At 63.4% G+C, this 110,157-nt stretch carries 115 protein-coding genes, 2 tRNA genes and 1 pseudogene (2 of these 118 only partly in view); 51 read left to right on the top strand and 67 right to left on the bottom strand.

Annotated elements, in window-relative coordinates:
- Positions 1–449: the 5' portion of a shikimate kinase gene (locus CK218_RS17990; RefSeq protein ID WP_095828424.1), read on the bottom strand. The gene continues 166 nt to the left of window position 1, outside the view; only the first 449 of its 615 coding nucleotides appear in the window; its start codon is at positions 447–449; the stop codon falls past the left edge of the window.
- A 206-nt stretch (positions 450–655) separates the two neighbouring features.
- On the opposite strand from CK218_RS17990, the gene CK218_RS17985 reads away from it, so the two are divergent.
- The 5 genes from CK218_RS17985 (at position 656) to CK218_RS17965 (ending at position 4,654) form a co-directional block, all read left to right on the top strand.
- Complete coding sequence (locus tag CK218_RS17985; protein WP_066990358.1) at positions 656–808, top strand: histidine kinase; 153 nt, start codon at positions 656–658, stop codon at positions 806–808.
- Between the two features lie 9 nt (positions 809–817).
- Positions 818–1,732 (top strand): site-specific tyrosine recombinase XerD, encoded by a 915-nt coding sequence (locus tag CK218_RS17980; protein WP_095828423.1) that lies wholly within the window; start codon positions 818–820, stop codon positions 1,730–1,732.
- A 99-nt stretch (positions 1,733–1,831) separates the two neighbouring features.
- Positions 1,832–2,782 (top strand): acetyl-CoA carboxylase carboxyltransferase subunit alpha, encoded by a 951-nt coding sequence (locus tag CK218_RS17975; RefSeq protein ID WP_066990365.1) that lies wholly within the window; start codon positions 1,832–1,834, stop codon positions 2,780–2,782.
- A gap of 300 nt (positions 2,783–3,082) precedes the next feature.
- Positions 3,083–4,402, top strand: a complete 1,320-nt coding sequence (locus CK218_RS17970) for a murein L,D-transpeptidase family protein (RefSeq protein WP_066990368.1) — start codon at positions 3,083–3,085, stop codon at positions 4,400–4,402.
- 12 nt (positions 4,403–4,414) lie between these two features.
- Positions 4,415–4,654 carry a sulfurtransferase TusA family protein gene (locus tag CK218_RS17965; RefSeq protein ID WP_066990371.1) on the top strand — a complete coding sequence of 80 codons (240 nt, stop codon included), beginning with the start codon at positions 4,415–4,417 and terminating at the stop codon, positions 4,652–4,654.
- 19 nt (positions 4,655–4,673) lie between these two features.
- Here the strand turns inward: CK218_RS17965 and CK218_RS17960 are convergent, their stop codons facing one another.
- Together CK218_RS17960 and CK218_RS17955 are read right to left on the bottom strand one after the other, a co-directional pair.
- Positions 4,674–5,786: a GTP-binding protein gene (locus CK218_RS17960; protein ID WP_095828422.1), complete on the bottom strand. Its 1,113-nt coding sequence runs from the start codon at positions 5,784–5,786 to the stop codon at positions 4,674–4,676.
- Complete coding sequence (locus tag CK218_RS17955) at positions 5,783–6,955, bottom strand: D-alanyl-D-alanine carboxypeptidase family protein (RefSeq protein WP_095779385.1); 1,173 nt, start codon at positions 6,953–6,955, stop codon at positions 5,783–5,785. Before CK218_RS17955 ends, CK218_RS17960 begins: the two co-directional genes overlap by 4 nt.
- A gap of 215 nt (positions 6,956–7,170) precedes the next feature.
- On the opposite strand from CK218_RS17955, the gene CK218_RS17950 reads away from it, so the two are divergent.
- Entirely contained in the window at positions 7,171–8,334 is a 1,164-nt protein-coding gene (locus CK218_RS17950) for a M20 aminoacylase family protein (protein WP_095779321.1), read from the top strand.
- Between the two features lie 119 nt (positions 8,335–8,453).
- Positions 8,454–8,530 (top strand) — tRNA-Arg (locus CK218_RS17945).
- 135 nt (positions 8,531–8,665) lie between these two features.
- On the opposite strand, the gene ugpC is transcribed toward CK218_RS17945, so the two are convergent.
- From ugpC to CK218_RS17900, 9 genes are all read right to left on the bottom strand, one after another.
- Positions 8,666–9,724 (bottom strand): sn-glycerol-3-phosphate ABC transporter ATP-binding protein UgpC, encoded by a 1,059-nt coding sequence (gene ugpC / locus CK218_RS17940; RefSeq protein ID WP_095828421.1) that lies wholly within the window; start codon positions 9,722–9,724, stop codon positions 8,666–8,668.
- A 36-nt stretch (positions 9,725–9,760) separates the two neighbouring features.
- The gene (locus tag CK218_RS17935) at positions 9,761–10,582 is read right to left on the bottom strand and encodes a carbohydrate ABC transporter permease (protein ID WP_082953638.1); all 822 of its coding nucleotides are present in this window, start codon (positions 10,580–10,582) and stop codon (positions 9,761–9,763) included.
- Entirely contained in the window at positions 10,583–11,521 is a 939-nt protein-coding gene (locus CK218_RS17930) for a sugar ABC transporter permease (protein ID WP_095799868.1), read from the bottom strand.
- Entirely contained in the window at positions 11,521–12,858 is a 1,338-nt protein-coding gene (locus tag CK218_RS17925) for a sugar ABC transporter substrate-binding protein (protein WP_095828420.1), read from the bottom strand. Before CK218_RS17925 ends, CK218_RS17930 begins: the two co-directional genes overlap by 1 nt.
- A gap of 62 nt (positions 12,859–12,920) precedes the next feature.
- Complete coding sequence (locus CK218_RS17920) at positions 12,921–13,580, bottom strand: GntR family transcriptional regulator (protein ID WP_095828419.1); 660 nt, start codon at positions 13,578–13,580, stop codon at positions 12,921–12,923.
- A 22-nt stretch (positions 13,581–13,602) separates the two neighbouring features.
- Entirely contained in the window at positions 13,603–14,487 is an 885-nt protein-coding gene (locus tag CK218_RS17915) for a dihydrodipicolinate synthase family protein (protein ID WP_095828493.1), read from the bottom strand.
- A gap of 100 nt (positions 14,488–14,587) precedes the next feature.
- Positions 14,588–15,976, bottom strand: a complete 1,389-nt coding sequence (gene chrA / locus CK218_RS17910) for a chromate efflux transporter (protein ID WP_095828418.1) — start codon at positions 15,974–15,976, stop codon at positions 14,588–14,590.
- Complete coding sequence (locus CK218_RS17905; RefSeq protein ID WP_095828417.1) at positions 15,973–16,791, bottom strand: sulfurtransferase/chromate resistance protein; 819 nt, start codon at positions 16,789–16,791, stop codon at positions 15,973–15,975. Before CK218_RS17905 ends, chrA begins: the two co-directional genes overlap by 4 nt.
- A gap of 166 nt (positions 16,792–16,957) precedes the next feature.
- Positions 16,958–17,746, bottom strand: a complete 789-nt coding sequence (locus CK218_RS17900; protein ID WP_095828416.1) for a 3-hydroxybutyrate dehydrogenase — start codon at positions 17,744–17,746, stop codon at positions 16,958–16,960.
- A gap of 218 nt (positions 17,747–17,964) precedes the next feature.
- Between CK218_RS17900 and CK218_RS17895 the strand changes: the two genes are divergently transcribed.
- A complete protein-coding gene (locus CK218_RS17895; protein WP_095828492.1) occupies positions 17,965–18,747 on the top strand; it encodes an acetoacetate decarboxylase in 783 nt (260 codons plus the stop codon).
- Positions 18,740–19,900, top strand: a complete 1,161-nt coding sequence (locus tag CK218_RS17890; protein WP_066990413.1) for a patatin-like phospholipase family protein — start codon at positions 18,740–18,742, stop codon at positions 19,898–19,900. The genes CK218_RS17895 and CK218_RS17890 overlap by 8 nt, the downstream gene beginning before the upstream one ends.
- A gap of 159 nt (positions 19,901–20,059) precedes the next feature.
- On the opposite strand, the gene CK218_RS17885 is transcribed toward CK218_RS17890, so the two are convergent.
- Positions 20,060–20,593: a TetR/AcrR family transcriptional regulator gene (locus tag CK218_RS17885; RefSeq protein WP_066990416.1), complete on the bottom strand. Its 534-nt coding sequence runs from the start codon at positions 20,591–20,593 to the stop codon at positions 20,060–20,062.
- A 147-nt stretch (positions 20,594–20,740) separates the two neighbouring features.
- On the opposite strand from CK218_RS17885, the gene CK218_RS17880 reads away from it, so the two are divergent.
- Both CK218_RS17880 and CK218_RS17875 read left to right on the top strand, forming a co-directional pair.
- Positions 20,741–22,042 (top strand): efflux RND transporter periplasmic adaptor subunit, encoded by a 1,302-nt coding sequence (locus CK218_RS17880; protein WP_095828415.1) that lies wholly within the window; start codon positions 20,741–20,743, stop codon positions 22,040–22,042.
- A complete protein-coding gene (locus CK218_RS17875) occupies positions 22,039–25,122 on the top strand; it encodes an efflux RND transporter permease subunit (RefSeq protein ID WP_066990424.1) in 3,084 nt (1,027 codons plus the stop codon). Before CK218_RS17880 ends, CK218_RS17875 begins: the two co-directional genes overlap by 4 nt.
- Before the next feature lie 201 nt (positions 25,123–25,323).
- Here CK218_RS17875 and CK218_RS17870 read toward each other — a convergent pair whose 3' ends face one another.
- Positions 25,324–25,776, bottom strand: a complete 453-nt coding sequence (locus CK218_RS17870; RefSeq protein WP_066990426.1) for a L,D-transpeptidase — start codon at positions 25,774–25,776, stop codon at positions 25,324–25,326.
- Between the two features lie 396 nt (positions 25,777–26,172).
- On the opposite strand from CK218_RS17870, the gene CK218_RS17865 reads away from it, so the two are divergent.
- Both CK218_RS17865 and CK218_RS17860 read left to right on the top strand, forming a co-directional pair.
- Positions 26,173–26,394, top strand: a complete 222-nt coding sequence (locus CK218_RS17865) for a hypothetical protein (RefSeq protein ID WP_066990429.1) — start codon at positions 26,173–26,175, stop codon at positions 26,392–26,394.
- 33 nt (positions 26,395–26,427) lie between these two features.
- Positions 26,428–26,592: a hypothetical protein gene (locus CK218_RS17860; RefSeq protein WP_082980317.1), complete on the top strand. Its 165-nt coding sequence runs from the start codon at positions 26,428–26,430 to the stop codon at positions 26,590–26,592.
- Positions 26,593–26,673: 81 nt separating this feature from the next.
- On the opposite strand, the gene CK218_RS17855 is transcribed toward CK218_RS17860, so the two are convergent.
- Positions 26,674–27,375, bottom strand: a complete 702-nt coding sequence (locus CK218_RS17855; RefSeq protein ID WP_066990432.1) for a response regulator transcription factor — start codon at positions 27,373–27,375, stop codon at positions 26,674–26,676.
- A 93-nt stretch (positions 27,376–27,468) separates the two neighbouring features.
- Between CK218_RS17855 and CK218_RS17850 the strand changes: the two genes are divergently transcribed.
- Entirely contained in the window at positions 27,469–28,197 is a 729-nt protein-coding gene (locus CK218_RS17850; RefSeq protein WP_067319230.1) for a response regulator transcription factor, read from the top strand.
- Positions 28,198–28,345: 148 nt separating this feature from the next.
- Positions 28,346–30,445: a sensor histidine kinase gene (locus CK218_RS17845; protein ID WP_179294531.1), complete on the top strand. Its 2,100-nt coding sequence runs from the start codon at positions 28,346–28,348 to the stop codon at positions 30,443–30,445.
- 112 nt (positions 30,446–30,557) lie between these two features.
- Here the strand turns inward: CK218_RS17845 and CK218_RS17840 are convergent, their stop codons facing one another.
- Positions 30,558–30,968 carry a hypothetical protein gene (locus tag CK218_RS17840; RefSeq protein ID WP_095779309.1) on the bottom strand — a complete coding sequence of 137 codons (411 nt, stop codon included), beginning with the start codon at positions 30,966–30,968 and terminating at the stop codon, positions 30,558–30,560.
- A gap of 420 nt (positions 30,969–31,388) precedes the next feature.
- Between CK218_RS17840 and CK218_RS17835 the strand changes: the two genes are divergently transcribed.
- A complete protein-coding gene (locus tag CK218_RS17835; RefSeq protein ID WP_095782476.1) occupies positions 31,389–32,591 on the top strand; it encodes an aromatic ring-hydroxylating dioxygenase subunit alpha in 1,203 nt (400 codons plus the stop codon).
- 228 nt (positions 32,592–32,819) lie between these two features.
- Here CK218_RS17835 and CK218_RS17830 read toward each other — a convergent pair whose 3' ends face one another.
- Positions 32,820–34,238 (bottom strand): aminotransferase, encoded by a 1,419-nt coding sequence (locus CK218_RS17830; RefSeq protein WP_095828414.1) that lies wholly within the window; start codon positions 34,236–34,238, stop codon positions 32,820–32,822.
- A 290-nt stretch (positions 34,239–34,528) separates the two neighbouring features.
- Here CK218_RS17830 and CK218_RS17825 point away from each other — a divergent pair, with 290 nt between their 5' ends.
- The 3 genes from CK218_RS17825 to CK218_RS17815 are packed head-to-tail and all read left to right on the top strand — an operon-like array spanning position 34,529 to position 37,375.
- Complete coding sequence (locus CK218_RS17825) at positions 34,529–35,446, top strand: ABC transporter permease (protein WP_095782478.1); 918 nt, start codon at positions 34,529–34,531, stop codon at positions 35,444–35,446.
- Positions 35,443–36,264 (top strand): ABC transporter permease, encoded by an 822-nt coding sequence (locus CK218_RS17820; RefSeq protein WP_095828413.1) that lies wholly within the window; start codon positions 35,443–35,445, stop codon positions 36,262–36,264. The genes CK218_RS17825 and CK218_RS17820 overlap by 4 nt, the downstream gene beginning before the upstream one ends.
- Positions 36,265–36,301: 37 nt before the next feature.
- The gene (locus CK218_RS17815) at positions 36,302–37,375 is read left to right on the top strand and encodes an ABC transporter ATP-binding protein (protein WP_095828412.1); all 1,074 of its coding nucleotides are present in this window, start codon (positions 36,302–36,304) and stop codon (positions 37,373–37,375) included.
- Here the strand turns inward: CK218_RS17815 and CK218_RS17810 are convergent.
- The 4 genes from CK218_RS17810 to CK218_RS17795 all read right to left on the bottom strand — a co-directional run bounded on the left by CK218_RS17810 (position 37,339) and on the right by CK218_RS17795 (position 41,280).
- Positions 37,339–38,649 (bottom strand): flavin monoamine oxidase family protein, encoded by a 1,311-nt coding sequence (locus CK218_RS17810; protein WP_095828411.1) that lies wholly within the window; start codon positions 38,647–38,649, stop codon positions 37,339–37,341. The genes CK218_RS17815 and CK218_RS17810 overlap by 37 nt on opposite strands.
- Entirely contained in the window at positions 38,646–39,728 is a 1,083-nt protein-coding gene (locus CK218_RS17805) for an ABC transporter substrate-binding protein (RefSeq protein WP_067001264.1), read from the bottom strand. The genes CK218_RS17810 and CK218_RS17805 overlap by 4 nt, the downstream gene beginning before the upstream one ends.
- Positions 39,729–39,792: 64 nt before the next feature.
- Entirely contained in the window at positions 39,793–40,479 is a 687-nt protein-coding gene (betI, locus tag CK218_RS17800; RefSeq protein ID WP_095828410.1) for a transcriptional regulator BetI, read from the bottom strand.
- A gap of 6 nt (positions 40,480–40,485) precedes the next feature.
- Complete coding sequence (locus CK218_RS17795) at positions 40,486–41,280, bottom strand: class I SAM-dependent methyltransferase (RefSeq protein ID WP_095828409.1); 795 nt, start codon at positions 41,278–41,280, stop codon at positions 40,486–40,488.
- A gap of 212 nt (positions 41,281–41,492) precedes the next feature.
- Between CK218_RS17795 and CK218_RS17790 the strand changes: the two genes are divergently transcribed.
- From CK218_RS17790 to CK218_RS17775, 4 genes are read left to right on the top strand one after another with little or no spacing between them, the layout of a single operon-like run.
- Entirely contained in the window at positions 41,493–43,112 is a 1,620-nt protein-coding gene (locus tag CK218_RS17790) for an NAD(P)/FAD-dependent oxidoreductase (protein WP_095828408.1), read from the top strand.
- On the top strand, positions 43,099–44,673 hold the full coding sequence (locus CK218_RS17785; RefSeq protein ID WP_095828407.1) for an NAD(P)/FAD-dependent oxidoreductase: 1,575 nt from the start codon (positions 43,099–43,101) through the stop codon (positions 44,671–44,673). Before CK218_RS17790 ends, CK218_RS17785 begins: the two co-directional genes overlap by 14 nt.
- A 43-nt stretch (positions 44,674–44,716) precedes the next feature.
- Positions 44,717–45,946, top strand: coding sequence for an aminomethyltransferase family protein (locus tag CK218_RS17780; RefSeq protein ID WP_095828490.1), 1,230 nt, complete (start codon positions 44,717–44,719; stop codon positions 45,944–45,946).
- A gap of 1 nt (position 45,947) precedes the next feature.
- Positions 45,948–46,205 (top strand): hypothetical protein, encoded by a 258-nt coding sequence (locus tag CK218_RS17775; protein WP_082980657.1) that lies wholly within the window; start codon positions 45,948–45,950, stop codon positions 46,203–46,205.
- 97 nt (positions 46,206–46,302) lie between these two features.
- Here the strand turns inward: CK218_RS17775 and CK218_RS17770 are convergent, their stop codons facing one another.
- From CK218_RS17770 to CK218_RS17755, 4 genes are all read right to left on the bottom strand, one after another.
- Positions 46,303–47,361: a dipeptidase gene (locus CK218_RS17770; protein WP_095782486.1), complete on the bottom strand. Its 1,059-nt coding sequence runs from the start codon at positions 47,359–47,361 to the stop codon at positions 46,303–46,305.
- Positions 47,362–47,637: 276 nt separating this feature from the next.
- Positions 47,638–47,934, bottom strand: coding sequence for a GNAT family N-acetyltransferase (locus tag CK218_RS17765; RefSeq protein ID WP_095782487.1), 297 nt, complete (start codon positions 47,932–47,934; stop codon positions 47,638–47,640).
- The gene (locus tag CK218_RS17760; RefSeq protein ID WP_095828406.1) at positions 47,927–48,565 is read right to left on the bottom strand and encodes an alpha/beta hydrolase; all 639 of its coding nucleotides are present in this window, start codon (positions 48,563–48,565) and stop codon (positions 47,927–47,929) included. The genes CK218_RS17765 and CK218_RS17760 overlap by 8 nt, the downstream gene beginning before the upstream one ends.
- A gap of 4 nt (positions 48,566–48,569) precedes the next feature.
- The gene (locus tag CK218_RS17755) at positions 48,570–49,502 is read right to left on the bottom strand and encodes a VOC family protein (protein ID WP_095828405.1); all 933 of its coding nucleotides are present in this window, start codon (positions 49,500–49,502) and stop codon (positions 48,570–48,572) included.
- A gap of 218 nt (positions 49,503–49,720) precedes the next feature.
- Between CK218_RS17755 and CK218_RS17750 the strand changes: the two are divergent.
- Positions 49,721–51,269, top strand: a pseudogene (locus CK218_RS17750) (alkaline phosphatase family protein).
- 58 nt (positions 51,270–51,327) lie between these two features.
- Here CK218_RS17750 and CK218_RS17745 read toward each other — a convergent pair.
- Entirely contained in the window at positions 51,328–52,716 is a 1,389-nt protein-coding gene (locus CK218_RS17745; RefSeq protein ID WP_095828404.1) for a PRC-barrel domain-containing protein, read from the bottom strand.
- Between the two features lie 239 nt (positions 52,717–52,955).
- Between CK218_RS17745 and CK218_RS17740 the strand changes: the two genes are divergently transcribed.
- Positions 52,956–53,876, top strand: a complete 921-nt coding sequence (locus CK218_RS17740) for a diacylglycerol kinase family protein (protein WP_067002137.1) — start codon at positions 52,956–52,958, stop codon at positions 53,874–53,876.
- Positions 53,877–53,896: 20 nt separating this feature from the next.
- Here CK218_RS17740 and CK218_RS17735 read toward each other — a convergent pair whose 3' ends face one another.
- The 4 genes from CK218_RS17735 to CK218_RS17720 form a co-directional block, all read right to left on the bottom strand.
- Positions 53,897–54,112: a hypothetical protein gene (locus CK218_RS17735; protein ID WP_067002134.1), complete on the bottom strand. Its 216-nt coding sequence runs from the start codon at positions 54,110–54,112 to the stop codon at positions 53,897–53,899.
- A 129-nt stretch (positions 54,113–54,241) separates the two neighbouring features.
- Positions 54,242–54,706 carry a phage holin family protein gene (locus CK218_RS17730; RefSeq protein ID WP_095782492.1) on the bottom strand — a complete coding sequence of 155 codons (465 nt, stop codon included), beginning with the start codon at positions 54,704–54,706 and terminating at the stop codon, positions 54,242–54,244.
- A gap of 10 nt (positions 54,707–54,716) precedes the next feature.
- Positions 54,717–55,043 (bottom strand): DUF883 family protein, encoded by a 327-nt coding sequence (locus CK218_RS17725; RefSeq protein ID WP_095778215.1) that lies wholly within the window; start codon positions 55,041–55,043, stop codon positions 54,717–54,719.
- 71 nt (positions 55,044–55,114) lie between these two features.
- On the bottom strand, positions 55,115–55,876 hold the full coding sequence (locus tag CK218_RS17720) for a Crp/Fnr family transcriptional regulator (protein WP_095828403.1): 762 nt from the start codon (positions 55,874–55,876) through the stop codon (positions 55,115–55,117).
- Positions 55,877–56,074: 198 nt separating this feature from the next.
- Between CK218_RS17720 and CK218_RS17715 the strand changes: the two genes are divergently transcribed.
- Complete coding sequence (locus CK218_RS17715; RefSeq protein ID WP_336618911.1) at positions 56,075–56,419, top strand: response regulator; 345 nt, start codon at positions 56,075–56,077, stop codon at positions 56,417–56,419.
- Positions 56,420–56,450: 31 nt separating this feature from the next.
- Here the strand turns inward: CK218_RS17715 and CK218_RS17710 are convergent, their stop codons facing one another.
- Together CK218_RS17710 and CK218_RS17705 are read right to left on the bottom strand one after the other, a co-directional pair.
- Positions 56,451–57,002, bottom strand: a complete 552-nt coding sequence (locus CK218_RS17710) for an RNA polymerase sigma factor (protein ID WP_040973662.1) — start codon at positions 57,000–57,002, stop codon at positions 56,451–56,453.
- Between the two features lie 3 nt (positions 57,003–57,005).
- Entirely contained in the window at positions 57,006–57,209 is a 204-nt protein-coding gene (locus tag CK218_RS17705; protein WP_095782787.1) for a NepR family anti-sigma factor, read from the bottom strand.
- Between the two features lie 222 nt (positions 57,210–57,431).
- On the opposite strand from CK218_RS17705, the gene CK218_RS17700 reads away from it, so the two are divergent.
- The 5 genes from CK218_RS17700 to CK218_RS17675 all read left to right on the top strand — a co-directional run bounded on the left by CK218_RS17700 (position 57,432) and on the right by CK218_RS17675 (position 60,931).
- The gene (locus tag CK218_RS17700; RefSeq protein WP_067002122.1) at positions 57,432–58,226 is read left to right on the top strand and encodes a response regulator; all 795 of its coding nucleotides are present in this window, start codon (positions 57,432–57,434) and stop codon (positions 58,224–58,226) included.
- Positions 58,227–58,391: 165 nt separating this feature from the next.
- Positions 58,392–58,556 carry a DUF1328 domain-containing protein gene (locus CK218_RS17695; protein ID WP_067002119.1) on the top strand — a complete coding sequence of 55 codons (165 nt, stop codon included), beginning with the start codon at positions 58,392–58,394 and terminating at the stop codon, positions 58,554–58,556.
- A gap of 180 nt (positions 58,557–58,736) precedes the next feature.
- The gene (locus CK218_RS17690; RefSeq protein WP_095828402.1) at positions 58,737–59,768 is read left to right on the top strand and encodes a PAS domain-containing sensor histidine kinase; all 1,032 of its coding nucleotides are present in this window, start codon (positions 58,737–58,739) and stop codon (positions 59,766–59,768) included.
- 509 nt (positions 59,769–60,277) lie between these two features.
- Positions 60,278–60,580 (top strand): hypothetical protein, encoded by a 303-nt coding sequence (locus CK218_RS17680; RefSeq protein WP_095778170.1) that lies wholly within the window; start codon positions 60,278–60,280, stop codon positions 60,578–60,580.
- A 105-nt stretch (positions 60,581–60,685) separates the two neighbouring features.
- A complete protein-coding gene (locus CK218_RS17675) occupies positions 60,686–60,931 on the top strand; it encodes a YMGG-like glycine zipper-containing protein (RefSeq protein ID WP_067319279.1) in 246 nt (81 codons plus the stop codon).
- A gap of 84 nt (positions 60,932–61,015) precedes the next feature.
- Here the strand turns inward: CK218_RS17675 and CK218_RS17670 are convergent, their stop codons facing one another.
- The 4 genes from CK218_RS17670 to xylF form a co-directional block, all read right to left on the bottom strand.
- A complete protein-coding gene (locus tag CK218_RS17670) occupies positions 61,016–62,641 on the bottom strand; it encodes a CHASE domain-containing protein (protein WP_095828400.1) in 1,626 nt (541 codons plus the stop codon).
- A 131-nt stretch (positions 62,642–62,772) separates the two neighbouring features.
- Positions 62,773–63,573: an ATP-binding cassette domain-containing protein gene (locus CK218_RS17665; RefSeq protein WP_095782497.1), complete on the bottom strand. Its 801-nt coding sequence runs from the start codon at positions 63,571–63,573 to the stop codon at positions 62,773–62,775.
- Positions 63,574–63,586: 13 nt separating this feature from the next.
- Positions 63,587–64,951 (bottom strand): sugar ABC transporter permease, encoded by a 1,365-nt coding sequence (locus CK218_RS17660; protein WP_095782498.1) that lies wholly within the window; start codon positions 64,949–64,951, stop codon positions 63,587–63,589.
- A gap of 237 nt (positions 64,952–65,188) precedes the next feature.
- Entirely contained in the window at positions 65,189–66,229 is a 1,041-nt protein-coding gene (gene xylF, locus CK218_RS17655; protein ID WP_095828399.1) for a D-xylose ABC transporter substrate-binding protein, read from the bottom strand.
- 351 nt (positions 66,230–66,580) lie between these two features.
- Between xylF and CK218_RS17650 the strand changes: the two genes are divergently transcribed.
- Positions 66,581–67,816 (top strand): ROK family transcriptional regulator, encoded by a 1,236-nt coding sequence (locus CK218_RS17650; RefSeq protein WP_095828398.1) that lies wholly within the window; start codon positions 66,581–66,583, stop codon positions 67,814–67,816.
- A 199-nt stretch (positions 67,817–68,015) separates the two neighbouring features.
- Here the strand turns inward: CK218_RS17650 and phoB are convergent, their stop codons facing one another.
- The 7 genes from phoB to CK218_RS17615 form a co-directional block, all read right to left on the bottom strand.
- Entirely contained in the window at positions 68,016–68,705 is a 690-nt protein-coding gene (gene phoB / locus CK218_RS17645; RefSeq protein WP_095828397.1) for a phosphate regulon transcriptional regulator PhoB, read from the bottom strand.
- A 19-nt stretch (positions 68,706–68,724) separates the two neighbouring features.
- Positions 68,725–69,429, bottom strand: a complete 705-nt coding sequence (phoU, locus tag CK218_RS17640) for a phosphate signaling complex protein PhoU (protein WP_095828396.1) — start codon at positions 69,427–69,429, stop codon at positions 68,725–68,727.
- Positions 69,430–69,449: 20 nt separating this feature from the next.
- The gene (gene pstB, locus CK218_RS17635) at positions 69,450–70,253 is read right to left on the bottom strand and encodes a phosphate ABC transporter ATP-binding protein PstB (RefSeq protein ID WP_095828395.1); all 804 of its coding nucleotides are present in this window, start codon (positions 70,251–70,253) and stop codon (positions 69,450–69,452) included.
- Positions 70,250–71,101: a phosphate ABC transporter permease PstA gene (gene pstA / locus CK218_RS17630; RefSeq protein WP_067002090.1), complete on the bottom strand. Its 852-nt coding sequence runs from the start codon at positions 71,099–71,101 to the stop codon at positions 70,250–70,252. Before pstA ends, pstB begins: the two co-directional genes overlap by 4 nt.
- A 3-nt stretch (positions 71,102–71,104) precedes the next feature.
- Positions 71,105–72,091: a phosphate ABC transporter permease subunit PstC gene (gene pstC, locus CK218_RS17625; protein WP_067002087.1), complete on the bottom strand. Its 987-nt coding sequence runs from the start codon at positions 72,089–72,091 to the stop codon at positions 71,105–71,107.
- Positions 72,092–72,155: 64 nt separating this feature from the next.
- The gene (gene pstS / locus CK218_RS17620; protein ID WP_067002085.1) at positions 72,156–73,214 is read right to left on the bottom strand and encodes a phosphate ABC transporter substrate-binding protein PstS; all 1,059 of its coding nucleotides are present in this window, start codon (positions 73,212–73,214) and stop codon (positions 72,156–72,158) included.
- 517 nt (positions 73,215–73,731) lie between these two features.
- Entirely contained in the window at positions 73,732–77,109 is a 3,378-nt protein-coding gene (locus CK218_RS17615; RefSeq protein WP_245435071.1) for a response regulator, read from the bottom strand.
- A gap of 640 nt (positions 77,110–77,749) precedes the next feature.
- Between CK218_RS17615 and CK218_RS17605 the strand changes: the two genes are divergently transcribed.
- Entirely contained in the window at positions 77,750–77,971 is a 222-nt protein-coding gene (locus tag CK218_RS17605; protein ID WP_067002082.1) for a hypothetical protein, read from the top strand.
- Positions 77,972–78,060: 89 nt separating this feature from the next.
- Here CK218_RS17605 and CK218_RS17600 read toward each other — a convergent pair whose 3' ends face one another.
- From CK218_RS17600 to CK218_RS17590, 3 genes are all read right to left on the bottom strand, one after another.
- Positions 78,061–78,402, bottom strand: a complete 342-nt coding sequence (locus tag CK218_RS17600) for a hypothetical protein (RefSeq protein ID WP_245435075.1) — start codon at positions 78,400–78,402, stop codon at positions 78,061–78,063.
- 304 nt (positions 78,403–78,706) lie between these two features.
- Positions 78,707–79,609 (bottom strand): glutathione S-transferase family protein, encoded by a 903-nt coding sequence (locus CK218_RS17595; protein WP_095828394.1) that lies wholly within the window; start codon positions 79,607–79,609, stop codon positions 78,707–78,709.
- A gap of 21 nt (positions 79,610–79,630) precedes the next feature.
- Positions 79,631–80,212 (bottom strand): VOC family protein, encoded by a 582-nt coding sequence (locus tag CK218_RS17590; protein WP_067319302.1) that lies wholly within the window; start codon positions 80,210–80,212, stop codon positions 79,631–79,633.
- Positions 80,213–80,531: 319 nt separating this feature from the next.
- Here CK218_RS17590 and CK218_RS17585 point away from each other — a divergent pair, with 319 nt between their 5' ends.
- Complete coding sequence (locus CK218_RS17585) at positions 80,532–80,753, top strand: hypothetical protein (protein ID WP_143749655.1); 222 nt, start codon at positions 80,532–80,534, stop codon at positions 80,751–80,753.
- A gap of 214 nt (positions 80,754–80,967) precedes the next feature.
- Here the strand turns inward: CK218_RS17585 and CK218_RS17580 are convergent, their stop codons facing one another.
- The 3 genes from CK218_RS17580 to CK218_RS17570 all read right to left on the bottom strand — a co-directional run bounded on the left by CK218_RS17580 (position 80,968) and on the right by CK218_RS17570 (position 82,744).
- Positions 80,968–81,150, bottom strand: a complete 183-nt coding sequence (locus CK218_RS17580) for a hypothetical protein (RefSeq protein WP_067002221.1) — start codon at positions 81,148–81,150, stop codon at positions 80,968–80,970.
- Between the two features lie 213 nt (positions 81,151–81,363).
- Positions 81,364–81,966, bottom strand: coding sequence for a hypothetical protein (locus CK218_RS17575; protein WP_095828392.1), 603 nt, complete (start codon positions 81,964–81,966; stop codon positions 81,364–81,366).
- A 19-nt stretch (positions 81,967–81,985) separates the two neighbouring features.
- The gene (locus tag CK218_RS17570) at positions 81,986–82,744 is read right to left on the bottom strand and encodes a DUF4142 domain-containing protein (RefSeq protein WP_095828391.1); all 759 of its coding nucleotides are present in this window, start codon (positions 82,742–82,744) and stop codon (positions 81,986–81,988) included.
- Positions 82,745–83,163: 419 nt separating this feature from the next.
- On the opposite strand from CK218_RS17570, the gene CK218_RS17565 reads away from it, so the two are divergent.
- Both CK218_RS17565 and CK218_RS17560 read left to right on the top strand, forming a co-directional pair.
- Positions 83,164–83,616, top strand: a complete 453-nt coding sequence (locus tag CK218_RS17565) for a YidB family protein (RefSeq protein ID WP_067002068.1) — start codon at positions 83,164–83,166, stop codon at positions 83,614–83,616.
- Positions 83,617–84,226: 610 nt separating this feature from the next.
- Positions 84,227–84,514, top strand: coding sequence for a hypothetical protein (locus CK218_RS17560; RefSeq protein ID WP_245307357.1), 288 nt, complete (start codon positions 84,227–84,229; stop codon positions 84,512–84,514).
- A 360-nt stretch (positions 84,515–84,874) separates the two neighbouring features.
- On the opposite strand, the gene CK218_RS17555 is transcribed toward CK218_RS17560, so the two are convergent.
- The 4 genes from CK218_RS17555 to CK218_RS17540 all read right to left on the bottom strand — a co-directional run bounded on the left by CK218_RS17555 (position 84,875) and on the right by CK218_RS17540 (position 86,443).
- Positions 84,875–85,357: a pyridoxamine 5'-phosphate oxidase family protein gene (locus CK218_RS17555; protein ID WP_067002065.1), complete on the bottom strand. Its 483-nt coding sequence runs from the start codon at positions 85,355–85,357 to the stop codon at positions 84,875–84,877.
- A gap of 132 nt (positions 85,358–85,489) precedes the next feature.
- Positions 85,490–85,564, bottom strand: a tRNA-Glu gene (locus CK218_RS17550).
- An 85-nt stretch (positions 85,565–85,649) separates the two neighbouring features.
- Positions 85,650–86,063 carry a VOC family protein gene (locus CK218_RS17545; RefSeq protein WP_095782507.1) on the bottom strand — a complete coding sequence of 138 codons (414 nt, stop codon included), beginning with the start codon at positions 86,061–86,063 and terminating at the stop codon, positions 85,650–85,652.
- Positions 86,060–86,443, bottom strand: coding sequence for a fimbrial protein (locus tag CK218_RS17540; protein WP_067002059.1), 384 nt, complete (start codon positions 86,441–86,443; stop codon positions 86,060–86,062). Before CK218_RS17540 ends, CK218_RS17545 begins: the two co-directional genes overlap by 4 nt.
- A gap of 115 nt (positions 86,444–86,558) precedes the next feature.
- Here CK218_RS17540 and CK218_RS17535 point away from each other — a divergent pair, with 115 nt between their 5' ends.
- The 3 genes from CK218_RS17535 to CK218_RS17525 all read left to right on the top strand — a co-directional run bounded on the left by CK218_RS17535 (position 86,559) and on the right by CK218_RS17525 (position 89,235).
- On the top strand, positions 86,559–87,551 hold the full coding sequence (locus CK218_RS17535) for an RluA family pseudouridine synthase (protein ID WP_245435070.1): 993 nt from the start codon (positions 86,559–86,561) through the stop codon (positions 87,549–87,551).
- Between the two features lie 210 nt (positions 87,552–87,761).
- Positions 87,762–88,673: an RNA polymerase sigma factor RpoH gene (gene rpoH / locus CK218_RS17530; protein WP_067002056.1), complete on the top strand. Its 912-nt coding sequence runs from the start codon at positions 87,762–87,764 to the stop codon at positions 88,671–88,673.
- A 109-nt stretch (positions 88,674–88,782) separates the two neighbouring features.
- On the top strand, positions 88,783–89,235 hold the full coding sequence (locus CK218_RS17525) for a hypothetical protein (protein ID WP_197507431.1): 453 nt from the start codon (positions 88,783–88,785) through the stop codon (positions 89,233–89,235).
- A 297-nt stretch (positions 89,236–89,532) separates the two neighbouring features.
- Here the strand turns inward: CK218_RS17525 and CK218_RS17520 are convergent, their stop codons facing one another.
- From CK218_RS17520 to CK218_RS17510, 3 genes are all read right to left on the bottom strand, one after another.
- Positions 89,533–90,192 (bottom strand): peroxiredoxin, encoded by a 660-nt coding sequence (locus CK218_RS17520; RefSeq protein ID WP_095828389.1) that lies wholly within the window; start codon positions 90,190–90,192, stop codon positions 89,533–89,535.
- 190 nt (positions 90,193–90,382) lie between these two features.
- The gene (locus tag CK218_RS17515) at positions 90,383–90,748 is read right to left on the bottom strand and encodes a cell division protein ZapA (RefSeq protein WP_067002048.1); all 366 of its coding nucleotides are present in this window, start codon (positions 90,746–90,748) and stop codon (positions 90,383–90,385) included.
- A gap of 4 nt (positions 90,749–90,752) precedes the next feature.
- Positions 90,753–91,025, bottom strand: coding sequence for a DUF4164 domain-containing protein (locus tag CK218_RS17510; protein WP_040973690.1), 273 nt, complete (start codon positions 91,023–91,025; stop codon positions 90,753–90,755).
- 260 nt (positions 91,026–91,285) lie between these two features.
- Between CK218_RS17510 and tkt the strand changes: the two genes are divergently transcribed.
- From tkt to CK218_RS17485, 5 genes are all read left to right on the top strand, one after another.
- Positions 91,286–93,277 (top strand): transketolase, encoded by a 1,992-nt coding sequence (gene tkt, locus CK218_RS17505; RefSeq protein ID WP_095828388.1) that lies wholly within the window; start codon positions 91,286–91,288, stop codon positions 93,275–93,277.
- Positions 93,278–93,484: 207 nt separating this feature from the next.
- Positions 93,485–94,495, top strand: a complete 1,011-nt coding sequence (gap, locus tag CK218_RS17500; RefSeq protein ID WP_067002042.1) for a type I glyceraldehyde-3-phosphate dehydrogenase — start codon at positions 93,485–93,487, stop codon at positions 94,493–94,495.
- Between the two features lie 168 nt (positions 94,496–94,663).
- The gene (locus CK218_RS17495; protein ID WP_095828387.1) at positions 94,664–96,553 is read left to right on the top strand and encodes a potassium/proton antiporter; all 1,890 of its coding nucleotides are present in this window, start codon (positions 94,664–94,666) and stop codon (positions 96,551–96,553) included.
- Positions 96,554–96,655: 102 nt separating this feature from the next.
- Positions 96,656–97,852 (top strand): phosphoglycerate kinase, encoded by a 1,197-nt coding sequence (locus CK218_RS17490; protein ID WP_095828386.1) that lies wholly within the window; start codon positions 96,656–96,658, stop codon positions 97,850–97,852.
- Between the two features lie 124 nt (positions 97,853–97,976).
- Positions 97,977–99,002, top strand: a complete 1,026-nt coding sequence (locus CK218_RS17485; protein ID WP_095782513.1) for a class I fructose-bisphosphate aldolase — start codon at positions 97,977–97,979, stop codon at positions 99,000–99,002.
- Positions 99,003–99,227: 225 nt separating this feature from the next.
- Here CK218_RS17485 and CK218_RS17480 read toward each other — a convergent pair whose 3' ends face one another.
- Positions 99,228–99,407: a hypothetical protein gene (locus CK218_RS17480; protein WP_067319322.1), complete on the bottom strand. Its 180-nt coding sequence runs from the start codon at positions 99,405–99,407 to the stop codon at positions 99,228–99,230.
- 184 nt (positions 99,408–99,591) lie between these two features.
- Here CK218_RS17480 and CK218_RS17475 point away from each other — a divergent pair, with 184 nt between their 5' ends.
- Positions 99,592–99,756, top strand: coding sequence for a hypothetical protein (locus CK218_RS17475; RefSeq protein WP_082953649.1), 165 nt, complete (start codon positions 99,592–99,594; stop codon positions 99,754–99,756).
- 222 nt (positions 99,757–99,978) lie between these two features.
- Positions 99,979–100,698 carry a YafY family protein gene (locus CK218_RS17470; protein ID WP_059189944.1) on the top strand — a complete coding sequence of 240 codons (720 nt, stop codon included), beginning with the start codon at positions 99,979–99,981 and terminating at the stop codon, positions 100,696–100,698.
- A 65-nt stretch (positions 100,699–100,763) separates the two neighbouring features.
- On the opposite strand, the gene CK218_RS17465 is transcribed toward CK218_RS17470, so the two are convergent.
- The 3 genes from CK218_RS17465 to CK218_RS17455 all read right to left on the bottom strand — a co-directional run bounded on the left by CK218_RS17465 (position 100,764) and on the right by CK218_RS17455 (position 103,166).
- Positions 100,764–101,465, bottom strand: a complete 702-nt coding sequence (locus tag CK218_RS17465; RefSeq protein WP_095799823.1) for a DUF1013 domain-containing protein — start codon at positions 101,463–101,465, stop codon at positions 100,764–100,766.
- Between the two features lie 254 nt (positions 101,466–101,719).
- On the bottom strand, positions 101,720–101,860 hold the full coding sequence (locus CK218_RS17460) for a DUF1127 domain-containing protein (protein WP_067002031.1): 141 nt from the start codon (positions 101,858–101,860) through the stop codon (positions 101,720–101,722).
- A gap of 295 nt (positions 101,861–102,155) precedes the next feature.
- Positions 102,156–103,166 carry an NAD(P)H-quinone oxidoreductase gene (locus tag CK218_RS17455; protein WP_095828487.1) on the bottom strand — a complete coding sequence of 337 codons (1,011 nt, stop codon included), beginning with the start codon at positions 103,164–103,166 and terminating at the stop codon, positions 102,156–102,158.
- Between the two features lie 109 nt (positions 103,167–103,275).
- Between CK218_RS17455 and CK218_RS17450 the strand changes: the two genes are divergently transcribed.
- The 3 genes from CK218_RS17450 (at position 103,276) to CK218_RS17440 (ending at position 105,127) form a co-directional block, all read left to right on the top strand.
- Complete coding sequence (locus CK218_RS17450) at positions 103,276–103,470, top strand: DUF1192 domain-containing protein (protein WP_067002029.1); 195 nt, start codon at positions 103,276–103,278, stop codon at positions 103,468–103,470.
- 102 nt (positions 103,471–103,572) lie between these two features.
- Complete coding sequence (locus CK218_RS17445; protein WP_067002026.1) at positions 103,573–104,820, top strand: MFS transporter; 1,248 nt, start codon at positions 103,573–103,575, stop codon at positions 104,818–104,820.
- A 31-nt stretch (positions 104,821–104,851) separates the two neighbouring features.
- Complete coding sequence (locus CK218_RS17440; protein ID WP_067002023.1) at positions 104,852–105,127, top strand: metalloregulator ArsR/SmtB family transcription factor; 276 nt, start codon at positions 104,852–104,854, stop codon at positions 105,125–105,127.
- 24 nt (positions 105,128–105,151) lie between these two features.
- Here CK218_RS17440 and CK218_RS17435 read toward each other — a convergent pair whose 3' ends face one another.
- The 4 genes from CK218_RS17435 to CK218_RS17420 form a co-directional block, all read right to left on the bottom strand.
- On the bottom strand, positions 105,152–105,616 hold the full coding sequence (locus CK218_RS17435; RefSeq protein ID WP_095828385.1) for an SRPBCC family protein: 465 nt from the start codon (positions 105,614–105,616) through the stop codon (positions 105,152–105,154).
- 11 nt (positions 105,617–105,627) lie between these two features.
- The gene (locus tag CK218_RS17430) at positions 105,628–105,963 is read right to left on the bottom strand and encodes a metalloregulator ArsR/SmtB family transcription factor (RefSeq protein WP_095799820.1); all 336 of its coding nucleotides are present in this window, start codon (positions 105,961–105,963) and stop codon (positions 105,628–105,630) included.
- 6 nt (positions 105,964–105,969) lie between these two features.
- The gene (locus CK218_RS17425; protein WP_095828384.1) at positions 105,970–106,626 is read right to left on the bottom strand and encodes a glutathione S-transferase family protein; all 657 of its coding nucleotides are present in this window, start codon (positions 106,624–106,626) and stop codon (positions 105,970–105,972) included.
- 91 nt (positions 106,627–106,717) lie between these two features.
- Entirely contained in the window at positions 106,718–107,542 is an 825-nt protein-coding gene (locus CK218_RS17420; protein ID WP_095828486.1) for an alpha/beta hydrolase, read from the bottom strand.
- A 97-nt stretch (positions 107,543–107,639) separates the two neighbouring features.
- Between CK218_RS17420 and CK218_RS17415 the strand changes: the two genes are divergently transcribed.
- Positions 107,640–108,158: a helix-turn-helix domain-containing protein gene (locus CK218_RS17415; protein WP_095828383.1), complete on the top strand. Its 519-nt coding sequence runs from the start codon at positions 107,640–107,642 to the stop codon at positions 108,156–108,158.
- A 34-nt stretch (positions 108,159–108,192) separates the two neighbouring features.
- On the opposite strand, the gene CK218_RS17410 is transcribed toward CK218_RS17415, so the two are convergent.
- From CK218_RS17410 to CK218_RS17400, 3 genes are all read right to left on the bottom strand, one after another.
- Positions 108,193–108,594, bottom strand: a complete 402-nt coding sequence (locus CK218_RS17410) for a hypothetical protein (protein WP_095782517.1) — start codon at positions 108,592–108,594, stop codon at positions 108,193–108,195.
- Positions 108,595–108,854: 260 nt separating this feature from the next.
- Positions 108,855–109,037: a 50S ribosomal protein L32 gene (rpmF, locus tag CK218_RS17405; protein WP_006203806.1), complete on the bottom strand. Its 183-nt coding sequence runs from the start codon at positions 109,035–109,037 to the stop codon at positions 108,855–108,857.
- 153 nt (positions 109,038–109,190) lie between these two features.
- Positions 109,191–109,898 (bottom strand): transglycosylase domain-containing protein, encoded by a 708-nt coding sequence (locus CK218_RS17400; RefSeq protein ID WP_067002212.1) that lies wholly within the window; start codon positions 109,896–109,898, stop codon positions 109,191–109,193.
- Between the two features lie 129 nt (positions 109,899–110,027).
- On the opposite strand from CK218_RS17400, the gene CK218_RS17395 reads away from it, so the two are divergent.
- Positions 110,028–110,157: the start of a polyprenyl synthetase family protein gene (locus tag CK218_RS17395; RefSeq protein ID WP_095828382.1), read on the top strand. The gene runs 788 nt beyond the window's last position; only the first 130 of its 918 coding nucleotides appear in the window; the start codon lies at positions 110,028–110,030; the stop codon falls past the right edge of the window.

Genomic DNA, 110,157 nt, shown 5'->3' with positions numbered 1-110,157 from the left:
AGAACGCCGCGCGGATCCGGATTCTTCAACAGCGGCCGGTTCTGCTTTTTCGAAACCCGCTCCATCAGCAGATCGAGATCGGCCTTCAGCCAGACCGAGACGCCATGCGCATCGATCGACTCGCGCGTCTGCGCGTTCATGAAGGCGCCGCCGCCGGTGGAAAGCACCTGCGGGCCGTTTTCGAGCAGACGCAAGATCACGCGCTGCTCCAGCGCCCGGAACTCAGGTTCGCCATAACGCTCGAACAGCTCCGGCACGGTCATGCGCGATACGCTCTCGATCTCCTGGTCGCTGTCGATGAAGGGCAGGGAAAGCATCGTCGCCACCTTGCGGCCGATTGCGGTCTTGCCGGCGCCCATCAGGCCGACGAAGACGATCGAGCGGCTGCCGAGCCGCTCGAGCAGCGCGACACGGCCTTCGTCCGGCGGATTTGCTGGCAGCGCGTTCATGCGGAACCCTCTTTGCGCCGTATCGACATCAAAAGCCCGTTTGCGTCAAGCAGGCCGCCGCAGGCGGGCCAGATCGCCCCTCTTCCGTCGAGAAGCTTCCTCGACAAATCCTCTGCCCCAGCCCTTCGTCCTTGAATTGGCCGGAATGGCGTCCCATAAGGGCACAGGGTTTGGAATCGCAGAACAAGAAGACGGGCGAAGACTGAATGCCGACATTGTTTCGCTTTGTCGTGACGCTGGCGGTTCTTGCAGGCGTCGCTTATGGCGCGATGTTCGCGCTGGCGATGTTCGTGGAGCCGAAAAAGGCCGAAATGAGCGTGCGCATTCCCGCGGAAAAGCTCAATCCGAAGAAGAACTGACCCGGCCAAATGAACAGCGCGGCCCGCATCGAAGCCTTTCTGGAGATGATGAGCGCCGAGCGGGGTGCGGCCGAGAACACGCTTTCCTCCTACCGCCGCGACCTCGAAGACGCCTCCGAAGCTATCGGTGGCGGGCTGGCCGGAGCGGCAGCTGCCGACATCCGCGCCTATCTCGACGACATCGCGGCGCGTGGCTTTGCGCCGACCTCGCAGGCGCGCAAATTGTCGGCGATCCGCCAATTCTTCAAATTCCTCTATGCCGAGGGCCTGCGCGGCGACGACCCGACCGGCACGCTGGACAGCCCGAAGAAGGGCCGGCCGCTGCCGAAGACCATGACCGAGGCTGAGACGGGCCGCCTGATCGACCGCGCGGCCGAGGAGGCGGGCGGGGCCGCGCCCGACGGCGACCGGTTGGCGGCGCTGCGCCTGCACGCGCTGGTCGAGGTGCTCTATGCCACGGGCCTGCGCGTTTCCGAGCTTGTCGGTCTGCCGGTGACGGTGGCGCTGCGCGACGACCGTTTCTTCATGGTGCGCGGCAAGGGCGACAAGGAGCGCATGGTGCCGCTGTCGGCCAAGGCGCGCGCCGCGATGCGGGCGTGGCTTGCCGCCAGGGCGGAGGTGCCGGCCTATGCCGACAGCCCGTTCCTGTTCCCAGCCTCTTCCGACAGCGGTCATCTCTCCCGGCAGGTTTTCGCACGCGATCTCAAAGGCTTGGCGGCGCGAGCCGGCATCGCCGCGACCAAGATCTCGCCGCATGTCCTGCGCCACGCCTTCGCGAGCCATCTCCTGCAGAACGGTGCGGATCTCAGGGCCGTGCAGCAACTGCTTGGCCACGCCGATATCTCCACCACGCAGATCTACACTCATGTGCTGGAGGAGCGGCTGGTGCGGCTGGTCAACGATCATCATCCGCTTGCCGACTAGGCTTCATATCGCTATGTGAGGGCGACGTTCCACCGCCCGGAGCCAGCATTTCCAGGGTTCCGCCAGCCATTGCCTTCCGACGGATCGGTCCGCCCCAGCATGTATAATTACCTCGATTTCGAAAAGCCGGTGCAGGATCTGGAGCTCAAGATCCTTGAGCTGAAGAAGCTCGCGGAGAACGGCGAGGCGGTCGATGTCGCCGACGAGATCGGCAGGCTGGAGAAGCGTTCGCGCGATGCGCTGCGCGATCTCTACAAGGCGCTCACCCCTTGGCAGAAGGTCCAGGTGGCCCGCCATCCGGACCGGCCGCACTGCCTCGACTACATCAAGGGCTTGTTCAGCGATTTCACGCCGTTGGCCGGTGACCGCAATTTCGGCGACGACCAGGCGATCGTCGGCGGTTTTGCCCGTTTCCGCGGCGAGCCGGTGGCGGTGATCGGCCAGGAGAAGGGCTCCGACACGGCAAGCCGCATCAAGCACAATTTCGGTTCGGTACGGCCCGAGGGATACCGCAAGGCGGTTCGGCTGATGGAGCTTGCCGACCGCTTCAACATTCCGCTTTTGACGCTGGTCGACACCGCCGGCGCCTATCCCGGCGTCGGCGCCGAGGAGCGCGGCCAGGCCGAGGCCATTGCGCGCTCGACCTCAGCCTGCCTGGCGCTTAAGGTGCCGTCGATCTCGGTGGTCATCGGTGAAGGCGGCTCCGGCGGCGCCATCGCGATCGCCACCGCCAACCGTGTCTACATGTTGGAGCACGCCATCTATTCGGTGATCTCGCCCGAGGGCGCGGCCTCTATTCTTTGGCGCGACACCACCCGTTCCAAGGACGCGGCGACCAACATGAAGATCACCGCCCAGGATCTTCTCGAAATGAAGATCATCGATGCCATCGTACCCGAGCCGATGGGCGGCGCCCAGCGTGCGCCGGAAACGGTGATTGCCGCCACCGGCGACCTGATCGCCAAGACGATGAAGGACTTTGCCGGCGCCAACACCGATTTCCGCGAGCAGCGCCGCGAGAAGTATCTGGCGATGGGCCGCAGCCTTTAATGCATGTCGCGCAAAACTGTGCAGTGGTTTTGCGAAAACGACATGCATGAAAACAAAGCACGTGAGTCTGCCCCAGCGCCACCCGTTTAATTCGGCCGTTCGCCGCAACTATGGCGGCGATTAACAATTTCGCCACAAAAATGCCGCCGCATTCGGCTCAATGAAAATATCCGCGAGGGGTTGGCTATTGCTTGCGGTAAGGAATTTTCAAGGTTAACGGGCTTACGGTCCATTGGTGTTGAGCCTGCGGGCCGGCCATGCTGAGGCCGTTGGCCTGAGAGAAAAGACAAAGCCGTATCGATGTTTGCCAAGCTTGCCCGCACCGGAGTCCTTGTCGCCGCGATAGGCATCGCCGGCTGCAATGATTCGTCGATGAAGGATTTTGCGCCGGAGGCCAACAAGCCCCTGCCGGATAAGATCCTCGCCGACATGAAGGCCAAGGGCATGGTGCGCACCTCCTCGGTGATGGCGCGCATCTTCAAGGAAGAAGGCAAGCTGGAGATCTGGAAAGCCAAGACCAACGGCCGCTACGATCTCGTCGCCAGCTACGACATCTGCAAATGGTCGGGCAAGCTCGGCCCCAAATACACCGAGGGCGACCGCCAGGCGCCGGAAGGCTTCTACACGGTGCGTCCGTCGCAGATGAATCCGCGCTCGAACTACCATCTGTCCTTCAACATCGGCTATCCCAACGCCTACGACAGGGCCAACGGCCGCACCGGCTCCAATTTGATGGTGCACGGCGCCTGCTCCTCGTCCGGCTGCTATTCGATGACCGATGCCCAGATCGAGCAGATCTATGCTTTCGGCCGCGATGCCTTCCAGGGCGGCCAGACCGAGTTCCAGATCCAGGCCTTCCCGTTCCGCATGACCGCCGCCAATATGGCGCGCTACCGCAACGACCCGAACTACGAGTTCTGGAAGATGCTGAAGGTCGGCTACGACAATTTCGAAATCACCAAGGTCCCGCCGAAAGTCGACGTCTGCGAGAAGCGCTACGTCTTCAATCAAGTAGCGCCAGAAGGCACCACCTTCGACCCGACAGGCGCCTGCCCGGCAATGACACAGCCTGATTCGTTGAAAACGGCCTATGCCGACTACGAAAAGCGCTACGACGCCGCCTTCAACTCCGCGGTCAAGGGAAGCATACTACCGCCTAAGCCGGCCATCGCCGGCATCAAGGAAGCCAGCATCGTTTCCGACTGGTCCAAGCGCCGCGCCCGCGGCGAGCGTGTGCCGATCGACCCGCCGTCGATGAATGCCGACGGCTCGGTAACCGAGACGACGCGGATGGGCCGCATCGATTCCCCGCTCGGCCGCAAGATGGCCGCGCTCGACGCGGAGAAGGAGGCCAAGCGCAAGGCCGAGGAGCAGCGGCTTGCGGCGATCGAGGCGGCCAAGGCCGCCAAGGCGCAAGCGCAGGCTGAAAAGGCAGCCGCCAAGGCGCAGGCCCTGGCCGAAAAGGAAGCCGCCAAGCAGGCGGCTCAGCAGCCGGTGGTCACCGCAGGCGTCGAGGCGGCTTCCGCGCAACCGGCGCTGGAAACGCAGCAGGCGGCAAGTGCCGACGAAGGCACGGTCTCGAAGCTGAAGAAGAAACTGCTCGGCATGTTCGGCGGCTGAGATTTCTCGATCTTGGCCGGGTCCGCCGCTACCTACGATCTAAAGGGGCTGAACTGCCCGCTGCCGGTGCTGAAGGCACGCAAGCGTCTGGCCGCGATGCGGCCCGGCAGCCGTCTGTGGCTGGAAACCACCGACCCGCTGGCCGTGATCGACATTCCGGCCTTCTGCGCCGATGCCGGCCATCAGCTGATCGAGACGGCGGCGGTCGACGGCGGCCATCGCTTCCTGGTGGAGCGCGGCGGCGCGGCATAGGCCAATCGGACCTCTGGAGCTACAGCCCGGCGATCGCCAGCGGATTGGCCTCGAGCGCCGCCCGGTCGGGCGTGTCGATCGACGGCTTGTTGGTGAAGGCGGAAAACAGCCGCTGGACATAATCTTCCGGCATGTCGAGCGTGATCAGCACCAGCCGCGTGCCGCGCCGTCCGTCTCGCCATGACGGCAGCCTGGCCGGCGGATGCAGGATCTTCTGCACGCCGTGGATCACCAGCGGCCGTGACGGATCCTCCTGAAGTTCGATGACGCCCTTCATGCGCAGCAGTTTTTCGCCATGCGTGGAGCGCAACAAATCGAGGAACATCTCGATCGCCGAGAACGGCACCGGCCCGTCATGGACGAGCGAGTGGGAGCGCACGCGGCCGTCGTGGCGGTGATCATGATGATGGGGGTTGTGTTCATGACCGTCATCATGGTGGTGATGATCATGCGCCGCCTCCTCTCCGAGCCAGCGCCGCACGTCGGCGCTCTTGGTTTCGGGATTGTAGAGGCCGCAATCGAACAGCGACGCTGCCCCGGTAGCGGGGTCATTGACGTCGAGCAGGACCGCGCTCGGATTTATCTGATGAAGTCGCGCCCGCAGGGCCCCGGCGTCGCTTGCCTCGGCGAGATCGGTCTTGGTCAGCACGATGCGGTCGGCGACGGCCGCCTGCTTCACCGCCTCGACATGGTTATCGAGCGTGGCCGCCCCGTTGACGCCGTCGACCAGCGTGATGACGCCGTCGAGCCGGAGAGCCTGCACCAGCGCCGGATGCGCCATGATCGACTGCAGCACCGGTGTAGGATCGGCAAGGCCGGTGGTTTCGACCACGACGCGCGCCAGCCTGGCGATGCGTCCGGTCTGCAGCCGGTCGACGAGGTCGGCCAGCGTATCGACGAGTTCGCCGCGCACCGTGCAGCAAAGGCAGCCGTCGGAAAGCTGGATGATGCCGTCTGAGGCTTGCTCGACGAGCAGATGGTCGATCGCCACCTCGCCGAACTCGTTGATGATGACGGCCGTGTCGGCAAGCGCCGGATCCTTGAGCAGCCGGTTGAGCAGCGTCGTCTTGCCGGCCCCGAGAAAGCCGGTGAGCACCGAGACGGGTATGGGAAAGCCGCTGCGCCCGGTCATGGCGAGTTTGCCGCCTTGGCCGGCTGATCCCCCTGCGCTGCAGCGGCAGCGGTCGCGGCGGGTGTGGCGCCGGCCGGCAGAGGCTTGTCGGGCCGCCAGCTGGGCAGCGGCACATCGGCATAGTTCTGATCGGTCTGGTCGACGAAAGCCTTGGGCGCCGGCCCGGTGGCCCCGCCAAGGCCGACCGCGATCAACGTCGGGTGATCGAGTTTCACCTGATAGGGCGATTTGGCCTTGTCCTTGGCGGCGACGGCAGGCGCCGCCTCCGACTGCTGTTCCTTCGGCTTCTTCTTGCAGATCTCGTCCTGCAGGTCGTTGGGCGACAGCGTGTCGCCATATGGCTTGAGCGCCGCGAGCGTCGTCGACCCGGCCGCCGGCGCGTCAAAACCCTGGTCGAGCAGCTTCGCCGCCGCTTCGGCGCGGCTGATGGCGGATTTTTCGCCGAGCACCACGGCAACCAGTGTGCGGCCATCGCGCGTCGCCGAGCCGATCATGTTGAAGCCCGAGGAGCAGACGAAGCCGGTTTTCATACCGTCGGCGCCGGGATAGCGCCCGATCAGCAGATTGTAGTTCGGGATCGCCTTCTTTCCGACGGCAAGACCCTCGATGGAGAACCACGGCGCATATTGCGGGAAGTCGTTGCGAAGCGCCGTCACCAGGACGGCGAGGTCGCGCGCGGTCGTGTACTGGTCGGGCGAGAACAGCCCATTCGGGTTGACGAAATGCGTTCCGACCATGCCGAGCCTGGCGGCCTCGGCATTCATGCGGTCGGCGAAGGCGGCCTGCGATCCGCCGATGTTCTCGCCGACGGCCATGGCGATGTCGTTGGCCGACTTGACCAGCATCATCTTCAGCGCATTGTCGAGCCGCATGACCGATCCGGGCTTGAAGCCCATCTTGCTCGGCGGCTCGCCGGCCGAATGTTTCGTCACCTTAATCGGCGAATCGAGCGCCACCTCGCCGGCGGCGATCGCCCGGAACGCCACATAGGCCGTCATCAGCTTGCTCAGCGAGGCCGGATACCAGCGCTTGAAGGCGTCCTGATGCTCCAGCACCTTGCCGCTATTCAGGTCGAACAGCACCACCGGATTGGCGCGCGCAGTGCCGGAAAGCATCGGCAGCGCCAGCGCCCCCGCAAGCAATAGGTTGAGGAAATGCCTTTGCCGCATGATCAATTCCGAAATCGCCTCTTGCCGTAGTTGCCGCTGGCTCCGTAAGATTTCGCTGCGCGATGGCCAGCATACTGCGGACCGACCCTCGACTCCGGGCCGCATTATGCGGTGCTATTTACCCTATGTGACGTCAAAATGGCAAAGCGCCAGACGATCACACTTGCCGGGCAGCGGCCCTGAACTGCCTGCCCCAACAAAGAAATGGAACGATTATGCCAATTCTCAACCGTGCCGCGGAAATGCAGGAAGAAGTCGCGGGCTGGCGGCGCCATCTGCACCAGACGCCGGAACTGAACTTCGACGTTTTCCAGACCGCCGCCTTCGTCACCGCCAAGCTGCAGGCTTTCGGTTGCGACGAGGTTGTGACCGGCCTCGGCAAAACCGGCGTCGTCGGCATTATCCGCGGCCGCAAGGGCGAGGGTCCGGCCATCGGCCTGCGCGCCGACATGGACGCTTTGCCGATCAACGAGATCACCGGCAAGCCCTACGCGTCGAGCGTTCCCGGCAAAATGCATGCCTGCGGCCATGACGGCCACACCGCCATGCTGCTCGGCGCAGCCAAATATCTCGCCGAAACGCGCAATTTCGCCGGCTCCGTGGCGGTGATCTTCCAGCCCGCCGAGGAAGGCGGCGGCGGCGGCAACGAAATGGTCAAGGACGGCATGATGGACCGCTTCGGCATCTCGAAGGTGTTCGGCATGCATAACATGCCCGGCCTTCCCGTCGGCGAGTTCGCCATCAAGCCCGGCCCGATCATGGCGGCGACCGCCGAATTCACCATCACCGTCAAGGGGCATGGCGGCCATGCGGCGATGCCGCACGCCACGATCGACCCGATCGTCATTACCAGCCAATTGGTGAGCGCTTTGCAAACCATTGCCTCACGCAGCACCGATCCGGTCGAGGCCGTCGTCGTGTCGGTGACCAAATTCCATGCCGGCGATGCCTACAACGTCATACCGGAAAAAGCCGAGATCGCCGGCACGGTGCGCACGCTGAAAAAGGAAGTGGCCAGGAAAGCGGAAGAGAAAATCCGCGCCATTTGCGCTGGCCTCGCATCAGCCTTCGGCGCGACGATCGAGGTCGACTACGACCCCAACTATCCCGTCACTTTCAACCATCCGGAAGAGACGGCCTTCGCCAGCGATATTGCCGCCGGCGTCGCCGGCGACGCGAATGTCCACCGCGCCATCCAGCCGGTGATGGGCGGTGAGGATTTTTCCTACATGCTGGAAGCGCGCCCCGGCGCCTTCATCTTCATCGGCAACGGCGACACCGCCGGCCTTCACCATCCGGCCTATGACTTCAACGACGAGGTCATCCCGCACGGCATGAGCTATTGGGTGAGGTTGGCGGAGACGGCGCTGGCCGCCTGACCGCTTTGCCCGGAGGCGACCTTCCCGGCCGATTGGCGCCATGGAGCAAGGCGCGGCGCCGATCTGTCGGTAACGCCTCTTGGCGAACCGGCCCGAAGCGTTTATGTGTCGGGCCGCGTGGTCCCGTAGCTCAGTAGGATAGAGCGGCAGATTCCTAATCTGTAGGTCACAGGTTCGATTCCTGTCGGGATCACCAGCTAAGTCAAAGGGTTGGCTGACTTTTGCAATGCTCCCATGTTGCATTTTCTTGCAACTGGCTCCCGTTGCTTTCCGTTCGCCTCGAATCTCAAGCACTCCCTGGCCGCCGCGGTGAGAGCGCGAACAGCGGCAATCAGATGCGCCGGCCCGTCTTGGCGTCGAACAGATGCGCCGAGGCGCGGTCGATCTCGATCCGCACGCTCTCGCCTTGCTTCAGCGCCAGCCGCTCGCGGAAAAGGCAGGAGATCACCTCTCCGCCGCAGTCGACCGTGGCGAAGATTTCCGAGCCGGTCGCCTCCATGAGCGTGACTGTGCCGGAGAGACCCTGGCCGGTCGCCCGGATATGCTCGGGACGAATGCCGTAAACCAGTTCCCTTCCCGCGGCCTCGCTCGGCCGGATGTCTTGCGGCAGCGGCAAAGTCAGCCCACCGGCGCTGCGGAAGATGCCCTCCTCGATGTGGCCGTGGATGAAGTTCATGGCCGGCGAGCCGATGAAGCCGGCAACGAACAGATTGGCCGGCCGGTCGTAGAGATCGAGCGGCGCGCCGATCTGCTCGACCAGACCGTCATGCAGCACGACGATCTTGTCGGCCATGGTCATCGCCTCGATCTGGTCGTGCGTGACATAGATGGTGGTGGTGCCGAGCCGCTGATGCAGCGCCTTGATCTCGCCACGCATCTGCACGCGCAATTTGGCGTCGAGATTGGAGAGCGGCTCGTCGAACAGAAACACCTGCGGGTCGCGCACGATGGCGCGGCCCATGGCGACGCGCTGGCGCTGGCCGCCGGAAAGCTGGCGCGGATAGCGGTCGAGCAGCTTCTCCAGGCCGAGAATGCCGGCTGCCCGCTTCACCCGGCTCGCGGTATCGGCCGGATCGGCTTTTTTGATCTTGAGCGCGAAGCCCATATTGTCGGCCACCGTCATGTGCGGGTAGAGCGCGTAGTTCTGGAACACCATCGCGATGTTGCGGTCCCGTGCCCTGAGGTTGTTCACGGTGCGCTCGCCGATTGCGATCTTTCCGGCCGAGATCGTTTCCAGCCCCGCGATCATGCGCAGCAGCGTCGACTTTCCGCAGCCCGACGGTCCGACCAGGATGACGAACTCGCCATCGGCGATATCGACGCTGACATCGTGGATGATCCGAGTGGCTCCGAAAGCCTTCTGCACGTTGTTGATGCTTACCGATGCCATTGCGTATCTCCGAAGGAATGAGGGCGGATCAGGCGCTCAGCCACCCTTGACCGCTCCGGCGGTCAGCCCGGCGACGATCTGCCGTTGCGCGAACATGGTCAGCACCAGCACCGGCAGCGTCACCACGAGCGCTGCGGCGGCGAGCGGCCCCCAGCTCACCTGCTCGTAGGACAGCATGTTGTAGACCGCGACCGGCAGTGTCCGCGTCTCGCGGCTGGCGAGCACGACGCCGAAGACGAAGTTGTTCCACGAGAAGATGATCGACAGGATGAAGGCGACGACGATGCCGGGCTTGGCGATCGGCAGCGCGACCAGGCGAAACACCTGCCACGAACTGGCGCCGTCGATGTTGGCGGCCTCCTCCAATTCCATCGGCGTCGTCTCGAAATAGCCGATCATCACCCAGACCACGATCGGCACCGTCACCACCAGATGGATGATGATCTGCGGCCAGAGCGTGCCGAGGATGCCCAGCCACTGAAACAGGAGGAACAGCGGGATGAGGTAGGAAAGCCCGGGCGTCATGCGGGCGATCATGATGACGATCGCCGAGCGTTCCGCCTTGAGCCTGGCGATGCCATAGCCGGCCGGCACTCCGATCAGCAGCGCCAGCAGCGTCGCCGTGCCGGTCACCAGCACCGAGTTCCACAGATAGAGCAGGAAATTGTTCTCCTCGAACACCTTTGCGTAGTTCGACCAGGCGAAGCGCTCCGGGATCAGGATCGGCGGATAGGCGCCGTTGTCGATCTCGAACTTCAGCGACAGCGAGATCATCCAGAGGAAGAACAGGATCGCCGGCGAGACCAGCACCAGCGCCGCGAAGAACAGGCCTATCTTGTTGAGCAGCCGCGAGCTCACCTATTTGCCCTCCGTGTCGACCCATTGCGAGCGCTGGCGCAACATCAGGAGGATGAAGGACAGGGCCACGATGACGATGAAGAACACCACCGCCATGGCCGAGCCGTAGCCCATGTCGTAATAGGAGAAGGCGGTGTTGTAGAGATAGATGTTGATTGTTTCCGATGCCGTGCCCGGCCCACCTTGGGTCATCGCGTAGATGATATCGAAGCTCTTGAGCGCATCGATCGTGCGGATGATGACCGCGATCATCAGAAACGGCGCGATCATCGGCAAGGTGAGGTAGCGGAACTGCTGCCAGGCATTGGCGCCGTCGATCTCGGCGCTTTCGAACGGCTCGCGCGGCACGGATGCCAGCCCACCCAGCACGATCAGCATCACCAGCGGCGTCCACTGCCAGGTCTCCACCGCGACCAGCGAAGGAATGACGGTGTTGGCGTTGAAGATCCACTCCTGCGCCGGAATGCCGACCAGCGACAGGAGATAGTTGAGCACGCCGAGCTGCGGATGGAACATCATGGTCCAGACCAATGCCACGGCGACGGGTGTGGCCATCATCGGCATCACGAAGACGCCGCGCAGCAGGCCGCGCAAGGCAAACCTGGCGTCGAAAATGAGCGCGGCGACGGTACCGAAAAACATCGGCGCGACCACCGACAGGAAAGTATAGATCAAGGTATGCCAGAGCGATTCCCAAAACCGCGGATCGCTCGCCAAGCGCAGATAATTTTCCATCCCGGCAAAGCTTCGCGACTGGCCGAGCGTCCAGCTGTTGACGCTCATCCACAACGTGAAGGCCCAGGGGAAGACGATCACGGCGCCGACGACGACGAGCGCAGGAATGACGAAAGGCCAGTAGTTTGGAGCCAGCCGGATCGGCTGGCTCTCTTCGACGGCTTGCGTCGTCACCCCTGCGCGTTCCGGGGCGATGGCGGACATCAACCTTGCTCGCTCCTGTCGAGAACCGGCTGGAACTGCTCGGTGGCCTTCTTCAGTTCGTCGGCGGGATCGGCGCCGGCAATCATGTTGGTCAGCGCCACGCCATAGATGTCGCGGAACTCGGTGACCGGGATGATGACCGGCAGCGCCAGCCGGCTGATATTGCCTGAGCCGACCACGGCATCCAGCCAGCTCGCCGGCATGGTGACGCCGTCGCGCACCTTCGGGTCTTCCAGCACCGACTTGCGGAACGGCACGCCGGCGCCGGCCTGCAGCAGGCGCGCGCCCATGGCGGGTGACACGGCCCACTGGCAGAACAGATAGGCCGCTTCCTTCTTCGCGCTGGCGGACGTGACACCGATGCCGTCGCCGAAAGTACCCGCGGCATGCGCCTTGGGACCCTTCGGCATGACGCCATAGCCGACCTTGCCGACGACGCGCGATTTTTCCGGATTTTCCATCGGCGGCGCGAAGCCCACGCCATCGAACCACATGCCGATCTTGCCCTGCAGGAAGGCGGATTGCGCCTCGGCCCAGTTGAAGCCGGTGACGCCGGGAGGCGCGGCCTTGGTCATCAGCCGCTGATAGAGGGCGGCAGCCTCGATCGCCTCCGGCGAGGTGGTGCGCAGCTTGCCGTCGCTGCCGAGCGGCGTCATGTCGTAGCCGAGCATCAGCGACGTCCATACCGGCGTGTTGGCGTTCTTGAGACCGCGTGCGACGAAACCGAAGGTGTTGCTTGAGGGATCCGTCAGCGCTTCGGCGGCAGCCACCAGCTGCTCGAAGCTCTCGGGATATTTTATACCCTTGGCGTCGAACAACTCCTTGTTCCAATAGAGGATCCAGTAGTCGACCGAGAATGGCAGCGAGCGCAGCACGCCCTGGCCGTCCTTGGCGAACTGGATGCCCGCCTCGGCGAAGTCGCTTTCGGTCAGGCCTGGATCGGTGAGGCCCGGATCGGCAAGGAAGCCGGAAATGTCGGCCAGCCAGCCGCCCTTCTCGAACTGGCGCTTCTGCACATGGTAGCTCAGATGCACGACGTCGAAGCTTGGCTTGCCGGAGCTGAGCTCGATCACCGTCTTCTGGCGCTGCTGCTGTTCGGGTGTCGCCTCGGCATTGACCTTGATGCCGGTCAGCTCCTCGAACTCCGCGAGATTCTTCAGGATGGTGTCGCTGCGCGGGCTCTTGACCAGGTTGACGTCGAGCGTCGTGCCGGCAAAGCGCTTCCAGTCGACGCCCGCGGCGAAGCTCGGACGAAGACCGACGAGGCCGGTGGCGGCGAGAGCCGCGGTTCCCTGGAGCAGCTGCCTTCTGGTTGGACTGAATGGATTGGACGACATTTCTTCCTCCCGGTTGTCGTTGTCGATTTACGCCACGACGATTGCGGCGCGGTTTTGCTTCCTCAAATCTGCAGCGCCAGCCGGCGGGCATTGTCGATGTGCTGGCTGATCGCCTCGACCGCCACCTGCGGATCGCGTTTCTCCAGGGCCTCGATCACCGCAAGATGCTCGCGCATGACCGGCACGACGCGACCGTCGATGCGGAACCGCTCCTGATGGATGAGCCGGATCTTCACCGAATTTACCAGATAGGCCTTGGCGATGATCTCGTTGCCCAGCGCGCTGATGAAGGTGTCATGCATAGCCCAGTCGATGTTCTGGGCCTTGGCTTCCATTTCGGGGGTCGGGGTCTGCGCCAGCGCTTGGGCGAGCATGTCCTCGTGCTCGCGCCTGAGACCCGCAATCTCGGCGTCGGACGAGTTGACGGCAAACAGCGCGACCGCCTCGCGCTCCATGAACAGGCGGAACTGGAAAGCCTCGCGGATCAGGCTGATGTCGATATGCGCGATCTGCATGCCGCGTTGCGGTATGGTGGTCAGCAGCCCCTCGGCCTCGAGCCGCGGCACGATCTCGCGGATGGCTCCGAGCGGCAGGCCAGTGAAGGCGACCAGCTCGCGCTGCGAAACGAACTGGCCGGGCCTGAGGTCGCGGGCCAGCAGATGCCGCGTGAAGCTGGCATAGGCCTTCTCCCTGAGGGTTGCCGGTTCGCTCGTGTCGTCCATGCCGATCAGCGCCCTCCCCGGTTCAGGCTGCCTGTGTCGCAAACAGCCTGTCGTAAGCGGCGCCAAGCTGCTGCCGTTCCTGCAAGGCTACCGGCTCAAGCGGCGGCCGGACCGTCAGCCAGCGTTCGTCGCCGGTCTGGCGCGCCACCATGGCCTTCACCGCCGGGATGACCGGATGCCGGAGCAGTTCGAGGACGAAGCTTTCCACGCGGGAGTCGTCGCGTCCGCTCTCGATCATGGCGCGCAGTTCGCCGGCGGCGAAATTGGCCATGCCGGAAATCGCGCCCTGGCCGCCGATCCGCATCGCCGGCGCCAGATGCCGTTCGTCGCCGATGAGGATGATCAGGTCGCCATGCGTCTTGAGCAGCGCTTCGCTGTAGCCCCAGTCTCCACCGGAATCCTTGACCCCGGCGACCACGCCCGGATACGCCTTACGAAGCCGGCCGATCAGGTCGAGCGACAGCTGCACCGTCGTGACCGAGGGGATGTTGTAGAGCAGCATGCCGCGGGCCAGCGGACCGAGCGCGGCGAACACGGCGCCGAACCAGCCGAACAACCCGTCGTCACCGACATTCTTGAAATAGCTCGGCGGCGCCAGAAGGATGTTGCGGGCGCCGCGCTGCAACGCCTGGCGGCATTGTTCAGCGGCGTCCTCCGCCGCATCGACCAGCACGCCTGCAACGAGTTGGTCCGCGGGTATTCCCGCCGCAAGGATGGCATCGATGACCGCCTGCCGCTCCGCCGTACCGACGGAAGCGCCTTCGCCGGTGGTGCCGAACAGCGTCACGCTGCTGCAGCCCGCATCGAGACAGGCCCTAGCATGCTCGGTAATCAGCGGAACGGCGATCCGCCCGGCTGCATCAAAGGGCGTTGTGAGCGCAACCGACAGACCAAAGCGCGAACCCACCTGCAATTCTCCATTCATCAATCTGGTAGCAGGCGTAGCACACTGACATGTTAGTTGTAAACATAGCTCTCGGTCACGCTTGGCTGCGGCTGGAAACAATTCACAATGCCTGTAGAGCCAGTCCCGCCAGCGCGGATGCCGCAAGCGTCGGCAGCATGCCGGCCTTCAGCCTGAGCATGGCGACCATCGCCGCCGCCGACAGCAGCGCCGCGCGCCAGTCGAGCGAGGAAACGACCGGAACCTCGACGCCCCAGCCGACGCTCTCGACTTTGCCGAAGACGACATGCAGCGCGAACCACAGCGCAAGGTTCATCACCACGCCGACGACCGCTGCCGTTATCGCACCGAGCGCCGCCGACAACGCCTTGTTCTGCCGCAGCTGCTCGATGTAGGGCGCGCCGAGGAATATCCAGAAGAAGCAGGGCGCAAAGGTAGCCCAGAGCGTCAGCGCCGCCCCAAGCGACCCTGCAAGCAGAGGGGTGAGCGTGCCCGCATGGCGATAGGCGGCGGCGAAGCCGACGAATTGCAGCACCAGGATCAGCGGTCCGGGCGTCGTCTCGGCAAGTCCGAGTCCGTCGACCATCTCTCCGGGCGAAAGCCAGCCGAACGAGGTCACCGCGGCTTGCGCGACATAGGCAAGAACCGCATAGGCGCCGCCGAAGGTGACGACCGCCATCAGGCTGAAGAAGCCGCCGATCTGCGCCCATACGCTCCCCGGCCCTGCCAGCACGGCGATCAGCGCCACCGGTCCGAGCCAGATCGGCAGCCAGATGGCGATGGTCCGGGCTGCGTGCCATTTGGTCGGCACGGTGTGGCCGAGCTCGCCGCGCTCGAACATCAGGTCGACCACGCCGCCTCTGTCGGCGGCGGCGTTGCCCTTCCCCTGCGCCGAACCCGAAAACAGCCTGGGTGCAAAGCGATTGCCGACCCAGCCAATGAGTCCCGCCGCAAGCACGATCAGTGGAAACGGCAGCTTGAGGACATAGATGGCGAGAAAGGCCGCCACCGCGATGGCCACCATGACCCGGTTCTTCAGCGCCCGCTTGCCGATGCGGATCACCGCTTCGACGACGACCGCCAGCACCGCCGCCTTGATGCCGAAGAACAGCGCCTCGATGACCGGCGCGTCGTTGTAGAGCATGTAGAAACTGCTCAGGACGAGCATGACCAGTGCGCCTGGGAGCACGAACAATGTCCCGGCGACGAGGCCGCCGGCCGTCCGGTGCAGCAGCCAGCCGATATAGACGGCAAGCTGCTGCGCCTCGGGACCCGGAAGAAGCATGCAGTAGTTCAGAGCATGCAGGAACCGCTCCTCGCCGATCCAGCGGCGCTCCTCGACCAGTTCCTTGTGCATAAGGGCGATCTGCCCGGCCGGCCCGCCGAAAGAGAGCAGGCCGATCTTGGCCCATAGCCGCGTCGCTTCACCGAAAGTCGGCACAGCCGGGACATCGGCCGGCTGCGCGGCGCTGTCCTTGGCAAGCACTGTCATTGTTGCTTACCCCCAGCCGGCCAGTTATGCGTCTCGTCCGTGGCGTCGCGGCACCAGCGGAAGAAAGCGTCATAGAGCAGCATGCCGGCTTCGAGCTGTTCCAGGTCGTCGCGGAACATGCGCGACAGGCCGAGCGACGCGGCGAGGAACCCGGCAGCCTGCGGCACCAGGTCGAGACGCGATGTATCCGCGCCGCGCACGATCAGCGCCAGACGATCGAGCGCCTCGGTGCGCAGGCCGAACTCCTCGATCATCGTGTCGAAGGTGCAATGATCGCCGCGATGGCTCCAGAACACGCCTTCGATGTCGAAGGGCACCGCGGCGAAGCGGTCCGCGACCAGGGGCACCTCGGCCGGGTCGACGAACAGGAACACGGCGCCAGGATCGACAAATCGCCGGATCAGCCAGGGGCAGGCGATGCGATCGACCTTCGGCCGGGAACGCGTGACCCATACGGTGCGACCCTTCCCGTCGCGGGGCGGAATCGCGGCGGCCGCGACCAACGGCGCCTTGGCGGCGGCCCAGGCCTCGAAACCGCCTTCCAACGATTCCGCCGGAATGCCCTCGTGGCGCAGCCACGCGGCAACGCCTTGCGAGAGCTTCTCTCCGCGCTGGCAGATGACCACGACCTTGGATCCGGAGAAGTCGGCCGCCCAGGTCGAGACGGTTCTGAAGTCGCGCCGGCAAGAAGCCGGCAGCAGCCGCGGATCGGCTTGAAAGTCGTCGTCGATGCGTACGTCGACGAGACGAGGTGCATCCGGCAGGCCGACGAGTCGGGCAAGCTGCGGCACTGTGATCTGAGTTGTTGACGGCATGGCGTCCACCTCCTGAACGAAGAGAGTTTGGACGCGATCGTTGGGCTGACGCCTCACGGGGTCGTCGCGGGGAACCCCTTAGCCAGGATGCTGGAACGCTCCCCTACGATTGTCAAGAATTCTTGTCGAGGAAGGCGCGGCCCCGCACCTTCTTTGGAAGCTGCACTTACTGCGCCGTCCAGCCGCCATCCATCGGCAGGGTCGTGCCGGTCATCTGCTTGGCCGCATCCGAGCACAGGAACAGCGCCAGTGCCGCCAGTTCCTCAACGGTGACGAACTCTTTGGTCGGCTGCGCGGCAAGCAGCACATCGTGCTTGACCTGTTCCTCGGTCATGCCGCGCGCCTTCATCGTGTCGGGGATCTGCTTCTCGACCAGCGGCGTCCAGACATAACCGGGCGCGATCGCATTGACGGTGATGCCATCCTGCGCGACTTCCAGCGCCACCGTCTTGGTCAGGCCGGCAATGCCGTGCTTGGCCGAGACATAGGCCGACTTGAACGGCGAGGCGACCAGCGCATGCGCCGAGGCCGTGTTGATGATGCGGCCCCATTTGCGGCTCTTCATGCCCGGCAGCACCGCCTTAATGGCATAGAAGGCGGCAAGCAGGTTGATGCGGATGATTGCTTCCCACTTGTCGTCGGGGAACTCGTCGATCGGCGCGACATGCTGGATGCCGGCATTGTTGACCAGGATGTCGAGGCTGCCGAACGCCTCCTCGGCCTCGCGGATCATGGCGGTGACCGCCCCGCCGTCCATCATGTTGGCGCCGGAATAGCGGCACTTGACGCCGAAATCCCTCTCGATGCCGGCGCGCTCCTTTTCGATCGCCGCGGCATCGCCCAGGCCGTTGATGGTTACGTTGGCGCCCTCGGCGGCAAAGGCGCGGGCGATTGCAAGGCCGATGCCGCTGGTCGAGCCAGTGACGAGCGCATTCTTGGAAGACAGCGAACCCATGGCAGATCTCGCACGTGGAGGGAGGGACTGTTGAAGCACATAGTTTGTGCGTCGCAACATAACAATGCCATGCCCCTATTTCGGTGCGATTACAATGTTGTGATGCAGTTCGAGTGACAGGAAGGTGGCGGTCCTAGGGCGTACATGGCACTGTCATGGTGCCGTGCAACATAATTCCCTGTGCGTGTCCCGTGTGTCATTCCTGAAGGGTGAACAGCTTGGAAATCGCCGAAGTCGTGAAGCGCGCCTATGCGATGCCGCTTACCAACCCTTCTTTTCCGCCAGGCCCCTACCGTTTCTTCGACCGCGAATACATCATCATCACCTACCGCACGACGCGCGAGGCGCTGGAAGCCGTCGTGCCGAAGCCACTCGAGATCGATGTGCCGCTGGTCAAGTATGAGTTCATCCGCATGCCGGATTCGACCGGCTTCGGCGACTATACCGAGACCGGTCAGGTGATCCCCGTGCGCTTCGGCGGACAACATGGCGGCTATGTCCATTCCATGTATCTCAACGACGACGCGCCGATCGCCGGCGGCCGCGAGCTCTGGGGATTCCCGAAGAAGCTGGCCAGCCCCAAGATCGTGCATGAGGGCGAGGTCGTGGTCGGCACCCTCCACTATGGCAGCGTGCTCTGCGCCACCGGCACCATGGGCTACAAGCACCGCGAGGCCGACCACGACCAGGTGCTCGCCTCGCTCGCCGCGCCAAACTTTCTGGTCAAGATCATCCCGCATGTCGACGGCAGCCCGCGCATCTGCGAGCTGGTCCGTTACTACCTCACCGACGTGACGCTGAAGGAAGCCTGGATGGCGCCGGCCGCGCTCGACCTTCGGCCGCACGTCATGGCCGACGTCGCCAAGCTGCCGGTACTGGAGGTGGTCTCGGCCGTCCACTTCATCGCCGATCTGACGCTCGGACTGGGCGAGGTCGTTCATGACTATCTCGCCGGCCGGTCCGCGACCAGCGCAATCCAGCCGGAGAAGGCTCGTGCTTGAACGCACCCCAAAAACGGCGGCAGCCGCCACCATCGAGGAAATAACGGCGCAATACGACCGCATCGCCCTGGTGTTCCAGGGGGGCGGCGCGCTGGGCGCTTATCAGGCCGGTGTCTATCAGGCGCTGTCCGACGCCGGCTGCGAGCCGACCTGGCTGTCCGGCGTCTCGATCGGCGCGATCAACGCATCGATCATCGCCGGCAACGAGCCGAGCCGGCGCCTGCAGCGGCTGGAGCAGTTCTGGCAGACGGTCTCGGGCCGCAAGATCTGGGCCTATACGCCCGAAGGCGACATCTATCGCGACATCCGCAACCGCACTTCTTCGTGGATGACGATGACTATGGGCCAGCCCGGCTTCTTCAAGCCACGCAATCCCAATCCCTGGTTCCAGCTGCCGGGGGCGGAAGGCGCTACCAGCTTCTACGACACCGCCGAGCTGAAGGACACGCTGGAAAGCCTGATCGACTTCGACATTCTGAACGACGGTAAAAAGCGGCTGAGTGTCGGCGCCGTCAATGTCAGGACCGGCAACTTCGTCTATTTCGACACCGACAAGGTGCGCATCGGACCGGAGCACATCATGGCGAGCGGCGCGCTGCCGCCGGCCTTCCCCTCGATCCGCATCGAGGGCGAGTACTACTGGGACGGCGGCATCGTCTCCAACACGCCGCTGCAATATCTGCTCGACCAAGAGGAGGACCGCACCTCGCTGGTCTTCCAGGTCGATCTGTTCAGCGCTCGCGGCGTGCTGCCGCGCGGCATGGCCGACGTGCTGTCGCGTCACAAGGACATCATGTATTCCAGCCGCACGCGCCAGAACACCGACAATTTCCAGCGCATCCATGCGCTGAAGATGAAGCTGCTCGATGCACTGAAGCGCGTTCCGCCGGAATTTCTGATAGAGGGCGAGAAGGAATTGATTGCCGACTATTCCGACGCCGGCGTGGTCAACATCGTCCACCTGATCTACCAGCACAAAGGCTACGAAGGCCACGCCAAGGACTATGAGTTCTCGGGGACCTCGATGCGCGAGCACTGGGAGATGGGCCTCGAGGACACCGAACGGACGCTGCGCCACAAGGAGTGGCTGATGCTGCCGACCAATGTCGAAGGCGTCGCCATCCACGACCTGCATCGCGAAGACCCGACCTGATACCTTTCGGCAACTATGACCCGCCGTCGGAAAACTCCGGCAGGTCCTTTGCCGGCCAGTGAGCGCTCGCTCGACGCACTGGATACAAATGAAGAGAGCGCCGCGAAAGGCGCCGTCTTTGTCTCAGCGTCTTTGCCGCCGCTGATGTGAGCCTGCGACCTATCCGGCTATCTTGAGAAGCGAGGAAACCAGGAGCTTGTGCTCCTGCTGCGACAGCACGTCTGAATCGAAAAGATTCATGCTGCGCAGCCCCTCGATGGCGAGGAAACAAACCAGCAGCGAGCCGAGGTCGTCCGTTTCCCCCTTCAGCCGTTCGAACAGCTGCCGCTTGAAGGCTTTGATCGGCGTCAGGAATTCCGGATCCTCGGCGATCGCGGAGAACATCCAGGAGGCCGAAGGTTTCGGCTTCTCGCAATCATCGGCCGAGAGCCGTATGTAGGCCGCGAGCGCGCTTTCATCGCTTGCCTCGGCCGTGCGTTCTTCGAGCGCTTGCTCGAAAGCATTGAGGTAATTCTCGACCAGCCCCTGCATCAGCTTGGCCTTGGTCGGGAAATTGTAGAGCAGACCGCCCTTCGACACGCCGGCCCGATTGGCGATGGCGTCGAGCGACAGGCTTCCCGGGCCCGCCTCGCGCGCCACGTCGGCTGCCGCTGCAAGTATCCTGTCGCGCGAGTTTGCCCTGCGAGCTTTCATCACGCCTTCCCTTACATTAGGCCTTGTGGAATTGACAAGACCGTCCAGACGGTACAGTAAGGCGCCCGCAATTTGAAATCGGGATTTATCGTCGATATGTGTCCCGGCAATTGACGTTGCCGGTTGCCGGCTCGAGGGGAACTATCCGTGAAGCGCTTCTTCATCATCACCGGAATTCTGCTGCTGCTCGCCGTGGTGTGCGCCGGCATCGTCGGCTTCAACCTGTTTCGCGACAATGCGATCAAGCAGTTTTTCGCCACCATGAAACCGCCGGCGGCGACAGTGTCGACCATCGTGGCGAAGCCTTCGAACTGGACGCCCGGCGTCGAGGCGATCGGCACCGTCAACGCCGTGCGCGGCGTCGACCTGACCGTCGAGACCGCCGGCATCGTCAAGGACATCCTCTTCCACGCCAACCAGAAGGTTGCGGCCGACGCTGTGCTTCTGCAGCTCGACGATGCCGTCGAGAAGGCCGATCTGGTGGCACAGAAGGCTCAGGCAGCATCCGACCAGGCGGCGCTGACCCGCGCGCTGGAATTGCAGCGGCGTGGCGTCGGCACCGACGCTACGCTTGATGCCGCGCGCGCGGCGGCGACCGCATCGGCCGCGCAAGTGAACAAGCTGCAAGCCGTGCTCGACCAAAAGCAACTCGCAGCTCCCTTCACCGGGACGGTCGGCATTCCGAAGATCGACATTGGCCAATATCTGGCGCCCGGCAACTCAGTCGTCACGATCCAGGATCTGGACACGATGCGGGTCGACTTCACCGTGCCCGAACAGCAGCTGCCGCTGCTGAAGATCGGCCAGACGGTGCGGATCGGCAGCAACGCTGCCGACATGTCCTTTGCCGGCTCCATCCGCGGCATCGATCCCAAGATCGACCCGGCAAGCCGGCTGGTGTCGATCCGCGGCGAGGTCGCCAACCCGGAGGGCAAGCTAACCCCGGGCCAGTTCGTGCAAATCCGCGTTGAGTTGCCGGAGGAAAGCAACGTCATCTCGGTGCCGCAGACGGCGGTGACCTCAAGCCTGTACGGCGACTATGTCTTCGTGGTGGTGCCGCCCAAGCCCGCTGAGGCCGGCGCTGCGGCGCCAGCAAAACCGGAAGATCAGAAGTCCGGCGCGGAGAAGCCTGCCGGCGATGCAGCCAAGCCGCAAGCCGATGCCTCGAAGCCGACCTCCGATACGGCAAACGCCGCCGACAGCGCTGCGAAGCCGGCTGAGAACGCTCAAAAGCCGGCCGAAACCGGGCAACAGCCGGCACTCGTTCTGTCGCAGGTCTTCGTCAAGCTCGGCCGCCGCAACAACGGCATGGTCGAGATCGTCGAAGGCCTGAAGGCCGGTGACCAGGTCGTGACCGCCGGTCAGAACCGGCTCTTCAACGGCATGTCGGTTGCGGTCGACAACACCGTTGATCCCAGCAAATCGGCAAACAAGCAGGTTCAGCAATGAGCTTTTCCGATATCTTCATTCGCCGCCCCGTCCTCTCGACGGTGCTGGCCTGCATGATCCTGCTCCTGGGTTTCCAGGCCATCTTCAACCTGTCGATCCGCCAGTATCCGAAGGTTGACGAGACGGCGATCACCATCACCACGGCCTATCCCGGCGCCAGCGCCGACCTGATTCAGGGCTTCATCTCCGCGCCGATCGCGCGCGCCGTCGCCTCGACGGAAAACATCGACTACGTCACCTCGTCGAGCCGCCCGTCTTCGAGCACGGTGACCGTGCAGATGAAGCTCGGCTCCAACCCCGATGTTGCGTTGACCGAGGTGCTGTCCAAGGTTCAAGGCGTGCGCGGCACCTTGCCGGATGCCGCCAAGGACCCGGTGATCGTCAAGGGCACCGGCCAGCAGTTCGCGATGATGTATATTTCGATGCAGAATCCGAACATGACGAAGGAGCAGTTGACCGAGTACATCGAGCGCGTCGTGCGGCCGCGCATCTCGACGGTGGAAGGCGTCGCCGATGTCCAGATCTTCGGCGCCGAGGAATATTCGATGCGGGTCTGGATCGACCCGGTCAGGCTCGCCGCCCGCGGCGCCACGGCCGCCGACGTGCTGACTGCGATCAACAATTCCAATTTCCTGTCCGCGCCCGGCAACACACAGAACGAGTATGTGGTCTCCTCGATCGCGGTTCACTCGACCCTGCAGACGCCGGAAGCCTTCGCGCAGCTCCCCATCCGCTCGACCGACGGCCAGGTGGTGCGGCTGCGCGATGTGGCTCGGGTCGAGCTTGGCGCCGCCAGCACCGACACGAGGGTGAGCTTCAACGGCAAGCCGGGCACCTTCCTGGCCATCTTCCCGACGCCTGCCGCCAATCCGCTGACGACTGCCGAGGCGATCCACAAGATCGTGCCGGTGATCCAGGATACGTTGCCGAAGGGCATGACGATCGAGATCGTCTACGATTCCACCGAGCAGATCAGCGCCTCGATCGAGGAGGTGTTCAAGACCATCGGTGAGGCTGTCGCCATCGTCATTCTCGTCATCCTGCTCTTCCTCGGATCCTTCCGCTCGGTGATGATGCCGATCGTGACGATCCCGCTGTCGCTGATCGGCGTCTGTTTCATTCTGTTTGCGGTAGGCTATTCGATCAACCTTCTGTCGCTGCTTGCCATGGTGCTGGCGATCGGCCTTGTCGTCGACGACGCCATTGTCGTGGTGGAGAACATCCACCGCCATATGGAGGAAGACGGCATGTCGCCGATGCAGGCGGCCTTCAACGGCATGCGCGAGATCTTCTCGGCAATCGTCGCCATGACCATTACGCTGGCTGCCGTGTTTGCGCCGCTTGCCTTCACCGGCGGCCTGACCGGCGCGCTGTTCCGCGAGTTCGCGGTCACGTTGGCCGGCTCCGTGGTGCTGTCCGGCCTGATTGCGGTGACCATCACGCCGATGATGTCGGCTCGCCTCTTGAAGGCCGGCGCGCACGGCCGCTTCCAGCGCATCGTCGACGGCACCTTCAGTCGTGTCGAGCGCGTCTACGAGCGGGCGGTGACCGCTTCGCTCAGAAACAGGCCGGTTACCTTTATTATCGTCGTCGCGCTGGTCGCGCTCACCGGCTTCATGTTCACCAAGACCTCGACCGAACTGGCGCCGGAGGAAGACCAGGGCTTCCTGCTTTCCATCGTAACCGCCCCGCGCTACGCGACCTCGGACTACACCGAGACCTACGTCAACCAGATCCTCGGTCTTGTTAAGGACATTCCGGAAACGCGGGCGCAGTTCTCGGCGGTCGCCTTCGGCGGCGCCACCAACGGCGCCTTTGTCGGCTTTGCCTTCAAGGACTGGGCCGAACGGCAGCGCAGCTCGAAGGAGATCCAGGCCGACATCACCGGTCGCTTGGCCAAGGTCGCCGGCGTCGAGGCTTTCGTCTTCGCGCCGCCGACGCTGCCCGGCTCGGGCGGCGGCCTGCCGATCTCGATGGTGGTTCGCTCGACCGGCGATCCCTCGGAAGTCTTCGACCAGGCCGAGAAGATCAAGAACAAGGCGCAGGCTTCCGGCCGCTTCATCGTCGTGCAGAACTCGATGTCCTATGACGCCCCGCAGGTGACCGTCACCATCGACCGCGAGCGCGCGGCGGCGCTGAACCTGCCCATCGCCGATATCGGCAACACGCTGACGCTGCTGGTCGGCGGCGCCGAAGTGGCGCAGTTCGATCGCGACTCCAACAGCTATGACATCATCCCGCAGGTGCCGCAGGAGTTCCGCGACAATCCGGCGAAGCTCGGCGAGTATTTCGTGCGCAGCGTCGACGGCAAGATGGTGCCGCTGTCGGCGGTCGTGCATATCTCCACCAACGCCTCGCCGGCAGCGATCGAGCAGTTCAACCAGCTGAACTCGGCCACCATCTCCGCCCTGCCCTTGCCTGGCGTGACCACCGGCGACGGATTGAAAGTGCTGGAGGATCTGGCCAGGGAAACGCTGCCCGACACCTTCTTCATCGACTATTCCGGCCAATCGCGGCAGGAAAAGGAGCAGGGCAACACCATCCTGATCGCCTTCGCGGCCGCCGTGATCGTGATCTACTTGGTTCTGGCCGCTCAGTTCGAGAGCTTCCGCGATCCGCTGATCATCATGATGGCGGTGCCGCTTTCGATCTTCGGTGCCATCGTGCCGCTCAATATCGGCCTCGGAACGCTCAACATCTACACGCAGGTCGGACTGATCACCCTGATCGGCCTCATCACCAAGCACGGCATCCTTTTGGTGGAATTCGCCAACCAGCAGCGCGAAATCCATGGCATGCGGCGCCGCGATGCCATCATCGCCTCGGCCAAGGTGCGCCTGCGGCCGATCCTGATGACGACGGCCGCGATGGCGCTCGGCGTCGTGCCGCTGATCATCTCCAGCGGCGCCGGCGCCGCGGCGCGCTACTCGATGGGCCTCGTCATCTTCACCGGCATCTTGGTCGGCACGATGTTCACGCTGTTCGTCGTGCCGATGTTCTACACCTTCATCGCCAGCAAGGACCTGCCGCATCTCGCCGAGAAGCCCGATCCGAAGCTGATGCCGGCGCTGCCCACCTGAAGCAATCCAGGACTGCTCCAAAGACAAAAAAGAGGCCGGAAAATCCCGGCCTCTTTTTTTAGGCGGTCGCCCCACGGCTTCGGCGCCAGAGCAATTCCAGGAAAAGTGTGGAACGGTTGCTCGGCGACTTCGCCGTGGCCTTCCGTCCGGAATTGCGTCGAACCTGGCTTGAAGGCGGCAATCCGCCCGCTACTTGACCCGTTACTTTACGATGAGGATGCTGGTGTTGCCCGGGCCGAAGGCCTCGACGAGCTGATAGAAGTCGGCCGCGGCATCGGGATGCAGGCGCACGCAGCCATGCGAGGCTGGCCGGCCAAGATGCTTGATGGCATAGGTCGCATGCACCGCATAGCCGCCGCTGAAGAAGACCGAATGCGGCATCGGCGCATTGTCGTATTTCTTCGAATACCACATCTCATGCATGCGGGTCGGCTTGAATGACCCTGTCGGCGTGATGTGCCCCCTGTCGCCCGTCGACACTTTCCAGGTGAACGTCGGCCGGCCGTCGACCGTGACTTCCATGATCTGCTGCGACAGCGAAACCCGGGCGACGAGCTGGTTGGCATGAGCGGCGTTGCTGCCGAAGAGCAAAGCCGCGCCGGTGAGCGCGGCGGCGGTGACGTGGATGAGCTTGGCTGAAATGGCGGTATGCATGACGATCCCTCTCTCTTATGCCGGTCGGGCCGGCTGCAATTTCGATGGATCGTCTTATCGGGATCACCTGTTTCAGGCCTATTTCGCTTAATATGCGTTAATGTTTCGAATTCGTTTCTCTAAGTTAACGGCCTAATTCCAGAGAACACGCTCCCTTAGACTGGCTGCCGGCAATACCAAGCAGGCCGAAATCGGCGGACAAAGCGTATATGGCCTTGATATGAATGCCTTTCTCCTAATCTCGAAACCGAATTGCAACAAAGCGCGACTTGCGCGGCATGATGCGGATACAGGCCCGCAGCAATGTCGACGTCACGGGAACAGACATCAGCAAGCGAAAATGGGCAGGAAATCGAAAGTTCGCACCTGGTTTCTCAGGATCGGCGTCTAGGCGCCATGAATTCCGGCGAGGTTTCGACACTGCACACTGCACTGTTCATCGCCACGGTCTGGATCATCTCCAGCCTGCGCGTCAACCGGCTGAGGGCCCTCTGGCGGGTCGGTCTTCGGCTGATAGGGATGCGCGGCCCCTCCGGCTACTTGCTGCCGAGAGGACCGAAGGCCCGCGCCGCAGCGGGGGGCTCCGTAAGCGGCGCGGGCGCTTCGGGAGTTTCCTGAAGCATCGACGACTATCGAATTGGGGATTGAGTTATGAAGACGAAATTTGCCGCTTCGGTGCTGTCCGCACTGCTTTATGCCCAGGGGCTGCTTGGCTTTGCCGCGCTTGCAACGGTGCTGCTCAAGGAGCGCGCCCACGCCGAGATCGCCGCCAGCGCCGAAATGCTGTCCGGCCCCTCGGTCCTCGTGGTGCGCTAGGCGCCGGCGTCGGATCCAAAAGTGCGAAGCGGTTTTGGAAATCCGATGCAAGATCGAGGAAAAGACCTGGTGGCCCTCGCCTCAGTCGGTGCGCGGCGTCGGCGGATCGAACCGGTAACCGGCACCCCTGATCGTGGTGATGGTCTCCGTATCGAGCTTACGGCGCAGCCTCACGATGCGCGAATCGATCGAGCGGTCGAAAGCGTCGGCATTCTCGGCGGGCGCGGCGGCAATGATGTCGTCGCGCGTCAGCACCTTTCGCGGGCTCGCCAGAAACAATCTCAACAGCGCCACCTGCCCCGGCGACAGCTGATCCTCGGCGCCGGAACGATGCATGACCATGGCCGACCTCAAGTCGACGGTCGCATTCTCCAGCACGATCAGTTCCTGGGGGTTGCGGCCGCGCCGCGTCAGCAGGCGGCCGATGCGCGCCGCCAGCTCGCGCACATTGAGCGGGCTTTCGATCACGTCGGCAGCGCCGAGTTCCAGCGCCAGCACCTTGTCGACGAGATCGGCGGGCCGGCAGATCAGGATGAAGTCGCAGCCACCCTCGCCGCCCCCGCCTTGGCTACTATAGCGCTTGAGCAGTTCGCGCCCCTCCGCCTGGGTCACGTCGTCACCGACGACCACGACGTCGATGCCGCCTGCCGAAAGCAGCGACTCCGCCTCCCAGGGCTGGCGCGCCTGACGCACATCGTGCCCGCGCCGCTCGAGATGGTCGGCCAGGTCGCCGGCCACCACTTCGGCAACCGACACAAGCGCGACGACGGATCGTGCTGCCATTTTCTCCACTCCGCCACGGACAACTCGAGATGAGCGCTGGACATCATGTTTATACCCAATCTACTTTCCGCTGAAAGCGGGAGCGAGACCATTGTGAAGGCGCGTATTATTGTCGTCGAGGACGAGCCGGATCTGAGGGAAGCGGTTGCCGAGTATCTCGGCGCCAGCGGCTATGACGTTGCCACGGCCGAGAATGCCGCGGCGGCGCGTAGCCTGCTCGAAGCGCAACCCTTCCACCTCGCCATCCTCGACATCGCCATGCCCGGCGAGGACGGCCTGTCGCTCGGCCGCTGGCTGCGCTCCAAGACGCAGATCGGCATCATCTATGCCACCGCCGCCGGCACAGCGCTCGACCGCATCGTCGGCCTGGAGCTCGGCGCCGACGACTACATCGTGAAGCCCTATGAGTTGCGCGAAGTGCTGGCGAGGGTCCGCAGTGTGCTGCGCCGCGTGCCGCAGCCGGTTGCCCCGCAGGCCGCGAAGACCGAGGCCGGCACGCGCCGCTTCATGAATTTCGGCAGCTTCCAGGCCGATTTCGACGGCAGGCTGGTGACCGGCGCCAACGGCGCGGTCATCGAGATGGCCAAGAGCGAGTTCGACGTGCTGGAAGTTTTCCTCACCCGCGCCAACCGGCTTCTGACGCGGGCGGCGATCTCGGAGGCGATCGGCTTCGTGGAAGACCCGGAATCGTCGCGCGCTGTCGACATCCGCATCATGCGTCTGAGAAAGAAGATCGAGGCGGACCCCGCCAATCCGAAATTCCTGCGCACGGTTCGCGGCGAAGGCTATATCTTCTCGCTGCCGGCTGGCGACGGCAACTGACTCCGGCGCCGCGCACCTTCCGGATACGCAATCGACGCTGTAGCATTCCGGTCCGGCGGCATGCCCCCAGAAAACCGTTGTCGATTTTCGGGCTTGTGTGCTGGATTTCATGGTTTACCGATATGGCCCCGGAGATTGACGTTCGACGATGACAGCTGAGGCCGCACGGACAGAGATGCACGGCTCCCGCCAGGGCGCCGCGATGGCGGCCGTCCATGTCGTTCGCCGCTTGCGCGAGGCGGGCGACTGGCAGCGCGAGATGGACAGCATACTGGAGGCACTGTGCCGTTCGTTGGACTGTCAGCGCGGCATTCTCTTCCGTTTGCGCGAGTTGCCGGGCGAGGGCTTTGCCCAGTCCGTGGCCTCCTATTGGATCGACCCTGCTTTTGGCGGCGAGCTCGCATCGCCTACCGTGATCATGCAGTCGATCATCAACTCCGATCCGCTGCTGGAGCAGTTGCAGGAGGATGAGCGCCAGGGCAAGGTCTTCGCCGGCCACACGCGCGACCTCGATGGTTTCCTGCGGGCCGATTTCGAGAAGCAGAACATAAAATCCTTCATTTCGGTGTCGGTCTTCGCCCACGGCCATCTCTGGGGCACTCTGGCGGTCAATGATTGCGCGGCCGAACGCGAATGGACGGATGAAGAAGAGGCGACGCTTCACATCATCGCGCTCGCCATCGGCGACGCCATCGAGCGCTCGCCCTCAGAGGCGCATGCCAGCGAGGTTATCCGCCGCACCATGCTGCAGGCTTCGCTCGACGCCATCATCGTCATCGACGAGGCCGGCTCCATCATCGAATTCAATCCGGCCGCCGAGAAGATGTTCGGCTTCAAGCGCAGCGACATCCTCGGCAAGGATCTGATCGACACGATCGTGCCGCACTATTACCGCAAGGGTTATTCGTCGGGCGCCGAGTACATGGCCGGACGGGGCGCGCCGATGGTAGGCCAGCGGCTGGAGACAGTGACCCAGAACGCGGCCGGCGAGATCTTTCCGATCGAGCTGACCGCGACGGAGATGCGGGTTGCCGACCGCCGGCTCATCTTCGGCTCGATCCGCGACCTGCGCGAGAAGCTGCACGCCGAAGAAGAGATCAACCGCCAGCGCGAGAAGCTGCACCAGAATGAGAAGATGGCGGCAATGGGCTCGCTGCTCGCCGGCGTCTCGCACGAGCTCAACAACCCGCTGGCGGTTGTGGTCGCGCAATCGACGCTGCTGCATGAATTCGCGGCCGACCCGCAGACCAAGGTGCGCGCCGAAAAGGTGCGCGCGGCCGCCGAACGCTGCGGGCGCATCGTCAAGAGCTTCCTGTCGATGGTCCGCCTGCATCCGACCGAGCAGGCCGAAACCGACCTTAACCAGGTGATGCGCTCGGCGCTCGAAGTGACCGCCTATGGTGCGCGCTCCAGCGGCATCATCATCGACACCGACTTCGCCAACGGCCCGCTGCTCGCCATGGCCGACGCCGACCATGTCACGCAGGTCGCGGCCAACTTCCTCATCAACAGCCAACATGCGCTGGCCGGCATCACCGGCGAGCGGCGCATCAAGGTGCGGACCTTTCGCAGCGAGCGCGGCAATCCCGGCTTCTCGGTCGAGGACAACGGACCCGGCATTCCCGATGCGATCCGCTCACGCATCTTCGAATCCTACTTCACCACCAAGCCGGTCGGCGTCGGTACCGGCATCGGCCTGTCGATCTCGAAATCGATCGTCGAGCGTCACAACGGCAACATCTGGTTCGAAGAGGTGCAGCCGCACGGCGCACGCTTCGTCGTCCAGTTGCCGGCGATTGTCGGCAATGCGGCAAAGGCCGGCGAGGGTCCGGCGCGGTCGAGCGGGCTGCGCCATGCGCTGATCATCGACGACGAGCCCGACGTCGCCGGTTCGCTGTCCGACATATTGGAGCTCATGGGGCTCAAGTCGCGTCTCGTGCCAAGCTGGACGTCCGCCGGCGAGGTGCTGAGCGGGCACATGCCGCCGGACATCGTGTTTTCCGACCTGCGCATGCCGGGCACCAGCGGCATATCGATCTACCGTGAATTGCTGGCCGAACGGCCGGGGCTGGCGCAGCGTTTCGTGCTGGTCACCGGCGACCTCATCGGCGCCAAGGCCGAGATTGAGGCACTGCCGCCGCAGCAGCGGCCGCAGATCCTGGAGAAGCCCTTCTCGACGCTCGACGTCCGCGGCATCCTTGCGACCGTTGCCGATGTCGCGGCGGCCGACAACGGCGCCGACATCTGAAATTGCTCCCTCTGCGGCTTCACCTGGATATCGTCGGATTCGAAAAAAGAGGCTCCCGACCGACTTTGCGGCGGGAGCCTGACTGGAGCGCGGAGGGTGCGCTCAGGGGAGCCTAAAACACGTTCGGGGTGTCGGTCAGCGGCGCGGCATTGGCGATCATACGCACAGCTCGGGCCCGTTGCTGACCGGACTGCTCGGCAATGGCACGCAGGCATTCGGCGTTCTCGGCGCCCCAGCTCTGCCCTTTGCAGGCGAATTCGACTTGCGACTGCGGCAGGCGCGCGGTTTTGAGCGTCGTCGGCGCGCCCTCCACGACATTGGCCGGAGGATTGATCGAGGCGAAAGCGGGACCCGCGGCTGGCGCAAGCACCATGCTGGCGAAGGCGGCAACGCCCAGCAGCATGAACATCGCCATCGGATGGTCGCTGGCGCGCTGGCGCAACGCCAGCTTCGGACGGCGATCATTGCGCTCGGGACCGTAAGAGCGGCGGCTGGCATCGGCGATCCGGACTTTAGCAAACATCGGCTGTTCCCTTCGTTATCTTTCTTTTTTCCTTGAAACGAACTTAACCGCACCACGTAACAGCCGAATGATAGGGCGCGATGGCCCATGTAACAGGACTGAAACGGGGATCGTTCTGTTCCTTTTGCTCCTGTCGGATGCGGCGGACTGTAAGCGACCTCACACAGGCGCAGAATTGGCATGGCTGTCGCGATCGTCCGATGCGCGAAGCGCGTCGAAACGGTGCCCTCACAAACTGCGGATCCGAAGCTGGAACCGCCGTTTTGCACTCCTGGTTAAGGCTCGGATTTTCCGGGATTTTCTCGGCTCGGATGACTGCAAGCCGGTCGGCATGAAATTTCCATATTTTCACAAGCCATTGCATTTTAACGGAAAATGTGTTTTTATTGAACGAGCATTCAACAAAACGAGAGCATTTTCATGAACCCGCACCTGCGTGACGTGGCGATCCCCAACGATTGGGACCGGCGGGGTTTGCCGGGGTGGAGTTACCACTCCAACGCCCTTCTCGAGCTTGAGAAGGAATACGTCTTCCGCAATCACTGGCAGATCGCCGGCCATGTCTCCGACGTGCCAAATCCGGGCGACTATCTGACGATGGACGTCATCGGCGAGCGGGCGCTGATCGTGCGCGGCAAGGACGGCGTCGTGCGTGCCTTCAACAACATGTGCCGTCATCGCGGCAGCCGCGTCGTCGCCGACAGTCAGGGCACCTGCAAGAACGCGCTGATCTGCCCGTTCCACGGCTGGGTCTACAATCTCGACGGCACGCTGCGGGGGGCTGCCCGTCCGCGCTCCTTCCCGGAACTCGACAAGACCGAGTTCGGGCTGATGCCGCTCGATCTCGAAGTCTGGATGGGCTTCATCTTCATCCGCTTCCGCAACGGTGGCCCGCAGCCTTCCGTGGCTGAACTCTTGAAGCCGATCGAGGCGGAGATCGCCCATTACAATGTTGCCGACATGGTGCCGTGCTTGGGCATCTGGACCCAGAAATCACCGGTCAACTGGAAATCGGTGCGCGACGTCGACAATGAGGGCTATCACGTTGCCATGGCGCATCCGGCGCTGCAGGACCTCTACGGCGCGACCTATTTCGACGAACCCTTCGTCAACGGCGTTTCACGGTCCTTCGCCACCTACAACCCGCATGCCGGGCGGCGCTGGAGCGTCAACCAGTACATCAAAATAGCGCCCGAGCCGACGCACCTGCCGGAGCATCTGCGCAAAGCCTGGATCTATTACGGCATCTTCCCCAACAACGCGCTGTCGATCATGCCGGAATCGGTGCAGTTCTATCAGGAGTTCCCGCTGTCCACCGGCGAGACGCTGCTGCGCGGCGCGATCTATCGCTACAAGGACGAGACGCGGGAGCAGGCGGCGGCGCGCTACCTTGCATACCGCATCGACCGCGACACCATGAACGAGGATGTCCAGCTCTCCGTCTGGTCGAACGAATCCATGCTCTCCGAGGCGTTCGGGGGCTTCTACCTCTCCGACCTCGAATATGGCGTGCGCACCCACCACGACCATCTGCGCAGGCAGGTGCCGGTCCTGAACTTGGAGACCGCACCGGAGGAAAAGGACATGTGGGGATTGAACGACGCGCTGCGGTCGAGGGGGTGAGAGCGTTCTCTCCCCGTTCCACGGGGAGAGAACTGTTACCTATGTATCCGGTTCAAAGTGTTATCCATCTATCGGCTGGACAGCAGGCAGGTTGAGGGGCAGCGCCGGCCTGCGGGGTTATACCTCCAACAGATGAAGCGCTGCAGGTCCGGCTGATTGTCGACCTCGGCGCCCCTCATCCGCCCTTCGGCACCTTCTCCCTGCGGAACGAGGAGAAGGGAAAGGCTCTCACCCCCGCCAAACGCCTTCCTTCCTCAGATCATCCATCGTGCGCGAGATGCCTTCGCGCAGGATCGCGACCATGTCGTCGATCTGCTCGCGGCTGATGATGAGAGGCGGCGACATCACGCACATGTTGATCAGCGGCCGCACCAAGAGACCGAGCTCATGGCAATGCGCGTCGATACGTTTTCCCACATCCTTGTCGAGCTGCAGCGGATCCTTGCTCTCGCGGTCGGCGACGCATTCGACGCAAGCCATCAGGCCGGCGCCGCGTACCTCGCCGACCAGCGGCAGTTCCTCGAGTGTCTTCAGTCGCGCCTGGAAATAGGGCGCGATCTCGCGCGCATGCTGAAGCACGCCCTCTTCCAAAAGATCGAGGTTCTTCAGCGCGACGGCGCAGCCGATCGGATGGCTGGTGTAGGTGAGGCCATGGCCAAACAGGGCATCGGGATGGTTGGAGCGGCGCAGTTCCTCCAGCAGCCGCTCGGAGATGATCACGCCGCCAAGCGGGAAATAGCCCGAGGTCACCCCCTTGGCGAAGGTGATCATGTCCGGATCGAGGCCGAACACGTCGCCCGAGGCAAAAAGATGGCCGAGCCGTCCGAAGCCGGTCACCACCTCGTCCGAGACATAGAGTATCTCGTTCTCGCGGCAGATCTCACGGATGCGCTTCAGGTATCCGTCCGGCGGCACGACGACGCCGCCCGAAGCTTGCACCGGCTCGCCGACAAAGGCGCCGATGCGACCGGCGCCGACGCGCGCGACCGTGTCGCGGAACTGGTCGACGAGGAAATCGGTGAAGGCGTCGATGCTCATCTCCTTCGGCCGTCGGAACGGATCGGGCGAGGAGAGCTTGATTACCAGCTCGTCGGCACCATCCATCCAGTGCCGGTCGCGCGGGCGGCCGTTGAGCGAGGCCGACAGGTAGGTCGAGCCGTGATAGGCGCCGCCGCGGCTGATGATCAGCTTCTTCTCCGGCCTGCCGCGCACATTGTTGTAGAACTGCATGAAGCGCAGCGCCGTCTCCACCGCCGACGAGCCGCCGGTGGTGAAGAAGGTGTGACTGAGATCGCCGGGAGCGGCATCGGCGATGCGTCTCGCAAGCTCGGCTGAGGGCGCATTCATCGTATACCAAGGCGTGTTGTAGGACAGCGCCATCGCCTGGTCGTACATCACCCTTGCCAGTTCCTCCCGGCGATGCCCGACATTGATGCACCACATGCCGGCCGGACCGTCGATCAGCCGCTTGCCGGATGCGTCGGTGATGTAGATGCCCTCGCCCTCGCCGATCAGCGCCCGTGCCTCGGCGCCGACCGAACCGGCATAGGGCCAGGGCTGGACAAGATGACGCTTGGCCAGCTCGACCGCATCGTCGTCCCCGGGCTCGACAACTCCCCTCGCCTTGATCTCTCGTACAGCTGCCATCTTAGCCTCGCATGGTCCGTTGCGGTGTTTTCCAGAGACATGAAACGCAGCGGAAAGCCCTGGAAATGCGGCTTTCCGTCACTTCATTTTGAATGTCCATTCAATCAATATTGCAGAAATAGCGCTTGATTTCAATCGGCGGATGCGCTCATGATGAAAGAAAGCCGGCAAGTCTGAAGTGATCGCTCCAGGCACATAAAATGGGAACAGGCAGTCGGCGCCGATCAATGGGAAGGCCGTATGGCGGGACAGTCCGAGCCGGCAACTGCAATCACGCCCGGAGCGCTGCAATGACGGCCGCCGCGGAAGGGTCGCCCCCGCTGCGCATGGCGAGAGCCAGACGAAGTCCCCTTCTGCAGTCGGAAGCCGTCCAGGGCATTGCGCTGATCAGCCCGACTTTCCTTTACGCGCTCATCCTTCTCGTCCTGCCGATCCTGGTTGTTATAGCCCATTCCTTCTGGACGCAGGACTACCTGACCATCGACCACACATTCACGCTGGAGAATTATCGGATCGCGCTGACCGAGCCGATCTACCGCGACCTGCTCTGGCGCTCGCTCTACATCTCGCTGACGGTCAGCCTGCTCACCGTGCTGCTCGCCTATCCGATCGCCTATTTCATTTCCTTCCATGGCGGCCGCCAGAAGAGCCTCTGGCTGTTCCTCATCACCATCCCGTTCTGGACCAGCTACCTGCTGCGCGTGATGTCGTGGAAGGTGATCCTCGGCTACAACGGCGTGCTCAATTCCGGCCTGATGGGCCTCGGCATCATCGACGAGCCGTCGACTGCGCTGCTCTACAATTCCAGCGCGGTCATCATCACGCTGACTCACGCCTGGGCGACCTTCGCCATCCTGCCGATCTTCGTTTCGCTGGAGAAGGTCGACCGCACCCTGGTCGAAGCGGCGACCGATCTCGGCGACGGGCCGCTGCGCTCCTTTCTGCGCGTGACCTTGCCGCTGTCGGCGCCAGGCGTCATCTCGGCGGCGCTGATCGTCATGATCCCGACCGTCGGCGACTACGTCACGCCGAAGCTGGTCGGCGGCAAAGACGGCGTGATGATTGCCAACGCCATCCAGGCGCAATTCGGCAAGGCGTCGAACTGGCCGCTCGGCGCAGCACTCTCCGTCACCACCATGGTCATCGTCTCGCTGATGGCAGGCGCCGCGGTGCTGGTCATCCGCGCGCTGCAGAGGCTGGCGCGATGACGGCGATCAGACGTTACCTGCCAAGCTGGCTGTCGAGCTACGCCGCGCTCTACATTCTCTTCCTCTATCTGCCGGTGATCTTCCTGCCGATCTTCTCGATCAACACCGCGGCGACGCCGAAATTCCCGCTCTCAGGCGTCACGCTGCATTGGTACCAGGACCTGCCGCGCACGCCGGCATTGATCGACGCCACCTGGAACAGCTTGGTTGTCGGCGTCTCGGCCGCTATCCTGTCGACCGTGTTCGGCATTCTCGCCGCCCGTTCGATCACCCGCTACCGCTATCCCGGCCGCCGCACCGTCAACGGGCTGATCATGGCCCCGCTGGTGCTGCCCGAGGTCATCGTTGCCATCTCGATGCTCCTGGTGATGCTGCAACTGGGCTTGAGCTTGTCGCTGTTCACGGTCGTGCTTGGGCATGTGCTGGTCTGCATTCCCTATTCGATGACGGTGCTGACATCCGGCTTCGAAGGCTTCGACCGCAGCCTCGAGGAAGCCTCCGCCGATCTCGGCGAAAGCGCCTTCGGCACCTTCCGGCGTGTGACGCTGCCGATGGTGGCGCCAGCGATCGTCTCCAGCCTGCTGGTCTGCTTCACCATCTCGCTCGACGAGTTCATCATCGCCTTCTTCCTCACCGGCACCGAGGCGACGCTGCCGATCTACATCTGGGGACAGCTGCGCTTCGCGGCCAAGCTCCCCGGCGTGCTGGCGCTCGGCACCTTGCTGTTGGCGGCGTCCTTCGTGCTGATGACCGTTGCCGAGATCCTGCGCCGCCGCGCGGCGAGACGTACCCAGAACGAGGGAGGCCTCTATGCTTGAGCGGGTCCAGTCCGAGCGAACGATTTCCGATCGCACCATGATCGAGATCCGCGACGTCACGCGCAGCTACGGCGCGTTCAAGGCGTTGGACAATGCATCGCTCGCGATCAGGGAGGGCGAGTTCTTCTCGCTGCTCGGGCCGTCCGGCTGCGGCAAGACCACGCTTTTGCGCATGATCGCCGGCTTCGATACGCCGACCAGCGGCTCGATCGCCGTCGACGGCCAGCCGATGGACGGCATTCCCGCCAACCGGCGTCCGACCAACATGGTCTTCCAGAGCTACGCGATCTTTCCGCATCTCAATGTTGAGCAGAACGTCGCCTACGGGCTGAAGCGGCTGAAACTGCAGGGCGGCGAAGAAAAGCGCCGCGTCGAGGAGGCGCTTGCGCAGGTGTCGCTGACCGGCCTTGGCAAGCGCCGCGCCACCGAACTCTCCGGCGGCCAGCGTCAGCGTGTGGCGCTGGCCCGCGCGCTGGTCATGCGTCCCAAGGTGCTGCTGCTCGACGAGCCGCTATCGGCTCTCGACAAGAAGCTGCGCGAGCAGATGCAGGTCGAGTTGCGCCGGCTGCAGCAGGCGGTCGGCATCACCTTCGTGCTGGTCACGCACGACCAGTATGAGGCTTTGGCCATGTCGGATCGCATCGCCGTCATGTTCGGCGGCCGTATCGCGCAGGTCGCCTCGCCCAAGGAAATCTACCAGCGCCCGGTCAACCGCCAGGTCGCCGACTTCCTCGGCGGCATGAATTTCGTCAAGGCCGAGATCGTCGAGGAGAACGGCGCGTCCTTGGTTGTCGACACGCTTGGCTTCGGGCGTGTGAGGACCGACAAGCCGAAGGCCTTCGTCCGCAACGGCGGCGCGGCGACGCTCGGCATCCGGCCGGAGCGGCTGCGCGTGCTCTGGGACAATGCGGCGGCGAAGTTCGAGGTCGCCGGCAAGGTGGTCGAGCGCCACTATTTCGGCGAGATCACCCATCTGATCGTCGAGATCCCGGGGCTGGAAAAGCCGCTCTCGGTGACCGAGACCAATGATTTCGGCGCCGACGACATTCCGGTCGGCGCGCCGATCCGTCTCGCCTACGACCCAGAGGCCCTGGTGGCGATGGCGGACTGAAGCCGCGCCAAAATCTTCCCGGCGGCGATGCGTCCGGCCACGATCGCGCCCTCGACATAGGCGGGGAAGGACGGCGACACTTCCGACGACGCAAAATGGATCGGCGGCGCGCCGGCAAGGATCGTGCGCTCGGCATCCGTTGCCGTCACGTCGACGATGAGATCGCTATAGGCGCCGCCGCTCCAGCAGTCATCCGTCCAGTCGCGCTGGCTGAAATCGAGAATATCGGCCGCGTCCGGACCGAGCGCATCCGCGAGCTTCGCAACGACCTCGGCGCGCAACGCCGCAGCACCCAGCTTGCGGCAGCGCAGCGCCAGCGGCCCGCCGATGAAGACGACGAGCGCTGCATGCTCGGCGTCCCTGCTGGCATCGCAGGCAAACAGGCCCGGCATGTCGCGCCACATCACCATGCCGCTCAGATCGCGCTCGCGCCAGAACGGCCTGGCATAACGGACGAGGATCTTGACCACCGCGCCGCTTTCCCAGACGCCAAGCGCCTTCTTCAAGGCCGTCGATAAGGCAGGCCGAAAGTCGAGCCTGTTGGCCGTCGCTGGCGGCAGGGCGAGCAGGACCTCGTGCGCCTCGACGGCGCCGCCGCCGGCGACGACACGAACGCCTGACGGCCCACGCTCGATGCGAATGGCCGGCTCGTTCAGCCGCAGCCGGTCACCGAGATCGCCCGCCAGGTCCTCGGCCAGCGACTGCATGGTCTCGCGCAGAGAATATTGCAGTTCCGGCACTTCGTTGGTGATGCGGCGATCATTGTCGATCAGGTACCAGAGCGGCACCTTTTCCAGCGCCAGGCACCACAGTCCCTCGATCATCGAGCGGAAGGCGGCTTTGGCATCTACCGGATCCGTCTGGCGTTCGAGCCAGGAGGCGACTGTCAGCCCGGCGATCGCGGGATCGTCAGGCTCGATCCAGTTCATGCGGTCGCGGATCGCCATCGCGGTCACATAGGTCTGTCCGGCCTGGTCGACCGACATCGGTGGATGGGTGATGAAATCGCCATCGACAAAGGTTTTGACGAAGGTCTTGCCGCGCGCCCTGGCCAGCGCCATCAGCTCCGGCATGTCCTCGCACAGGAACTGGCCGCCGCTGTCGATCAGCTCGCCGAGCCCGTTTCGCATACCTTCCACACGACCGCCGACGCGGTCGCGTGCTTCCAGGACAAGGAAATCGACGCCGGCACGCTTCAATTCGAGCGCGGCCGACAGGCCGGTGAAGCCGGCGCCGACGATTGCAACGTCGGTTCTTTCGATCTTGCTGCTCAATAGCCGGCCTTGATCTTCTCGAACTCGGCGATCATCTTCAGCTTGAGCTCGGAAGGCAGCGGCTGCTGGAACAGCGTCTTGTCGACCCATTTTTCCACGTTGTCGTAGCCCTTTTCCTTGAGCACCGCCTGGTCGACACCGGCCATGCCCTTGGCGTTGGCTTGGCCGTAGCCCCAGTCCTTGACCAGCACCTTGGCGACTTCCGGATCGTTGACGGCATTGAGATAGTCATAGGCCTTGTCAATGTTGCCGGGCGCGTCCTTGAACAGCACATAGCCGCACACCCAGGTCGAGATGCCCTCGTCGGTATCCTTCTTGGACTTGATCGGCACGCCGGCGGCCTGTGATTGCACCGCCGCGTCGTTCCAGGCCCAGGCGAGATCGACCTCGCCGCCTGAGAGCAACTGCACGATGTCGGTGGTGTCGGTCCAGTAGGAGCGCACGTTCTTGTGCACCTGGCGCAGGAAATCGGACGCCTGCTTGAACTGCTCGTCCGTCATCTTTGTCCAGTCCTTCAGCCCGATGGCGAGGCTGGCCAGCGCATAGGCGTCGTCGACATTGTCGCCGATCGAGACGCGTCCCTTATACTTGGGATCGGCGAAGGCCTTCAGCGACTGCACGTCCTTCTCGGCGATCTTGTCGGAGTTGAAGGTGAGCTGCGTGTCACCCCAGTCCCAAGGCATGAACCAGGCTTTGCCGTCGGGGGTGGTGGCAAGGTCCTTCATCGCCATGATGCCGGGGTTGAGATCCTTCCAGCCGGCGATCTTGGAGGTGTCGAGCGGCTGCAACAGCCCCGCCTCGCGCCACTTCACCACGCTTTGCGAACACGGATGGCCGAGGTCGGCCTTGAAGCCGGAGCGGATCTTCTCGAATGCCTCGTCCTCATCGCCGAAGAAGGCGAAGGTCGGCGAGTCGCCGTCCTTCTCGACATATTTGCCGTGGAAGCTGGGGTCCTCATAGCCGGACCAGTCGAACACGATGAGGTCCTTGTCGGCGGCAACGGCGAACGCTGCCGCCGAAGACGCCAGCGCGCCGGCGAGCGCCAAAGTAAGTGTCAGGCGTCGGCTGAGTTTCTTCATGCTGTTCCATCCTCTTTGGTCTTGCCGGTCTTGCTGGCCGGCTGTTGCTAACCCCGGGCTGACGTTAATCGTAGTGTTTCGGAAAGGCGGCGGCCAGGAACGCGTTGGCCGCCTGCAGCGCGGTCTCGCGGGTGGTGTCTTCTGTGCCCATCATCAACCGCAGCCACAGGCCCTCGAGCATGGCCGATAGCGCCAGCGCCATGACCTGCGGCTCATAGGCATAGCCGCCGCTTTGCTTGAGCGTCGCGCAGAGGTCGATGAACACCTGTTGGTAGTAGGCGTCGCGCGAGCTGCTCAGCGCCTGGTAGGTCGGCCGCGATTTGGCCTCGCCCCAGAAGGCGCACCAGGCGGCGAGCTTGCGCTTGTTGCAGATCGAGCGATCGAAGTCGGCCCACACCAGCGCCTGCAGCTGCCGCGCCGGATCGTCGCCTGCCTTCTGCAAGGCGGCGCGCCAATGCGCCGAATACTCGTCATACATATATTGCAGCGTGGCTACGAGCAGCTTCTCCTTGCTTTCGAAATGGAAGTTGACGATGCCGCGGGACAGGCCCGCGCCGTCGGCCACATCGGCCATCGTCGTTTCCGCATAGCCGCGCTTGGCCAGTGAATCGATCGTCGCCTCGATCAACTGGAGCTGCCTGACTTCTTTCGAAGCCTTGCGGCCGCGCTTCTCGGCCTCTCCTTTTCGTGCCGGTTCGGGCAAGGCATCCCTGGCCTCTGCATTCTTCATGAGCGTGACGGTCTCCAGCATTGCCGGCTATCCGACCGGCTTCCAACCGCGCAGATGAGTGGGGCGGTGCTCACCACTGTCAAGCACCTTCTGCATCGCCTCCCAGGTCCGGATGTTCTTGTCGACATAGCCCCCGCCGACCGCGGCGGCGAGCGCTTGATAGAGTGGCCCCTTCAGGCGCGCCAGTTCCTCCCGCGCCACCTCGCGGTACCATGCGTTGCGGCCGCGGACGCTGATGTCGCGGAAGCCAGCACGACGCATCGCCTCGGCGTAGCGCGCCGGCGAAGCCATGGCAAAGGACAAGCCTTCCGCCGCGAGATAGGCCTTCATGTCCGCAGACGGCTCGCCGTCGTGCGAGATCATCCAGTTCGACGCGGCGAAGACGCCGCCGGGCTTCAGCACGCGGAAGATCTCGGCGAACAGGGCATCCTTGTCCCGGACATGCAACAGTGCGTCCTTCGAGAAGACGACGTCGAAGGAAGCATCGGTGAAAGGCAGCAGTCCCGGCGGCGCCTGGACGAAGCTGACGCGGTGCTGGAGACCCTGCGCAGCCGCCTTTCGCTTTGCCGTCTCGATCACCGGCCTCTCGACATCGAAACCGGTCGCATGCGCCGCACCATGGCGCGCGACCAGATCCAGCGTGATGCCGCCGGCGCCGCAGCCGAGATCGAGGATCGTCTTGCCCTCGAGCGAGAGGCCTTCGACCACGCGGTCCACTTCGTCCGGGCCGCCCGGGGAGAGGTAGCCATCGCCCCAGAGCGCCTCGAGGAAGCGAATGGCCGCGTCGTCATATTCCGGCTCGGCGTTAGCCGTTTCGATCATCGGACTGAGCCTCAAATGCCGAAGTCACCTTCGCGCTAGCGGAACACCAGAAATGCGGGGCAAAGCCTAGCGCATCAACGCAGAAACGCAACGCCATTTGTTGAACATTCATTCAAAATGGCTGGACAAAAAACCGTGACCCGTGCCAAATTCGGCTGATCGGGGAACAAATCGCACCCAAAAACGGGCGGCCGGAGGGAGGTTGAGCGCACATGAAGGCATGGGACGCGATCGTCATCGGCGGCGGCCACAACGGGCTGGTCAACGCCGGCTATCTGCAGCGCGCCGGGCTCGACGTGCTGGTGGTCGAGAAGAACGACTGGGTCGGCGGTGCGGCCACCAGCCGCGAGCTGACGCCGGGCTTTCTCTACTCCAACTGCTCCTATGTCTGCTCGCTGTTCCGGCCCGAGATCATGCGCGATCTGGAGCTGCCGCGCTTCGGCCTGCAGGTGATCTCCTATGAAGGCGGCGCGGTGTTCACGCGCGACGGCGACTATCTCGCCAACTACCGCGACCACGACGCGCATCGCCGCGAATTCGCCCGCTTCTCCAAGCGCGACGCCGAGGCCTACGACCGCTATTCGCGGGACGTCACAAGGCAGTGCCGCTTCATCCAGCCGCTGTTGATGCGCACCGCGCCCGATCCCACCAGCTTCAAGCCGCGCGATCTTGGCGAGTTGCTTTATCTCGGCAAGAGATTCGCCGGTCTCACTGCTGAGGAAATGGCGCTGACCTTGCGCTTCTGGACGATGTCGATCTCCGACTTCCTCGACGAGTATTTCGAGACCGACGTCATCAAGGCGAACTTTGCGCTCGCCGGCATCATCGGCACGGCGCTTGGGCCCATGTCGCCCGGCACGGCCTATGTCCTGCTCCACCATTATATGGGCGAGGTCGATGGCTCCGTGGGCGCATGGGGCTATGCGCGTGGCGGTATGGGTGCCGTGACCAAGGCGCTCGCCGCCTCATTCAAGGCCTCCGGCGGCACGATCCGCACCGGGGCCGAGGTCGAGCGCGTGCTGATCAGGAACGGCAGGGCCAAGGGCGTCGTGCTGGCAGGCGGCGAAGAGGTCCACGGCAAGCTCGTCGTCTCAAACGCCGACGTGAAGCGCACCTTCCTGAAACTGGTCGAGGAGAAGGAGCTGCCCGACATTTTCCTTCGTCGCGTCAGGAACTTCAAGATCCGCGGCTCGTCCGGCAAGGTCAACATCGCGCTCGATTCGCTTCCCCAATTCCCGGCTCTGCCGAAGGATTCGCCGGTCTACCGCGCCGACATGCACTTCACCGATTCCATCGAGCGCATGGAGCGCGCCTATGACGACTGGAAGGCCGGGCGCTGGTCGGCCGATCCCTTCCTCGACATGGTGATCCCGACCACGCTCGACCCGACCATGGCGCCGCCGGGAAAACATTTCATGAGCTGCTTCGTGCAATATGCGCCGCCCAAAATTGGCGGCCGAGACTGGACGGACGCCGACCGCGACGGCTTCGCCGAGAGCGTGGTTGCGCAGATCGCCGAATATTCGCCCGGCTTCCGCGACCGCATCGTCCATATGGAGGTGCGCACGCCGCGCGAGATCGAGGCCGAGGTTGGCCTCACCGAAGGCAACATCTTCCAAGGCGAACTGACCTTCGACCAGCTGCTGTTCAACCGCCCGGTGCCGGGCTACGCGCAATACCGCTCGCCGGTCGGCGGGCTCTATATGTGCGGCTCCTCCACGCATCCGGGCGGCGGCGTCATGGGCGCGCCCGGACGCAACGCCGCCGCCGAGATCCTGCGCGATCTCGCCAAGCCAACCCTGCATATGAGTCCGGCCCATGACGTCATCTGAAACGAATTGGGACGCGATCGTCATCGGCGGCGGCCACAATGGCCTGGTTGCCGCCGCCACGCTGGCGAAATCGGGACGCAAGGTGCTGCTGCTCGAAGCTGGCAAGGAGGTCGGCGGCGCGGCGCGCACCGAGGAATTCGCTCCGGGGTTTCGCGTCTCCTCGGTCGCTCATCTGCTCAATCGCCTGCATCCCGATGTGGTGAAGACGCTGGAGCTCGAGCGCCGCGGCCTGAAGATCGAGCGCGGCGATTTCGTGCCCTCGGTCGCATTGTCGAAAGACGGCCCGCTGGTGCTGCACGGCGCTTATGGCGAGGCGCTTACGGGCGCCAGCCCGTCGGAGCAGTCGGCTTGGCGCGACCTGCGCGCGCAGCTGTTGCGCTACGCCGGCGTTTTGAAACCGTTTCTGTCGCGCCGCCCGCCGGACCTTGCCGGCATGTCGCTCGCCGAAATGACCGGGCTCGGCCAGACGGCGCTGGCGCTGAAAAAGCTCGGCAAGGAGGATATGCGCGACTTCCTGCGCGTGCTCTTGATGAACGTCTACGACTTGCTCGACGAGCAGCTTTCCGACGACAGGCTGAAAGGCCTGCTCGCTTTCGACGCGACACTGGGCTGCCATCTCGGTCCGCGCTCGCCGACATCGCTGCTCGGCCTCTACTATCGGCTCGCTGGCGAGATCGGCGGGTTCGCCGGCGCGCAGATACAGCCCAAGGGTGGCATGGGCGCGGTCGTTGCCGCCATCCGCTCGGCGGCCGAGCAAGCGGGTGTTTCGATCCGTCTGGCTTCGCCGGTCGCCAAGGTCGTCGTCGAGAAGGGCCGCGCCCTCGGTGTCGTCACGCAGGGCGGCGAAGCGCTGCGCGCAAAAGCCGTCGTCTCGGCCATCAATCCCGCAACCACGATCCTCGATCTGGCCGGGCCGCGCGAGGTCGACACCGGTTTCGTGCGCAAGGTGAAGAACATCCGCATGAAGGGCGATGCGGCGAAGCTCCATCTCGCGCTCGACCGGCCGCCGCAATTTGCCGGCGTCGACGCCGCTGGCCACAAGGGCCGCCTCGTCATCGCGCCTTCGCCGGACCATGTCGAGGGCGCCTTCAACCCGTCGAAATATGGCGAGTTCTCGCCCGAGCCGGTGATGGAGATCACGCTGCCCAGCCTGGTCGATCCTTCGCTGGCACCCTCCGGCGCCTGCGTGCTGTCCGCGGTGGTGCAGTACGCGCCCTATGCGCTGAAACAGGGCTGGACCGCCGGCAAGCCGCAATTCCTCAAGGCGATCATGGCGCAGCTCGAAGCCTATGCGCCTGGCATCGGCGCCACGGTGCGTCATGCCGAGTTGCTGACTCCGGCCGACATCGAGGGACGCTACCGCATGCCCGGCGGTCACTGGCACCACGGCGAGTTGCAGGCCGACCAGATGCTGATGTCGCGGCCGGTCTCCGGCTGGTCGGGCTACGACACGCCGCTCAAAGGGCTGTTCCTTGCCGGCGCCGGTTCGCATCCCGGCGGCGGCATCTCCGGCGCCCCCGGCCTCAACGCCGCACGCCGCATCATCGCGATGAGGGCATGAGATGATTTCGCCATTCACAAACGCAGCGCTCTACGACGCCAACATGAGTCGTCATGTGAAAATCAATTCCGCCCGCACCCTTGCGCAATCCCACTTCCGCACGCTTCGGCTCGACACACCTTTCCAGCCGCGCATTGACGCGATCGCGCTGACAAACGACTGGTACAATTGGGCCGGCTACCGCGCGCCGCATTCGCTCTGGGACGAGGAGCTGGAATATTTTGCCATTCGCAGCCAGGCGGCACTCTTCGACATCTCGCCGATGACGAAATACCGGATCGAGGGTCCGGACGCCGAAGCCTATCTCGACCGTGTCACGCTGCGCGACGTGACCAGGCTGAAGCCGGGCCGCGTCCACTACACCGCCTGGTGCGACGACGAGGGTTTCGTCCTCGATGACGGCACGCTGTTCCGGCTGTCGCCGACGCGCTTTCGGCTGTGCTCGCAGGAGCGGCATCTGCCCTGGCTGCTTGACAGCGCCATCGGCTATGAGGTCAGCGTCGAGGAAGAAACCGAAGCGATCGCCGGGCTCGCGCTGCAAGGCCCAACCTCCTTCGCCATCCTGCGCGACGCCGGCTTTGCCGGCATCGAGCGGCTGAGGGTTTTCGACCTCGCCGACTTCGCGCATGACGGCGCTGCCGTCACCATCTCGCGCACCGGCTTCACCGGCGATCTCGGCTACGAGCTGTTCGTGCCGGCGGACAAGGCGTTGAGCCTGTGGGACCGGCTGATGGCGGCGGGCGGGCTGCGCGGCATCCGCGCCATCGGCTACACGGCGCTCAATCGCGCCCGGCTAGAAGCCGGGCTGATCGTCGCCAATGCCGACTTCACCACTGCCGGGCATGCCATCCGTGCCGACCGCCTGCGCATGCCGGACGAGATCGGCGTCGGCTTCATGGTCGATCCGAACAAAGGCCACTTCAACGGCCGCCGCCCCATCTTCGAAGCGCGGGCGAAGAAGCAGCTGCGCCATGTGCTGGTCGGGCTGGAGATCGAAGGCAACATCCCGGCCGAGCACGCCATCGTCTACTGCAAGAAGAGCCGGGAGGTCGGGCTTGTCAGCGCAGCGATGTGGTCGCCCATGGCCAAGCGCAACATCGCCATCGCCTCCTTGCAACGGCCTTACGGCGATAGAGTCGTCGACGACCTCTGGGTCGAGATCTACGCCTTGCGCGAGCTGCGATACCAGAAGCTGATGAAGCGGGCGAAAGTGGTGCCGCGGCCGTTCATCAAGCTCGATCGCCGCACCGCCAACCCGCCGGCGGACTTTTGACGTGGAAGGGGATGCGGACAGGCTGGACGCGGAGGCGGAAGCGGCCGAGCAGTGGCAGCTGGTCAACACGCCGCTCGGCGAGATGTGGTCCGGCCGCACCCGCTATGCGGCGGCGATGTTCTTCTTCAAGCGCGGCGAGATGGATGCCGAGACGCTGGAGGTCTACCGCATCTGCGCCCGGCTCGACCATGAAGACCCCTTGCCGATCATCCGCGACCGCGGTGTCGGCAAGGAATGGCTGAAGCGCTTGGGTGCGTAAGCCCGCAGCGCGACGGAGCTGAGCTCCTGCTTCGTCCTAGGATGACGACGTCTGGGGGAGCGTTCTGGCCCAATCCAGAACGTCCAAGATTGTCACTTTATCCGATCGTCCTTTCAAGGACACGCAGCCAATTCCGATAAGCGATCTTCTCGATCAGCGCGCGCCCGAAGCCGCGAGCGGCGAGCGCGTCGAGGAGCTTCGGCAGGCCTGCCACGTCGCCGATCACCGCCGGGATCATGGCACCGTCGAAATCGGATCCGAGGCCGACACCGTCCTCGCCCAGCGCCTGCAACAGCGACTCGATGTGGCGCAGCATGATGTCGAGGCTGGTGTCGGCATTCATGCGGCCGTCCTCGCGCAGGAAGCCGGTGGCGAAGTTCAGGCCCACCATGCCGCCCGTTTCGCGGATCGCGCCGAGCTGCCAGTCGGTGAGGTTGCGCGAATGGCCGCAGATCGCATGCACGTTGGAGTGGGTCGCGACCAGCGGCGCATCGCTGAGCGCGGCGACATCGCGAAAACCCTTCTCGTTGAGATGCGAGAGGTCGATCATGATCCTGAGCTGGTTGCATGCCTTGACCAGCGCCTTGCCGGCGTCGGTCAGGCCCGGCCCGGTATCGGGCGACGAGGGAAAGCGGAACGGGACGCCGTTGCCGAAGGCGTTCGGCCGGCTCCAGACGATCCCCAGCGAGCGGAGCCCGGCGGCATGGAGCACGTCGAGCATGGCAAGCTCGGGATCGATCGCCTCGACGCCTTCGATATGGAACACCGCGGCGATCGAGCCATTCGCCATCGCCTCGCGCACATCGCCGGCGCTGCGGCAGACGGTGAGCGCGCCGGCGCGCTCGAGCCTGAACAGGATCGAGGCCATGCCGATGGTCGAAGTGACCGCCTCGGCGCGCGGCAGTTCCGGCGGCAGTGGTTCGTTGTCGCTCGGCGCCGGCGGCACGGCGCTGCGCTTGGTCTTTTCGATCGGCGGCGGAAAGATCGCGAACATGCCGCCGGCAAAACCGCCCTTGTTGGCGCGCGGCATGTCGATGTGACCGCCCGGCGTGCCCTCGATGAACAGCTTTTCGACATCCGCTTCGTTCGACTGGTAGAGCCTCAGCAGCGTGTCGTTGTGGCCGTCGAAAACGGGAATGAGGTCGGATTCGGTCATCAGGCCATTCGCTTTTTGAGGTGGCGGATCGGGGCGGGAGAATCCCAGGTGATCTGTCTAATTAGGCAAGATGGCCGAACTGCGCAAATGCCAGACGCGTGTTCGCATTTATGGCTGGGCCGCGTCGCTCGCCCCCGGGCGGTGGATCGGCACGCAGCGCCGAGACGGTTGAGGGCGCTGCAGCGGAGTAAGACAGTCGGTTTTTCCCTGGAACTCCCCCACCCGGCCGCTTCGCGGCCACCTTCTCCCTCGGGGAGAAGTGGAAGACGGGTGCTACTACTTCAGCACGTCGGCCCATTCCGGATGGCGGCGGAACTGGGCGTTGGCGAAGGGGCAGAGCGGGATTATCTTCTTGCCCGCCGCGCGCGCGTCCTCGACGGCGCGGGTTACCAGGCGAAGCCCGGCGCCCTGGCCGCGAAAGACATCCGGCACCTCGGTGTGATCGATGATGAGCTGGTGCTCGCCGACCTTGGTGAAGGTCATTTCGGCCTCGGCGCCGCCCGGTCCGCGCAGCAGGTAGCGACCCTTGGAGCCGCGATCTTCCAGTTCGATCTCGGGCAGCTGGTCAGCCATTTTTCTTGCCTCCTGCGCCGACGAGCGAGAGGGCAAAGAGCCGCCGCGCCGCTTCGATTTCATTCGGCCGCACCTCGTGCCCGCCGTCGTGCCATTCCACTGTGACATCGGCCCCGTCGGCGCGCAAATAGGCCTCCAGCCGCGTTGTCAGGTTCGGCGGGCAGATCGGGTCGCGCCTGCCGGCCGTGATCAGGATGCGGCGCCCGGCAAGGCTGCCCTGCACCTGCGGCTCGAACGGGATCAGCGGATGCATCAGCGCCGCGGCATCGAACAGTCCTGGCTCGGCGAACACCACCGAGGCCAGGATGTTGGCACCGTTGGAATAGCCGAGGCCGAACGCCGCCGAGGGCTTTGCCGCTTCGACATGCGCCTTGACGAAGCCGGCCATCTTGGCCGTCGCCCGCGCGAGGTCGTCCATGTCGTAGACGCCTTCGCCGGTGCGGCGGAAGAAACGGGCGGCACCTTGCTCCGACACATCGCCGCGCGGCGAGACTAACGTCGCCGAAGGCGCGAGCTGGCGACCGAAGGACAGAAGCTGGTTCTCGTCGGCTCCGGTGCCGTGGAAGACGAACAGCAGCGGGCCGCCCGGCGAACCGGGCAGCACTTTGTAGATGTAGGCGTCCTTGCTCATGGCGTCAGTCTTCCAGCTTCTGCAGATGCTGTTCGAGATAGGGTCTCAGATGCTGATGCTGCGTCGGCAGCTTCAACGCCTCGCCGAGATGCGCGGTGTCCTCGTCGCGGTTGAAGCCCGGCTCGTTGGTCGACACCTCGAACAGCACGCCGCCCGGCGTGCGGAAATAGATCGCCCAGAAATAGTCGCGATCGATGACCGGCGTCACGCCGTAACCCGTGTCGACAAGCGCCTTGCGCACTTCGAGCTGCCTAGCGCGATCCTCGACCGCGAAGGCGACATGGTGCACAGAGCCGGCGCCGAGATTGGCAAAGCCTGCGCCCGGCAGCGATTCGATGTCGACGACGTCGGCGCCGTTGCCGTTCTTGATCGCCATCCGGCGGATGTTGCCGGACTTGTCGACCTCTTCATAGCCCATGAACTTCAGCAGCTCCTCGGTGGCGCCGCCGTCCTTCAGTCTCAGCGCGACCGAGTGGAAGCCGCGGATCGCCTCATCGGCGGGGACGCCGCCCTTCACCCAGGGCGCTCTGCCGTCGGCCTTGTCTTCGACCAGCGCAAAACTGTCGCCGTCGGGGCCGGTGAAGGCAAGCCGCTTCTCGCCAAAGCTTTCGCTGCGGCCAACACCGCTGACGCCCTCGTCGGCGAAGCGCTTTTCCCAATAGCCGATCGTGCCTTCCGGCACTGAGAAGACGGTGGTGCCGACTTCACCCACCCCATGCCGGCCCTTGCCGATGTCGGGGAACGGGAAATAGGTCATCACCGAGCCCGGCGTGCCGAACTCGTCGGCATAGTAGAGGTGATAGACGTCCGGTGCGTCGAAATTGACGGTCTTCTTCACCCGACGCAGGCCGAGCTTCTTGGTAAAGAATTCATTGTTGCGGCGCGCATCGCTTGCCATCGAGGTAACGTGATGCAGGCCCTTGATCTGATTGAGCATGGTCTTGCTCCTTCCCTATCCTTGCTGCGGCCCTTGCCGCTGTCCACCGCAATATGAGGATAGCGCCGGGCCCGGCAAAGCGACCAAACTCAGAATGGACTGTATCACAAAAGTGAACGGCCATAAGACCGATGTTCACCAATTGATGAAACTGCCTCCTTGCGCCGATCGGGAAATTTCGGCTCCATGAGCGGGCGCACCATGTTGAGGAGAAGAGTTTGGAGAACCGAGTGAGCCGCCCGAATGTTCTTCTCATCACCTGCGACCAGTGGCGCGGCGATTGTCTGTCGGCGGCGGGACATCCGGTGGTGAAAACGCCGATTGCGGATGCGCTCGCGGCCGAGGGCGTGCTGTTCCGGCGCCACTACGGTGGAGCGGCGCCCTGCTCGCCGGCGCGCGCCTGCCTCTACACCGGCCTCTATCAGATGAACAACCGGGTCTGCCGCAACGGCTCGCCGCTCGACGCCCGCCACGGTAACATCGCGCTTTCCGCTCGCGCGGTGGGTTATGACCCCACGTTGTTCGGTTATACCGATATGGCGCCGGACCCGCGCCGGCTTGCGGCCGGCGATCCGCGGCTGAGGAGTTATGAAGGCGTGCTGCCCGGCTTCAGCGTCCGGCAGTTGCTGCCCGAACATCAGAAGCAGTGGCTGTCCTGGCTGCGGACGCAAGGCATCGACACGAGTGCCGGGGCACCGGGCATCCATCGTCCGGCTGGCAAGCAGGGCAAGGTCGGCGATGATGTAAGCAACGCGCCGCCGGTCTATTCGAAGGACCAGACGCCGGCGGCCTTCCTGGCCGGCGAATTCATCCGCTGGCTTGGCGAACAGGAGCAGTCGGCGCCGTGGTTCGCGCACATCTCCTTCATCAGCCCGCACCCGCCTTTCATCGTGCCGCAGCCCTACAACACCATGTACGACCCGGCCGACGGCCCCGCTTTCCGGCGCGCGGCGAACTGGCAAGCCGAGGCGCAAAGCCACCCCTACCTCGCATACGATCTTGGCCTGCAGAAGCGGACGAAGTTCGTTCCCGGCGTCGAGGGCAAGGTGCGGGATTGGAGCGAGGAGAATTTCCGCCGGATCCGTGCGCTTTACTACGGCATGATCTCCGAGCTCGACGCGCAGCTCGGCCGCATCTGGGAAGCGCTGAAGGCGGCCGGCAGTTGGGATGACACTGTGGTTGTGCTCACCTCCGACCATGCCGAGATGATGGGCGACCACTTCATGCTCGGCAAAGGCGGCTTCTTTGACGCCAGCTACCACATTCCGTTGATCGTGCGCGATCCGCGCCGGACAAAAGCGGCCGGCGCATCCATCGATCGCTTCACCGAGGCGGTGGACGTCTTCCCGACCTTGCTCGACCTGATCGACGCAGCACCTGGCGTCCTGGCTCGACGGCGAGGAGCCGGCCGACTGGCGCGACGCGGCGCAGTGGGAATTCGATTTCCGCTCGGCCGCCGACGGCGAAGCCGAGCGGCATTTCGGCATCGGCTCACGCGACTGCAACCTTGCCGTCCTTCGCACCGAGGCTTTCAAATATGTCCATTTCGGCGGCGGCCTGCCGCCGCTTCTCTTCGACCTGGCTAGCGATCCGGACGAGTTGAGCAACGTCGCGCACGACCCCGCCTATCTGCCGGTGCGCCTGGAACTCGCCGAGAAGATGCTCACCTGGCGCGCCAACCATCTCGACCAATCACTCGCGCTGGCGGAGCTGACAAAGGACGGAGTGGTCGGCCATGTGAGCAAGACAGCAGGCAGCAGGGAATAGCGAAACTCGTATTCCCTGCTGCCCGCTGCCCGCTGCCCGCTGCCCGCTGCCTGGTCCCTTACTGCAGGACCATCCTCTGCTTGTCGCGGTTTGCGGCATAGGAGCTCTTGTCGTAGGCTGCCTGCGCCTCCAACTGCTCCTTGGTGAAGTTGGTGTAGAGATACTTATTGCCGTCCTTGTCGGTCATGAACTTCAGCTTATCCATGCCGAGGGCGACTTCCTTCTCGCCGATGCCGAGGAAACCGCCGACATCGATAACGACCGCATCCGGCTTGTTGTCGGGCGTCAGCACGACGTCGCCAATCTCGCCGATCTCGACATCGTTGGCGCCGTATACCGTGGTGCCCTTCAGGTCGTCGACTCTGATGTTGCCCATCGGCATTTCGTTCAACGTCGATTTGTCGATCGAGGCTGTCTTGGTCGTGTCGGTGGCGGCTGTGCCGGCATCGGCCGGCTTGTTCTCAGCCGTCGTATTCGCAGCCGGCGCCGCGGGCTTGGTCTCAGCCGTCGTCTGGGCCGGCTGAGCCGGTTTGGCCTCCTTGTCGGCCGTGGTGTCGGACGAGGTCACGGCAGGGGTGGTCGTTGCCGGAGCAGTGTTCGAAGCCGTGGTGGCTGCGGCCGGCGCCGGATCATAGGCCTTGCGGTTGAAGTCCGGCTGAGCCTCCAGCTCTTCCTTCGTCGTCTCGGCGATCAACCAGCGATCGCCATTCTTCTCTGCCCATTTGGCCTTGGCGAAGTCGAAGGTAACGTTCTTCTCGCCAATGCCCAGGAAGCCGCCGACGCCGATCACGAGGGATTCGGCCTTGCCGTCCTTGGCAAGAACGATGTCGTTGACGTCACCGATCTTTTGGGCGTCGTCGGCGGTGCCGTTATAGACCGACTCGCCCATGATGTTGGTGGCGAGATTGCCTTCAGCCTTCTCTACCGGCTGGGCCGGCTGCGCGGGCGCTTGCGCCGTTCCGGTGTCGGTGGTCGCAGGCTGCGTGGCATCGGTCGTTTGCGCCGGGGCCGGATCATAGGCCTTGCGATCGAAGGCCGCCTGTGCGTTCAGCTCGTCTTTGGTCGTCTTCGCTACGAGCCAGCGGTCGCCGTTCTTCTCGGCCCATTCCAGCTTGTTGTAATCGAAGGCGACATCCTTGGTGCCGACGCCAAGAAAGCCGCCGACGCCGATGATGACGGATTTTACGTTGCCGCTTGCATCGAAAACGACGTCGTCGACCTTGCCGATGTCTTCGGCATCGTCGCCGGTCCCATTATAGACGGACTCACCGATGATGTTGGTCATCAGCGCCCCGTCTGCACGTACTACTGGAGCTTGGGTCTCGGCGGCGGGCGCGGGGGTTTCGGTGGCGGGCGCCTGCGCCGGTGCAGGCGTTGTGTTCTGCGCAATGGCCCCGGTTGCTAGGAGGGTTGCAAGCGCGGTCGTTGCAAAAAGAGTGCGGATCATGATCGTCTCTCCTCGTGCCTGATTTCCTACGCGCCGCATTCGCGGCCTCGCACAAGGCAAGGGCGAGCGCGGCAATATTCCACGATTTCACAACGTCGTGAGGGGAGCCTTGTTCCAAACGGCGCCCGTCCACGGCGCTTGACTTGCTCGCTGACGCGGAACCTTCGGCGGCCCCTTTCCGTTTCAGCCTCCGGCTGAGAGCTCGTTTTTGGCCTAACAATAGCAGGACGGAGAGGGGCATGCGGTTTGCTGCGGTGCTGAACAAGGACGGGGGCACCCTGCGCACGACCGATGTTGCAGCCTTTGCCGACCGGGTCCGCGAGCTTCTGGAAGCGGCCGGCCATTCGGTTCAGATCGACATCGTTGCGGGCGGCGAAATCGCCACGGCTTTGGAAAAGGCCATAGCCAGGCGCACCGTCGATGTCGTGCTGGCCGGAGGCGGCGACGGAACGGTGTCCACCGCCGCCTCGCTTCTGATGAACAAGAAGAAGGCCTTGGCCATATTGCCGGCCGGTACGATGAACCTTTTCGCGCGCAGCCTTGGCATCCCCCAAACACTGGAGGCCGCCTTGAAGGCCTTTACCGACGGCGAGGTCAAGGCTGTCGATATGGCGACCGCGAATGGCCGTCCCTTCGTGCATCAATTTTCAATCGGCATGCATGCCAGAATGGTCCAGCTCCGCGAGAAGATGGATTTTGGCTCGCGGCTGGGAAAGATGCGGGCGTCGGTTCGCGCCGCATGGGCAACGATCAAGAACCCGCGCACCCTCAAGGTGACCTTGACCATCGGCAAGACCGACATCATCACCCGCGCGACCGGAATTGGCATCAGCAACAATCTGTTCGGCGAGGGCCATCTGCCTTATGCGGACAATCCGGCCGGCGGCGTGCTTGGCATCTATGTCAGCGTTGCGCGCCGGCGCCGTGACTTGGTGAAATTGCTGCTTGCCATGCTGCGCGGCCGGTGGCGCCAAAGCGAACATGTCGAGATCCACCAGGCTGACAAAGCCGTGCTGAAAATTCATTCCTCGCCGACAAAGTTCAAGGCGGTGATGGACGGAGAGTTGGTCAAGCTGGAACGCGAAACCACGGTCGAGATCCATCCAGCGACCCTTAACGTGCTGGTCCCTAGAAGCAGCGCGCAGGCAAAGGCAGCCTGAATGAAGCCAAGACCTCAAAACTACTGTGTTTGACCGCTGGGAGCAGGCGCCTGCTCGGTCCCTGGAGGTTGTGGGACGTGCTGCTGCTCGGTGCTCGGCTCTTTGATCAGCACGCCATAAATCTCGGCTACGCCCCAGGCGATGAATACCAGCAGCAGCCCGGCGACGAGAATCCTGAGCGCATGCCAGCCCCAATGCCCCTGGCGGGCTTCGTTTTCAGGAACGGTCTTGGGCATGGTCGGTCTCCAGGTGTGGGGGCGGGCACGCCGAGCACGGCATGGTCGGGTAACGGACCCTTTCCGCGAAAGTTCCCAATCCGACAGCTATATCCGGCACGGTCGGCCGCCCCGACCGGCTTGCCGCGCCTATGGCGTTTCGCTGCGATCCTTTTCTCGAGGCCCAGCCTTCACGTTCTCGCGGTAGATGGCGTAGGCGGCGAGCGCGATCGCGGGCGCGAGAAGCGTGCCCAGGCCGCCCTTGCTTTTCGCGAGCGCCGGGAGCAGAGCGAGCGCCGCGGTAACGCCAACCGCCGTCATGTCGGCCTTTCGCCTTCGCGCGCGCCGCCGCGCCCGCATGCTGGTTGTGAGCTTGTGGATCACGACAATCAGCCCGGCGATCACCAGGAAGCCGATGCCGAAGCCGAGGCTGGTCGCTAGCGGCCCGTAGCGCGCCGCCAGCCAGATATAGGCCGCGCCGATGAGGAAACCGACGCCGCACAGGGCAAAAACACCGGCAAGTCCGTAGAGGATTGCGGTCAGCCGCGCTCTTTGCAAGGCCGCCACCGCCTCGCCGGAAGCAAGGCCGGAAATAAGCGAAACCAGCGTCCCCATATGAGGGCTGCTAGCGGCGCGACAGCAGCGCGAACAGGAAGCCTACTCCCGCCGCAATCGCCAGCGACGTCACCGGCTTTTCGCGAACGCTGGCTATCAACTGCGCTTCCAAATCCTGAGCGCTTCCGCGCATGCTTTCGAACGCTGCCTCGCCGTGCGCGCGCAGCTGCTCGACGCCTTCGGCGGCCGCGCGGCGCGCTGCCCCGTAACTGTCGTCCCGGGTCTTGGCCAATTGCCTGGTGAGCTCTTCGATATCGGCCTTCAACTGCCGGATGTCGGCTTCGAGGTCGGCGCTGGGGGGAGTATCTGTTGCGGATCTGCCTGCGGCGGTCGCCATTGCGTAACTCCTTAAGTTTGCTTCCATTTCAACGCTTGGCCGAGACCGGAGTTCCGTTCTGCCGGTCGTCGTCAGATGAGCCGTCTGCGCTCCTCACCCAAACCTTGCCAGCCGGCCAACTCCGTCAGCCCCTCATGGCTGATAACCTCGCAACCACCGTCACGCCAAATGATCAGCTTACGGTCCATCAGCTTGCGGATCGTCTTGTTGGTATGCACTAGCGACAGGCCGAGCGTATCGGCGATATGCTGCTGCGTGATCGGGATCTGCACCGGCCGCTTGCCGTTAAGGCCTGCGCCCCGGGCACGGCTGGAGATGAAGGCGACAAGATAGGCGGTGCGCTCCAGCGCGGAACGGCGACCGATGCTCAGCAGGTTTTCATCGAGCATGCGCTCCTCGCGCGACGCCATCCAGGTGATGTCATAGGCCAGGCCCGGGTAGTTACGGTAAAGCTCGTGCAATTGGTCGCGCTCGAAGACGCACAGCAGCATCGGCGACAAGGCCTCGACGGAATGCTGCATCTCGCCCATTAGGCTGCCTTGCAGGCCGATGAGATCGCCGGGCATGGAATAGTTGAGGATTTGCCGCCGCCCGTCGCGCAACAGCTTGTAGCGGAATGCCCAGCCTGAAAGTATGGTGTAGAGATGCGCGCTGTGGCTGCCTTCGACCAGCACGGTCGCCCCCTTGTCGACCGCAAGCTCTCCTTTCTTGAACCCGCTGACGAACAACAGCTCCTGACTCTCGAATTGGCGAAAGACTGGCAGCGGCCGCAGCGGGCACTTGCCGCAAGGATATTGGCGGGTGGCAAGGGAATATGCGCTCTGGCCGGACATTTCGACCCCTCTTCGAAACCCCTGCCCCGATCGGGCGAATACAAACGCTTCACCCGGACCGAGGTTCCGCCGCTCACGCAATGCATCGCCGGTCATGTCTTTTTTAAATGACAGAGCGCCGAATACCGCGCATGACTGAAGCCTTATAGGAGTCGCCGCCACGTGCCCCCATTGCTAGACGGATTGCGCATCCTGGTCTTGGAAGACGAATTCTTGATAGCGATGGATGTCGAGCAACTATGCCGCGACCAAGGGGCAGCCGAGGTCACGATTGTTGGGGACCTGGCTGAAATCGACCTGCGGGATGGGTTTTCGTGGTTCGACGCCGCTATCGTCGACCTGATGCTCGGCGGCACCTCGACACTCGACTTCGCCGAGCGGCTGCGCAGCGCGGGCATTCCATTCGTCTTCGCGTCCGGCTACTCCGACGCCGAGGATCTCGAAGGCTCTTTTCCCGAGATTAAGCTGGTCACCAAGCCCTACTCGGGAGACGATCTGATCCAGGCCCTGGCGCTCGCCTGCAGGCGCGCGAAAGCGGCGTGACGACGTAGCGTCGAAGAGCCGGAGGTCGGTGTCAGGCGGCGTTTGATCCTGTCACCTGCGCCGAGATCGCGTCGGGGCCGTATTCGTCCTCGCCAGAAATCTTCAGGATGTCCTGCAGCCGGGCGCGCGCGCGGCTGACCCGGCTCTTGATCGTGCCCACCGCGCAGCCGCAGATCTCCGCCGCCTCTTCGTAGGAAAAGCCGGACGCGCCGATCAGGATAATGGCTTCGCGCTGATCCTCCGGCAGCTGCTCCAGCGCGCCGCGGAAATCCTTGAGGTCGAGCTGGCCATGCTGGGCCGGGTGGACGGCGAGCCTGGCGGTCATGATGCCGTCGCTGTCCTGCACCTCGCGGCCGCGCTTGCGCATCTGCGAATAGAATTCGTTGCGCAGGATCGTGAACAGCCAGGCCTTGAGGTTGGTGCCCGGCTGGAAACTCTCATGTTTGTCCCACGCCTTGACCAGGGTTTCCTGGACGAGGTCGTCCGCCTTGTCGGCATTCTGCGTCAGCGACACCGCAAAGGCGCGCAGGCTTGGGATCGCGCCGAGCAGCTCGGTCTTGAAGCTCTGGGAGACCGCCGCCATGTCTCAGTCCTTTTTCTCGGCGGGTTCGGCCTTTTCCAGCTGGCTGAGCAACTGAGCGAATCGATCCGGCACCTGATCGGAGACCAGCTCGTCGTAATATTGCTTGAGTTTGCGGGCGATTTCGGAGTTCGGTCCGAGCGGACTGCTACCCCCGTTCCGGTGCCTGCTCGGGGCGCCAGTTATTGCATTCTTTGACATTTCTTTCATGTTTGCCCTAAGTCCCAGCACCTGAAACCGCTTTAAAACCATAGATCACGACGCAAGCGGCACCCTTGTCTGGTTGCCCATCCCAAAGCCGGAAACGCCCGCTTCCTAATTTAGTTCCCTGCCCGGCGGAACTTTTTCAGAAAGCCGACGTTGGTTTTGCCGGGACTTCCAGTGAGTCTAGCCTTTGCAATGCAACAACGTCATCTGAGGGAGACGTCAAATATGAGCCTGTCCGCAACCATCGCTCCTCACCTGCCTTTCCTCCGCCGTTTCTCGCGCGCCGTGTCGGGATCGCAGGAAAGCGGTGACGCCCTGGTTGCTGCGATGCTGGAGGCCATCATCGCCGACACCGAAGTTTTCCCCAAGGCATCGAGCGATCGCATTGCGCTGTACAAGGTCTTTGCCAGGCTTTTCACTTCGATTGCGATCCGCGTGCCGCAAGAGCATGCGCAGACAGCTTGGGAGCAGCGGGCGGCCGCCAATCTCAACGCAATCGCGCCGCGGCCGAGGCAAGCTTTCCTGCTGGTCGCCGTAGAGGGTTTCAGCGAGGATGAAGCCGCGGAAATCCTCGATGCCGACGAACAGGAGTTCTCCGAATTGCTTGCCCAGGCAAGCAGCGAGATTTCCCGCCAGGTCGCGACCGACGTGCTGATCATCGAGGACGAGCCGCTGATCGCCATGGACATCGAGGAAATGGTCGAAAGCCTCGGCCATCGCGTTGTCGGCACCGCCCGCACGCACGCCGAGGCGGTCGCCGTTTTCGGCAAGACGCGTCCGAAAATGGTGCTGGCCGACATCCAGCTCGCCGATGGCAGCTCGGGCATAGAGGCCGTTAATGAGATCTTGTCCTCGACGCCGGTGCCGGTGATCTTCATCACCGCTTTCCCTGAGCGCCTGTTGACCGGCGAGCGTCCCGAACCGGCGTTTCTGGTGACCAAGCCCTTCAATCCAGACATGGTGAAGGCCCTGATCAGTCAGGCGCTGTTCTTCGACCGGCAGGCGAAAGCCGCGGCCTGACCGCATGTCCGATCATTGAGCTCTCATGCGAGGCGCCCGCGCCTCGCAAGATGCGGCGCGGAGTCCCATCCGTGAAGCGTTTTCAGGGGATCGTCTTTTTCCGCAAATGGTGGAACAAACGCCATCCAGCAACGTTTTTTCCAGGACGTTAGAAGGAGAGATATCATGCTGTACTGGGCGCTCGTTTTTCTTGTGGTCGCGATCATCGCCGGCGCGCTTGGGTTCGGCGGCATCGCCGGCACGTCGGCTGGCATCGCGCAGATATTGTTCTTCGTCTTCCTTGCTTTCCTGGTGATCTCACTCATCGCCGGCCTCGTCAGGAGAACCTGACCAGGGGCAGTGCCGAACACTGGAAGCCGCACCCCTCAAACGGTTTCCAGCCACCGCCGGGCGATGTCCCCAAAAGGATGTCGTCCGGCGGACCGCTTTTGGGCAGCGTAAGTGTCAGTAGGTCAAGACCGGGGCAGCAATCCTCGTAAGCCGTTCGCGCCTGGATGCGGGAAGTATCGAATGCGTTCCAAGGCCTCAGAGAAGGACTATACGCAAGAGCGCAGCGACGAAGTAATCGCGATGCATCCGGCGGAAAGCGGGATGCAGGTGGGGCGCGCGCTGCTCCACGCGCTCCACAATGCTGGAATTTCGGTCCTCTACCAGGATCGTGAAATGAAGACCGTCTGGGCGCGCAACATGCGCGCCCCGTGGGCGTGCGAGACGGCCGAGGGCAAGGATGTGCTTTCCCCCGCGCAGTCCGAGCGCATAGGCGCAGCCAAGCGCAAGGTGATTGAAACCGGCAACCCGGATCGCCTCGAGCTCGGCATTTCCGACAGTGACGGCGTGCGCTGGTTCCATGTCTGGATCGATGCCGATCGCAGCGACTCCGGCGAGGTTCAGGGCGTCGTCACCACCATGGTCGAGACGACGGAGCAGAAGCGCCGCGAGCAGACGCTGAAGACGCTGCTGCGAGAGGTCAGCCATCGCTCGAAGAATCTTCTGGCCATCATCCAGAGCATAGCCACCCAGACCGGACGCTACTCGGAGACGCTCGGCGATTTCCTGACGCACTTTCGCGGCCGCATCCAGTCGCTCGCCTCGTCTCAGGATCTGGTGACATCCTCCAACTGGCGGGGAGCGGCGCTTCGTGAGCTCGTGTCCGGCCAGGTCGGCCGCTATAGCGCCGATCCAAGTCGCAGCCTGCGTTTCGATGGGGAGAACCCTTACCTCAATCCGAACGCTGCCCTTCATATCGGACTGGCCATGCACGAGCTGGCCGTGAATTCGGTAAGCTACGGCGCCCTGTCGCAGCCTGACGGACGGATCAGGGTAAGCGCCAGGATCGCGGCCGGCAGCGAGACTTCGCCTGGCCTTTTGCTGATTTGGACAGAAAGGATCGGCGCCGGTCGGCGCACCGAAAATCGTTTTGGCAGCGTCGCCCTCGAACGCGTCGTGCCGACGTCGCTGAACGGCTCCGCCAGTCTCGATATCGACGACGATCGTCTCGAATATCGCCTGACCATCCCGCGCGGCAATTTCGAGATAGAATGACAACCACGTCCCGGGGCAACGGTCAGCCGCCGGAGAGGCGTTTAACCTGCTGTTCACCATAAAATCCGATTGTGTTCCCCGGCAGAAGCAACTCCAGGATAGCGCGCAATGCCCTTCCGAGTTGCGTAAACCTTGGAGTGGATCGGCGATCCCGTGAGGAGCTGAACCGCTCGCGACGCATCAAACCCAGCCGCGCAATCACACCGCGATTTGGGAGGAACCGAAGATGATTGCCGATATGAACAGGCTGGAGCGGGCCGCCCGCGTCTCGATGGGCGGCTTCCAGGACGCCGAAGCACCGCCTCGCCCCGTTCCTCCCATCCATCGCTTCGCCTCGGCGCCGTCGCCCTTGTTGCTGCTCTCGTGCTGGCGGTGGACTGGCAACTGGCCTGATCTTTCCAATCGAGCAGCCGGCCGGCGCCAAGGGCACGCGCCATTGCGCGCCGACTCCGCCGAGCAGGAACTTTTGAGCGGCAACAATCGTTCTTTGCGGCGGGAGGATTCGACCCGTGGAACACATCGCCGCCTTGCTCCTCGTCATTGGCTGCTCGGACACCATGACCGATTGCCGCGAACTGTCGGTGCCGGTCAGCGTCTTCGAGACTTTCGAGGCTTGCATCGCCGAACGGCCGTTTGCGCTGGGCGACCTGCAGGGGCGCACGCCGCGTGTCAAGGGCGAGTGCCTTGCCGTCGATCCGGCACTTGAAGACGACTACGATCAACTGCTGTGGACCGTGCGTCCCGACGGCAGGCTCGTCGCGTCGCTGGAAACTTCCGGCGCGCTTGTCGCGTCAAACGGCGCACGCCCGTAAGACACTCTCTTCAGCAATAACAAGATCGGGCAGGCAAAGCCCGTTTTTTCGTGCTAAACGGCGGTTGGCACTGCCAAAAGTGAGGACAAAAGCGAGGAGCTATTTATGCGGAAAATGATCATTGCCATGGTTGCCGTGGTCGCCGTTAGCGGCTGCACCACGACTGAGCAGGATGTCGTCGGGGGCGGCTTGATCGGCGCCGGCGTCGGCGGCCTGGTCGGCGGCGGCAGGGGCGCGCTGATCGGCGCGGCTGTGGGCGCCGGGTCCGGCCTGTTGGTTCGCAACCTGCGCAATGGCTATTGCGTGTATCGCCGCTCTGACGGCACGAGATACAAGGCCCGCTGCAACTGATTTTCCGCGAGACACAGTCATCTACCCGGGGGGCCGACCAGCGGTCCCCGGGTAGATCCTCGTTGGACCCTGACTGACGGGCGCTCAGCCTGGCAGGGGTATTCGGATTTCCACCTTAAGCCCGTCGGCCCGGTAGTCGCGCTTGATCGTACCGCGCAATTCGCGCGTGACATTGAGATCGATCAGCTTGGTGCCGAAACCGGTCTTTGCCGGCGGCTCCAGTTTCTTCTGCCCGGCCTCGCGCCAATTGAGCACCAGCGTCCGCTCCCGGCCACGTCCTTCGACCCGCCACTCGACCTTCAGGGCGCCCACCGAGTTGCCGGCCTCGCCATATTTCAGCGCGTTGGTGGCAAGCTCGTGAAAGGTCAGGCCGAGCGCTTGCGTCGTCGTCTCGTCAAGCAGCACTTCCGGCCCCGACAATATGCCTTCGGAAAGCTCTTTGCCGAACACCTGCCCGAGCTCGGTGCGCAGCAGGTCGCCGAGGTCCGCTTTCTGCCAGCGCGAGCGTGTCAGCATGTCCTGCGACGCGGCCATCGCCTGCAACCGCGCCGAGAATGATGCCGAGAACTCCTTCACGTCCGTGGCCTGCGAAGCAGTCTGCCGCGCGATCGCCAGCACCCTGGTGATCGAGTTCTTGATGCGGTGCTTCATCTCCTGCAGGATCAGCTCCTTTTCCAGCAGGCTCTTCTCCGTCGCCTCATGCAGCAGCGACTTCGCCTCGTAGGCGCGCTCCTGATAGCGGGCCACCAAGGCAATCGCCCCGGCGAGCAGCAGACCGAACAGCCCGAGCATCACGGGAATAGCGCGCGAGGAAGGCAGCGCGAAAGCGCTCGTCGGCCGAAACAGGACAGTCCAGGGTCGGCCGGCCACGACGATATCCCGGCGCGCCAGCAGCTTTCCGCCGAGCGATTCGGCCGGCGGCGCCTCCGACCGGAACAGGAGATTGTCGGCTCCCGGCTGGCCGTCGAAGATTTCGACGTTGACCGGCAGCAGCGGAGCCTTGCTGAGCGCCACCTGGAACAGATCGCGTGCGCGGAAGGAGGCGTAGAGGAAGCCGGCGGTCGAGGAGCGGCTGGCATTGATGACGTCCGGGGCCGTTTCCACGTTCAGCCGCACGAAGACCAGAAATCCGGGGAATGTCTGCTCCAGCCCTTGTCCCTGGCCAAGTTGAACGAGCCCACTGGCGTGCTGCCGGTCGTCGGCCATGGCCTTCTCGATTGCCGCCCGCCGTGCCGGGTCGCTGAACATGTCGAAGCCGATGATCGACTGGTTGGAGGTATCGAGCGGCTCGAAAAGCACGATGGGCGTGCGCCATTGCTGCTGCGTGATTGCCGGATAGACCGGGTGGGCCGAACCGCGAGCGCGCAGGATGTCGCGCTCGAGCGTGGCCTCGTCGCCGGTCTTGGCCAGCCTCAGGAAGCCGATGCCGCGCAGTCCGGCGAAATTGTCGTCGATGTCGAGCGCGGTGAGGAAGGCCTTGAACTCGCCGCGCGTGATATCGCCGTTACGAGCATCGAACAGCGCCTGGGTCGAGCGCAGCAGCGACAGATGCAGGTCGATGCGGCTCTCGATGCGGTTGAGCGCATCGTCGGCGGTTCCCTCGAACTTGATGCGTGCCGCCTCCTGGGTCGCGAAATAGGCGAACCCCGCCATCGTCAGGCTGATCAGCGCGACGGCGATGAAGGCGACGATCGGGAAAAGCTTTTTCAATGCAGGGTGCGGCCCATGGATGGTTGGCTACCTTTATGGGCAAGTCTCCGCGCCAATACAATGGCAAGGCCAACCCAACGCCGCGATTGGCTCATCAAACAAGTCGCAAATTAGCCAACCAATTTATGGTCTTAGGCCGCGATTTTCAGCGCTCCCGGGCCTGGCATGGCGCCCGGCGGGCACTTGCCCAGAATGATCATGCCGAGCACCTCGTCTTGGGTCACGTCGCTGGTGCGCGCCGTACCGACGACCTGGCCGTTCTTCATGACGCAGACCCTGTCCGCCAGCTCGAACACGTCATGGATGTCGTGGCTGATCAGGAAAATGCCGATGCCGTCGGCCTTGAGCTGCCGCACCAGTTCGCCGACCTGGGCCGTCTCCTGAGGGCCGAGCGCTGCCGTCGGCTCGTCCATGATCAGGATTCGCGCGTTGAACAGGATCGCGCGCGCGATCGCCACCGACTGCCTCTGTCCGCCGGACAGCTTGATCACCGGCTCCTTGAAGCGCTGGAAGCGCGGATTGAGCCGGCCCATCACCTTGCGCGCTTCGGCCTCCATGGCGACGTCGTCGAGCGTGCCCCAGGCTGTCATCAGCTCGCGGCCAAGGAAAAGGTTGGCGGCGGCGTCGACATTGTCGGCAAGCGCCAGCGTCTGATAGATCGTCTCGATGCCGTATTTCTTGGCGTCGCGCGGGTTGGAGATTGCTGCCTCCTCGCCATTGACGAAGATCTGACCGGCATCGCGCTTGTAGGCGCCGGACAGTATCTTGATCAGCGTCGACTTGCCGGCCCCGTTATGGCCGAGCAGCGCCACCACTTCGCCGGGGAAGAGATCGATGGAGGCGTCGTCGACGGCGCGAATGCCGCCGAAGGCGATCGAGATGTTGCGCATGTCGACCAGCGCGGCGTCGGCGGGAGCGTTCTCGTCTGCCATGATGCTGCCTCCTTCACACCCGCTTGCGGTAGATGGTGTCGAGCCAGACCGCGATGACCAGCACGGCGCCGACGACGATGCTTTGCAGCGGCGAATCGACGCCGAGAAGCACCATGCCGGACTGCAGCGACTGCATCAGCAGCGCCCCGAGCATAGCGCCGAGCACGGTTCCCGAGCCGCCGGCGAGCGAGGTGCCGCCGATGACCGCCGCGGCGATGACCAGGAGCTCGTCCAGCGTGCCGAGCGCATTGGTCGACGAATTCTGCCGCGCCGACGAGATCGCCGCGGCGATCGTCGCCAGCACACCCATGATCATGAACACCTTCATGGTGATCCAGCGCGTGTTGATGCCGGCAAGGTTGGCCGCTTCCGGATTGCCGCCGATGGCAAAGACATAGCGGCCGAAGCGAGTGCGCTTGGTGATGAAGGTCATGACGAGGCCGACGGCGATCGCCATCAGCACCGGAATGGCGATGCCGTGGGCGATGAACAGGCCGCCTTCGGGGACGGTGAGGTTTTTGGCGGCGGCATAGCGGTTCACGATGCCGACCGGCCACGGATAGGAATTGGCCAGCCACACCGCGCCCATGATGACCGCGCAGGTGACCGCGCCGAGCAGCGTCTCGGCCCAGATCGGACGCAGCGGGAAACGGAAGCGCTTGCGCTGCACCCTGCCGTTGAACAGCGCAAACACCACGGCAACGCAGGCGACGATCCCGACGATCCAGCTCCATTTGGCGCCGATCGAGCCGGCCGGTCCGCCGCCCATCAGCTGGAAGGTGGCGTCGAGCGGCGCCACCGTCTGGCCGCTGGTGACCCACCAGGCAGCACCGCGCCAGACCAGCAGCCCGCCAAGCGTCACGATGAAGGCCGGCACTTCGAGATAGGCGATGACGAAGCCCTGGAAGGCGCCGATCAGCAGGCCGAGCGCCAGGCCGATCAACAGTGCCAGCACCCAGATCCAGGGATTGCCAAGCTCGAGCCCAACCATTCGCACCAGGAAATGCACTTGGGCAAAGCCCATCACCATGCCGATCAAACCCTCGGCGGATCCGACGGAGAGGTCGATGTTGCGCATGACGATGACCAGCACCATGCCGGAAGCCATGATGGCCACGGCCGAGGTCTGCACCGACAGGTTCCACAGGTTGCGCGGCGTCAGGAACGTTCGGCTGTCGAAATCGAGCGGATTGACGCCGAGCCGCAGGCTCGAGATGACATGCAGGCCGATCCAGATGATCAGCAGCGCGCCGACCATGCCGAGCATGCGTGTGTCGAGCTCGGTCGCCTTGAGGAAGCGCCCGACGGTGCTCAGTTCGGAAGCCCGCGCGCGATCCGCCGCCGGGTTGGCCGGCGTATCAGAGGTCGTATCGGTCATGATCTCCTCCCGCCGGCTTGCCGTCTGGCGCGGATGCCGGACCACGATGTTAGAGCAATTCCAGGAAAAAGTGCGTAGCCGCCTGGAATTGCGCGGAAACAAACGGCTGGAGCAGTTCGGCGATCCTGCCGGACAGTGAACTGCCCCAATGGTCTCCGGCTTCAGTACGCCCGAAAGCCTTTCGAGAAACGCCGCGGCCGTTGGGCCGCGGCGCTGCGTTTGAACCTGACGGCCAGCTTAGTTGCAGACCGCGACGCTGCCGGCGGCAACGCCCGCGCAGACTTCATCCTTCTTGATCCAACCCGCGTCGATGACGACGTTGAGATTATCCTTGGTGATTGCGACCGGGGTCAGGAACAGCGACTTGACGGTGTTGCCGCCAGGCGTCGTGAAGTCCTTGGCGCCCGCGATGTCGGTCATCTTCTTGCCGTCGGCGAGCTGCGAGGCGATCTCGGCGGCGTGCTTGCCGAGCTCGCGCGCGTCCTTCCACACCGACACCGTCTGGGTGCCGAGCGCGATGCGGTTGAGCGCGGCATGGTCGCCGTCCTGGCCCGAGACCGGAACGGTGCCGGCCAGCCCTTGCGCCGTCAGAGCCGCGACGACGCCGCCGGCGGTGCCGTCATTGGCCGCCACCACCGCGTCGACCTTGTTGTCGTTGGCGGTCAGGAACTGCTCCATGTTCTTCTGCGCATTGGCGGGAAGCCAGCCATCGGTATAGGCCTCGCCGACATTCTTGATCTTGCCGCTGTCGATGGCTTCCTTCAGCACTTCCATCGAGCCGGAGAACAGGAAATCGGCGTTCGGGTCGGCGCCCGAGCCCTTGATGAAGACGTAATTGCCCTCGGGCTTGGCCTTGAACACCTCGCGGGCCTGCATGCGGCCGACTTCCTTGTTGTCGAAGGTCAGATAAAACACGTCCTTGTTCTCGATCAGGCGGTCGTAGCCGACGACCGGAATGCCTTCGTCGAGTGCCTTCTGCACCGCCGGTCCGATCGCCGAGGCGTCCTGCGCCAGGATTATCAACGCATTCGCGCCCTGCGAGATCAGGCTTTCGACGTCGGTCAGCTGCTTGCCTGGATTGGACTGTGCGTCGGCGGATATGTACTTGTCGCCGGCGGCCTCGATCGCCTTCTTCATCGCCGCTTCGTCGGTCTTCCAGCGCTCTTCCTGGAAATTGGACCACGAAACGCCGATCACCTTGTCCTTCGCCTCGGCGACCGACGCCAACGTCAACGACATGGCGACGCCCGCCAGAATGGCGGCTGCGAATCTCTTCATGATATCCTCCCTGCGCCCCTCGCGGCGCGACCCAGACTGGCCCGAAGGCCATGTAGAGGCTTTTTTTCGAGCCTCGAAAAAATACTGATCGAACGCTAAAGCGCTGTCAACTGCAATTCTGACGGTTTTTGAGGTGTCGCGTACTTTTTTTCGAGACCCGCAATAAATAATGACAGTGCCGACCGCTTCTGCCACTATCGCGGAACAGTTCGGAGGAAGCGCAGACCGCGTCCACCGAATATTTTAAAAAACCAGGACGGTTCGGGTGCCGGCGTCCGGGACTGAACCAATCTGGTGCGTCGCCGAGTCCTGTGCATGATCGAGAGGCCGCGCTGACTGGGAGGAGACAAAATGTCGGTCGGAATCCGCCACGACGACCTGCGCCGGCGCAACCGCGCCATGGTGCTCTCGGCCGTGCGCCGGGCCGGCCAGCCGTCGCGCACGGAAATCGCCGCGACCACCGGGCTCAGCCATTCGACCATTTCGGCGATCTCTTCCGACCTGATCCAGGAAGGCATCCTGGCCGAGAGCAAGCCGAGCGAGACCGCGTCTCTGAAGCGCGGCCGGCCACAGGTGGGCCTCGCGCTCAAGCCGGAGGCGGCGGCGGTGGTGACAGTGGTGCTGTCGCTCAATTTCCTCTCGGTCGCCGTTATCGATTATGCGGGCCAGGTCATCGCCGAGGAGCAGCGCCGCCTCGATACGCTCACCATGCCGCGCGACGAGCTGATCGGCGAATGCTTGGCGATCGTGCGGCGCCGGCTGGACGATCCGGACCTCGACGTCGGCAGCGTCGCCCGCATCGCCATGGGCATCCAGGGCATCACCGATTCCCATGCCCGCGCCATGCTGTGGTCGCCGATCACGCCGCTGACCGACATTCCCTTCGCCGACATCCTGGAAAAGGAATTCGGCATTCCGGCCACCATGGAAAACGACTGCAACATGATGGCTGTGGCGCTGCAGTGGCGCGATCCCCACCGCTATCGCGACAATTTCATCGCCATTCTGCTCTCGCACGGCATCGGCATGGGCCTGGTGCTGAAGGGCGAGCTGTTCACCGGCACACATTCGTCCGGCGGCGAGTTCGGCCACATGATCCATCGTCCGAGCGGCGCGCTCTGCCGTTGCGGACGCCGCGGCTGCGTCGAGGCCTATGCCGGCAACTACGCCATCTGGCGCAGCGCCATGAAGATGAGCGAGGACGCCGAGCCGATCGATGTCGGCGACGCCGACATGCGGGCGCTCGCCGCCAAGGCGCGCGAGACAGATGGCCCGGAGCGCGAGGCCTATCGCCGGGCCGGGGAGGCGCTGGGCTTCGGCCTTGGCAGCCTGTTCGCGCTGATCGACCCGGCGCCGGTCGCCATGGTCGGCGTCAGCGCCGCCGCCTTCGACCTGATCGAGCCGGCGCTGCGCGAGGCGATCGCCCAGACCGCCGGCGGCCAGCATTCAAATTCGATCTCCTTCGATACCGAGCCGAACGAATTGCCGCTGATCCGCGAAGGCTGCGCCGTGCGCGCGCTGACCTTCGTCGACCAGGAGATTTTCGCCTCGGGCGTGCAGGCAAGAGCGGGCAAGAACGTAGCCTGAGCAGCTTCGAGAGCGATCGTTAGCTTCCGAGCATCCTGCAGACGCCGGAGATTAGTGAAGCCCCCCGCAGCTTCGTCATTCCAGGGCGGAGCAGGAGCGGAGCTCCCTCCGCCCGTGGATGACGAAGCACAGGCGTCTCGGCTACCCACCAACGCAGATCCCGGAATTGCCGAACCCGTCAGAACATCGAGCCGAGGATCTAGTCTTCCTTGATCGCATAGCCCGCCCCGCGAATGGTGCGGATCACATCGGGCATCCGGCCGTTGTTGACCGCCTTGCGCAGGCGTCCGACATGCACGTCCACGGTGCGCTCGTCGATATAGATCGTCTCGCCCCAGACATTGTCGAGCAGCTGGCTGCGCGAGAACACCCGGCCGGGATGCCGCATCATGAATTCCAGCAGCCGGAACTCGGTCGGACCGAGCCTGATCTCGCTCTTCTTGCGGTAGACGCGGTGCGATTCGCGGTCGAGGACGATGTCACCGACCTTGAGCACGCTGGACAGCACCTCCGGCTTGGCGCGGCGCAGCAGCGCCTTGACCCTGGCCATGAACTCCGGTGTCGAGAACGGCTTGACCAGATAGTCGTCGGCGCCCGTCGAGAGGCCGCGCACCCTGTCGCTTTCCTCGCCGCGCGCCGTCAGCATGATGATCGGCAGGCGTTCGGTCTCGGGCCGCATCCTGAGGCGCCGGCAAAGCTCGATGCCGGACACCGCCGGCACCATCCAGTCGAGCACCAGCAGGTCGGGCACATTCTCCTGCAGGCGGATCTCGGCCTCGTCGCCGCGCGTCACCACCTCGACCTGATAGCCCTCGGATTCGAGGTTGTAGCGGAGCAGCACCCCCAGCGGCTCCTCGTCCTCCACCACCATGATGCGTGGCGCGATCATTTAGCAGGCACCTTCGCTGTCAGGCCGCCGGCGCCGACATCGCCGTCTCGTCCTGCTTAGGACGATTCGCGGGCAATTGCGTGCCGGTCAGCACATAGTAGGCGTTCTCGGCGATGTTGGTGACGTGATCGCCGATGCGCTCCAGATTCTTGGCGCAGAACAACAGATGCGTGCAAGCCGTGATGTTGCGCGGATCCTCCATCATGTAGGTCAGGAGCTCGCGGAAGACGGAGGTGTATTTGACGTCGATGCGCTCGTCGTCGTTGCGGAGCTTGGCGAGCGCCGTGGCGTCGCCGGTCGCGTATTCCTCGATCACGCCCTGGACCTGGATCAGCACCAGCTGCGCCATCGAGTCGATGGAGTGCGAAAGGTCGCGCGGCGCGGCGCTGATGCCGACCGAGCCGACGCGCTTGGCGATGTTCTTGGCAAGGTCGCCGATGCGCTCGAGATCGCCGGCCATGCGGATGGCGCCAACGACGCTGCGCAGGTCGTCGGCCATCGGCTGGCGTTTGGCAATCAGCGTGATGGCGCGATCGTCGAGCTCGCGCTGGCGCGCGTCCATGATGGCATCGTCGGAGACCACGCGCTGCGCCAGCGCGTTGTCGGAATTCAGCAGAGCCTTGGTCGACGCGCCGACCATCGAGCCGGCAAGATCGCCCATGTCGCGGATGAGCTGGCTGATCTGCCTCAGATCCTCGTCGAAGGAAGCGACCGTATGGGCCATGGTTATGTCCTCGTATGAACTCAGCCGAAGCGGCCGGTGATGTAGTCCTGCGTGCGCTTCTCGCGGGGCGAGGTGAAGATCTTCTCGGTCCGGTCGAATTCGATCAGCTCGCCGAGATACATGAACGCCGTCTGCCGCGACACGCGCGCCGCCTGCTGCATGTTGTGGGTGACGATCACGATCGTGTAGTCGGCCTGCAGCTCGTCGATCAGCTCCTCGATCTTGGCGGTCGAGAGCGGATCGAGCGCCGATGCCGGCTCGTCGAGCAGGATGACCTCCGGCTTCACCGCCACGGTGCGGGCGATGCAGAGCCGCTGCTGCTGGCCGCCCGAAAGGCTCTGGCCACTGGCGTTGAGCTTGTCCTTGACCTCGTTCCACAGCGCGGCGCGCTTCAGCGCCTGTTCGACGCGATTGTCCATCTCGGCCTTGCTGATCTTCTCATACAGCCTGACGCCGAAGGCGATGTTCTCGTAGATCGACATCGGGAACGGCGTCGGCTTCTGGAACACCATGCCGATCTTGGTCCTGAGCAGGTTGAGGTCCTGCGAGGGGTCGAGGATGTTCTTGCCGTCGAGCAGCACCTGGCCTTCGGCGCTCTGCTTCGGGTAGAGCTCGTAGATGCGGTTGAGCACGCGCAGCAGCGTCGACTTTCCGCAGCCCGAAGGTCCGATGAAGGCGGTGACGCTGCGCTCGGGCAGCGACAGGTTGATGTCCTTCAGCGCCTTCGACTGGCCATAGTAGAAGTTGAGGTTCTTGACTTCGATCTTGGCCTTCTCGGCGGTCGTCTCGGCTACGTTCAGGTCGGTGGACAACATCGGTTTCATCTGTCCTCTCTGCGTCCGGTAAGGCTGCGGGCGAAGATGCTCAGCCCGAGAACCGTCAGGGTGATTATCAGTGCGCCCGTCCAGGCCAGTTGCTGCCATTCCTCATAAGGGCTCAGCGCAAACTGGAAGATGGTCACCGGCAGGCTGGCCATCGGCGCGTTGAGATTGCTCGACCAGAACTGGTTGTTGAGCGCTGTGAAGAGCAGCGGCGCCGTCTCGCCCGAAATGCGGGCGATTGCCAGCAATATGCCCGTGACGATGCCGGACAGTGCGGCGCGATAGGCGACCGAGCGGATCACCACCCAGCGCGGCGCGCCGATGGCGGTGCCAGCCTCGCGCAGCGCGTTGGGCACAAGGTTCAGCATGTCCTCGGTGGTGCGCACGACAACGGGGATCACCAGGATCGACAGCGCCACCGCGCCGGCGATCGCCGAGAAATGACCCATCGGCCGCACCATCAGCTCGTAGACGAACAGGCCGACGATGATCGACGGCGCCGACAACAGGATGTCGTTGATGAAGCGCACCACTGTCGTGAGGCGCGAGAAGCGCCCGTACTCGGCCATATAGGTTCCGGCGAGCACGCCGATCGGCGTGCCGACGACGATGCCGATGACGGTCATCACGATGCTGCCGTAGATGGCGTTGAGCAGGCCGCCGGCGTCGCCGGGCGGCGGTGTCATTTGCGTGAACACCGAAAGCGAGAGCCCCGAGAGTCCCTTATAGAGAAGGGCGCCGAGGATCAGCGCCAGCCAGACGAGGCCGATGCCCGCCGCTATGGTGCACAGCGCCATCATCACGGCGTTCTTGCGCTTGCGGCTTCGGTGGAGCGATGCGGCTGTCGACATCGGTCAGGCTCCCGTGCGGCTATCGATGCGCAACAGCATGTAGCGTGCGAGCGCGAGGATGATGAAGGTGATGATGAACAGGATCAGTCCGAGTGCCACCAGTGAGGACGTGTAAAGCTCGCCGTCGGCTTCGGTGAATTCGTTGGCGATGGTCGCCGAGATCGTCGTGCCGGGCGCAAACAGCGAGGCGCTGATGCGGTGCGCATTGCCGATGACGAAGGTGACGGCCATCGTCTCGCCGAGCGCGCGGCCAAGACCGAGCATGACGCCGCCCATGATGCCGACCCGCGTATAGGGGATGACCACACGCCGGGTCACTTCCCAGGTTGTGCAGCCGATGCCGTAAGCCGATTCCTTCAGCACCGCTGGCACCGTGTCGAACACGTCCTTGGTGATCGAGGTGATGAAGGGCAGCACCATGATGGCCAGGATCAGCGACGACGTCAGCAGGCCGATGCCGTAGGGCGGACCGGCAAACAGGCTGGCGAGACCCGGTATGCCGTGGAAAAGATTGATGATGAACGGCTGTACCGTCGTCTGCAGGAATGGCGCGAAGACGAACAGGCCCCAGATGCCGTAGATGATCGAGGGAATGCCGGCGAGCAGCTCGACCGCGATACCGATCGGGCGCCTGAGCGGGCGCGGGCAGAGCTCGGTCAGGAAGACGGCGATGCCGATGCCGATCGGCACGGCAATGAGGATGGCGATGGCCGAAGTGACGACGGTGCCGTAGATGGGCGCGAGCGCGCCGAAATTCTCGGTCACCGGATTCCAGGATTCAGTAGTCAGGAAGGAGAAGCCGAACTTCGACAGCGCCTCCCACGAGCCGGCGATCAGCGAGACCGCGACGCCGCCCAGAAGAACCAGCACGAGTATGGCGGAGAGACGCGTGACCGTTCGGAAGATCGTGTCGGTCAGGGCGAAGCGGCGCACCGTCGCTTCCCTGGTCCGTATGGCGGACGATGTCACGGCTTCGGAAACGGCTGTCATTTCGCCCCTCGCATTTCGAAAGAGACAGGAGGGCGCCAGCGGCGCCCTCCTTATTCCGTAGGAATTACATGCCGGAGTAGAGCGGCTTGCCGTTGCTGTCGACGATGTCCTTGCTCCACATTTCCTCGACGCTCTTCACGACCGCGTCGGGCATCGGAACATAGTCCAGCTCGGCGGCCATGTCGTCGCCCTTGGCGTAGGACCAGGCGAAGAACTTGAGTGCTTCGGTGGTGGCCGCCGCATCATCGGGCTTCTGGTAGACGAGGATCCAGGTCGCGGAGGTCATCGGCCAGCTTTCAGCACCAGCCTGGTTGGCCAGAATGACGCCGTAGCCAGGCTTGGAGCTCCAGTCGGCATTGGCTGCAGCGGCCGAGAACGCGGCAGCGGTCGGCTCTACCTTCTTGCCGTCCTTATTGATCAGGTCGGTATAGGTGAGCTTGTTCTGCTTGGCATAGGCATACTCGACATAGCCGATCGCGCCACCGGTCTGCGCTACGTTGTTGGCGACGCCTTCGTTGCCCTTGGCGCCGATGCCCACCGGCCACTCGAGCGCGGTATTGACGCCGACCTTCGACTTCCAGTCGGCGCTGACTTCGGCCAGATAGTAGCTGAAGTTGAACGTGGTGCCCGAGCCGTCCGAACGGTGGACGACCGCGATCGCCTGGTCGGGCAGCTTGACGTCGGGGTTGAGCTTCTTGATCGCCTCGTCGTTCCAGTTGGTGATCTTGCCGACGAAGATGTCGGCCAGCGTCGGGCCGTCGAGCACCAGTTCGCCCGGCTTGACACCTTCGAGGTTGACGACCGGAACGATGCCGCCCATCACCATCGGGAACTGCGCGAGCCCGGTCGACTTGAGATCCTCGCCCTTGAGCGGCGCGTCCGAGGCGCCGAAGGTCACGGTCTTGGCCTTGATCTGCTTGATGCCGCCGCCGGAGCCGATCGACTGATAGTTGAGACCGATGCCGGTCTCCTTTTTGTAGGCGTCGGCCCACTTGGCATAGATCGGATAGGGGAAGGTAGCGCCGGCACCGGAGATGTCGGCCGCCATAGCGGCGGAGAGGGAAAGCGTGGATGCCGCAGCCATTGCAATCGCAACGGCCGCCGAGCGGATGAAATGTCTCATGTGGCCTGCTCCTGTTCGGAATATGGTCTTTCGGCAACCCTTGTCTATCGGCGCCTGGTGAGCGCAATAGACTTCGATTATTACAGTCGCATGACAGTTTCGTGTCAGCCCGGTAACGCCTGAACAGGGATGCCTGGGGGGCCTGCGGCCGCCATTTGCGGACCGAGCCGAAGTTTGCTGCGGGAATCAGCAGCTTGTCCGAGTTTTGAATCAAAAATTATCCCGGCGGCCGGGATCTCCGGCCGCCGGGAAATAAAATCCGGACGAGAGCGCGTTGCCTGTGCGCCAGAGCGGATCATGGCCTGGCCATCGCCGAAAACAGGTCCGTTGGGGTAGAGTCGACGCTGTTCCTTGCCGGCGGTCGCTGCTCCCGCCCGTAACCGAAGGGCGGAATCGACAGGAACTATTGTCCTGACCTGGCCTTCGTTTTGTATGGTGCGATCACACCATATGTCTGCGTTGGACGCAGATGACGGGCCTCGTCGACGACGCCGTGAACGGCCGCGCAGAAAGGCTGTTATCCGGCGCTGCGGCGAACTTCCGCGCCCGACCCGAGCCATCTTTCAAGCTTCTCGAGCAGCGCCTTCGGGCTGATCGGCTTCGGCAGGTAATCGTCCATGCCGGCTTCCAGGCAGCGCTCGCGGTCGCCCTTCAGCGCATGCGCGGTGACGCCGACGATCGGCACATGCGTGCCCATCTCGGCTTCGAGCCGGCGGATGGCCGCGGTCGCCTCCAGGCCGCTCATCTCGGGCATCGACACATCCATCAGGATCATGCGCGGGTTGAGCCTGCCGAAGGCGTCCAGCGCCTTGCGGCCGTTGCCGACGATTTCGAACTGGTATCCGGTCTCGCCCAGGATTTGCGTGAACACCATCTGGTTCACCTCGTTGTCCTCGGCGACGAGAATGTCGAGCCCGCGCTCCGCGCCGGCCAGGCGTGGACGGGCACGCGCCGGCGGCGGCTGCAGCAGGACGCGATCGGCCACCGTCGCCTGCGCCGTGGACGCCTGCGGCGCGCCGGCCCCGGTCTCGACGTCGCCGGTCAAGGCCGGATGGATGGCCGCCGTGCTGTGGCGATGACGCTGGATGGTGGCGACCAGCGTCTCCAGCAAGATCGAGGAACGCGCCGGCTTGATCAGCTGCGCATCGATGCCGAGATCGCGGTAGGCGGCGCTGGCGAGCGACTGGTCGACCGAGGTCAGCATGATGATCGGCGTGTGCGCGAGGCCGGCGGTGTTGCGCACGATGCGCGCCATTTCGGCGCCGGTCATGCCCGGCATCTGGTAGTCGAGCACGACGCAGTCGACAGGCACGCCGTAGGCGGCAGCCGCAATCAGCACCTTCAGTCCCTCGGCGCCGCTTTCGGCCGCGCAGGAATCGAAGGTCCACGAAGCCATCTGCTCGCTGAGGATCGCGCGGTTGACGGCATTGTCGTCGACGATCAGCACGCGCGCGCCGGTCACGTCGACCGGCATGATCCGCTGCCCGCCTCGCTCGGCCCGCGGCAGCGTGACGGTGAACCAGAAGGTCGAGCCCTTGCCCTCGGCGCTGTCGACGCCGATCTCGCCGCCCATCAGTTCGACCAGCCGCGAGGTGATGGCAAGGCCGAGCCCGGTGCCCTCGTGCCGTCTTGTCGAGGAGGTGTCGACCTGGCTGAATTTCTCGAACACCAGCTTCAGCTTGTCTTCGGGAATGCCGATGCCAGTATCGGTGACCGAGATGGCGAGCTTCGTCCCCGACGGAACGCGCTCGCCGGTCACGTCGACCAGCACATGGCCCTTGTCGGTGAACTTCACCGCATTGCCGAGCAGGTTGGTGACGATCTGTCGGATCCGGCCGACGTCGCCGACGAACTCACCGTCGAGGCCGGGCTGGACGCGAACGATGAGCTCGAGGTCCTTTTCCTTGGCGCGGGTCGACACCAACGTCGCCACATCCTCTATCGCCTCGGCAAGGTTGAAGGGCGCCGGGTCGAGCACGAGCTGGCCGGCGTCGATCTTGGAGAAGTCGAGGATGTCGTTGATGATGGTGAGCAGCGCGTTGCCCGATTTGACGATGATGTCGGTGAACGTCTTCTGCTTTGGGTCGAGGTCCGACTTGGCGAGCAACTCGGCCATGCCGAGCACGCCGTTCATCGGCGTACGGATCTCGTGGCTCATATTGGCGAGGAATTCCGACTTGGCGCGGTCGGCAAGCACGGCGCGCCGGCGCGCCTCGCTGAGCTCGGCCTCGCGCTGTTTCAGTTCCGTTATGTCCGTGGTCGACCCGATCAGATAGAGCGAACCGTCGGACGCGATCATCGCGCCCTTGCGCGCGAACTGGTGACGCACGCTGCCGTCGGGCAGCGTCACCTGTTCTTCGATCTCCTGCGTCTCGCCGGTGCGCAGCACCGCCAGGTCGCCGGCGACGAAAGCTTCGCCGTCCGCGCCGAAGATCTCGACGTCGGTCTTGCCGATCGCCTCTTCCTGGCTGAAGCCGGTGAGATCGCACCAGCCCTTGTTTACGTAGAATTGCCTTAGATCCGAACGCTTCGCGTAGATCGACACCGGCACGTTGTCGATCAGGTTGCGGAACACCTCGTTCTCGCTCATGCTTTCCTTGAGCGCCCGCTCGCGCGCCTTGACCTCGGTGATGTCGGTGCTGGAACCGACCAGATGCACCGATCCGTCGGTCGCGACGAGGCGGCTCTTGCGTGTCATCAGCTGCCGCACCGTGCCGTCGCGATGGCTGACAGGCTCCTCGACTTCGCGCCCCTTGCCGGTCGCGATGACCTCGGCATCGTCATGGCTGTAGCTTTCGGCGTCCTCGCAGCCGAAAAGCTGCCGGTCCGTCTTGCCGATGACGTCTTCCTTGGCAATGCCGGTCAGCGCGCACCAGGCCTTGTTGACGAACTCGATCGTAAGATCCTCGGCCTTGATGAACGCCGCCACCGGCAATTCGTCCATGACATGCCGGTAAAGGTCGATCTGCCGCATCGACTCGCGCAGCGCCTTCTCGCGGGCCTTGAGATCGGAAATGTCGACGCGCACCCCTATGAATGTGCCGTCGTCCGCTCTCATGTCGTAGACCTGGGACCAGCGACCGTCGGGATTGAGCCGTTCATAGGACGAATTGGGCAGGTGGTAACGTTTCAGCATGGCGTCGAGCCAGCGTTCTTTGTCGACACCATAGAGATTGTCGATCTCGACGTCGCCGCTCGACCGGAAATAGCCGGCGGAATGACCGAGAGCGAGCGCCTCGCGTAAGGTGCGGCCCGGCTGCCAGGCCGGCTTCAGCGCCGGCAAACTGTCATGCAGCTTGCGGTTGGCGAAGACGAATTCATCGTGGCGGTCATAGATGATGACGCCGGCCGGCAGCGACTCCAGCACCGTGGCGAGATTCTTGCGCGCATCCTCTGCCTCGGTCTCGCGATGCTTCATGTCGGTGATGTCGACATAGGAGATCAGACGCTTGCCGCCGGCAAGCGGTGCCAGCGAGGCGATCAGCACGCGGCCGTCATTGCGCGGCAACTGCCTGGAACCGGCAACGCCTGCCCGGATTTCGGCCTCGCGCTCGGCGATGTGGCGTTGCCAGCCCACCTCGTCGGCACCATAGGGGTCGGCGTCGCGGCTGGCCTCCATCAGCTCGCGGAAGCCGCAGCCGGCAGTGGCGCGAAGCGGATCGATCTTCCAGAAGTCGTAGAAGGCGCGGTTGATGATCTCCGCCCTGAGGTCGGCATCGAGGACAATGACGCCGATCGGCATCGAATCGACCGTCAGGCGAAGATTGGCGAGCGCCTCCGAGGTCGCGGCCGCATGCTGATCGGGGGCGAGGGGGACCGCCGCCTCGCCGCGCTCGACCGCGCCTTCGAAAAAACGGGCGGCGCCCATCTCGAAAGTACCGTCCCTATCCGCCATCCCTACCCCCAGGCCGAACCCTCCCGGTTCGCCGGCGGAATGTGCCCGACAAGCATTAACGATCGGCTAACCTTAACGATTCGCAACCGAACACGCCCGATGCCGTTAACGGGTTTTAGGCGGACGCCGGTCCGATCTCGCTGCGGTAATCCCTCCGTTGGCGAACCCACCGCTGCCGGGCTATAAAATCGGTGGGGGTATAGCTGATGCTTGGTCGAATGCTGACTTTTGTTCTCTGTCCGGCGCTGCTCGCGGCAAGCGGCTGCACGCGCAGCGACGACGGAACCGTCATCATTCCAAGCCGGATGGACGTCAGGCGCATTTGGGACAAGGCCCCGCCAGGAACAACAGCTTCGCGGCAGATCGCGACGGACGTATTTCCTCAGCCGCCGAGCGCCCCGGTGAGTTCCCCCAGTCGAAGACGTGTTTCGACGGCCCCTTCCTTTCAGCCGGATTTGGCTGATGCGTCCTCCCAGCCACAGAAGGCGCTCGCCTGCCGGAATGTCAGCGAACCCGGTAAGCGCTATCGCGTCGTCTGCGAGTAGCCTCGTAGCTACGATAAGATCGCGTGTTTCCTCACTGCGCGTGAAACCTTTGTGTGGTGTCTGGCGTTATCGGCGCAGCACGAAGGGGAGCGAAGATGTCTGTTCATTTCACCGTCTCAGGCCTGACGAGAAACCTGATCCATTCGCTTGGACTGGATCACGAGCGGGCCCCGAGGCGTCTGACACCCGAGCAAAATCTATTGCTGGAATGCTATCTGGCCGGACAAATTCCGGAATCGGCCTGGAGCGACTATGTCTTCGAGATGCCGCAACTGGAAAAACACGCCAATGCCCGCCGCGGGCGCAATCCGGCGTAGCGCTGTCCAGCAGCAAAGCGCCTCTTAGAAAGCATAGCCGTGTTTTCTATTGGAAATCGGCGAAGGCGAAACTGGGCAACTTGGCAGTTCTACTGCTGAATTGCTTTGGCGTTGTCCTTCGGCGAATTGAACTGAAGCGTAAAGATCTTCCCGGGAATTCCTTTGGCAAGCTCCGGCGAAAAGCTGAGCGGCAGGCAGTTCCGCAGGGCGACGGTCGCCGCGTCGACATAGGCCTGACGCGCCTTGTCATCGCCGTTGACCTTGATGGCCGTTGGCTTCGGCGGGCCGATCAGCGTGCCGTCGCGCCTGAAGCTGAAGCTCAAGGTGACCGAGGCAGTTCCGGCTTCGGCCGGCGGCGTCCAGCACGCCTGCAGCGCGGCGCCGACCTCGTTCATCGTGTTGAGCGATGCGGCATCTGCCGGAAAAGGCATCGCCAGCAGCGCGCCTGCGATCGCTGAAAGTCTAGCCGTGCTTCTCATGGCTCTGTCCTCGCCGCTTTCGCCCGTTCGCATGGTACGATCAACGACGCGGATGACAATAGAATTTCAACCGCGCCGGCAAACCGACAAAATCATGCTGCCGTGACGCTGGCGCGCCGGCGGAAAAGCAAAAAGGCCGGCGCTGAGCCGACCTTTCCTTCTCCTCGGCAATCGCGCCAGTACATCCGTGGTCGCAGCGAGGACCGGGACACTAGACAAGGGTCTGGTTAACGAAACCCTAAACCTCGCGCATTTCTTAAGCCGTGGCCTGAGCCTTCACATGGGCGATGTAGCCGCGCACGTCGCCGGCCGGCTCAGCATAGGCCTTGCCGAGCTTCTTCTCGATCGCAGCCATATAGTCCTTCGCCCAGTTAGGCAGCGCATAGTCGATGACCGCCAGAAACTCCAGTGTCGCCGCCAGACGGATGTCGGCGATCGACGGGTTGTTGCCGCCGATGAAAGGCTTGCCGTCCCTGAAGAAACTATGAAAGACCTCCAGCGGCTCGGCGATTGCGGCGATGGCAGCCTTTTGCGCCTCCGATTTCTTGTCGGGATGGGCATCGCTGTGGCCGACCTCGCCGGCATATTGCGGAAAGCCAAGTGCCGGATAAGTGGCCCTGGCCACATAGGGATAGAGCGTTCCGACCAGGTAGAACATGGCGCTGTCGACCATCGCCCGCTTGGCCGGCGCCTTCGGATAGAACTTGTCCAGCCCATGCTTGTTGGCGAGGTACTGCATGATTGCGCAGCTTTCCCAAAGCACGCCTCTGGGAAGTCCTTTGTCCTCGATCATCGGAGTCAGATGCGCCGGGTTCCGCGCCAGGAATTCTGGCGTGCGCGTCAGGCCCCAGGCGTCGGTCTCGGCATGGTCGAGCCCGGCCGCTCGCGTGAACACCCGGACCGTCATGTTGTTGACGCTGGGCCTAAGCATGCTGAGCTTGACCGCGGGCTTCTTCGCCGGTTTCGCCTTGGCTTTAAGTGCTGCCTTTGCCGTTGCTTTAGGCGCCGCTTTCGCCGTCGCTTTAGGCGCGGCTTTTGCGGCCGGCTTGACTGCTTTGGCCGACATCTTGGCGGCAGTCACCTTTGCCGCCGGCTTTGCCATCTTCGCTGCCGGCTTGGCGGCGGCTTCGTTCGTTCCTTTCGTTGCAGCCTTTGCCATCTGGTCCTCCCTCTGACCTGTTCAGTATGGATTCTTCGCCGCCCGGTTCTCGGACAATGTTTCGCGCGATCGCTCGACCAGCGCCTGGATGGCGTCGGCAAGGTGCGCCTCGGCGATATTGTAGTCGCCGCGCGCAACGCGGATCTTGTGCGCCGCCATCAGCACGTCGGCATGGCTGAAGCCCGCGGGCGGCTCGAACCGGTAGGAGGCAAGCTCGATCAGCAGCCCAAGCGGATCCTCGAAATAGATCGAATCCATAAAGCCGCGATCCTTTACGCCGCTGTGCTTGATGGCGCGCTCGTCGAGCCGGCCGACTGCCTGCAGGAACGTCACGCGCGACACCGAGAACGCGATGTGGTGGACACAGCCCGTATCGGTCGGTGTGCGCCGCTTGACCGGGCTGCGGCTCTCGTCGGTGAAGACCGTGATCAGCCGGCCATCGCCCGGGTCGAAATAGAGATGGCTTTCGCTCGCTTTGTCGAGATTGGGCTGCTCGAAGATGAATGGCATGCCGAGCACGCCTTCCCAGAAATCGATGGAGGTCTGGCGATCGGCGCCGACCAGCGTGATGTGATGGACGCCTTGCGACTGCAGTTTTTGCATTGGCTCCTCCCGGCCCCGCCGCGCCTGCCGCCGGACGACACGGCCAGGCAGCCTTAGATCGGCGCCCGGCAGGCGACCGCCGCACGGCTCCGCTCCGCTGGGTTCCGCATTTTCGCGTCCTGCTGGATCGCGGCCGAAACTTTGATTATCGGATGCTAATTCAATCCGACGCGTTGCGCCAGAAGCGGCGACACAGCATCGCACCAGCAGGTCATCGCCGGCCGCAAGGAGGATGCACAAGGCTCTCTTTGCACCATGCTCGATGGCCGGCCGGGTCAGCGGAACCGCCTGCCCGACACCCCTCTTTACAACCATGGCCTTGGCCGACGACATCCAAATGGCGAAACGCCATGTTCTGCAGGCCGAACAGCACCTCAAGCGCCGAGCGCGCGCGCATCGCTGCGCTAAAGCGCCGTCGGTGGCCGGAGGCAAGGCGTCCAGCTTTCTGCAGTTGCTTGAAGACGCCCAATCGATCCACCTGCATCAGCTGTCGCTGTTGTTGGAGAGAGCGTCTCGTGAGCGGACCCGAGCCGGCATTTAGACTTGGACGCTTGGAAGCCTTATTTGTAGACGTCCTTGAGGACGCCGGAAATGGCTACGCCGCTACGCTTTCACGTCGCCGATCAGCGAAGCGTCTCAGCGATAGCGACGACGTTCACGCTGTCCTCGCGCAGCATGACTCATCATGGTAACCGGATTTCGGGCCCGCAGCGCGGACACTCTTGAAATCTCATTCTACCTTAGAAGAAGAAGCACTACTCCGACTTCGCCGGGGTTTCTTTCTTGATTTCCGTCGATGTTGACGTGTCGGACTTGTCAACACTCGCCGTCTGCTGCGCGTCGACTGAGGCTTGATCCTTCGCGTGTGCCGGGCAATTGGCTGATGCTGCAGAGACGGACAGGCCCAGCGCTAAGATCGTTCCGAGGAAGGCTTTCATCATCATCCTCCTTTTGGCAAGTGACATAGCGTAACCCGCGCGTTGCGCGCCGCAAAATCACTTTTCACTCCCCGCATCACAGCTGGCTCGCGCGTCGAGGCCGCAGAGAACTTTATTGAGCGGATGGACCGAGCTGCGTTGCTCCGGGCATGGAGGCGCTGTCTACGCGCCAGAGCGTGAAGCCCCCAAGCCCTTCGCCTGGGGACGATATGGTCAAACGCGATTTGCGTAGCGCGCTCGATCGCGTTCGATCTCGTCGGCGGTGTAGTTTTCGGCGCCAGCGTCAAAGCTCCTCCAACCGTCCGCTTCGTAGGCACTGCGGCGATCTTCCAAGTTCACTGATCTTGATTGGCCGAGGATGCTCTCGGCTTCGCCGGCCAACGCGTCGTCGACCCTGGCCGTGACCAACGTCCCGCCGCGGCGCACACCTTCGGCGTAGACATGAGCATCCCTTTCCGGGACCCCGGAGTCGGTAAGGGCTCCGACGATGCCCCCGGCAGCCCCGCCGACAACTGCGCCCCCCAATGCGCCTGCAGCGGTAGCGGCGAGCCACCCTGCGGCGACAACAGGGCCCACGCCTGGGATAGCCATGATCCCAAGCCCCGTCAGCAACCCGCCGGCGCCGCCAATGAGGGCGCCCACACCGGCGCCGCCAGCCGCATCTTCGGCGGCATTCGAGCGATCATCTTGGTACCAGCCGGTCGAGTTATTGGCGACGATGCTGATGTCGGAATGCGGAACGCCGATGGCTTCGAGTTCACCGACGGCATCGGAAGCGTCCTCATAATTGTCAAATAGTCCGGTCACGGTTCTCATGGTTGAACTCCAATCCGTTTCAGTTGCTGCCGGCAACGACGTTGCCTTGATAATCGAGCGCCACGGTTGTCTTCTTTCCGTCCTTGGTGGCCTGACCGCGCCAGATGCCTTGATCGTCCTTGGTTAGCGCTGAGACATCCGAGAAGCCGGCATCCTGGATCCGGCTCTTGGCCTGGTCTTCGGTGAAGCTATTGGCGCCTGGCACCGGAGCAGCCGGATTTTTTGTGTCGGTCGTGGTGACGGCGGGAGTTGTCGAACTCGTCGTCGTGCCGGTTTCATCGTCCATGGTGGAAGCGATCTTCTCGATCATTTCCTTATGCATTTTGAGTGTGGGCAAGGTCTCCGATGCGAACGCCTTGAGCTGGGGATTGTCGCCATCCTTGGCGTAGTTCTCGAACAGCTCCACGGCATCCGCGTGCGCATCACGCTGCATCTGCACATAGGTCTTTTCGACCGGATCCTTGCCGTTCTGAAGGGCGTCGAGGTCGCTCTTGTGCTTGGCATCCGTCTCAGCGGGCACTTTGAGCTTCTGCTCGCCGGCAATCGTTTCGAGTTTTGCATTGGCCGCCCCATGATCGTCGATCATCTTTTGGGCGAAGTCTTTGACCGCCTGATCTTGGGCTTTGGCTTGGGCGATCTTACTCGACTCGACCTCGAACATGCCCCCATTGGCAGCCTTATCGACGAACCCCTGGGCATCGTCGGCGGCAAGGACAGGCACTGCAAATGTGATGGCGGCGGCTGTGGTCAGCGCAACCAATAAATGGCGATTTTTCATGGAGAGATTCCTGGTTGGGCACAGATCGTGCTGCAAACCCAACAAGCGTCCGACACCTTTGTTCCGAGCGCGGTTTGATTTAGCCGAGGAGTACCGGCATTCTTTCCCTAGGACCCGGCTGCCGGGTTTTCGGTCCCGCCACGCTCCTGAACAAAAGCCAATAGGGATCGCGGCCAGCAGGATTCTTTCAGTATGGCTTGTCGCCAGTGGCAAGCAGGTTGAAGGGGGTGCCACCGGAGATTTTTGCGGCTTTCCGAGCGGCCTTCGTCCAGGACTTTATGCGTCTAAATCAAGCGGCTCGTGATCCAGCCTGTTGATTGCAAGATGACCTCGCTTGCTGGCCTCTCGGCAAACTTTTCACGTTAGACGGAACCTTTGTGATCACCGGCTCTTCCCTTGTAATTGCTGGGAGGCAATCAATGGCAAACCTGGGAAGACTGGCTGTCGCCATATTGGGCATTCTCGCCTACCAAAATCGCGACAAGATCGGAGAGCTGCTCCGTGGCGCGGGAAATCGCGATCCAAATAGTCTGCAGGGAGGGATCTTGGATCAGCTGTCCAAAGGGGTATCGGGGACGGCGCTTGGGGATATTGTCGACCGCTTCAGAAATGCGGGAGCCGGTTCCAAGGTGGATTCTTGGGTTAGTAGCGGACCCAACCAGCCGATCGAGCCGAAAGATGTCGAGGCAGCAATAGACGATGAAACACTGGCTTCTCTTTCAATGCAGACCGGCTTGTCCCGCGATGAGCTGATAGCCAGGATAACCAGGGACTTGCCCGAGGCGGTCAACAAGCTGACGCCCAATGGCGAACTGCCACCCGCAGGGCCCGACGATGTCACCCTGCTCGATCCGGTGCCACCACAGCGTTGATGGCGCCGCAAGGTCACACTACAAGTCCGTGAGCGTTTGCGAAAAGCCTGTCTTGAGAAGCGCGAGGACTTGCAACAGTCATGGCGCAACTCATCCCGCTTTCGCAGACGAGCGGGTAGCCGCTTCCGTTAGGGAGCCTGCTGACCTTGAGCGGTCAAGCCCTTCAGGGTGTAGCCGCGGTGGCAGCCAAAGGCCCGACGCTTGCGCTCACTAGTCGCGACGGTGTTTATTAGCTACGCCTAAAGTTCTGATGTCAGCCGTCGAAAGGTGGCGCATAGTACAGACTCGCCCCTTGCCCACATGGGGTAAAAGGCCCGGCCTGTCTGCCCTAGGTCCCCCGATATGCCACAGGCCGGGCGCCCCCATCTTTAGGCTGCACTGTTCCGCGCCGCCTTTTTCAGCAAGCGCGATAGATGCACGTCGTGAAGCTCCTGAACGCTTTGAAGAAGTTCGGAATTCAAGCGCCTTGGTGGTGGGCAATTCGAGGCGTTGTAGTTCGGCTGGGAAACAAAGAAGCGTTAGCCTGCATGGTGGAGGCCACTGAACAGGCGGGGGCTAATCCGTCTTTGCGCCTACGGCAGATAGATGAGCCGCTTCTCCAATCGATACGATGAATCCCATCATTGCCCGATGCTACTTTGAGGAGGCAACCGGTTTTGCAGCCCTGGCAGCTAGTAGGCTTGAGGGGTTGGATATGAGCAGAACGACTCTCGTTGCGATTGCTTTCCTCGTCATCAGCATCGGCCCGACCGAAGCCAATGGCCATAAAGTTTTGCCGGTTTGCACCGCGTCGAGCTCACTGTCCGAGGTCTTGCATGGCAAGTGTTTTCTCGTCAAAGGCTCGATGATCTATGGCGACATCGCCGATCTTTCCCAGATAATCCAATTGGGATGGTAGCCAAGGCGGAATCGGTGCCTAGACGCTATCGCATGACTGAGCCACGCCGTTTCTTACCGGGAAATAGCGCAGCGCCTTCCTCTCATGGGACAGCGGGGAAACAGGGGCTTCAAAGCCCAGGGGCAAAAAAGCGCCGCTCCGATAACGTCGAGTATAACGCCAGGCGCGCGCCAGTGGCGGATTCGTGCGCCTATCTTCCATCCCGGTGCGTAACGCATTGCCGCCGCAAACTGGCGCGGTTCATTCTGGTCGCGAGCCCATAGAGTGGATGCGTGGTTGCATTCCAGGCTGGAGGCCTTTGCCGCATCAACCGAGAATCAAGCAGAAATTACGCGGTCGACAGCCTGTCGCGACCGGCCCCTAAAGGTCGACCTTGGCGACATTATCCTTGTATTCCTGCTTCGGGTCATATCCGAGCAGCATCTTGATGCCCGAAACCACGCTCGACGCATCGAGCCAGATTTCGGCTCGGTCCGGATCGAAGCGCAACAGCGTGAGTTTCGGATCGTCTTTGCCGCCCTCGAACCATGCTTCGACATAGGGGTTCCAGAGCCGATCGATCACAGCCCGATCATTGTCGACGCGAAGCTTGCCCTGCACCGTTGCGAAGAGGTCATGTCCCTTGGAGACGAACGTGGCCGTTGCCTGGTCGCCGCCGGAAAGGCCCATCGGAAGCTCCGTGTCTTTCGCCGTGAAAAACCAGATCGGACCGGTATCGTCCTTCTCCAGTTGTGCCGTCATGGGCCGAGGGATGATGTTGGAGCCGTCGAGGCCGATCATCATCGTCATGTCAGATTTCAGTGCTTTCCAGAATTTCGCTTCGAGCTCAGCGGGTGTCGGCATGTCTCATCCTTTCACTGAAAGAAAGGCAAACGGCCGACGGTGCTGTGTGTTCCTTCGCGCATTGCCTGGCTAAGGCTTCTCGATCGCTATTCGACGCGTCGTCGTTCAAAGCAGCTAAATCATTGGAATCAATGGTACGCCCAAGGGGAATCGAACCCCTGTTCCCGCCGTGAGAGGGCGGTGTCCTGACCGCTAGACGATGGGCGCGCTCAAGAACCGGCTACATAGGATGAAGGCCGGAAAAAAGCAACTGGGGTTTCGGACTGTTCGCAGACTTTGCGGACTGCCCTCGTCAACCCTGCCGTTTCGGCTCGATCAGATCCCAGAGATTGCCGTAGAGATCGACAAACACTGCCACCGTGCCATAGGGCTCGAAGCGCGGCGCCTCGCGGAATTCGACGCCCCTGCCAAGCATCGCCTGATGGTCGCGGGCGAAGTCGTCCGTTTCGAGAAAAAGAAACACCCGGCCGCCGGTCTGGTCACCGATGCGGCTTGCCTGCCTCTCGCCGGAGGCTGCCGCCAAGAGCAGCCGCGCGCCCTGCCTGTTTGCCGGCGTGACCGTCACCCAGCGCTTGCCGCCGCCGAGGTCGACGTCCTCGCTCAACACAAAGCCAAGCCGCTCGACATACCAGGCTATCGCCTCGTCATAGTTTTCGACGACGAGCGCCACGGTCGCAATGCTGCGGTTATCGGCAAAGCCGCTCATTTATTGCGAATCGCGAACTGGCCGATGACGCGGCGCTCGGCAATGTCGTAGAGAAAGATGGAACGGCTGCCGTCGGCGAGCTCGGCATCGATCGACAGGCGGTTGCCGGACAGTGCCTGACTGACGACCTTGGCGCCGACCGGCAGCACGATATCGCCGGAGAGGGGCGCGCCGGCCGGAGCCTGGACATCGCCGGCATGCACCGATCCGGCGCCGGGCGCATTGCGGGCTTTGTAGACAAGGGCTCCGATCACCACCATAAGGGCGAGGAACAGAAGACCGAGATTGACGATCATGAAGCGGATGAGCTTCCGGCGCACTTTTTCGGCCGCAGGGTCGAGCGGCTTCTCCTCATCTTCTTCGGCGATCGGCCGGGCCATGACTAAACAATCCGCAACGGGTTTCGATGAGCGCTCATAGCGAAGAGACCTCGATTTTGATAGGGCCCCGATTTTGAGACAGGATGAATTGCCGGGCGATGAGTTGGATGGAGCGGTGGAGCTGGAAACCGGCGCCGATGCCGCAGGCCAGCGCCTCGACCAGTGGCTCACCGCCCAGCTCGGCCCGGAGATCTCACGCAGCCGCGTGCAGGCCCTCATCAAGCAGGGTGCGGTTACGATCGCCGGCAAGCCGGTCGAAGAGGCAAAGCGCAAGATGGCGCCGGGCGAGCGTGTCGCGGTCATCATGCCGCAGCCGGAGCCTGCCGAGCCGCAAGGCGAGGCCATTCCTCTCGACATCCTTTACGAGGACGACGAGCTGATCGTCGTCAACAAGCCGGCGGGGCTGGTTGTGCATCCCGGCGCCGGCAACTGGACCGGCACACTGGTCAACGCGCTGATCCATCATTGCGGCGACAGTCTTTCCGGCATCGGCGGCGTCAGGCGACCGGGCATCGTCCACCGGCTGGACAAGGAAACCAGCGGCGTCATGGTGGTGGCCAAGACCGACCGCGCCCACAAGGCACTGTCCGAGGCCTTCGCCGATCATGGCCGGACGGGCGACCTCGAACGCGCCTATCTGGCGCTGGTCTGGGGCATTCCGCAGCGGCCGACCGGCACCGTCGAGGCCGCGCTCGGCCGCGCCGCCGACCGGGTGCGGCGCGCGGTGGTTCCCGAAGGCCGGGACGACGCCCGGCATGCCGTCACCCATTTCACCGTCGTCGAGCGTTTCGGCGGGCGGCAGAAGGAATTCACCACCGCAAGTCTGATCGAATGCCGCCTCGAGACCGGCCGCACGCACCAGATCAGGGTGCATATGGCGCATATCGGTCATCCGGTGGTCGGCGATCCGGAGTACGGCCAGGCCTTCCGCACCAAGGCCAACCGGCTGCCGGAACCGCTGAAAGGCGAGGTCAAGGCATTTTCCAGGCAGGCGCTCCATGCCTCGCTCCTTGAATTCCGACACCCGACCACCCATCTACCGATGCGGTTCGAGGCGCCGATGCCGAGGGACATGGAGGAACTTGTCGGCGGCTTTCGAATGCTCTGAACCGCCATCAAGACGCTTCAAACCAGCCATCAAAAAACCTGACTGGCGTTGTTCACTTCAGCGTGACACACTGTTTCGTGTTGAACAAATGCCTGTCCTTTCTGGTTTTGTTCCTATATACAGCAGTTGCCGCGAGTGAGCCGATTGGCATTCGCGTCACATGCCCGCCGCGTTACGGGGGCATCACTCCAATAGAGAGGGGGCGCTATCATGGCCCAGTCACTACCCAGTATCGTTTCCGGTGAAGGCGGTCTCGCCCGCTACCTGGAAGAAATCCGTCGCTTTCCGATGCTTCAGCCCCAGGAAGAGTACATGCTCGCCAAGCGTTATGCCGAGCATCAGGACACTTCCGCCGCGCACAAGCTCGTCACCAGCCATTTGCGGCTCGTCGCCAAGATTGCCATGGGCTATCGCGGCTACGGCCTGCCGATCGGCGAGGTGATCTCGGAAGGCAATGTCGGCCTCATGCAGGCTGTCAAGAAATTCGAACCGGAGCGCGGCTTCCGGCTCGCCACCTACGCTATGTGGTGGATCAAGGCCTCGATCCAGGAATACATCCTGCGCTCGTGGAGCCTGGTCAAGATGGGCACCACCGCCAACCAGAAGCGCCTGTTCTTCAACCTGCGCAAGGTGAAGGGCCGGATTCAGGCGCTCGACGACGGCGACCTCAAGCCCGACCAGATCGCCGAGATCGCCACGCGTCTCAACGTTTCCGAGGCCGAAGTGGTATCGATGAACCGTCGCCTGTCGGGCGACGCTTCGCTCAATGCCCCCATCAGGGCGAGCGAAGGTGAGTCCGGCGAATGGCAGGACTGGCTGGTCGACGACCACGAAAGCCAGGAGGAGATGCTGATCGAGCAGGACGAGCTGGAAAACCGGCGCTCGATGCTGTCGGGCGCGCTGTCGGTGCTCAACGACCGCGAGCGGCGCATCTTCGAGGCGCGTCGTCTGGCCGAAGAGCCGCTGACGCTGGAAGAGCTGTCGGCCGAGTTCGACATCAGCCGCGAGCGCGTGCGCCAGATCGAGGTGCGCGCCTTCGAGAAGGTGCAGGACGCGGTCAAGGCCGCGGCCAAGCGTCAAAATCAGGCGCTGCGCACCATCGAAGCGCAGCCGGCGGCGTAAAAGCTCGAGGCATTACGCAAAGACAAAACGGCGGCGCCGGGATCTGGCGCCGCCGTTTTTTAACGTTGCAACACCTGCGATTTGGCAAGCTTCGCAAAGGCAGATGCAAATGTCTTCCCGCCAAGACAAGAAGAGAATTTGGCACGTTTGCGAGTTGCACCGCCAAAGCCTTGGCAAATGTTGCTATCCGTATTACGACAGGTATCGGCGTAGGAAATTTAGCGCTCTGAACGAGCAGACACATGTGCAGAGCGATGCGTCAATGAAAAATGTTCAGTTAATCGATGGCGCCGACAACACCGCGTACAATATCTATGCAGTTTCAGATGAAGATTTTGAGTTAATTTTTCCGAATGGTCAGGATATCGAGTTCATTGAGGATTTCTTTAAGCGCGTTGGGAGCAAAAGGGCGAAGCAGGTTCAAGAAAGTTTAAGTAGAGGTTTACAAAGAAAAACCGAAGTTAATGGTATACACGGAACACTGTTCTATCAGCTAAAACGGCAGAAGAAGCGCTATTACCCAAACAAAAAGTTTTCAGACGACCCTTCATCGACGCGTTGATCGTACGCGAGCAGTCAGAATTGGTATATTAACTCGTCGACCTCCGGCTTCGCACTTTTGCGGTCCGACAATACGTTCCAACGCCTGCGATTGGCGAAGGCGGCGAAACAAGCCCTTTCTCCCCGTCACGATACGGGGAGAAATGTCCGGCAGGACAATGAGGGGCAGCGCCGACGCTGCAAGGTTGATTGCTCAGCAAAAATCTCCGAGCAGCTTGGCGCTCATCTATCGAACGCCGCGCCGCCCCTCATCCGCCTTTCGGGCACCTTCTCCCTGTGGGACGGGGAGAAGGAAAGCTCACCCTGTCGGCTGCTTGGTCTTGCGCAGATACGGCAACACCGTCTCGTAGGCGCCGAAGCGCTTGATCGCGTCCTCGTTGGAGACGGCGGCGGTGATGATCACGTCCTCGCCCTGCTTCCAGTTTGCCGGCGTCGCCACCTGGTGCTTGGCCGTCAGCTGGATGGAATCGATGACGCGCAGGATCTCATCGAAGTTGCGGCCGGTGGTCATCGGATAGGTCAGCACCAGCTTGATCTTCTTGTCCGGGCCGATCACGTAGACCGAGCGCACCGTGGCGTTGTCGGCCGGCGTGCGCCCTTCAGAGCTCTCGCCGGCGCCCGCCGGCAGCATCTCGTAAAGCTTGGCGACGGCGAGATCCTTGTCGCCGATCAGCGGATAGTTCACCGTCTGGCCGGTAGCTGTCTTGATGTCGGCCTGCCATTTGTCGTGGCTCGACACCGGATCGACGGAAATGCCGATGATCTTGACGTTTCGCTTTTTGAATTCGCCCTCGAGCCCGGCCATCGTGCCGAGCTCGGTCGTGCAAACCGGCGTGAAGTTCTTCGGATGGCTGAAGAGCACTGCCCAGCCGTCACCGATCCATTGATGGAAATTGATCGTCCCTTGCGTAGTCTCGGCCGTGAAATCCGGCGCGATATCGTTGATACGAAGGCTCATCGCGTGCTCCCTACCCTGTGACATGGCGCCGGCCTGGGCTAACCCCATCGGCGCGTGTCAGCTTCTATACCGCCGGAAGGAACGGTTCAAAAGGCTTGTGTCTGCAAGCGTGATCGGAACGATGGAAAAATTTCTGCTTTTCCTGGAAAAGACAGCAGAATTTCCATAGCGGACGCAGGGGATTGGCGGCTTAAGCCTTCTTCACCGCCAGCGTCGTCGCAAGGTCTTCCATGCGCTGCGCAAGTGCCGCGAGCGCGGTCGTCAGCACGCTGTCGCTCTTGTCGGCCTTGGTCAGCGCCTCGTCGCGCGTCTTGCGCAGCGTCAGCACCTCGCTCTCCATGCCCTTGACCCGCTTGTTGAGCTCCGAAAGCTCATCCATCACCATGATGCCGGCCATGACGGTCAGCCGCTGGTCGCCGATCTCGCCGAACGAATCCTTCAAATGCATGACATACCGGTCGAAGCGCTCGGCGAGGTCGATCAGATGCTCTTCTTGGCCCTCGTCGCAAGCCATCCGGTACTGCTTGCCGTCGATGGAAACGGTGACCTGTGCCATTGGCTTACCTGTCCAGTACCGCGCGAATGGTTTCCATGGCGGTCACCAGCCGGCGCGACACTTCCTTGTTGGCATCTTCCAGCCGTTCGGCGCGGGCCTCGGAATTGTCGAGCTCCTGCGCCAGCCGCGAGCGGTCGGCGTTCATGCGCTGCACCTCGGCCTCGGCCTCGGAATAGTCGCGCTCATGCTCGAGCCGCGCCGCCACGGCGTTTTCCAGTCCCTCCATGGCTTTGCCGAGCCTGGCGATGACTTCCTTCAGGGTCGTTTCCCCGGTCATGGCCTTCGTCCTATGCCCTGCCCGTCACCGAATCGCTCGCGTTCAGAACGCGTTATCTCGGAAAGATTAGGCGCCGGGTGAAGCGCGCGTCAATAAAGCTCTCGCGACTGTCCCCCGCTAACGCTAATGTAGCGTCGCCGCCGCCTTCACAAGGCCGGCAAAAAAGCACCGATTTGTTGACTCAAAGGCCGCGCCTGCTATGTGTCGCGCACCCTTTCCACGGGCTCTCCCAAAGCTCCAACCCCTATTCCGGAGGAAGCATGACCTCGCGTGAACAACATGATCGGATGGCCAATGCGATCCGTTTTCTTTCCATGGACGCCGTCGAGAAGGCCAATTCCGGCCACCCCGGCCTGCCCATGGGCTGCGCCGACATCGCTACGGTGCTGTTCACCCGCTTCCTGAAATTCGACGCCAAGGCCCCGCACTGGGCAGACCGCGACCGTTTCATCCTGTCGGCCGGCCACGGCTCGATGCTGCTCTATTCGCTCCTGTACCTCACCGGCTACGAGGACATGACGATCGACCAGATTAAGAATTTCCGCCAACTCGGATCTAGGACCGCCGGCCATCCCGAATACGGCCATGCCGCCGGCATCGAGACCACCACCGGTCCGCTCGGCCAGGGCCTCGCCAACTCGGTCGGCTTCGCGCTCGGCGAGCGCATCATGAATGCCGCCTTCGGCAACGACCTTGTCGACCACTACACCTATGTGCTGGCCGGTGACGGCTGCTTGATGGAAGGCGTCTCCCAGGAAGCCATCGCGCTCGCGGGCCATCTCAAGCTCAACAAGCTGATCGTCTTCTGGGACAACAACAACATCTCGATCGACGGCCCGGTCTCGCTCGCCGACAACACCGACCAGGTCGCCCGCTTCCAGGCCAGCGGCTGGAACGCCAGCCACATCGACGGCACCGATCCGGAAGCCATCGCCTATGCCATCGAAGCCGCCCGCCATTCCGACAAGCCGACGATGGTCGCCTGCAAGACGACCATCGGCTTCGGCGCCCCGACCAAGGCCGGCACCAACAAGGCGCATGGCTCGCCGCTCGGCGCCGACGAAATCGCCGGCGCCCGCAAATTCTTCAACTGGGAATCGCCGCCCTTCGAGATTCCGGCCGACATCCTCGACGCCTGGCGCGGCGTCGGCACCGCCGGCGCCAAGGCGCGCGCCGATTGGGAAGGCCGCCTTGCCAAGGCCGACGCCAAGCTGAAGGGCGAATTCGAGCGCCGCCTCGCCGGCAAGCTGCCGGACAATTTCGACGCCGTCATCGCCGAGTACAAGAAGAAGCTCTCGGCCGACAAGCCGAAGGTCGCCACCCGCAAGTCCTCGGAAATGGCGCTGGAAGTGATCAACGGCGCTGTTCCCGAAACCATCGGCGGCTCGGCCGACCTCACCGGCTCCAACAACACCAAGACCAGCCAGACCAAGAACATCACTCCGGACGACTACGGCCAGCGCTATGTCCATTACGGCATCCGCGAGCACGGCATGGCGGCGGCCATCAACGGGTTGACGCTGCATGGCGGCCTGATCGCCTATGGCGGCACCTTCTTATGTTTCTCCGACTATGCCCGCCCCTCGATGCGCCTTGCCTCGCTGATGGGCATCCGCTCGATCTTCGTCATGACCCATGACTCGATCGGCCTCGGCGAGGACGGCCCGACCCACCAGCCGGTCGAGCATCTGGCCGCACTGCGCGCCATTCCGAACCACAACGTCTTCCGCCCGGCCGACGCGGTCGAGACGGCGGAATGTTGGCAGCTGGCGTTGGAGTCCGAAAAGACGCCTTCGACGCTCGCGCTGACCCGCCAGAACCTGCCGACCGTGCGCAGCGAACACAGCGAGAAGAACCTCAGCGCCTCGGGCGCTTATGAGCTTGCCGCGGCAAACGGCGAGGCGGCCGTGACGATCTTCGCCACGGGCTCGGAGGTCGAGGTCGCCCTCGGCGCCCGCGAGTTGCTCGAAAAACACGGCCATCCGACCCGCGTCGTATCGGTGCCCTGCTTCGAGCTGTTCGACCAGCAGGACGAGGACTATCGCAGGAAGACCATCGGCAACGCCAAGGTGAAGGTCGCTATCGAGGCCGGCATCCGCCAGGGCTGGGACCACCTGATCGGTATCGACGGCATCTTCGTCGGCATGACCGGCTTCGGCGCCTCCGGCTCGATCGAGCAGCTCTATCCGCATTTCGGCATCACCGCCGAGGCCGCGGCGAAGGCCGTGGAGGCGCGCCTGCACGGCAAGTGAGCCATCGCATGTCGCTCAAAAGCGCGCAGCGATCTCGAGCGGCCTGCACAAAAAGCAACGCCCCGTCCGGCGAAGCCCTTCAAAGGATGTCGCCGGACTGGACCAACCTAATCGATTTAAATTCCGGCTTCTGCGGCTGGATTCTTTGCACGCCCGCCGCTATGAAGCAGCGGACCCATCCACTTTCCAGTCCCCAGGGAGAGAAACATGACCGTCAGAGTTGCCATCAACGGATTTGGCCGCATCGGCCGCAACATCCTGCGCGCCATTCATGAATCCGGCCGCAAGGACATCGATGTCGTCGCCGTCAACGACCTCGGGCCGGTAGAGACCAACGCGCATCTGCTCCGCTACGACAGCGTGCATGGCCGCTTCCCGCATGAAGTGACGGTCGACGGCGACCAGATCTCCGTCGGCAAGGAGAAGTTCAAGGTCACCGCCATCAAGGATCCGACCCAGCTGCCCTGGAAAGATCTCGGCATCGACATCGCGCTTGAATGCACCGGTATCTTCACCGCGCGCGACAAGGCTGCCGCGCATCTGACCGCCGGCGCCAAGCGCGTCATCGTCTCGGCCCCGGCCGAAGGCGCCGATCTCACGGTCGTCTACGGCATCAACCACGACAAGCTGACCAAGGACCACGTCGTCATCTCCAACGCGTCCTGCACCACCAACTGCCTGGCCCCGCTTGCCGCCGTGCTGCACGAGACCGTCGGCATCGAGAAGGGCATGATGACGACGATCCATTCCTACACCGGCGACCAGCCGACGCTGGACACCATGCACAAGGACCTTTACCGGGCCCGCGCCGCGGCGCTGTCGCAGATCCCGACCTCGACCGGTGCCGCCAAGGCGATCGGTCTGGTGCTGCCCGACCTCAAGGGCAAGCTCGACGGCATCTCCATCCGCGTGCCGACCCCGAACGTCTCGGTCGTCGATTTCAAATTCATCGCCAAGCGCTCGACCACCGCGCAGGAGATCAACGAAGCGCTGATCGCCGCCTCCAAGGGCAAGCTGAAGGGCGTGCTCTCGGTCACCCATCACCCGAACGTCTCGATCGATTTCAACCACGATCCGCACTCCTCGATCGCGGCGCTCGACCAGACCAAGGTCATGGACGGCAACTTCGTCTCGGTACTCTCCTGGTACGACAACGAATGGGGCTTCTCGAACCGCATGGGCGACACGGCTGTCGCCTTCGGCAAGACCATCGCCTGACCTCAGGCTTCCTTTTTGATCGTGTGAAACGCCCGGCTTCGGCCGGGCGTTTTTCGTTCGACGCAGCGGCATGGGGCAAAAAAGCCACGCTGCCGCCTTGCACTGGTCATGTCTTCGCCCCACTCTGCCGTAAAGCGGGAGGGACGCGGATTTGAGGGGCAATTCCGGATGGAGCATGCGATCTATCTCGTGACGCTGGTCGGCACAGCGCTTGTTGTCGCCGCCGCCTTTTCGAGCCTGATCGCCTTTCGCTTCGGCGCACCCCTGCTGCTCCTCTTCCTCTGCATTGGCCTTGCCACCGGCGTCGACGGCCTTGGCATCGAATTCGACAATGCGCGGCTGGCTTATTTCGCCGGCTCGTTGGCTTTGGCCATTATCCTATTCGATTCCGGTTTCGGCACGCCACTCAACGCCTTGCGCCAGGCGGCCGGGCCGGCGCTGTCGCTGGCCACCGTCGGCGTCCTCCTGACCACCGGCATCTTCGGCGTCGCCGCCTACTACCTCCTCAATCTCAGCTGGCTGGAATCCTCGCTGCTCGGCGCCGCCGTCGCTTCGACCGACGCAGCGGCGGTGTTCTTCCTGCTGCGCGCCGGGGAGATCCATTTGCGCGAGCGCGTCCGCTCGACGCTCGAGGTTGAATCCGGCACCAATGATCCGATCGCCATCTTCCTCACCATCTCTTTGGTCGAGATCATCGCCGCGCATGCCAACCCCGAGGCAAACGTTCTCGCCACCAGTTTGGTGATCGGCTTCGTCATCAACATGGGACTCGGCGCCATCATCGGCGTGCTCGGCGGCTTGGCGATCGTGCGCCTCGTCGAGCGACTGAACCTCGACCATGGCCTGCTGCCGATCTTCGTGCTGACGCTGTCGCTGATGGTGTTCGCCGCGGCCGGCGCCATCGGCGGCTCGGGCTTCCTTGCGGTGTATCTCGCCGGCCTCGTCGCCGGCAATTCCGACATTCGCGCCGTCACCATCCTGAAGCGCTTCCAGGACGGCATGTCGTGGCTGGCGCAGATCATCATGTTTTTGATCCTCGGCCTGTTTGCCACGCCCTCGCAGTTCCCTGCGATCCTGCTGCCGGCGATCCTGCTCGGCCTGTTCCTGATCTTCGTGGCGCGGCCCTTGGCCGTCTGGCTCTGCCTGATGCCGTTCCGCCTGCCGCGTCCGGAGGTCGCTTTCGTCTCTTGGGTTGGGTTGCGCGGCGCCGTTTCGATCCTGCTTGCCATCACGCCACTGCTCGGCGGCCTCGCCAACGGTCGCCTCATCTTCAATGTCGCCTTCATCATCGTGCTGGTCTCGCTGGTGGTGCAAGGTTGGACCGTCGGTCCGCTGGCGCGCCGCCTCGGCCTCATCGTGCCGGCAAGGCTTGGACCGCTCGACAAGGTCGAACTCGAGCTGCCGGGCTCGGCCCACCACGAGCTGCTCGCCTATCGCGTCGCCCCCGGTAGTCCGGTGGCGCGCGGCGAACGCATCCCGCGCTGGGCGAGGCCTTCGCTGGTGCTGCGCGATGGCCGCTCCATGCGGTTCCAGGACATGGGCCGGCTCGCCGCCGGCGATCAGGTCTACATCTTCGTGCCGGACCGCTATCCGCGCTTGCTCGACAAGCTCTTCGCCAGCCGCGCCGTCGTCGACCCCGAGGATGCCGATTTCTTTGGCGCCTTTGCCGTCGATCCGGCCCGCTCCGCCGCCGAGCTCGAAGCCGCCTATGGGCCCGGCCTCACCGAGGCCGAACAGAAGCTCACCGTCGCGGCGCTGGTCACCGAGCGGCTCGGCGGCCAGGCCGAATATGCCGACCGCGTGATGATCGGCCCGATCGAGCTGATCGTACGCGATGTCGACGAGAAGGGCCGGATCACCGGGCTTGGCCTGTCCTTCGAGCCGACCGCGCCGGTGGCGCGCGTGCCGGTTTTCCTGAGCGCCGGCGAGATCGCCGACCGCATCGCCGCCTTTATCCGCGGCTGGCGCAAACCAGCGCCAAGCAAGGTTCCTCAAAGCGAGCCGGACGAAATGACGACGTCCAAGCCCATAGCGCCAAAATCAGCCAGCGAGAGCTGACGTCACACAACGACATCATTTTTGCGCGCGCTGTGCGGCCCAGGCCTTGCATCGTGCCCGGTGGCGGGTAAGGTCGCCGCGTTTTTGGCGGAAAGGACGACCATGGCCGGCTTCAAGACACTCGACGATATCGGCGCCGTTGGCGGCAAGCGCATCCTGGTGCGCGTCGACCTCAACGTTCCCGTCGCCGACGGCAAGGTGACGGACGCCACCCGCATCGAGCGCATCGCGCCGACCATTTCCGAGCTCTCCGGCAAAGGCGCCAGGGTGATACTGCTCGCGCATTTCGGTCGTCCGAAGGACGGCCCGTCGGCCGAATTCTCGCTCGAGCCGATCGCTCGCGCCACGGCGGAAGTGCTCGGCCGCCCGGTCGGCTTCGCCTCCGACTGCATCGGCGACAAGGCCGCCGACGCGGTTGCCGCCATGAAGGATGGCGACGTCCTGCTTTTGGAAAACACCCGCTTCCACAAGGCCGAGGAGAAGAACGATCAGGCCTTCACCGAAAAGCTCGCCGCCAATGGCGACATCTACGTCAACGACGCCTTTTCCGCCGCGCACCGCGCGCATGCGTCGACCGAAGGCCTGGCGCACCGCCTGCCGGCCTATGCCGGCCGCACCATGCAGGCCGAGCTCGACGCGTTGGAACAAGGTCTCGGCAATCCGGTGCGGCCCGTCGTGGCCATCGTCGGCGGCGCCAAGGTCTCGACCAAGATCGATCTTTTGATGAACCTGGTGAAGAAGGTCGACGCGCTGGTAATCGGCGGCGGCATGGCCAACACCTTCCTCGCCGCGCGCGGTACCGATGTCGGCAAATCGCTCTGCGAGCATGACCTGGCCTCCACCGCCAAGCAGATCATGATCGAGGCGGCCGAAGCCGGCTGCGCCATCATTCTGCCCGCCGACGGCGTCGTGGCGAAGGAATTCAAGGCGGGTGCCGCCAGCCAAACCGTCGCCATCTCCGACGTGCCCGCAGACGGCATGATCCTCGATATCGGCGAGAAAACCGTGAAGAGCGTCGCCGATTGGATCGACCGCGCTGCCACGCTGGTCTGGAACGGCCCGCTCGGTGCATTCGAGATCGAACCCTTCGACCGCGCCACGGTGGCTGCGGCAAAGCATGCGGCAGCCCGCACAAAGGAAGGCAAGCTGGTTTCGGTCGCCGGCGGCGGCGACACGGTGGCCGCGCTCAACCATGCCGGCGTCGCCGACGATTTCACCTATGTCTCGACCGCCGGCGGCGCCTTCCTCGAATGGATGGAAGGCAAGCCGCTGCCGGGCGTCGAGGTGCTGAAGCGCTGAGTCATTCAAGACTTTCCGAACGGACGCCGCTATCGAGACTTTCAATCGATTCGAGCTTTTCGGCGTCATTCCTTTGGCGGTAGTGTTCTGCTAGCGCGGAATAAACGCACCTTAGGAGAGCACCATGAGCGAACGTCTCGAAGACATTGCCGCCGCGATCGTGGCGGATGGCAAGGGCCTTTTGGCCGCCGATGAGAGCTCCGGCACCATCAAGAAGCGCTTCGACGTCATCGGCGTCGAATCGACCGCCGACAATCGGCGCGACTATCGCGAGATGATGTTCCGCGCCAAGGAGGCGATGACCAAGTATATTTCCGGCGTCATCCTCTATGACGAGACCATTCGCCAGAAGGCTGCCGACGGCACGCCGCTGGTCGACATCATCAAGGCCGCCGGCGCCATTCCGGGCATCAAGGTCGATGTCGGCGCCAAGCCTCTCGCCGGCTTTCCCGGCGACACCATCACCGAGGGTCTCGATGGCCTGCGCGAGCGGCTGGCGGACTACTATAAGCTCGGCGCCCGGTTCGCCAAATGGCGCGCGGTGATCGACATCGACACCGCCAAGGGCGTGCCGTCAGCCACCTCGATCGCCTCCAACGCGCATGCGCTGGCACGCTACGCCGCGCTCTGCCAGGAGGCAGGCATCGTGCCGATCGTCGAGCCGGAAGTGCTGATGGACGGCGCCCACTCGATCGACACCTGCTACGAGGTGAGCAAGGCGACCCTGCTGAAGCTCTATGGCGAGCTTTATGCCGCGCGCGTGGTGCTCGAAGGCACCATCCTCAAGCCGAACATGGTCATCTCCGGCAAGAAATCGGGCAAGAAGGACAGTCCCGAAGCGGTCGCCCAGAAGACGATCAAGCTGTTTCGCGAAACCGTGCCCGTGGCGGTGCCCGGCATTGCCTTCCTGTCGGGCGGCCAGGACGACGAGGAAGCGACGGCCAACCTTAACGCCATCAACGTCATCGGCCCACATCCGTGGAAGCTCTCCTTCTCCTACGGCCGCGCCCTGCAGGCGGCCGCGCAGAAGGCCTGGAGCGGCAAGGCGTCGAACGTCGCCGCCGGCCAGGCTGCCTTCATCCATCGCGCCCACATGAATCATCTGGCGGCGCTCGGACAATGGCAGCCGGCGCTGGAAAAGGCCGCCTGATAGCAATGCATGTCGCCCAGAAGTGTGCAGCGGTTCTGGGGCAACGATATGCATCAATAACGGCTTGAAGCGCGTCGACGCGCTTTGAGCTTTCCCTAAAGCGCTGAAAACCCGGGCCAAGGCCCGGGTTTTGTTTTTGCCGGCCGCACTCCTAGCTGAGGCATCGAAACAGCGGGGGGCCAGCGCCGCCTTTCGCAGGCCGTCCCCACCTGATATCGACGTGCCTCAAGCCCAATGACCAAGCACGGCCGCCAGCGAGATTGCGGCCATTGCAAGCAGCGCCAGCTTCCAGAAATCGCTGCGGCGCTTCAGCCCCGGCCAGCCGAGCGGCTTGATGATTTGGATGAGCATGATGCCGATGATGACAAGGGCGAGCAGTTTCGTCATGCCGCCTTTGAGCAGCATCCTCGGCGGCTGTCAAAGCGGTTCTTGGCGCTTTCGCACCGCATCGCTCCTGACAAACGAAGGGACATCCATGGGACCGCGCTGATCGTTCTGGCGCCGGCTTCGGCTACCTCGCACCCCTGCTGACAGACTGCTGTCAGCAGGGGTGTGAGATACTCCTCTCGTCAAAAAGAGGAGCTCGGTCATGAACGGTTTTACCATCCTGCGTAGCGTGCAGCACTATGTCGGCAAGATCCGCACCGTGCGGAACGAGATCCGGACCCAGCGTTTCCTGAACACTTTGCCGGCGGACATTCGCAAGGACATCGGTTGGCCGGACCTTTATAACGGCCGCGTGCGTGAGAACTGAAATTTTTCGGCGCATGACTTGGATAGCGGCCATGGCGCGCCCAGATGTAATGTCGGTTGAAACGCTGGGTTTCAGGAAAGACGCCGTTGTCCGGTGGTGGAGTGGCTGCAGCCTCCTGACACTATGTTGTCAGGAGGCTTGCGTTATTGAAGCAGCCTCGAACCTGCGGGAACCGGTTTTGGGACCGCGGCATGCGTAGAACCGAAGCCAAGGGGTCAAACGATGCGCCGCGCCGACAGGCTTTTCCAGATCGTGCAGCATCTGCGCGGAGGCAGACTGGTCACCGCGCAGAAGCTCGGGACGTGGCTCGAGGTGTCCGAGCGGACCATCTACCGCGATATAGCCGACTTGCAGTCGACCGGCGTGCCGATCGACGGCGAGGCGGGTGTCGGCTACATGATGAGGGAAGGTTTCGACCTTCCGCCGCTGATGTTCACGCGTGACGAGATCGTGGCGCTGGTTGCCGGCGCCCGCATGGTGCGCGCCTTTGGCGGCGCGGCGATGGCAAGGGCCGCCGACGAGGCGCTGGTCAAGATCGGCGCGGTGCTGCCCGACACGGAAAAGGATCGCATCGCGCGCACCGAGATCCACACGCCGATGTGGGTGGTGAGCGATGCCGCGCGCGAGGCGATCGACCTCATCGAGCGCGCCATCGAGAAGCGCCAGGTGCTCACCATCGACTACTCGGACGAAGCCGGGCGCGGCACGGCGCGCGACATCCGGCCCCTGGGCCTCTGGTTCTGGGGCAAGGTATGGACCCTGGTCGCCTGGTGCGAGATGCGCGACGATTTTCGCGCCTTCCGCATCGACCGCATCGCCTCGGTGGTGATTGCCGGGCGTATCTACAAGCCGGAGCGCGGCAAGCAGCTCGCCGACTTCTACCGCGCCGTGGAACGCAGCGAGGATTACGGCATGGCGCCCGATCGAGCGGCGCGGACCTGACCTCCCCAGGCACGGCCGACAAAAAAGCCCGCGCGAAGCGGGCTTTTTTGTCGGGCTGGGAGACCTTACTCCTCTTCCCCGTCTTCTTTCTTGTCCTTCGACTTCAGCGCCGAAAGCTTGGCGAACACGGCATTGGCGTCGAGCTCCTGATCCTCGTCCTTCGGCTTCTCCGGAGCCGGCGTCAGCCTTTCGGTCAGCGCCGCCGGCAGCAGCGTGTCGCCGGCAGCCGGCTGTGCCTGCTCGCGGCCGCGCGAGGCGCGGTTGACTTCCATGTCGAGGTCGATCTGCGAGGTCAGGCCCAGCGTCACCGGATCCATCGGCTGCAGATTGGCCGAGTTCCAATGCCGGCGCTCCCGAATCTGCTCGATCGTCGACTTGGTCGTGCCGACCAGCCGCGCGATCTGCGCATCCTTGAGTTCGGGATGGTTGCGTACCAGCCAGAGAATGGCGTTCGGCCGGTCCTGGCGTTTCGACAGCGGCGTGTAGCGCGGGCCTTTGCGCTTCGATTCCGGCACCCGCACCTTGGGGTCCGAGAGTTTCAGCCGATGGTTCGGATCCTTCTCGCCGCGCGCGATCTCGTCGCGGGTGAGCTGGCCGGTCATGATCGGGTCCATGCCCTTGATGCCCTGCGCCGACTCGCCGTCCGCGATCGCCTTGACCTCCAGCGGATGCAGTCCGCAGAACTGCGCGATCTGCTCGAAGGAGAGCGCGGTGTTGTCGACCAGCCAGACGGCGGTGGCCTTGGGCATCAGCAGCGTATTGGCCATGTCAAAAATCCTTCTCGTTCGCCCGCGTTCCCGCGCGGGCGGTGGTTTTAGAGCCACCAAAATGGGAAATTCGCGGCCTGTATAAACGCTCCGTCACGATTTCGCAATGTTTTTGGGAGGCGAGCAGCCGGGACCAAAAAGACAAAACCCGCCGGACGGAGTCCAGCGGGTTCGGAACCGGAGACGAGCAAGCGTCTGCGACGGCTCTGGCTTCGAGACTGCGGCCCAGCCTTGCGGCCGGGTCGTGCTTCAAATCAAAGAGCCTGGCGAGCGATACGCTCGATGTCGCCGCGGTTGATGCCGAGGTCGTTCAGCTGGCGGGCGTTCAGCTTGTTCAGCTCACGCACCGTCTCATTGTAGAGGCGCCAGTTGCGGAAAGCGCGGATCGGGTTCATTTCAGTCCTCCATTCACGGGATCAGTTGTTCGATGCCGCGTAAATAGGCACCCTTGCCTACGAATTGAACGGACTCTTTTGCATGGCGGCAATGCATTTTGTGCATTGCAGCATTAGGCCTTTGTTCAGTCTCTCGTCAGGGATCCGAACGCCCAGGATGCGTCGAGGATTCAGGTCAGGCCAAGCCCAAAACGGTTGGTCCGCAAACCGGAGCGGAACGTGACTTAAAGTACGTGAGCAGCGGAAGCGCAGGACACAATTGTTTGCAGGCCGGCCTCACCTATCGGGCGACATCCTAGCCGACGTCGAGGACGATCTTGCCGATATGCTCGCCCTCCTCCATCCGCTCATGCGCCCGCCAGGCCTCCGTCAGTGGGAAGATCATGTCCATGACCGGAGCGACCTTGCGGGTGCCGAGCAGCGGCCAGACCTGAGCCTCGAGCGCCGCCGCGATGGCTGCCTTGAATTCGACGGTGCGCGGCCGAAGCGTCGAGCCGGTATGGACAAGGCGCTTGACCATGAGCTTTGCGAAGTCGGTGCTGGCGACCGCACCGGCCTGTACGGCGATCTGGACGATGCGTCCTTCGACCGCCGCCGCATCGTAGTTGCGCGCCACATAGTCGCCGCCCACCATGTCGAGGATGACGTCGGCGCCCCGGCCGCCGGTTGCGTCCTTGACCTCGGCAACGAAGTCCTGCTGGCGATAATTGATCGCCCGGTCAGCGCCGAGCCTAAGACAGGCGTCGCACTTCTCCTTGCTGCCGGCCGTGGTGACGACATAGGCACCGAATGCCGAGGCGAGCTGTATGGCCGTGGTGCCGATGCCGGACGAGCCGCCATGGACAAGCAACGTCTCGCCTTTCTTCAGCCCGCCGCGCTCGAACACGTTGTGCCAGACGGTGAAGTAGTTCTCCGGCACGGCGGCGGCCTCGGAATAGGTGAAGCCCGCCGGGATCGGCAGCACGCTGCCGGCATGGACCTTGACATATTCGGCATAGCCGCCGCCCGGCGTCAGCGCGCAGACCCGGTCGCCGGTGCGCCAGCGCGATATCGCGTCGCCGAGCGCCGCGATCTCACCGGCCGCCTCGAGCCCGGGCAGGTCCGAGGCGCCGGGCGGCGGCGGATAGGCGCCTTTGCGCTGCTGCACGTCAGGCCTGTTGACGCCGGCCGCGTGCACGCGGATGAGGACCTCGCCGGGGCCGGGCGTGGGCACGTCGCGCGTCTCCGGCTTCAGCACCCTGGGACCGCCAGGCTGCGAGATTGCGATCGCCGTCATCTTTGCCGGAATATGCTGTCCGCTTGCCATGAATTGTCCCGTTTCCTCATGCCGCTGGCCGGCTGTTTGCATCGGCATCCCTGCCCTATGTATGCTCATTACCAAATCAGGCAAATGGTGAAATCAGGGAGAAGCGACGATGGCGATCTTCGACGACGAACCCAGGAAGAAGCCCCGCCCACACGAGATCGGACAGGATCTGTCGCTGCTGTCTGTCGATGATTTGTCCGAGCGCATTGACCTGCTGCGCGAAGAGATCGCGAGGCTGGAAGCTGAGCGGGCCGCCAGGGGCGCCACCAAATCCGCCGCCGAGGCACTGTTTCGCCGCGGATAATCCTGGCTGCATGGCCAGCCGCCCCGGAAAAGCCTGAAAGCGACTGCCAGAGCTGCACTCTCAAACAGACCTGCGCTTCGAAATTACCAGCCGGATCAGCCTATGTTCGCAACCTACCGACCGATCCTCTCGCTGCTGCGCGGCACCGCGTTCCTGCTGGCGGCCTCCGGCCTGCATGGCCTGCTTTTGCCGCTGCGCGGCCAGCTTGAGGGGTTCTCGACCGCCTCGCTCGGCCTGATGGGCACGGCATGGGCCGGCGGCTTCGTCACTGGCTGTTTCTTCGCGCCGCGGCTGGTGCGCCGTGCCGGTCATGTCAGGGCGTTCGGCGCCTTCGCCGCCTCCGGCGCAATCATTGCGCTCCTCACCGGCCTCATCATCGACGAGTATTTCTGGATCCTGCTGCGCGCCTTCACCGGCTTCACCATGGCCGGCGCCTTCATGGTCATCGAAAGCTGGCTGAATGAGAAGGCCACCAACGAGAATCGCGGCACCGTCTTCGGCCTCTATATGATGGTCACCTATGCTTCGATCATGGGCGGCCAGATGATCGTCGCCGGCGGCGATGTGAAATCGGCCTCGCTGTTCATGATCACCGGCATCCTGTTCTGCCTGTCGCTCCTTCCGACTGCGGTATCGACCCAGTCGCATCCGAAGCCGCTGCAGGATGTCAAGCTCGACGTCAAAGGCCTCTACGCCAATTCGCCGGTGTCGGCGGTTGCCTGCCTTCTGATTGGCATAGCCAATGGCGCTTGGGGCACGCTCGGCGCCGTCTATGGCGCCCGCATCGGCATCTCTACCGCCGAGATCGCGCTGATGATGAGCCTGGTGGTCATCGCCGGCGCGGCCATGCAGCTCCCCGCGGGCCGGCTATCCGACACCACGGACCGCCGTTTCGTGCTGGCGGGCGCAGCCTTCGGCGCGGCACTGTTTGCCGTGCTGGTCTTTCTGGTCGAGCCGCGTTCCGGCGTTTTCGTCATCTTGCTGACGGCCGCCTACGGCGCCTTCGCCTACACGCTCTATTCGATCGCCGTCGCGCATGCCAACGACCACGCGCGGGCGGAGGATTTCGTCAAGGTTTCCGGCGGCCTGCTGTTGCTCTATGGCTTCGGCACCATGATCGGACCGCTGCTGGCCGCCGCTTTGATGGGCTGGCTGCGCCCCGAAGCGCTCTTCCTTGCGACCGCGCTCGCGCATCTCTGCCTTGCCGGTTACACCCTGCTCCGCATCCGCGCCCGCGCGCCGGTTCCGATCGAGAACCGCGATGCCTTCAAGACGCAGCCGGCCGACCGCGCCGTCACGCCGGAAGCCTTGCGGCTCGACCCGCGCACAAAGGTTGAAACCGATGGTTGAGATTTGGGGAACTTTGCCCCACAAATGAGGCATGATGTTTTCCGACGCTTTCGTGGCGATAGCCGATCCCAACCGGCGCTATCTCTTGGAAGAGCTCCGGCGCGGTCCCAAGACGGTGAATGAGTTGGCCGCCGGTTTGCCGGTTTCGCGCCCGGCCGTTTCCCAGCATCTGAAAGTCCTGCTCGACGCCGGTCTGGTCAATGCCAGGGCCGAGGGCACCAGACGCGTCTACGCCGTCAGCACCGCCGGCTTCCTCAGGCTGAATGTCTGGCTGGATCAGTTCTGGGAACTCTCCCCTGGAGAGTGACCGCTGGCCACCAGCCAGAGGCCCTCAATTCGCTCCCTGCAGCGCCGCGCCAAGCGCGTCGAGCAGTTCGCCGGTGCCATGCTCGCGCGTGGCCGGCGAGTCGATGCCGTCGAAGAAGGCCCCTTGCTCCGTCAGGATCAGTCGCGTTCCCTTGCCTTCCGCGATGAGCTCGATCGTCGCCAGCGAAACCGAAACTCGGGTTTCGCCGAACAGCAGCTCATAGCTGTAGACGATGCGTTTGTTCGGCACGATGTCCTGGTAGACGGCGTTGAAGAAATGCGTCTGCCCGTCGCTCGGGCAGCCGGCATTCACCTCCTTGCCGCCGATGCGAAAGTCCATTTCATGCCGGCTCGGCATCGGGTTGTCAGGATCGAAGAACCAGCGCTTCTTGGCCGCCGGATCGCTGAGCGCGAAATAGACCTTTTCGGGCGGCGCCGGATAGAGGCGTTCGATGACAAAGGTGGAATGGACGACGGATCGTTCGGTCATGACGGGCCCCTTCAGGTTTGGTCAGTGATGTCCGTGAGAAAATCGCCGAGCCGGTCGAGCCGGCGTTCCCAGGCCAGTCGCCGCTCGTTGATCCAATGCTCGGCTGCCCGCAATGCGTTTGGCTCGATCCGGCAAGTTCGCACCCGGCCAAGCTTCTCGGTGCTCACCAACCCGCTCGTCTCAAGAACGGCGAGATGCTGGACGACGGCCGACAGCGACATCGCCAGCGGCTCGGCGAGCTGACTGACCGATGCCGGTCCGCGCGACAGACGTTCCACCATCTGGCGCCGGGCGGGATCGGCAAGCGCCTGGAACATCAGATCGAGCTGGGCGGGATCGTGCAGCATCGAGGCTTAGCCATTATTGTAGGGGAAGAACTTGAAATAGGGCTGCGCCTCCTCGATCACGCGGGCGAAGCTTGGCCGTTCGAGCAGACGGTCGTGATAGCGTTTCACGGCGGGAAATTTGTCGCCGAACGGCTCGACCTTGTTGGCGTAAAACAGCGCCGGCGAGGCGGCGCAGTCGGCCAAAGTGAAGTGATCGCCGACCGCCCACGTTTTTGACTGCATCTCCCGTTCGATGATGGCGTAGGAATTGCGCAGCTGCTCGCGCGCCTGCTCGACTCCGAACGGATCGGTCCTGTCCTTTGGCCGCAACCGGTCGCCGACGATCTTCTGCATCGGCTCCTGCACGTAGAAGTCGTAGAAGCGGTCTGCCTGGCGCACCTTGATGGCGAGGTCGACGTCGGCGGGAATGAGCTCGACCGGCCCGGGATAATAGGCGCCGAGATGTTCGATCACGATGGTCGATTCCAGCACCGTGCGGCCCCGCGCGTCATCGCGCAGGGCCGGCATCTTGCCCGTCGGCGAAACCTTCAAGAAAGCCGCGCGTGACTGCGCATCGCCGAGATCGACGATCTGAGGCGCAAACCGCGTGTTGTTTTCGTAGAACGCGATCAGCGGCTTCCAGCAGAAGGACGCGAGCGGATGGAAATACAGCGTCAGGGACATTTTTTCTCCTGTCGGCGGAGATCGAGGCAATACTGAAGTGATCACTTAACTATTTTCGCAGACCGCTGGTGCCAATCCTAATCCCGCCGGGCTAGCCAAATGCGGCGATGGCTTCGAGGATTTGCGGCCAATCGTTGCGGTGCAGTTCGTGGCCGCCGCCTTCGATCCGCACCAGCCTGCCGCCGGCAACCGCGCCGGCGAGCGCCTCGCCGTGCTCGATCGGGAAGAGCGGATCGGTAGTGCCGTGGATGACGAGCAGCGGCACGGTCAAATCCCTTATTCGCCGCTCCGGGCCGCTGCTCTTCAGCAGGAAGTGGTTGGTGGCGCTGGCGAGACCGCCGGACCGATCGTAGTCCTCCTCGATCACCGCACGTGTCCGTTCGCTGTCGAACGAATGCAGGGGGCTGGCGATTGCGCGAGCGTCCCTGACCATGAAGTCGATCACCTGTTGCCGGTTCGACCAATCGACATCGGCACCTTCGGCGGAATGCTCTCGGTAGGCCTCGCTCGTCCCCGGCAAACCGGACGTATCGACACCGAGCGGTGAGCTGGAGATTACGGTCAGCGCGCTGACCCGTTCGGGATATTTCAGCGCTACGATCTGCGCGATCATGCCGCCCATCGACATGCCGACGACCTGCGCCTTGGCGATATTGTGATCGTCGAGCACACGGACGGCATCATCGACCATGTCCTCGAACCCGTAAGGCGGCGCGCCCGGCGTATACTTGGTCGAGAGACCAGTGTCGCGATTGTCGTAGCGGATGACGAAACGGCCGCGCTCGGCAAGCGCCCGGCAAAAGGCTTCCGGCCACCAGAGCATCGAGGCCATGGCGCCCATGATCAGAAGGATCGCCGGGTCGGCCGGATCGCCGAAGCTTTCCGAATGGATCTCAGGGCGAGGCAAGATGGTCATCCTTCTCTCCTCCATCTCCCAATCTGCTTGCATATTGCAATCAGTTGCACGATAAGCAGGCTGATATCATATTGCAACCGGTTTTTTGGAGACTGGCATGAACACCGAGCACCGCTCCGGCTGCCCGATCAATCTGTCGCTGGAAGTTTTCGGCGACCGCTGGAGCCTGATCATCCTGCGCGACATTATCTTCGGCGGCAGGCGTCATTTTCGGGAATTGCTCAACGGCTCGATCGAAGGCATTGCCTCCAACATCCTGGCCGATCGCCTGAAGCGGCTGATGGAGCTCGGCCTCCTGACCAAGGCGGACGATCCCAGCCACAAGCAGAAGGCGATCTACAGCCTGACCGAGATGGCAATCACCCTTGTGCCGATCATGGCGCATCTCGGCGCCTGGGGCCGCGTCTGGCTGCCGGTCAGCGAGGAGCTGTCGATCCGAGCCGAACTGCTCGAAAAAGGCGGCCCGCCGTTGTGGGATCGGTTCATGGACGAATTGCGCCACGAACATCTTGGAGCGCCGGTGAAGACGCCGCCCGGCACGCCGACCGTGCGCCGGCAGTTGCAGACCGCCTATGAGGCGGTTGTCGCCCGCAAGCCTCAGGCCGCCGCAGGTTGACGGCGTTTTGGACCGCGGGTCGCCGGGTGCAATCCTAGTTTAAGTTGATATCCCGGCTTGCCGACCGCATCGACACGGAGAAGCCGGCCAGCACATCAAACAGCGCGATGATCATCAGCGAAAAGAAGACCGAATGCGCGGCGCCCTTCACCAGCAGGAACTCGACCAGGAAGGCGATGAAGACCAGCGTCGACAACAGATGATCCAGGATCGACGCATTGGTGGTGCGCACCGATTTCGATATTTCGACGAAGAGGAAGATCAGCCCGATCAGCACCATCAGGTCGCCGAGCGTCATCGAGAAGACGCCGCCCGACATCATCCGGAACGAGAACATTTCGATCGTCCACGGATCGTCGCCGCCGCCGAACAGGCCGAGCAGTCCGAGGTTGTAGAGGACGAAGGGCACGATCAGCAGCGGGATGGCACCGAACATCTGGGCGTCTCCAATGAGGCACCCTTTTGTAAAAGGCGCGGCGGGCACGCCGTCAAGGCTTTTCGGCGACGGCGCCGAACACGCTCTAAATCCTAATGAAATAACGATGTCAGCCGTTTTCCCGCTGCCTTTTCGGCGGCTCGTGCCCAGCCAGCGCGAGGACCTTCATCCGGTCGCCAGAATCAAAAAGACCGGCCAGCGGCCGGTCCTCTGAAAACGTCACAACCATGGAAGCTTCTCAGCTTTCCCGTGCAAGCTTCTCAGCTTTCCTTCGGCTCCAGCACCTGGCGGCCGCGATACATGCCGGTCTTCAGGTCGATGTGATGCGGCCGGCGCATTTCGCCGGAATTCTTGTCCTCGACATAGGTCGGGGCCTTGAGGGCGTCGGCCGAGCGGCGCATGCCGCGCTTCGACGGAGAGGTTTTTCTTTTTGGAACGGCCATGGATATGCTCCACTACATGGTCAAAATGCCCCGGCAACCCTCGCGAAAGGGCCGCATCGAGGCCATAATCTGAGAAAGTCGGGTGCCTATACACGCCTTGCGCCGTTTTGGCCAGCACTGGCACGAATTTTTTTGAGCCGGCGCCGGGTCACCTTAATCGAGGCAACCGACGTAAGCGCCCGAGCGCCCGGCGCGCCGCTCGATCAGATTGGCGAGGCGCCTCAAGCCCGGGCCTGGCCTGGCCGGATTGCGCGCGATCGGGTTGGGCAGGCTGACGGCAAGCAGCGCTGCCTGCCGGCGCGACAATTGTCTGGCCGAGACGCCGAAATGATGCTGCGCGGCCGCCTCGATGCCGTATATGCCTGGCCCCCATTCCGCGATGTTGAGATAGATCTCCATGATGCGGCGCTTCGACATCACCGCATCGAAATAGACGGCCAGTGGCAGCTCGACCACCTTGCGCACGCTGCCCAGCGGCCGCGACCACAAAAACAGGTTCTTCACCGTCTGCATGGTGATGGTGGAGGCGCCGCGCGTCGCCTCGCCGGCAAGCGCATCGTCGACCACGCCGCGCAATTCGCCGAGGTCGACGCCGCGATGGAAGCAGAACTGCCCGTCTTCCGACATGATCACCGAATGCATGAGCACCGGGGCCACATCGTCGATCGAAACCCAGCGCCGGTCGTAGCCGGAGAAGGTGACGAGATCCTTCAGCATCAGCGTCGAAACCGGATGCACGAAGGGCGGCAGATAGAGAAAGGTGAGCGCGACCGGCATCGCAGCCAGCACGATCGCCGCGACCAGGCAGCGCCGGCCAAGGCGCTTGAGACCGGCGCGGTTCAGGCGCCGCGGCCGTGCCATGTCCAGCCCTTCGCTTTCATGTTCGACGATCGGTTCCGTCAAGTCGCCCCACCCGTGCCACCCGCTACTTCGGCATAATGGCGCGAGGCTGCTTGCGCAACGTCTGAGTGTCGGCTACCGGTCCCGGCCATGTTGAAAGACGACCAGGTGGCCTTCGAATCCGCGCTTTTTACGCGCGCCGCAGCAGTCGAGATCCTGCTGCGGCAGGTCTTCGATGCGCCTCTGCTTTCCGGCGAGATCGTCCGGCCGGAACGCCTGA

It is taken from the genome of Mesorhizobium sp. WSM3879, from assembly GCF_002294915.1.
Lineage (GTDB): Bacteria > Pseudomonadota > Alphaproteobacteria > Rhizobiales > Rhizobiaceae > Mesorhizobium.
Note: the sequence above shows the minus strand (reverse complement) of the source record. Positions and strands in the feature narration are given on the sequence as shown.

Excerpts from the sequence above, each read along its gene's own strand:
- CK218_RS17735 (WP_067002134.1), bottom strand. The coding sequence starts at position 54,112 with ATGCCCAAGACCGTTCCTGAAAACGAAGCCCGCCAGGGGCATTGGGGC.
- CK218_RS17870 (WP_066990426.1), bottom strand. The coding sequence starts at position 25,776 with ATGCATACCGCCATTTCAGCCAAGCTCATCCACGTCACCGCCGCCGCG.
- CK218_RS17815 (WP_095828412.1), top strand. The coding sequence starts at position 36,302 with ATGATCGAGATCCGCGACGTCACGCGCAGCTACGGCGCGTTCAAGGCG.
- CK218_RS17720 (WP_095828403.1), bottom strand. The coding sequence starts at position 55,876 with ATGTCCGGCCAGAGCGCATATTCCCTTGCCACCCGCCAATATCCTTGC.
- CK218_RS17700 (WP_067002122.1), top strand. The coding sequence starts at position 57,432 with ATGAGCCTGTCCGCAACCATCGCTCCTCACCTGCCTTTCCTCCGCCGT.
- rpoH (WP_067002056.1), top strand. The coding sequence starts at position 87,762 with ATGGCCCAGTCACTACCCAGTATCGTTTCCGGTGAAGGCGGTCTCGCC.
- rpmF (WP_006203806.1), bottom strand. The coding sequence starts at position 109,037 with ATGGCCGTTCCAAAAAGAAAAACCTCTCCGTCGAAGCGCGGCATGCGC.
- CK218_RS17525 (WP_197507431.1), top strand. The coding sequence starts at position 88,783 with ATGTCTTCCCGCCAAGACAAGAAGAGAATTTGGCACGTTTGCGAGTTG.
- CK218_RS17510 (WP_040973690.1), bottom strand. The coding sequence starts at position 91,025 with ATGACCGGGGAAACGACCCTGAAGGAAGTCATCGCCAGGCTCGGCAAA.
- CK218_RS17480 (WP_067319322.1), bottom strand. The coding sequence starts at position 99,407 with ATGCTGCTCAAAGGCGGCATGACGAAACTGCTCGCCCTTGTCATCATC.
- CK218_RS17545 (WP_095782507.1), bottom strand. The coding sequence starts at position 86,063 with ATGAGCGGCTTTGCCGATAACCGCAGCATTGCGACCGTGGCGCTCGTC.
- CK218_RS17485 (WP_095782513.1), top strand. The coding sequence starts at position 97,977 with ATGAGCGAACGTCTCGAAGACATTGCCGCCGCGATCGTGGCGGATGGC.
- CK218_RS17570 (WP_095828391.1), bottom strand. The coding sequence starts at position 82,744 with ATGAAAAATCGCCATTTATTGGTTGCGCTGACCACAGCCGCCGCCATC.
- CK218_RS17925 (WP_095828420.1), bottom strand. The coding sequence starts at position 12,858 with ATGTCGTCCAATCCATTCAGTCCAACCAGAAGGCAGCTGCTCCAGGGA.
- betI (WP_095828410.1), bottom strand. The coding sequence starts at position 40,479 with ATGCTGGAGACCGTCACGCTCATGAAGAATGCAGAGGCCAGGGATGCC.
- CK218_RS17780 (WP_095828490.1), top strand. The coding sequence starts at position 44,717 with ATGAGTCGTCATGTGAAAATCAATTCCGCCCGCACCCTTGCGCAATCC.
- CK218_RS17900 (WP_095828416.1), bottom strand. The coding sequence starts at position 17,746 with ATGGGTTCGCTGTCTTCCAAGAATGCGCTCGTCACTGGCTCGACCAGC.
- CK218_RS17420 (WP_095828486.1), bottom strand. The coding sequence starts at position 107,542 with ATGACCATCTTGCCTCGCCCTGAGATCCATTCGGAAAGCTTCGGCGAT.
- CK218_RS17725 (WP_095778215.1), bottom strand. The coding sequence starts at position 55,043 with ATGGCGACCGCCGCAGGCAGATCCGCAACAGATACTCCCCCCAGCGCC.
- CK218_RS17475 (WP_082953649.1), top strand. The coding sequence starts at position 99,592 with ATGAACGGTTTTACCATCCTGCGTAGCGTGCAGCACTATGTCGGCAAG.
- CK218_RS17590 (WP_067319302.1), bottom strand. The coding sequence starts at position 80,212 with ATGCAAAAACTGCAGTCGCAAGGCGTCCATCACATCACGCTGGTCGGC.
- CK218_RS17425 (WP_095828384.1), bottom strand. The coding sequence starts at position 106,626 with ATGTCCCTGACGCTGTATTTCCATCCGCTCGCGTCCTTCTGCTGGAAG.
- pstS (WP_067002085.1), bottom strand. The coding sequence starts at position 73,214 with ATGAGACATTTCATCCGCTCGGCGGCCGTTGCGATTGCAATGGCTGCG.
- gap (WP_067002042.1), top strand. The coding sequence starts at position 93,485 with ATGACCGTCAGAGTTGCCATCAACGGATTTGGCCGCATCGGCCGCAAC.
- phoU (WP_095828396.1), bottom strand. The coding sequence starts at position 69,429 with ATGGCCCATACGGTCGCTTCCTTCGACGAGGATCTGAGGCAGATCAGC.
- CK218_RS17415 (WP_095828383.1), top strand. The coding sequence starts at position 107,640 with ATGAACACCGAGCACCGCTCCGGCTGCCCGATCAATCTGTCGCTGGAA.
- pstC (WP_067002087.1), bottom strand. The coding sequence starts at position 72,091 with ATGACAGCCGTTTCCGAAGCCGTGACATCGTCCGCCATACGGACCAGG.
- CK218_RS17760 (WP_095828406.1), bottom strand. The coding sequence starts at position 48,565 with ATGAGCAAGGACGCCTACATCTACAAAGTGCTGCCCGGTTCGCCGGGC.
- CK218_RS17540 (WP_067002059.1), bottom strand. The coding sequence starts at position 86,443 with ATGGCCCGGCCGATCGCCGAAGAAGATGAGGAGAAGCCGCTCGACCCT.
- CK218_RS17660 (WP_095782498.1), bottom strand. The coding sequence starts at position 64,951 with ATGACCGATACGACCTCTGATACGCCGGCCAACCCGGCGGCGGATCGC.
- CK218_RS17450 (WP_067002029.1), top strand. The coding sequence starts at position 103,276 with ATGGCGATCTTCGACGACGAACCCAGGAAGAAGCCCCGCCCACACGAG.
- CK218_RS17410 (WP_095782517.1), bottom strand. The coding sequence starts at position 108,594 with ATGTTCGGTGCCATCCCGCTGCTGATCGTGCCCTTCGTCCTCTACAAC.
- CK218_RS17695 (WP_067002119.1), top strand. The coding sequence starts at position 58,392 with ATGCTGTACTGGGCGCTCGTTTTTCTTGTGGTCGCGATCATCGCCGGC.
- CK218_RS17490 (WP_095828386.1), top strand. The coding sequence starts at position 96,656 with ATGGCCGGCTTCAAGACACTCGACGATATCGGCGCCGTTGGCGGCAAG.
- CK218_RS17560 (WP_245307357.1), top strand. The coding sequence starts at position 84,227 with ATGAATCCCATCATTGCCCGATGCTACTTTGAGGAGGCAACCGGTTTT.
- CK218_RS17985 (WP_066990358.1), top strand. The coding sequence starts at position 656 with ATGCCGACATTGTTTCGCTTTGTCGTGACGCTGGCGGTTCTTGCAGGC.
- CK218_RS17400 (WP_067002212.1), bottom strand. The coding sequence starts at position 109,898 with ATGGCACGGCCGCGGCGCCTGAACCGCGCCGGTCTCAAGCGCCTTGGC.
- CK218_RS17515 (WP_067002048.1), bottom strand. The coding sequence starts at position 90,748 with ATGGCACAGGTCACCGTTTCCATCGACGGCAAGCAGTACCGGATGGCT.
- CK218_RS17875 (WP_066990424.1), top strand. The coding sequence starts at position 22,039 with ATGAGCTTTTCCGATATCTTCATTCGCCGCCCCGTCCTCTCGACGGTG.
- CK218_RS17765 (WP_095782487.1), bottom strand. The coding sequence starts at position 47,934 with ATGGCTGACCAGCTGCCCGAGATCGAACTGGAAGATCGCGGCTCCAAG.
- chrA (WP_095828418.1), bottom strand. The coding sequence starts at position 15,976 with ATGACAGTGCTTGCCAAGGACAGCGCCGCGCAGCCGGCCGATGTCCCG.
- phoB (WP_095828397.1), bottom strand. The coding sequence starts at position 68,705 with ATGATCGCGCCACGCATCATGGTGGTGGAGGACGAGGAGCCGCTGGGG.
- CK218_RS17795 (WP_095828409.1), bottom strand. The coding sequence starts at position 41,280 with ATGATCGAAACGGCTAACGCCGAGCCGGAATATGACGACGCGGCCATT.
- CK218_RS17755 (WP_095828405.1), bottom strand. The coding sequence starts at position 49,502 with ATGCTCAATCAGATCAAGGGCCTGCATCACGTTACCTCGATGGCAAGC.
- CK218_RS17740 (WP_067002137.1), top strand. The coding sequence starts at position 52,956 with ATGCGGTTTGCTGCGGTGCTGAACAAGGACGGGGGCACCCTGCGCACG.
- CK218_RS17930 (WP_095799868.1), bottom strand. The coding sequence starts at position 11,521 with ATGTCCGCCATCGCCCCGGAACGCGCAGGGGTGACGACGCAAGCCGTC.
- CK218_RS17605 (WP_067002082.1), top strand. The coding sequence starts at position 77,750 with ATGTCTGTTCATTTCACCGTCTCAGGCCTGACGAGAAACCTGATCCAT.
- CK218_RS17650 (WP_095828398.1), top strand. The coding sequence starts at position 66,581 with ATGTCGGTCGGAATCCGCCACGACGACCTGCGCCGGCGCAACCGCGCC.
- CK218_RS17495 (WP_095828387.1), top strand. The coding sequence starts at position 94,664 with ATGGAGCATGCGATCTATCTCGTGACGCTGGTCGGCACAGCGCTTGTT.
- CK218_RS17465 (WP_095799823.1), bottom strand. The coding sequence starts at position 101,465 with ATGGCCAATACGCTGCTGATGCCCAAGGCCACCGCCGTCTGGCTGGTC.
- CK218_RS17730 (WP_095782492.1), bottom strand. The coding sequence starts at position 54,706 with ATGGGGACGCTGGTTTCGCTTATTTCCGGCCTTGCTTCCGGCGAGGCG.
- CK218_RS17840 (WP_095779309.1), bottom strand. The coding sequence starts at position 30,968 with ATGTTTGCTAAAGTCCGGATCGCCGATGCCAGCCGCCGCTCTTACGGT.
- CK218_RS17555 (WP_067002065.1), bottom strand. The coding sequence starts at position 85,357 with ATGCCGACACCCGCTGAGCTCGAAGCGAAATTCTGGAAAGCACTGAAA.
- CK218_RS17920 (WP_095828419.1), bottom strand. The coding sequence starts at position 13,580 with ATGGACGACACGAGCGAACCGGCAACCCTCAGGGAGAAGGCCTATGCC.
- CK218_RS17435 (WP_095828385.1), bottom strand. The coding sequence starts at position 105,616 with ATGACCGAACGATCCGTCGTCCATTCCACCTTTGTCATCGAACGCCTC.
- CK218_RS17865 (WP_066990429.1), top strand. The coding sequence starts at position 26,173 with ATGAATTCCGGCGAGGTTTCGACACTGCACACTGCACTGTTCATCGCC.
- CK218_RS17770 (WP_095782486.1), bottom strand. The coding sequence starts at position 47,361 with ATGACCGAATCCGACCTCATTCCCGTTTTCGACGGCCACAACGACACG.
- CK218_RS17905 (WP_095828417.1), bottom strand. The coding sequence starts at position 16,791 with ATGCCGTCAACAACTCAGATCACAGTGCCGCAGCTTGCCCGACTCGTC.
- pstB (WP_095828395.1), bottom strand. The coding sequence starts at position 70,253 with ATGAAACCGATGTTGTCCACCGACCTGAACGTAGCCGAGACGACCGCC.
- CK218_RS17675 (WP_067319279.1), top strand. The coding sequence starts at position 60,686 with ATGCGGAAAATGATCATTGCCATGGTTGCCGTGGTCGCCGTTAGCGGC.
- CK218_RS17960 (WP_095828422.1), bottom strand. The coding sequence starts at position 5,786 with ATGACCGGGCGCAGCGGCTTTCCCATACCCGTCTCGGTGCTCACCGGC.
- tkt (WP_095828388.1), top strand. The coding sequence starts at position 91,286 with ATGACCTCGCGTGAACAACATGATCGGATGGCCAATGCGATCCGTTTT.
- CK218_RS17595 (WP_095828394.1), bottom strand. The coding sequence starts at position 79,609 with ATGGCAAAGGCTGCAACGAAAGGAACGAACGAAGCCGCCGCCAAGCCG.
- CK218_RS17710 (WP_040973662.1), bottom strand. The coding sequence starts at position 57,002 with ATGGCGGCGGTCTCCCAGAGCTTCAAGACCGAGCTGCTCGGCGCGATC.
- CK218_RS17950 (WP_095779321.1), top strand. The coding sequence starts at position 7,171 with ATGCCAATTCTCAACCGTGCCGCGGAAATGCAGGAAGAAGTCGCGGGC.
- CK218_RS17705 (WP_095782787.1), bottom strand. The coding sequence starts at position 57,209 with ATGAAAGAAATGTCAAAGAATGCAATAACTGGCGCCCCGAGCAGGCAC.
- CK218_RS17975 (WP_066990365.1), top strand. The coding sequence starts at position 1,832 with ATGTATAATTACCTCGATTTCGAAAAGCCGGTGCAGGATCTGGAGCTC.
- CK218_RS17980 (WP_095828423.1), top strand. The coding sequence starts at position 818 with ATGAACAGCGCGGCCCGCATCGAAGCCTTTCTGGAGATGATGAGCGCC.
- CK218_RS17885 (WP_066990416.1), bottom strand. The coding sequence starts at position 20,593 with ATGAAAGCTCGCAGGGCAAACTCGCGCGACAGGATACTTGCAGCGGCA.
- pstA (WP_067002090.1), bottom strand. The coding sequence starts at position 71,101 with ATGTCGACAGCCGCATCGCTCCACCGAAGCCGCAAGCGCAAGAACGCC.
- CK218_RS17455 (WP_095828487.1), bottom strand. The coding sequence starts at position 103,166 with ATGGCAAGCGGACAGCATATTCCGGCAAAGATGACGGCGATCGCAATC.
- CK218_RS17860 (WP_082980317.1), top strand. The coding sequence starts at position 26,428 with ATGAAGACGAAATTTGCCGCTTCGGTGCTGTCCGCACTGCTTTATGCC.
- CK218_RS17665 (WP_095782497.1), bottom strand. The coding sequence starts at position 63,573 with ATGGCAGACGAGAACGCTCCCGCCGACGCCGCGCTGGTCGACATGCGC.
- CK218_RS17520 (WP_095828389.1), bottom strand. The coding sequence starts at position 90,192 with ATGAGCCTTCGTATCAACGATATCGCGCCGGATTTCACGGCCGAGACT.
- CK218_RS17955 (WP_095779385.1), bottom strand. The coding sequence starts at position 6,955 with ATGCGGCAAAGGCATTTCCTCAACCTATTGCTTGCGGGGGCGCTGGCG.
- ugpC (WP_095828421.1), bottom strand. The coding sequence starts at position 9,724 with ATGGCATCGGTAAGCATCAACAACGTGCAGAAGGCTTTCGGAGCCACT.
- CK218_RS17470 (WP_059189944.1), top strand. The coding sequence starts at position 99,979 with ATGCGCCGCGCCGACAGGCTTTTCCAGATCGTGCAGCATCTGCGCGGA.
- CK218_RS17565 (WP_067002068.1), top strand. The coding sequence starts at position 83,164 with ATGGCAAACCTGGGAAGACTGGCTGTCGCCATATTGGGCATTCTCGCC.
- xylF (WP_095828399.1), bottom strand. The coding sequence starts at position 66,229 with ATGAAGAGATTCGCAGCCGCCATTCTGGCGGGCGTCGCCATGTCGTTG.
- CK218_RS17825 (WP_095782478.1), top strand. The coding sequence starts at position 34,529 with ATGACGGCCGCCGCGGAAGGGTCGCCCCCGCTGCGCATGGCGAGAGCC.
- CK218_RS17820 (WP_095828413.1), top strand. The coding sequence starts at position 35,443 with ATGACGGCGATCAGACGTTACCTGCCAAGCTGGCTGTCGAGCTACGCC.
- CK218_RS17440 (WP_067002023.1), top strand. The coding sequence starts at position 104,852 with ATGATGTTTTCCGACGCTTTCGTGGCGATAGCCGATCCCAACCGGCGC.
- CK218_RS17580 (WP_067002221.1), bottom strand. The coding sequence starts at position 81,150 with ATGAAAGCCTTCCTCGGAACGATCTTAGCGCTGGGCCTGTCCGTCTCT.
- CK218_RS17835 (WP_095782476.1), top strand. The coding sequence starts at position 31,389 with ATGAACCCGCACCTGCGTGACGTGGCGATCCCCAACGATTGGGACCGG.
- CK218_RS17600 (WP_245435075.1), bottom strand. The coding sequence starts at position 78,402 with ATGCCTTTTCCGGCAGATGCCGCATCGCTCAACACGATGAACGAGGTC.
- CK218_RS17445 (WP_067002026.1), top strand. The coding sequence starts at position 103,573 with ATGTTCGCAACCTACCGACCGATCCTCTCGCTGCTGCGCGGCACCGCG.
- CK218_RS17830 (WP_095828414.1), bottom strand. The coding sequence starts at position 34,238 with ATGGCAGCTGTACGAGAGATCAAGGCGAGGGGAGTTGTCGAGCCCGGG.
- CK218_RS17615 (WP_245435071.1), bottom strand. The coding sequence starts at position 77,109 with ATGGCGGATAGGGACGGTACTTTCGAGATGGGCGCCGCCCGTTTTTTC.
- CK218_RS17805 (WP_067001264.1), bottom strand. The coding sequence starts at position 39,728 with ATGAAGAAACTCAGCCGACGCCTGACACTTACTTTGGCGCTCGCCGGC.
- CK218_RS17745 (WP_095828404.1), bottom strand. The coding sequence starts at position 52,716 with ATGATCCGCACTCTTTTTGCAACGACCGCGCTTGCAACCCTCCTAGCA.
- CK218_RS17430 (WP_095799820.1), bottom strand. The coding sequence starts at position 105,963 with ATGCTGCACGATCCCGCCCAGCTCGATCTGATGTTCCAGGCGCTTGCC.
- CK218_RS17790 (WP_095828408.1), top strand. The coding sequence starts at position 41,493 with ATGAAGGCATGGGACGCGATCGTCATCGGCGGCGGCCACAACGGGCTG.
- CK218_RS17970 (WP_066990368.1), top strand. The coding sequence starts at position 3,083 with ATGTTTGCCAAGCTTGCCCGCACCGGAGTCCTTGTCGCCGCGATAGGC.
- CK218_RS17460 (WP_067002031.1), bottom strand. The coding sequence starts at position 101,860 with ATGAACCCGATCCGCGCTTTCCGCAACTGGCGCCTCTACAATGAGACG.
- CK218_RS17845 (WP_179294531.1), top strand. The coding sequence starts at position 28,346 with ATGACAGCTGAGGCCGCACGGACAGAGATGCACGGCTCCCGCCAGGGC.
- CK218_RS17855 (WP_066990432.1), bottom strand. The coding sequence starts at position 27,375 with ATGGCAGCACGATCCGTCGTCGCGCTTGTGTCGGTTGCCGAAGTGGTG.
- CK218_RS17690 (WP_095828402.1), top strand. The coding sequence starts at position 58,737 with ATGCGTTCCAAGGCCTCAGAGAAGGACTATACGCAAGAGCGCAGCGAC.
- CK218_RS17575 (WP_095828392.1), bottom strand. The coding sequence starts at position 81,966 with ATGAGAACCGTGACCGGACTATTTGACAATTATGAGGACGCTTCCGAT.
- CK218_RS17785 (WP_095828407.1), top strand. The coding sequence starts at position 43,099 with ATGACGTCATCTGAAACGAATTGGGACGCGATCGTCATCGGCGGCGGC.